We start from the raw sequence: 113,795 nt of genomic DNA, 5'->3' as shown, positions 1-113,795 counted from the left end.
ATTGCCATCATCGTGCTTGTAACAACTTAGTGTTTGGCAACCGCGGTGTTGAGTTTCAGGTAGTCCAGCAGAATCCGACCCGTTTCGCTCAGGTAGGCATCGTCTTCTGGTTTGACCTTGTCCGGCTCGGCCGCAGCGACATCTTCGTCTTCTTTCTTCAGCTCTTTGAGCGGCTCTTCGCCCTTGGCCTTGCGACGGATGTTTTCCATCGCAAGCTGCTTGGCTTCGATATCCGCGTGTTGGGCACGACGCTCGGCTTCATTGAGGCTGACGGTTTTTTCCGACATCAGCTTCTGCGCCAGGGCCAGTTTGTCGCGGATGAACACGAACTCCGCGTCTTTGGCCGAACGTACGTCATGCTCGGATTTGAGCTGCGAAATGTATGGCTTGAACGGGTCGACCGCAGGCTTGATGGCCGCGCGGATGGTGTCCCACGGCATGGCTTCCGGCAGGGCGCTCTCGCCGATTTCCTTGGTGTCGATGATCGACGGGTAATCGATGTCCGGCAGTACGCCCTGATGCTGGGTGCTCTGGCCGGAAACCCGGTAGAACTTGGCCAGGGTCAGTTTCAGTTCGCCATGGTTCAGCGGCTGAATGGTCTGCACGGTGCCTTTGCCGAAGGTCTGGCCGCCAATGATCAGTGCGCGGTGGTAGTCCTGCATGGCGCCGGCGAAAATCTCCGAAGCCGAGGCGGACAGGCGGTTGACCAACAACGCCATCGGGCCTTTGTAGAAGGCGCCCGGGTTTTCATCTTCGAGTACATCGACCCGGCCATCGGCGTTACGCACGAGCACGGTCGGACCTTTGTCGATGAACAGGCTGGTCAGCTCGGTGGCTTCCTGCAAGGAGCCGCCGCCGTTGTTGCGCAGGTCGATGACCACGCCGTCGACTTTCTCTTTCTGCAACTCGGTCAGCAGTTTCTTGACGTCGCGAGTGGTGCTCTTGTAGTCCGGATCGCCGGCACGGAAAGCCTTGAAGTCGAGGTAGAAGGCTGGAATCTCGATGACGCCGAGCTTGTAGTCCTTGCCATCCTGTTTCAGGTTGAGGACCGACTTTTTCACCGCCTGGTCTTCAAGCTTCACCGCTTCGCGGGTGATCGGCACGATCTTGGAGGTCTGGTCGTTCGGCGCATTGCTGGCCGGGATGACTTCCAGGCGCACCACGGTGCCTTTTGGACCACGGATCAGCTTGACCACTTCGTCCAGGCGCCAGCCGACCACGTCGACCATCTCTTTGTTGCCCTGGGCAACGCCGATGATCTTGTCGGCCGGTGCGACCTGCTTGGTCTTGTCGGCAGGACCTGCCGGCACCAGACGCACGACTTTCACCTGGTCGTTGTCGCTCTGCAACACAGCGCCGATGCCTTCGAGGGACAGGCTCATGTTGATGTCGAAGTTTTCCGCGTTATCCGGCGACAGATAGTTGGTGTGCGGGTCGTAGGACATGGCGAAGGTGTTGATGTACGCCTGGAAGATGTCTTCCGGACGGGTCTGGTCCAGGCGCGAGAGCTGATTCTTGTAACGCTTGGTCAGCGTTTCCTGAATTTGCTTGGGCTCTTTGCCAGCAATCTTCATCCGCAGCACTTCGTCCTTGACGCGTTTGCGCCACAGGTCGTCGAGCTCTGCGGTGGACTTGAGCCAAGGCGCGTCCTTGCGATCGATCAGCAAGGTTTCCTTGGCGGTGAAGTCGATCTTGTCGACGCCCTTGTTCAGCTCCGCAAGGGCAAAGTCCAGACGCGCTTTTACACGGTCCAGGTAGCGCTTGTAGATGGTGAACCCGGCGTTGAGGTCGCCGCTTTTGAGGAAGTCGTCGAACTGGGTTTTCCACTTGTCGAATTCGGCAATGTCGCTGGCCATGAAGTAGCTGCGCGACGGATCCAGCAGCTTGAGGTAGCTGTCATAGATGATCACGGAGCGCGCGTCATCGAGCGGCGGCTTGCTGTAGTGGTGACGCTTGAGCAACTCGACGACATTCAGACTGGCGATCACTTCGTCACGATCTGGCTGAAGCTTGTCCCAGCTATTGGCTGCGAACGTATTGCTCGACATCGGCATCAGGCCGATACCAATAAATAGGGCGAGGGCGGTGCTGGGGAACAGATGCTTCATGCTGATTCGACGCGGGGACAATTGATAACGCATATTAGGCCGTCTTTGAAGTCGCCGGTACCACAAGGGCCGGTCGCATAATGCAAAAAGCCCGGCGCTACAGCTTCGGGCTCAGTCCAGACTCACTATGGAGGCACTGTGAAAGCATTGCAAGGCGTTGACGGTCAAGTGGAGTGGGTTGAAGAGCCCGGTCCTACATGCGATGTAGGGCAAGTTCGCATTCGCGTGGCGGCAGCGGGCCTCAATCGCGCCGATTTGTTACAGAAGGCGGGCCTTTATCCGCCACCGCCGGGGGCCAGTCAGGTACTGGGTCTTGAGTGTTCCGGGGTGATCAGTGAGGTCGGCCCGGGCTCGTCCTGGCAGGTCGGTGATCGGGTCTGCGCCTTGCTGGCCGGGGGCGGGATGGCCGAAGAGGTGGTTGTCGACGGACGGCATGTGCTGCCAGTCCCCGAAGGATTGTCCCTGGCCGAGGCGGCAGTGCTGCCCGAAGTCTATGCGACCGTCTGGCTGAATTTGTTTCAATTGGCTGCGCTCAAACCGGGTGAGAAAGTTCTTCTTCACGCCGGAGCAAGTGGAATCGGTTCAGCTGCCATTCAGCTGTGCAAGGCGTTTGGCAACCCATGCTGGGTCAGCGTCGGTTCTGCCGAGCGTCTGGCCTATTGCGAAGCGCTGGGTGCACAGGGTGGCGTGGTGCGCACCGACGATCTGGACAGCTTGATCGACCTGGGGCCGTTCGATGTGATTCTTGACCCGGTCGGCGGCAACTACGCCGCGCTGAACCTCAAGCTGCTGGCTCTTGATGGCCGTTGGGTGTTGATTGGCCTGATGGGCGGCCGTGAGGCAAAACTGGATCTGGCGCAGGTGCTGGCCAAACGCGTGCAGTTGCTGGGTTCGACCTTGCGCAGCCGTGACGATCAGTTCAAGGCGGATTTGTTCAGTGATTTACGCCAGCATGTCTGGCCGTTGTTTGCCGAAGGGCGATTGAGCCCGCAGTTGGCGAAGACCTTCCCGATCAAGGATGCCGAAGCGGCATTTGCCGAGTTGGCGACGAACAAGGTGGCGGGGAAGTTGGTGTTGGTGATCGACGAAAGCCTCGTCTGACAACACCGATCCTTGTAGGAGCGAGCTTGCTCGCGATGAATTTGAAGGCGACGCGTTTTACCTGACAGCACGCGTTATCGTTCACGTCCATCGCGAGCAAGCTCGCTCCTACAGGGGTGGCTTGGTTATTTCCAGAGGTGGATCGGCCAGCCGGCTTTTTCGGCGTGCTCGAGCAATACCGGGTCAGGGTTCACCACGTGTGGGAAATCTACCTTCAGCAACAGCGGCAAATCGTTACGTGAGTCGGAATAGAAACTCGCGCCCTCCAGGTTTTCCTCCTCCGCATCCAGCCATTCCAGTAAACGGGTGATCTTGCCTTCGCGGTAGGTCAGCGTACCGACGGTGTTGCCGCTATAGACCCCATGCAGCACTTCCAGCTCGATGCCCAGAATCTCGTCGATGCCCAAGCGGTCGGCAATCGGCCTGACCAGGTGCGTACCCGACGCCGAAATCACCAGTATCCGGTCACCGGCCTTGCGATGGGCGGCGATGGCTTTGGTTGCGTCGCTGAAGATGATCGGCTCGATGAAGTCTTCCACCCACGGCCCGACCAAGTGGTCGACCTCTTCGGGTGTGCGCCCGATCATCGGTTCGAGGCTGAAGGCCATGTACTCCTCCATGCGCAACTTGCCGTGGCTGTAAGCGTCCATCAGTTCGTTGTTCTGACGCATGAACGACTCGGGATCGACCCAGCCCAGCCGGCCCATCTGTTCGCTCCAGAGGGTGGCGCAGTCGCCGTGGATCAGGGTTTCGTCCAGATCAAAAATTGCCAGGGCCATCAGTGCAGTTCTCTCTTCAACATCAGCAAAGTCATCAGGCTACCTCACACAGGGCCGTCGGATCGATGGAAAGCGCCAGACGCTGACCATCGGGGTGCAGATCGGCCGCCGAGCGGTTGAGCACATCCACCACCAATTCCACGCCCCGGGCCTCAATCCGGTAGCGAATCACGTTGCCCAGCAGGCTGTGGCTGCGCACTTGTGCGTCCAGTTCGCCGTTCAGGCTCAGTTCGATGGCTTCCGGGCGAATCGCGATGCGATGCGTAATCGGTCGTTGCAGCAATTTCGAGGCGTTGTCGGCGTCGAGCAGGTTGTAGTTGCCGATAAAGCCGGCAGCGAACACATCCACCGGCGCGGTGTAGAGGGTTTCGGCGTCGCCGCTCTGTACGATCTTTCCCTGATTCATCAGGAAAATCCGGTCAGACATGGTCAGCGCTTCTTCCTGATCGTGTGTGACGAAGATCGTGGTCAGGCCGAGCTCGCGCTGGATCTGACGGATCTGTTCGCGCAAATGCTTGCGAATTCGCGCATCAAGGGCCGACAGCGGTTCGTCCAGCAGCAACAGGCGTGGACGGGTCACCAATGAGCGGGCGAGGGCGACGCGCTGGCATTGACCGCCGGACAGTTGGTGCGGATAACGGGCGGCGAAATCGTTGAGTTCCACCAGTTTCAGCACTTCGGCAACGCGCTTTTGGCTGTCGTCGCTGTTGACCTTCTGCATGCGCAATCCAAAGGCGACGTTTTGCTCCACGGTCATGTTCGGGAACAGCGCATAGCTTTGAAACACCATGCCGATCCCGCGTTTCTGCGGGCTCAGCGGCACGATGTCGACACCATCGAGCAAGATCTTGCCGCCATCTACCGAGGTCAGCCCGGCGATGCAGCGCAGCAGCGTGGATTTGCCGCAACCGGACGGGCCGAGCAGGGTGACGAATTCGCCCTTCTGGATTTCGCAGTTGATGTCGCTGAATATGTTGGTGCCTGCATAGTTTTTCTGCAGATGTTGGACGCTGACATAGCTCATTCGCTTTTGTCCTTGTTCAAGATATTGGCCGCCCAGGTCAGAACCAGTACGAAGAAGAAGTAGGAAATCACCAGCGCACTGGTGAAGTGGCCGCTGCTGTTACGCATGTTGTTGAGGTAGACCTGCAGGGTTTCGTAGCGGGTGCCGACGAGGATGTTGGCGAACACGAACTCACCGAACAGGAACGAGAACGACAGCAGCAACGCCACCATCAGACCTTTGCGCAGGTTCGGCAGCACCACCAGGAATGCCGCCTGAAAAGTGCTGGCACCGAGCAGTTGGGCGGCGTCCATCAGGTCGCGCAGGTTGATCGCTTGCAGGTTGTTGGTGATTGCCCGGTACATGAACGGCAGCGCTACGGTGAAGTAGCAGCCGATCAGAATCCATGGCGTGCCGACCATCGCGAACGGCCCCGAACCGTAAAGCTGCAACAGCCCCACCGACGACACCACCGGCGGCACTGCGAAGGGCAGCAGGATCAGGATGTTCATCAGCGCATCGAGTTTCGGGAAGTGGTAATGCACCACGAACAGCAGGGGCAGGATCAGCACCACCGACAGAATCAGCGCACCGATACAGACCAGCAGCGATTGGCCAAAAGCACTCAGGAATCGCGGATCGCTCCACAACTGCACATACCATTTGACGGTGAAGCCGCTGGGCAGAATGGTCGCCGACCAACTGCTGGCAATCGAGTAGATCAGCGTGCCAACCAGTGGCAGCAACAGAATGGCAAATAGCAGGTAAACCACGACGCGGTGATAGATACCGACGGGGCCCAATTCAGCGCGAGACATGGTAGCTCCTCTTCAACAGCAGCTGATGCACGATGGTGACCAGGGTCATCAACGCCACCAGCACAACGGCCAGCGCACTGGCGAGGTTCGGGTCCAGGGAAATGTCACCGGAGACCATCGCCGCAATACGGATCGGCAGCACGTTGAAGTTGCCGGTGGTCAGTGCGTAAACCGTGGCGTAGGCGCCGAGGGCGTTGGCCAGCAGGATCACGAAGGTGCCGAGCAGTGCCGGCGTCAGCACCGGCAAACCGATGTGTCGCCAGAACTGCCAGCCGTTGGCGCCCAGCAGCGCGGCAGATTCACGCCAGTCTTCGCGCAGGGCGTCGAAGGCCGGGTAGAGCAGCAGCACACCGAGGGGGATCTGGAAATACGTGTAGAGAATGATCAGCCCGGTTTTCGAGTACAGGTTGAAATCCTGAATGATCCCGGCCTGCTTGAGCATGATGGTGATGCTGCCGTTGAAACCCAGCAGGATGATGAACGCGAAGGCCAAAGGCACGCCGGCAAAGTTGCTGGTCATGTTGGCGAAGGCGTTGACGAAGTTACGCAGCTTCGAGTCGACACGACGCAGGGAATAAGCGCCGAGCACCGCGATGATGATCCCGAACACGCTGGACCAGAAACTGATCTCGAGGCTGTACTGGATCGCCTGCAAATAGAACTTCGAATTGAAGATCTTGGTGAAGTTGGCCAGGCCCCAGCCGAACTCTTCCGATTGCAGGCTGTTGATCATCACCCAGATGAGCGGGGCGATCTCGAACACGATAAAAAACAGTGCGAAGGGCACGAGGCACAAGGCCGCCAGCCATTTGCCGCGAGTCATGGCATTCACTTGAGCAGCTCCCGGCACACTGGTTTGTCGTGGGCCACGCCCAGCAGTTCGCAGACGGTGCCGCAGATGTCTGTCTGTTTCGGTTCGGCACCGGCGTTGAAGCTGAAGGCGTCACCGAGCACGAACAGTGGCACTTCGCGTTCTTCCGGCAACAGGCCGTTGTGGGAGCGGTCGTTGTTCATGCCGTGGTCGGCGGTCACCAGCACCTGGTAACCGGCGTCGAGCCAGCCTTGCAGGTAGTCAGCGAGAATAATGTCCGCCGAGCGGGCGCTGTTGCGGTATTGCGCGGTGTCGAGGCCGTGCTTGTGCCCGGCGTCGTCGATGTTCATGGGGTGCACCAGGAGAAAATTCGGTGCATGGCGCAGGCGCAGGTGTTCCGCGTCGGCGAACAGGTGCGAGTCCGGGTAGTGATCGTTCCAGTAGAAGTGCCCGTGCTGGATCGGCAATTCGGGGGCGTCGGTGTGACGGTCCCGGGCGGCCACGAACGGCGAACGGTTGTACAACTCACTGACCCAGTGATAAGCCGCAGCAGCGGTTTTCAGGCCCGCTTCGCTGGCGTAGTGATAAATGCTGCGTTGGTTGGACAGGCGCGAAACGTTGTTGTGAACGATGCCGCTATCGATCGGCGTGACGCCGGTCAGGATGCATTCATACAGCGGACGGGACAGGGCCGGCAGTTCGCACTCCAGTTTGTAGAGTGCCGCGCGTCCTGCGCCGACGTAAGCCTGCAGGTGCCCCATGGCGTGGCGCGCAACCTCGTAATTGAGGCCGTCGAGCACGACAAGGATGACGTTGTGCTTCATAGGGGCGGGACTCCGGGAGACTGGAAATATCGTAGAAACCTGTAGGAGCGAAGCTTGCTCGCGAAAGCGTACTTTCAGTCAACATAACTGTTGAATTAAAGTCCCTCTTCGCGGGCAAGCCTCGCTCCTACAAATGAAGCATTACTTCATCTCGACGATGACTTCTTCGTTCCACTTCTGCGGCAGAGCCTTGGAAGTTTTTTCCCACGCATCCGCGTCTTTGATCGGCGTGACCTTTTTGTACTGCTCGTTCGGCAGCAGCTTGGCCTGGACTTCGGCTGGCAGGGTCAGGTGCTCGGCACGGATCGGACGGGCGTTACCCTTGGCCAGGTTGATCTGACCGGCATCGCTGAAGATGTATTCACGAGCCAGTTTGGCGGCGTTCGGGTTCTTGGCGTATTTGTTGATGATGGTGGTGTAACCGGAAATCACCGAACCATCGGAGGGGATCAACACCACGTAGTCATCCGGATTGGCCATCTTGGCCTTGTAGCTCAGACCGTTGAAGTCCCAGACCACGCCGACCTCGATTTCACCCTTTTCCATGGTGGCAATCGTTGGGTTGGCCATGGACAGGCGGCCTTGCTTGGCAATGTCAGCGAACAGCGCCAGGGCAGGCTGAAGGTTTTTCTCGTCGCCGCCGTTGGCAAGGGCCGCCGCCAGAACGCCGTTGGCGGCCTGGGCAGCGGTGCTCACGTCACCGATGGATACTTTGTATTTACCGGTTTTAAGGTCAGCCCATTTGGTCGGCGCTTCCGAACCGTGCAGCAGCTTTTTGTTGACGATGAACGCGATGGTGCCGGTGTAGGCCAGTGCCCAGTTGCCGTCCTTGTCCTTCGCCCAGGCAGGTACCTGATCCCAGGTGCTTGGCTTGTACGGCTGGACCACGCCTTGCTTGACCGCGATAGGGCCGAACGCTGCACCGACGTCGCCGATGTCGGCCGTGGCGTTGTCTTTTTCAGCGGCGAACTTGGCGATTTCCTGCGCCGAGCTCATGTCGGTGTCGATGTGTTTCAGGCCGTAGACCTTGGCCAGGTCTTCCCAGGTGCCTTTCCAGTTGGCCCAGTCATCGGGCATGCCGACGCTGTTGACCGCACCTTCCGCTTTCGCAGCGGCTTCGAGGGTTTTCAAATCATCAGCCGCCATGGCGGCGGTGCACATGGCAATGGTCGAACCTAACAGTGATGCCAGGAAAAGCTTTTTCATCCGAAGCTCCTTTGGGCGTTTTCAACGCTGCGATTGCGGTTGTGTTGGTCTAGGTCAGCAATACCTGAGCCAATCTAGGCGCCCCTGATGACATTTTGATGTCGACCAGCGGTCCGTCTGCATTTTCTTCAGATCAACGCTCAGGCTTGCGAGTAAGCGTAGACCATGGCTAAAGAACTGATATGAAAGGACTTGGCCGTTAAATTGCACACGTTTGACTGCACCGTTCAGCGCCTTTGTCATCTGTCAGTCATGTGCAGTGCCTAGGCTTGCTGAAAGTTGACGGAGTCGTTTCAAATGACGGTTCTGCTCCGAAACAGTGCTGGTCTAGTCCAGATAGGTAACGTTGATGCGCATCGAGACAACCAAAGCGGTGACAGCCATCGGGCAGGTTCTTCAGGAACAGCTCGACCACGGCCTGTTGGCGCCTGGCAGCAAGTTACCGGCGGAGCGCAAGCTCAGTGAGTTGTTCGGCACGACACGCATTACCGTGCGCGAAGCGTTGTTGCAGCTGGAGGCCCAAGGGCAGATTTATCGCGAAGAACGCCGGGGCTGGTTCGTGTCGCCACCGCGCCTGGCTTACAACCTGATGCAGCGCAGCCACTTTCACGCGATGGTCAGCGCTCAAGGGCGGGTGCCGTCTACCGAGGTGATTTCGGCACGCTTGCAGCCTGCGTCGGCGGCGGTCTGTGCCTGGTTGCAGTTGCCGGCGTTGTCGAGCGTGATTCAGATCTGCCGCGCACGGCGAATTGATGAGCGGCTGGTGTTGTACGTGGAGCACTACCTCAATCCGCAGTATTTCCCGGGGATTCTGGAGTTTGATCTGAATCAGTCGATCACCGAGCTGTACGCGCGGCATTACGATTTGCATTACGGGCGGGTGCGCTTCGAGATCGTGCCGACGGCGTTGTCGGTGGATGCTGCGGCGGCGTTACGGGTGTCGGTCGGGAGTCCGGGATTGCGCATCGCCCGGGTCAACTACGACCAGCACGAGCGGTTGATCGATTGTGACCTGGAGTTCTGGCGGCACGATGCGATCCATGTCGGTGTTGATGTGGTCTGAGCCTGGCCGCCGCAGGTCTTGGTTTTTCATTACCCGAAGCGGTAAATGTCCATGCCCAGCGCGCCCATGGTGAAACCCTGGTGGCTGACGCTGAATGCCCCGCCGGCACTGCGGGCAAAGTACAACGGCAACAAATGTTCATCGCTCGGGTGGTTGCGCACGGCGTTCGGTGCTTGCTGGCGATAGTCGTGTAACGCGGCTTCGTCGTTGGCCTCAAGTTTCTCGATCATCCAGTCGCGAAACACCTTCGCCCACGGTTCTACGCTTTCCGGTCCGGCGTGCCAGTCCAGTTCGCGCAGGTTGTGGGTGATGCTGCCCGAACCGATCAACAGCACGCCGTGTTCGCGCAGGCTGCTCAGGGCATGGCCAACGCGGGTTTGCAGCGCAGGACCGCCGCGTGTGGGCAGCGAGACTTGCACCACCGGGATATCCGCCTGCGGATACATCAACGACAACGGCACCCAGACGCCATGGTCGAAGGGCCGTTTGCTGTCGATGCGAGCGGGCAGGTCACTGCGCTTCAGCAACTCGACAACCTCAGCGGCCAGTTGTGGATCGCCGGGTGCCGGGTATTGCACCTCGAACAACGCCTTGGGAAAGCCGCCGAAGTCATGCCAGGTTTCAGGCTGTGGATTGCCGCTGACCAGCAATTCATTGCTTTCCCAATGCGCGGAAACAATCACGATGGCCCGGGGTTTCGGCAATTCGGCAGCCAGGCGCGCGAGGGCCGGCCCACTGGCACCGGGTTCCAGTGCCAGCATGGGTGAGCCATGAGAGATGTAAAGGCTGGGGAACATGAAGGAGCTCCTGAGAGTAAGATGGGCCCATCTTCAGTCAGATCATTGATCTAAATCTAATATAAGTTTTAGGGTGTTTTGATCGAATTTTCGGAGATATTTATGCAGCCGGAGTTTTGGCACAAGCGATGGCAGTCGAATCAGATCGGCTTCCATCTGCCGCAGGTGAACCCTTATCTGCAACGTTTCTGGCCGCAATTGGGGCTGGAGGAGGGGGCGCGCGTACTGGTGCCGTTGTGTGGGAAAAGTCTGGATTTGTTGTGGCTGGCGCACCAAGGGCATGAAGTCCTGGGAATTGAGCTGTCGGAAAAGGCTGTCGAAGATTTCTTCAGCGAACATCACTTTGACCCGAACATCACTGAGCAGGGGCCCTTCAAGGTCTATCGCGCAGGCTCGATCGAGTTGTGGTGTGGTGATTTCTTCGAGTTGACGGCCGGCGATGTTGCCGATTGCGCCGGCCTGTACGACCGGGCGGCGCTGATCGCTCTGCCACCAGCCATGCGCGAGCAATACGCGGCTCATTTGAACCGGATTCTGCCAAAGGACGCGTTGGGGCTTTTGATCACGCTTGATTACGACCAGGCGCAAAAGGACGGACCGCCGTTTGCCGTGCTTGATGATGAAGTGCAGCGGTTGTTCGGGGCTGTGTGGTCGTTGAAGATTCTGGAGGATCAGGACGTTCTGGGTGAGAGCTGGAAATTCGTCGAAAGCGGCGTGACGCGGCTTGAGGAACGGGTTTATCGGGTTTCTGCCCGGTAATTGATGTTGCTTCTACCAGCCTCTTCGCGGGCAAGCCTCGCTCCTACAGGTTTTGTGTAATTCGCCGATTATGTGAACGACACAAATCCTGTAGGAGCGAGGCTTGCCCGCGAAGAGGTCCTGATGAACACCGCATTAATCAAGCAGACAAAAAAAAGGCCCGCATCACTGCGGGCCTTTTCTTTTAGTGCCGAGCCTGATCAGCCCCGACGACGAAGCGCGTCGATGCGCTCTTCCAGCGGCGGGTGGCTCATGAACATGCGGGCGAACCCCTGTTTGATGCCACCGTTGATGCCGAAAGCATTCAGGGTGTCCGGCATGTGCACCGGCAGCCCTTGTTCCGCACGCAGGCGTTGCAGTGCGCCAATCATCGCGTTGGTGCCCGCCAAGCGTGCACCGGCTTCGTCGGCACGGAACTCGCGTTTGCGCGAGAACCACATGACGATGGAGCTGGCCAGAATGCCCAGGACCAGTTCGGCGAAGATGGTCGCGATGTAGTAGGCGATGCCCTGGCCTTCTTCGTTCTTGAAGATCACCTTGTCGACAAAGTTGCCGATGATCCGCGCGAAGAACATGACGAAGGTGTTCACCACGCCCTGGATCAGCGCCAGGGTGACCATGTCACCATTGGCCACGTGACCGATTTCGTGGGCCAGAACGGCTTTCACTTCATCCGGCGAGAATCGCTCGAGCAAGCCCTGGCTGACCGCGACCAGTGCATCGTTCTTGTTCCAGCCAGTGGCGAACGCGTTCGCCTCGTAGGCCGGGAAAATCCCGACTTCCGGCATCTTGATCCCGGCTTCGCGAGACAGTTGCTCGACCGTTTGCAGCAGCCATTGCTCGTGACGTGTGCGCGGCTGGGTGATGATTTGGGTGCTGGTGCTCATCTTCGCCATCCACTTGGAGATGAACAGCGAGAACAGGGAACCGGCAAAACCAAAGACCGCACAGAAAATCAGCAGCTGATTGAGGTTGAGATCAACCCCATTGGCCGCCATGAACCCGTTGAAGCCGAAAAGGCTCAGGGTGATGCTGGCAATCAGCACGACCGCCAGGTTAGTGGCCAAAAACAGCAGGATGCGCATCATGGTTGTAGAAATCTCCTTTTGCTAAAGATGTAGCGTACTGCGGGGTATATAAGGTGCTGCAACGGGCTATTCAACCGGGTGACTATTTCAAACTGTGTCCTACAGCAACAGTCTAGTCGCTTGCAGGGCATTTCCGACGTGGGCAGGGGAAGTGTTTGTCAGCCGATTCGCGTTGCGGGCCCCGTGATTGTTGGGCGCGGTCACGAAGCTTGCGACCGGGCAGCGATTGCGGAGGGGATGCCCGGCGAGGCTTAAAGATATGTTGCTGAATTAATCCTCGTGCGACTTTCGTGGAAAAGTCGCACGCGGCCAGTCCGATTACTGGCGATAGGATTTGAGGAAGTTGCCGATTCGTCCGATGGCCATGTCCAGGTCGTCGACACGCGGCAGGGTCACGACGCGGAAGTGGTCCGGCCATGGCCAGTTGAAAGCGGTGCCTTGAACCACCAGCAGCTTTTCCGACAGCAGCAGGTCGAGCACGAATTTTTCGTCGTTGTGGATCGGGCAGACTTTCGGGTCGATGCGCGGGAACGCATACAGCGCGCCCATCGGCTTGACGCAGCTCACACCGGGAATGTCGTTGAGCAATTCCCAGGTACGGTTGCGTTGTTCCAGCAGGCGACCTTGCGGCAGGACCAGATCGTTGATGCTCTGATAACCCCCGAGGGCGGTCTGGATCGCGTGCTGACTCGGCACGTTGGCACACAGGCGCATGTTCGCCAGCATGTCGATGCCTTCAATGTAGCTTTGCGCGTGATGTTTCGGACCGGAGATAGCAATCCAGCCAGAACGGAAACCGGCCACGCGATAGGACTTGGACAGGCCGTTGAAGGTCAGGCACAGCAGGTCCGGGGCCAGAGACGCGGTGCAAATGTGCACGGCATCGTCGTACAGGATCTTGTCGTAGATCTCGTCGGAAAACACCACCAGGTTGTGCTGACGGGCCAGTTCCAGCATGCCCAGCAGGACTTCCTTCGAATACACCGCGCCGGTCGGGTTGTTCGGGTTGATGATCACCAGCGCTTTGGTATTGGGGGTGATCTTGGCCTTGATGTCGGCCAGGTCCGGCCACCAGTTGGCCTGCTCGTCGCACAGGTAGTGCACCGGGTTGCCGCCCGACAGGCTCACGGCTGCGGTCCACAGCGGATAGTCGGGGGCCGGCACCAACACTTCGTCGCCGTTGTTGAGCAGCGCTTGCATCGACATCACGATCAGCTCGGAAACGCCGTTGCCCAGGTAAATGTCTTCAATGCCGACGCCTTCTACCTGCTTCTGCTGGTAGTACTGCATGACGGCTTTACGCGCACTGAACAGGCCTTTGGAATCGCTGTAGCCCTGGGCGGTCGGCAGGTTGCGGATCACGTCCTGGAGGATTTCATCCGGCGCTTCGAAACCAAAAGGCGCCGGGTTGCCGATGTTCAGCTTGAGGATGCGATGACCTTCCTCTTCCAGGCGTTTGGCGTGCTTGAGCACTGGGCCGCGAATGTCGTAGCAGACGTTGGCGAGCTTGTTCGATTTGCTGACCTGCATGGCGATGTGTTCCCGAAAATGAACGATCCAGGCGGTGTATGAACTACCGTACTGGGAATCCTGCGTATTCACACAGGCCTGGCGCCTTGAGAGGCAGCACCCATAAATCCGTTTGAATGCGCGTGGTCTGGCTGCCAGACTGGCGTTTGACGAGGCGCAATCATACGTGCCGCCCGATCCGTGGAAAAGGTACAGATCGGGCTTTTTCAGCTGCTGAGGTGTGATGATGGAAAAGTTGGAAAAAACCCTGGAAGAATGGCGGGCGATGCTCGATCCGGAGCAGTACAACGTTTGTCGCCTCAAGGGCACCGAACGGCCGTTTTCCGGCAAGTACAACGGCACCAAAACCGACGGTGTTTACCACTGCATCTGCTGCAATGAGCCGCTGTTCGACTCAAAAACCAAATTTGACTCCGGCTGCGGCTGGCCGAGTTTCTATGCGCCGATCGGCGACAGCGCCATGACTGAAATCCGTGATGTCAGTCACGGCATGATCCGTACCGAAGTGGTCTGCGCCAAATGCGATGCGCACCTGGGGCATGTGTTCCCGGATGGTCCGCCGCCGACCGGCCTGCGGTATTGCATCAACTCGGTGTGCCTGGATCTCGTTCCGCGTTCGTAATGCGGGCCCTTGTAGGAGCGAAGCTTGCTCGCGAAGGCGACGGGTCAGTCAACATCAGTGTTGAATGTTAAGACGCCTTCGCGAGCAAGCTTCGCTCCTACAGATATCCGGCGCCCAATAATTTAAATTGCACACAATTCAATTGCTCGCTATGTTTACCTCGTCTTCTTTCATTCGAGAGTCCGAATCATGAGCGACAACCTGCTGAGCATCCCTTGCACCACCATCAAGGGTGAGAAAAAGACCCTGGCGGATTACGCCGGCAAAGCCGTGCTGGTGGTCAACACCGCGAGCAAATGCGGCTTCACGCCGCAATACAAAGGGCTGGAAGAACTGTGGCAGACCTACAAGGATCAAGGTCTGGTGGTGCTCGGTTTCCCGTGCAACCAATTCGGCAAGCAGGAGCCGGGCAATGAAGGCGCGATTTCCGAGTTCTGTGAACTGAACTTCGGTGTCAGCTTTCCGCTGTTCAAAAAGATCGACGTTAACGGTGCCGACGCCCACCCGCTGTTCGTGCAACTGAAAAAACGCGCACCGGGTGTTCTGGGTTCTCAGGGCATCAAGTGGAACTTCACCAAATTCCTGATCGGCAAGGACGGCCAACTGGTCAAGCGCTTCGCTCCCGCGACCAAGCCGCAAGACCTCAGCCGCGAGATCGAAGCCCTGCTCAAATGAATACCTTGTCCGTCGATTCCCTGAAGCTCGACAGCCAGCTCTGCTTCAAGCTGTACGCCGCTTCCCGGGCGGTGATCCGCGCTTACAAGCCGATGCTCGATCAGCTCGGCCTGACATACCCGCAATACCTGGCGATGCTGGTTTTGTGGGAATGGCAGGAGGCGGCGCCGGAGCAGCCGACGGTCAAGGCGTTGGGCGAGCGCCTGGCGCTGGATTCCGGCACGTTGACGCCGCTGCTCAAGCGACTTGAACAACTGCAACTGGTGCAGCGACAGCGTTCAGCGCGGGATGAGCGTGAAGTGCACCTGAGCCTGTCGCCCACGGGCAAGGCGTTGCGCGATCAGGTCGGGCCGCTCAAAGCCCGACTGTTGTGTGACAGCGGTGTCGATCTGGATCGCTTGAATGATCTGCGCGAGGGCCTTGATCACTTGTTGGGACAAATCAAAGCACTGTCGTAGCGGGCATCCACAGGTCCAGCAGGGCGGCCAGTTCTTCCCGGCGGAAAGGTTTGGCCAGGTAATCGCTCATGCCCGCCGCACGGCAGCGTTCGCGTTCCTCGGACATGGCGTTGGCGGTCAGGGCGACGATGGGCAATTGCGGCCAGCGACCGCTGCGACGGATTTGCCGACTGGCTTCGTAGCCGTCCATCACCGGCATGTTGCAGTCCATCAGCACCAGATCGAATTCGCTTTGCTCCAGCTGATCCAGGGCCTCGCCGCCGTGGGCGGCGACAATCACCTCGCAGCCGAGTTTTCCGAGCATGCCCTTGGCCACCAATTGATTGACCGGATTATCCTCCACCAGCAGCACCCGTCCGCGCCGCTGGGGAGTGAGCGCCTCCAGTCGCGCATCGTTGATGGTGTTGATTTCCGGCTGCAACACTCGCCGCAGTGTCTGGTACAGCGCATTGCGCGCCAGAGGCCGGGCCTGTTGTTGTAATGGCGCCAGGGCGCTGGCCTGTTCGCTGGGCATGAAACTGCCGTAAGCGGTCACCAGCAGAATCGGTGCGGTACAGGTGGGGCGCAGGCGAAACAGGCATTCCGGGCAATCGGTGATGACCACGTCGGACTTCAGATCAATCATCGCGTCATCGATCGAACGCTGCTGATAGTCGAGCCCCCAACCCGGCAACAGACTCTTCAACAGTTCCGCCAGGCCGCTGCTGGCGGTGGTGATCGCGATCACCTTGCCGTGCAGCGTGGCCGGGGCGAAGGCGCGGGTGTGGCTCGGCAGCGGCAGGTCGGCGCAGAACTGGCTGCCGAAACCGGCTTCCGAGCTGATGGTGAGGCGCCCCTGCATGGCTTCGCAGAGGTTGTAAGTCAGCGCCAGCCCAAGCCCGGTGCCGCCAAACTGTCGGGTAATGCCGGCGCCGGCCTGGGTGAATGGCTGGAAAATCTTGACCTGAGCGTCCTGGGCGATGCCGATGCCAGTGTCGCAGACTTCGATTCTGACGCCGTCTTCGTACGTCGACAGGCGCACATCGACCCGACCGAAACGGGTGAATTTGAGGGCGTTGGACAACAGGTTGCTGACGATCTGCCGGACCCGGGTCGGGTCACCGAGCACCAGCGCCGGGAATGTCGGTTCGATCAGGCACGTCAGTTCGACGCTTGGCGCCGCGTTTTGCGACAGCAGGTTGGCGGTGTCCTCGATCAGCGAACCGAGGTCGAACGGAATGTGTTCGAGTTCAAGCTGACCGGCGTCGAATTTCGACAGGTCGAGAATATCGTTGAGCAACTCCACCAGCACTTTGCCCGAGTCATGGGCGATAGACAGTTGTTGCTGTTGCTCGGCATTGAGCGGGCCGTCGAGGGACAGCGCGATCATCCCCAGCAAGCCATTGAGGGGCGTACGGATCTCGTGGCTCATGTTGGCGAGAAATACCGAGCGTGCCTCGGCCATGTCCAGGGCGGTGCTGCGCGCGACTTCCAGTTCCTGGTTGGACTGGCTGAGCCGGCTGTTGATCGCCTTGAGTTCGGCGGTGCGCGCCGACACGATGTTTTCCAGTTGCCCGAGGTAATCGGTCAAACGGTTTTCAGCGTTGCGCCGCTGCTGGATTTCAGTGGCAATGTTCTCGAATTGCTGGTTGGCAACCTTGACCAGCACGCCGATCTCATCGTTTTTATGCCCGCTCGGGTACTCCAGCCAGGTCGGTTCGACACTGCGCGGATCGCGGCTGCTGAGTTCGCGGATAACCCGCACCAGCGGTTTAGTCAGCATCACATAGAACAGCGCCAGCAGGATGCCGGTCAGGATCAGGCTGCGGGCAAAGCCATTGAGCAGGGTCACTTCGGCCCGACGCAGGAAGCGGTTGCCGAAAGAATAGGTGTCGACTTCCAGGCGCAAGGTGCCGAGGGATTCGTTGGGCAAGTGATCCAGATACAGCCGGTCTTCGAACGCCCGGTTGGCACCGAACAGGAAGTCGCTGATCACCCGATAGCTGCTCTGCGATGGCGGGCGCTTGACGCTGGCCAGTACCGAGCCGTTGTTGTCGGTGAGTTGCGCAGCGATGATCGCCGGTGAACGCAGCAGGCCCAGGGTCAGTTCCTGGGCGAGTTCGGCGTCGATGTTGTAGGCAATGCGCGAAGCGGGGTTATGGCTGATTTCCAGCAAAGACACTATTTCACGGTTGATGGAGGCGTCTTCACTGGCATAATCGATGCCTATTTGCAGCAGGCTGAGCAGCGTACCCAGAATGAAACCGACCAGCACGGTAAGCCGGGCTTGCTTGTAGGACAGCCGGTTGGTGAACTTGATATCCATGGGGTGTCGAACCACTTCCGTTTCCCTTCGCTGCTCAAGCATAGTCGATCATGCATGGATACCGATGTTCTCGCGAGCCCTTGTGCACGGGATGAACACGTCTGTGAATGCTGTATTTCGTCGCTGTAGCGCCATCATTACTGTGAACGTGCCCGAGGAGAAGACGTGGATTCCCGATTGAATGCTTTTCTTGAACGCGCCGATGCCGTTCTGGCCCGTATCGAACCGCTCTTGCCCGCACCTCGGCAAGCCATCGACTGGACGCATTGCCTGGCCGCACGCTGGCAGCGGGAAGGGCGCAGCGGTTTTCTGCTGCCGCTGCAGGTCAGCCTCGATACGCGGTTGTCCGACCTGATCGGTGTTGACCGCCAAGTAGAGCAACTGGGCCGAAACACTCAACAATTCCTCGACGGCATGCCGGCCAACCACGCGTTGCTCTGGGGCTCGCGTGGCACCGGTAAATCGTCGCTGGTGCGCGCGCTGCTGGCCGAACACGCCAAGACCGGTCTGCGACTGATCGAGATCGAACGTGATCACTTGGCCGACTTGCCGCGTGTGGTCGAGCAAATCGCCAAACTGCCCCAACGTTTCGTGCTGTTCTGCGATGACCTGTCGTTCGAAGCGGGCGAGGGCGACTATCGCGTGCTCAAGAGCGTGCTCGACGGTTCTCTCGAACAGGCGCCGGACAACGTTTTGCTGTACGCCACTTCCAACCGTCGCCACCTGGTGCCGGAAAAGGAAAGCGATAACGAAAACTGGAAAAGGGTCGACGGCGAATTGCACCCCAGCGAGGCCGTGGAAGACAAGATCGCGCTGTCGGACCGTTTCGGCCTGTGGTTGTCGTTCTATCCGTTCACGCAGGAACACTTCCTTAATGTGGTCGAGCACTGGATCGGTCAACTGGCCGACAAGGCCGGCCTGAAGTGGCAGCGTGACGAAGAACTGGACATCCTCGCTGTGCGTTGGGCCACCGGCCGAGGCAATCGCAACGGACGTTGCGCCTATCAATTTGCCCGCTATTGGGTCGGGCTCAAGCTGTTGGAGCACAAGGCATGATCGATTTACAACAAAGCGGCCAAGGCCTCGAAGGCTACGGCATGCTGCACGCGCAGCTGGAATCCTTGCTGGCGGACGAGCGTGATTTCATCGCCAACGCCGCACAGTTTTCCGCGTTCCTGTACAACCAGCTCGATGACTTGAACTGGGCCGGTTTCTACCTAAATCGCAATGAAGAGCTGGTGCTGGGGCCGTTCCAGGGGCAGATCGCCTGCGTGCGCATCCCGTTCGGTCGTGGCGTGTGCGGGACGGCGGCGGCGACGTTGCAGACTCAGTTGGTCGAAGACGTGCACGCCTTTCCCGGGCACATCGCCTGCGACAGCGCGTCGAACAGCGAACTGGTCGTGCCGCTGGTCAAGGACGGCCGCCTGATCGGCGTGCTGGACCTCGACAGCCCGAAACTGGCGCGCTTCACCGAACATGATCAAGCCGGGATTGAAAAGCTGGCGGCCATCTTCCTGCGCCTGACCGACTGCTGATCACGCCCTCAAGCCTGCCTTGGCCAGCAGGCCTGGCGGGTCTACGGCATCGATCTGTTGCGGATCGAGAAATCGCTCGGCGTATTGCCGGTAGATTTCGGCGTTGATGAACAGCCTGAACAGCTCCGGGTCGATGTGGGCGTCACGGCACATGGTGGCCATGATGCCCAGTGCTTCGCTCAACGGCTTGGCTTTCTTGTAGGGACGATCGGCGGCGGTCAGCGCTTCGAAAATATCGGCAATCGCCATCATCCGCGCCGGCAGGCTCATTTCCTCGCGCTTCAATTGTTTTGGATAACCGGTGCCGTCCATTTTTTCGTGGTGGCCGCCGGCGATTTCCGCGACGTTGTTGAGGTGGCCGGGGAAGGGCAGGTGGCTGAGCATCAGGATCGTCTGCACCATGTGGTGATTGATGATGTAACGCTCCTCGCGCGTCAACGTGCCTCGGGCAACGCTCAGGTTGTAGAGTTCGCCCCGGTTGTACTTGTAGCGGGGCACATCGAGTTTGAACCCCCAGGGATTGTCTTCCGGCATCAGCTCGCCTTCGGCGCGTTCGAACAGGTGCTCCGGTTTGTCCGCCAGCAGCGGCTCGCTGACCGGCAGGGTCGGCGCCGATGTTCGCGCCTGACGCCGGTTCTCTTCCCAGGAAACGCCCAGCCGGTCATCAAGGGTTCGGGTCCAGGTGCGCTGGGCCAGGTTGCGCAGGCGTTGCAAATCGGACTCGGCCATCGCCTCGCCGCCCAGATTGCAGCGGGCAACAAACGCGAAATCATCGTCCAGCGCCGCCAGAGTGGTATCGCGCAGTTCCGCCAGGTGCTGCTCGTCACCGCCCTGAGCAATGGCTTGCCAGTAGCTGATCCAGGCATCGCGCTTGAGCACTTCGAAGCGGGTGCGGATTTCGTGGATGCGGTCGTTCAGTGTTTCCAGCTTGGTGGCTTTATCGACCACGTACTCAGGTGTGGTGACCTTGCCGCAATCATGTAGCCAAGCGGCGATGTGCAGCGCCTCCCACTCGTCCTCGGTCGGTTGATAACTGCTGAAGGCCGGGTCCTGACTCGCCGCGGCAGCCTGGGCGAGCATCAACGTCAGCGCCGGCACTCGCTGACAATGGCCGCCGGTGTAAGGGCTTTTCGCGTCGATGGCACCGGCCAGCAGTTGAATGAACGCGTCCAGCAGCTGTTTTTGTTTGGCTTGCAGGCGCTGACTTTCGATACTCACGGCGGCCGCGCCGGACACAGCCTGAAGGAACGCGATACGGTCCGGACGAAGCTTTTCCAGATCACTTTGATCGCCGCTGTCCGCCAGCAACAGGACCAGCAGGCCCACGGTTTCGTTATGGCGATTGTGCAGGCGGATACCGATCAGATGCACCCGCGGGCATTCCATCGCCAGCAACACTTTCTGCAAATCCCCCACTTGTTCGAAACCGAGAGTGGTGACCACGTTGTCGGCATGCGACAGCTGCTGTAGCCAGGCAGGGCTCTGTGGGTCCTGGAGTTCATGGCTGCGAATGTCGAATGAGGGCAATGCCTGTGAAATGTCGTTGATGACCAGACCGTGAGGTGTCATGCGATCGCCGTCATTTTCCCGCAGATAGATCAGGCCCGCCTGGGCCTGTCCGATTTTCACGGTTTCGAACAACACCCTTTCCAGCAAGGGGGCAAACCGGGTCTCGGCGCTCAGGCTGTCGGTGATCCGGAAAAAACTCGCCAGGGTGTCTTTCATGCGCGCCATCGACACGCTCAGTTGGTCGACTTCGAGTACCGGAGAGCGACGGGAGGCCGGAAATTTGAAATTGAAACTGCGAATCGCATCGGCTTCCTGCACCAGAGCACGCAGGGGGTTGACCAGAACTCTGGAGGTCAACCAGCCCAAGGGCAGGCACAAAAGCAACGTGGCCAGCGTAATCAGCGCGCCCTGCCAACGCATGCGGTAGGCATCGGCGAGCAATTCGTCTTCCGGTACCAGCAGCGCCAGTTGCAGCCCCTGCGGACCACCTTCCTGCATGCTGCTGCGGGCAACGATCCACTGCCGGCCGGCGGCCCTCAGCCGATTGCCTGTTGGCGGGTTGTTCAGCAATGCGCCGAGGCCGGGACTCAGGTCGGCAGCCTTGCTCAAGCGTGCGGTCTGATCGTCGACGATCAGTTTGTTGCTGTCGGGGTATGCGATGGCATTGCCCTGGGCATCGAACAGCACGATTTCGGTATTGGGGGTTACAACGTGCTTGGCCAGCGTCGCGGACAGTTCCGCCAGGGTCAGGTCGGCGCCCATGATGGCGTGCTCGCCGCTGCGCCGGGCGAGGGTGGTGCCGACATTGCGGGTGGAGAAAAAGAGGTAGGGCTCGGTGGTGATCTGATCGCTGTCGCCGCGAGCGCTGGAGTACCAGGCGCGGGTGCGCGGATCGTAGGTGTCGTCGGGGTTGTCGTGACGGCTGAGGAGGTTCAGGTCCTGATCGAAAAACAATGACTGGGAATGCACCGGGCCGCGGTTCTGCTCGATGCTCCAGACTTGATAAACCGCTTTGTCCGGGGCCTTGAGCAGCGCTTTCAGGGCGGCGGTTCGCAAGGGGCGAACCATGAAGAAATCACCGTTTTCGTAACCCAGATACAGCGAGGCCAGGTCAGGATTGTCCTTGAGCGACTGGCTGAAGGGTTTGAGCAATGCCAGGCGCTGTTCCAGGTCAGGCGCCTGCGCCGCCGGGTTGAACACCAACAGGCTCAACAGATGGCGAATGGGCCCATAGGTGGCGTGCAGGTCCAGGCGGACATCCTGCTCGATGCGCTCGAAGAGCTTCTCACTGCTGGACAGAATGATTTGCGTGGTTTGCCCATAGTTGAAAATGCCCAGCACCACGCCAGTCAGCAACAACAGGAAGGTGAACATCACGCTGATATGGACGTGCAGGGGAAACCGTCGTTGATCCGGGCGCAGTGGGCTGGTCATTGCGGGGTCTCTCCATGATGTTTAACACACTGCTCAGCGCCCAAGCATAGTTAAGGCTCCGTCATTCTGCTTTTGTCGTTTTGCCCAATTTGTTGCTGCAATGCCTGTTCCAGTTCAAGCATGGCGCGCTCCATGGCTTTGCAGCATTGCGCCACTTCTTCTTGATGGAAGACGCCATGGCAGACCTGCTCAAGCGCCTCGCAGCTGTCCATCAAACGGGTGGCCTGGACAATGCGCGCGGCGCCCTTGATTTTGTGGGCGATGTCGAGAAAAGTCCGCGGGTCTTTTGACCGGGATAATGCCCGCAGCGCTAGCAGGTCCTGGCGGTTACTGCTCTGCAGTTCGGTCAACAATCGCCTGTCCATCACTGGATTGCCACCGGTCAACAGGTGCAGCCCTTGCAGGCTGAAGGCTGGATCGCGAACGGGCGGTTTGATGTCGGCCACCCATTCGCTCAACGCGGTCAGCGTCAGTGGCTTGAACAGGCAGTCGTCCATCCCGGCTTGTTTGCAGCGCAGTAACTCTTCAGGCTGTGCGTTGGCGGTGAAGCCGAGCACGGTGCAGGGCGGTCGTTTCGAATCCTGTTCATGACGGCGAATGGCGCGGGTCAGCTCGTATCCGTTCATGATCGGCATGTTGGAATCGACAATCACCAGGTCGAACAGCCCGTTTTTCCACGCTTCCAGTCCAGCTTCGCCGTCCTCTGCGACGCTGAATCGATGCCCCAAAAACTCCAGTTGCTGACACATCAGCAAGCGATTGGCCGGGTGATCGTCGACCACCAGAACGTTCAAGGGCGTCGTGGTGTGGATGGGCACTTCGGCAGCTTTCGGCACCTGTTCGACGGGCACTGTGGCCAGGTGCAGCGAAACCTGAACCTGCGTACCTACCCCCGGCTGGCTGTTCAAAAGCAGGCTGCCGCCCATCATTTCGCACAGGCTTCGGCTGATCACCAGACCCAACCCGGCGCCGCCTCTGCCGGCCTGTCCGTGGTCATTGGCCTGGGCGAAAGGTTCGAACAGCCGTTGCTGATCCTGTTCGCTGATACCGATGCCGCTGTCCTCAACCAGCAACAGCATTCGGATGTGCCCGGGCTCGGTGCCCGGGAGCAACTCAACAGTGATTCTGACCTCGCCTTGCTCGGTGAATTTAATGGCGTTGCTGACCAGATTCGACAGCACCTGCTTGAAACGCATTGGGTCCAGCAGGACACCGACGGGCGGGTTGGCCGGGTTGAACTCAAGTCGCAGATCGAGGTTTTTCTGGCGGGCCAGCCCATCGAAGATCCTTGCAACCGAGCCGATGATTTCAAGCGGATTGACGTGTTGCGGGCTCAGGCTCAAGCGCCCGGATTCGATGCGGGCGATGTCGAGAATGTCCCCGATCAGTGCCAGCAGGTCCTTCGCCGAGTTGTACGCCACGTCGATGGCCGGACGGTCCGGGTGGTTGCGATCGATCCGCCTCAGCGTCAGTTCGAGCATACCGATGACGGCATTCATCGGGGTGCGGATCTCATGGCTCATGGTCGCCAGGAACGTGCTTTTAGCCCGGTTGGCTTCATCGGCGCGATCTTTCGCACAACGCAACTCGTCGAACAGCTGTCGCCGTTCAAGCAATTGATCGTTCAAGGCACGCTCAGCCGCTTGACGTTGTTTGATCTGACGACGCATGTAAGCGTTCCACGCCGCGGAAATCAGTAGCAGCACGCCGGCACCGATAACGATCTGATAGAACAATCGCTGGTAGTTGCGCCAGGTACTTTGCGATGAAGCCGAATAGCCACGCCAGCGGCTGTTGATGATGCCGAGCTCTTCCGGCGCGATGCTCAGCAGCGCCTTGTTGAGGATGGCGTTGAGTTCTTTGGCGTCTTGCCCGGTCGCCAGCGAGAACGCGGCCTGGCGGGTGCCGATGGTGGTGCTGATCTGAAGCGTGTGTTCAAAGAGACGCGATGACATGAAGTAGTTGGCGATCACCAGTGAGTTCACCGCACCTTCCGCTTTGCCTTCGGCGAGCAACTCAACCGCGCTGAACGTGTCTGGCGTCTCTATCAGCTTGATTCGCGGGAACTCCCGACGCAGGTAATCCACCAGTGGATTGCCTTGGGCGATGGTCAGGCGCTTGCCTTGCAGTTGCTCAAGGTTGGTCGGGCTGTCGGCGGCTTTGCGCGTCAGCAACACAAAGGAGTTTTGCAGATAGGGACGGGTGAAGTTCAGGATCGTTTCACGTTCATCGCTGGGGAGCAGGGCGGCGATCACGTCGGCCTGATGATCTTTGATCTGTTTGATCATCTCGTCATCGCTTCGGCTGCGTCGGATATCGAAGCGCAGGCCGGTACGCAATCTGATCAGTTCAAGCAGGTCTGCGGTAACGCCGCGAAAGTTGCCATCGCTGTCGAAAAACGTCAGCGGTGCATAGGCTTCATTGACCACCACGCGCACCACCGGATGTTGCGCGAGCCAGCGTTCTTCGAGGTGGGTGAGCTGCAGTTTCTGGTCGGTGAGCAGAATGTCGCTGCCGGCACTCCAGCGTTCGGCAATGTTTTCCCGCTCGCTGGCGGGGATGGCCATGAGCATCGCGTTGATGATTGCGAGCAGTTCCGGGTTGTCTTTATGCACGGCAAAACTGAATCCGTGGGCCTCGTGTTTGCCGAAGTTGGCCATGCGGATATTGTTCAGGTAACCCTTGTTGATCATGTAGTGGGTCGAGATGGTGTCGCCGAGGAAGACGTCAGCCTGGTCGAAAGCCACGGCATTGATTGCATTCTGGTAGGACGGATAAGACGTGATGATGGCTTTGGGATACAGGGCCCGGACTTCCTCCAGCGGCAAATAGTGATACACCATGCTCAGCCGCAGACCGGCGAGGCCGTCGGTCAGGGATCGGGTTTCTCCTTCCCGTGTCACCAGAACCGGCTGGTCCACGGCGTAGGGGGTTGAAAGCACGATATCGGCGTTGTGAGCCTCGAAGCCATTGGCGGTGCCGAGCAGATCGACCTCGCCTTTTTCGAGCGCCTTGATCGCAGCCCCTCGGGACGCGAAGCGCTGCACCTTGATCGGCAAACCGATGGCCTTGCCGAGGAGGCCCGCGTAATCGGCGGTGAAACCTTCGTAATCCTGGCCGCTGACGGTCAGGTCGAAAGGTGGGTAGTCCGGCGCTGACGTGCCGAGAATCAGTTGCCGTTTACCGCTGATCCATTGTTGTTGTGCTTGATCCAGTTGGACGTCCAGGTGTCCGGCCGTTGAGCGACTGAGCAGGTTGTAGTGCTCGCTGGCTGGCTGTGCGGCAAGCACCGAAGAGGTCAGGCATACGGCGGCCATGAGTAGCAGATAATCCTTTATGCGACTGGGCATCCTGTGTCTCACACCAATGCGTTACGTTTTGCCATCTCGATGAGTTCAACCAGGGATTTGGCTCTGAGTTTTTGCATGAGTCTTTTTTTGTAGGTGCTCACAGTCTTGTTGCTGAGAAACATGCCTTTGGCAATTTCCTTGTTGGTGCGGCCCTGGGCAAAAAGTTGCAACACCATCAGCTCTCGGTCGTTGACTGACTTGAACAGTTCCAGTTCTGCACAGCGCACCTCATCGCCGCGAACAGGATTCAGGGCCTGGCTCGGGAAGTAGTTGTAACCGGACAATACTGCTTTGATAGCACTCACCAGTTCACTCAGGTCCTCCTGTTTACATACATAACCTGAAGCACCGGACTGCATGCAGCGAATACCGAAAAGTGTCGGGCACTGTGCAGTTAATACCAGTGTTTTCAGGGGGGTACTCATCGCGTTGAAGCGGGCGAGAACTTCGAGGCCATCCAGTTTCGGAATGCTGATATCGAGAATGACCAGGTCGGGCATGCATTCGCGAACCATCTGCATGGCATCGACCCCATTGTCGGTTTCGCCGACGACTTTGTAGCCTTCGTGCTCCAGCAACATTCGGACGGCAAGACGGATGACGGGGTGATCGTCGACAATAAAAACGGAGTTCATAATCAAGTCCCATACGAGCTCTAATAAAGCGCGCACCTTAGCTCAGATAGTTGAGGGGACGCATGAACTGACGGACCACAAGCAGCAATATAGGAAAAATCCTACAAACGAATAGGAAAGGGGCTACGAATCAACTAGGTTTTTAATGAAGATGGCTGGAAGTTGCGTGTGATCAGTCAGTCTGTTGGGAGTTTTTATTTGTTGTTTTCAAGTTGTGAATGGATAAGCAGTTATCGCACTTGTGCTGTTTTTATAATGAGGCCAAGGTCAATAAGTTTCTGAATTCGGATTGTTTCAAGGGTTTGATCAAATAACCAAGTAAGGGTAGCCCGTGCTCGTGGGCTGTTTTCTCAATGTCATCAAGTTCTGTACAACTCAGACTGCTTAACAGTATGGCCTGCCTGATCATTCCTCGCTGACTGGCGAACCGGACAAGATCAAGTCCGGGAAGGTCGGGCAAACATTGATCGCACAATAGAATATCGAACGGTTGCACAGCCCTGAGCATTTGCTGCAACGCGCCTTTGGCACTGTCGGTGGTGGTCACTTGAGTGAAGCCGTAACTTTCAAGCAGGTACTGAGTTGCCCTGAGTTGAAAGGGATGATCTTCCACCAGCAGGATGCGCAGGTCGTCTTTGAACATGGAGTTACTCACGCTTCGTCTCTGGGACGCGTGATTATTTCGCGAGTATTCCGAGTTATCGATCAGCTTGCTCGACGTGAGGTGTAGGGCGATTCAGCGAGCGTTGAGTGCACTTGGGCGTTGGGAGGCTGATCAGCCATTTCAGGCGGCGTAATGGCTGATCAACCTGCTCTCGTCAGTGGCTCGAACGACCGGTCATCTCCAGGGCCATTTCGCTGGCATAGCTGTCGGTCATGCCGGCGATGAAGTCAATCATGCGCAGGAACGACGTGTGCAATGGCCCGTGAGGGTCTGGCGCGTTGTTACCCAGCAAATCGAGGATGCGACGGCTCTTGAACGAAGGCGCCCGCCCGTTGTGCTGTTCCAGGGCTGCGCCGCAGAAGGCGTTGAGCAGGATTTCCAGCGTGGTATAGGCACCGATTTCGTGCAGGGTCTTGCGCTTGTCCTGAAAGATTTTCTTGCGCGCCATGTCCTTGGCATTCAGTACGCAACGCTTGGCCGGACCGTGCATGTGCTCCACCAGATCACCGGGCAGTGTACCGGCCAGCAATGCATCCTGTTGCTCGACAAAAGCGCGGGCGGCGGCGTTGGTCAGGTGTTCGATGGCTTTGCCGCGCAGGATCGCCAGTTTGCGTCGGCGCGAATCACGCGGGCCGAGCAGGCGATAGGTTTCCGGCAGATCGTCGCCGACCAGGTCCAGCAACAGGGACTCGACTTCGGCGTACTCCAGCAACTCCATTTCCAGACCGTCTTCCAGATCGATCAGCGCGTAGCAGATGTCATCGGCGGCCTCCATCAGATAGACCAGCGGATGGCGGGCCCAGCGCTGCTCTTCGAGTTGCGGCAGGCCGAGTTTATGGGCGATCTGCTCCAGCAGCGGCAGCTCACTTTGATAGCAGCCGAATTTGTGCTTCTTGTAACCCAGCGAATCGGCGTGCATGGCCGTCCATGGGTATTTCAGGTAAGTGCCCAGCGTGGCGTAGGTCAGCCGGGTACCGCCATCGAACTGATGGTACTCAAGCTGCGTGAGCACCCGGAAACCCTGGGCGTTGCCTTCGAAGTTGAGGAAGTCATTGCGTTCGGCTTCGCTCATTGCATCCAGCCAGCCGCGGCCGGCAGCCTGTTGGAACCAGTGACGGATCGCGTCTTCGCCGGAGTGGCCGAAGGGCGGGTTGCCGATGTCGTGGGCCAGGCAAGCGGATTGCACCACCATGCCCAGGTCACTGGGTTCGCACCAGTCGGGCAGGGCGCTGCGGATGGTTTCACCGACACGCATGCCCAGCGAGCGGCCGACGCAACTGACTTCCAGAGAATGGGTCAGGCGTGTGTGGATGTGATCGTTGCTGGTGACCGGATGCACCTGGGTCTTGCGTCCGAGGCGGCGAAACGCTCCCGAGAAAATGATGCGGTCGTGGTCTTTGTGGAAAGGGCTGCGGCCGAGTTCTTCCGGGCTGTGCAGCGGCTTTCCGAGGCGTTCGCGGGTAAGCAGGGTTTGCCAATCCAAGGCTGATTCTCTCCGTCAGGTGACTGATGCCTTAAGCTTCCCGGTTCGCGTCAGGACCTGCAAGCGGAACTACAGCCCCGCAGCGTCGATGTCGATGAGCAGCAGTCGCTCGCCGTTGGCGAAAAATTGCCCGGCGGTGAGGCAGTACTGGTTGCTGGTGGCGTCGCGGTAAGTGTTGGAAAGCGTCAGTCGGCGCTCATCCCAACCCTCCGCCAGCAAATGATAAAAGTACGGACGCCATGACCAGTTATGGCCCAGGTAGCGATCGTCGGCTTCCCAGCCGCTGTTGCGCCATTCGAGGTTGGGTGTCAGTTGGGTGCCGTGGCGGTCGCATTGATAGAAACGCAAGAGCCAGGGAAAGGCGTCCAATTGTGGCAATGCGCTGAGCGGTGCGCTGGTCTGGGCCCAGGCTTGCAGAATCGCCATCAGCTCGCAAAGTTGCTGGCGCATGATCATCAGGCGACCGCGCTCAGCCAGTTTCTGCTGTACATAGCGCTGACGCAGCTGGGCGAAGCGCTCGACGAAGGCGTCGGTGGCGAAGAAGTCTGCTTGCGCGCGGGCAAACAGAAAACCCTGCACATAACGCGATCCGCACTCCAGGGCAAAATTCAGTTGAGCCTCGGTTTCCACCCCTTCGGCAATGATCCAGCACCCGGTTTTCTCCGCCATTTGCGCCAGGGCCTTGACCACGTCGCTGCTGGGGCCGCCCAACGCCGCGGCCTGGAACAGTCGCATGTCGAGCTTGAGAATGTCCGGTTGCAGGGCCAGCACGCGATCAAGCTGTGAGTAACCGGCACCGAAATCATCGATGGCGATTCGCGCGCCGGCGTGTCGGTATCGCGCCACCACGTCGGCCAGACGCTGGATGTCACCGCCCAGTTCAGTGATCTCGAACACGATTCGCTGCGGGTCGACGCCGTGCCGGCTCAATTGCTTGAGGCTCGGCAGTGCCTGGTCCGCGCGCAAGCGACTGATCCAGCGCGGTGACATGTTCAGGCTGAGAAACCACTCCGGGGGCGCTTCATGCAAACGGCTCAGGGCGTTATCGCGGATCTGGCGGTCCAGGCGACGCAGAGCGATAGCGGGTGTTCTCGGGTCGGCGAACAGTGGACCCACCGAGGCCAATTGACCGTCGGCCTGACGCAGTCGGCCCAGTGCTTCGACGCCGGCGATACGGCCGGTGGCGGTATCGATGAACGGCTGAAAGCAGGCGAGCGGTTGCCCGTCGATCACGAGGCCTCCTTAGTAAGGTCTTGTTTTTGGATTAAACCTGGTGTCGGGTAGGCGCGCAGGTTTGAACCCCTCGATAAAGAGGTTCATCCCGGTGATGTTGCAAGAATGCAGCCAGCTAGTGGCTTCAGTGTTTGGGCGAGTTGCCTTGCAGGATCAGCTTGATCAGCGGCCCCAGCGTGGTGCCTAGCCGAACCAGTCGAGTCAGGCTGCTGACGCCACCGCTCTTGGCGCCCTTGCCGGTCAAAAAGCCCAGCAGGGTCACGGCCGCTACGCCCCAGAGCGGGGCGTGCTTGATGCCGAAGCCGTCTTGCAGGTTTTGTGTCATCCCGCGCACACGTTGCAAGGGTTGCAGCAGTTGCGCGGATTCGTGACGGATTTCCTGGCGATGCATCTCCATGCGCAGACGGATCAGCGCCTTGCGCATTTCCGTGCGCGAGCTGTTGTGAGGCAGTTCAGGCAGGCTCATGGCAGCAGGCGCTCCCGATCGTTGGCCAGTTCTTCCAGGGTGCCATTGAAGGGCGAGGATTCATCGAAAATCGCTGCTCTCAAGCGCATCGCGCAGAAGATGGCCGCGAGGGTGTAGAACACGCAGAGCCCGATGATGGCGGGCAGGCGATAGGTGTCCCAAAACAGGATCAACACCAGCGTCGACAACCCCACCAGCAACAGCAAGGCAAACACCAGCGCCAGGCCTGCGAACAGCAACAGGCTGACGGTGCGGGCTTTTTGTTCCTGCAATTCGATGCCGAACAGTTCGACATGGCTGTGCAGCAGTCCAAGGAAAGCGGCACCCAGGCGCCGCGATGAGGAGCTTGGGCCCGTCGCGGACGAGCCGGATTCACCGATCGTCATAATCAGCGCCGTGTTGCCAGCAGACCGATCAGGAAACCCACGCCGGCCGCGATCCCGACCGATTGCCATGGGTTGGCCTGAACATAGTCTTCAGTGGCGGTGACGGCGGCCTTGCCGCGTTCGCGCAGGGAGTCTTCAGTCAGTTTCAAGGTTTCGCGTGCACGCAGCAGGCTGTCGTGGATCTGTTCGCGCAACTCATCCGCCTGATCACCGGCCAATGTGGCGGTGTGCTCCAGCAACCGCTCGGTGTCGCTGACCAGGGTCTGAAAGTCGTTCATCAGGATTTCTTGAGCAGTCTTTGCCTTGATGCTGGCCATTGGTGATCTCCGTAAGTGGCTTCTGTTGCGTTCGAGTATGAGCCTTGCGTGAAGGTTCAGTACAAATGACTGGTACAACTTTTGCTATGTCGTGGTGCGTCAGCCCGCGTGTTTGCGCTGTTGCTGGGCAAGAATCGAGCAAAACCTTATCTCAAATAATGAAACCTCGCGCAAAGGTTCCAACCTTGTGCGCCAAAGTGACTCATCGGGATCAATGGACTGATCCGGCGAAGTTGCAACTTGGTGCATGAATTGTCTGCGCGAACTGCTTTGGTGCTTTTTTAGCCTTCAGGTCTGCCAACTCCATGGAAAATCTGCAAAGCGCTGTGGACAGTCTGGTCCATAGCTCCAACACGTTGTTCATTCTGATCGGTGCAGTCATGGTCTTGGCCATGCACGCCGGTTTTGCCTTTCTCGAAGTCGGCACGGTTCGACAGAAGAATCAGGTTAACGCCTTGTCGAAGATCCTCAGCGACTTCGCCATTTCGACCCTTGCCTACTTCTTTATAGGCTATTGGATTTCCTACGGGGTCACCTTCATGCAACCGGCGGCGGTGATCAATGCCGATCATGGCTATGGCCTGGTGAAGTTTTTCTTTCTGCTGACGTTCGCCGCAGCCATACCGGCAATCATTTCCGGCGGCATCGCCGAGCGCGCCCGGTTCGTTCCGCAGTTGTGTGCGACGGCGTTGATCGTGGCGTTCATCTATCCCTTTTTCGAGGGCATGATCTGGAATGGCAACTTTGGCTTGCAGGCCTGGTTGCTCGCGCGCTTTGGTGCCAGCTTCCATGATTTCGCCGGTTCGGTGGTAGTCCATGCCATGGGCGGCTGGCTGGCGCTGGCAGCGGTGTTGTTGCTCGGGCCGAGGCAAGGTCGCTATCGCGAGGGACGGCTGGTGGCGTTCGCACCGTCGAGCATTCCTTTCCTGGCCCTGGGCTCGTGGATTCTCATCGTGGGCTGGTTCGGTTTTAACGTGATGAGCGCGCAAACCTTGCAGGGCGTCAGCGGGTTGGTCGCGGTGAACTCGCTGATGGCCATGGTGGGCGGCACCGTGGCGGCGCTGATCGTCGGGCGCAATGACCCCGGCTTTCTGCATAACGGCCCACTGGCCGGGCTGGTGGCGATCTGCGCCGGTTCCGATCTGATGCACCCGGTCGGCGCGCTGGTGACCGGCGCCATCGCCGGGGCGCTTTTTGTCTGGTGCTTTACCGCTGCGCAAGGCAAATGGCACATCGATGACGTATTGGGTGTCTGGCCGTTGCACGGTCTGTGCGGTGTCTGGGGCGGGATCGCCTGTGGCATTTTCGGTCAGAGCGCACTGGGTGGCCTGGGTGGGGTGAGCCTGATCAGTCAGTTGATCGGAACCTCCCTCGGGGTGGTCGTGGCGCTGGCCGGCGGCTTCACCGTGTATGGCGTGATCAAGGCGTTCCATGGCCTGCGCCTGAGTCAGGAAGAAGAGTATTACGGCGCGGACCTGTCGGTGCACAAGATCGGCGCCGTGAGCCAGGACTGAGTCAGGTTTCTTCATCGTCGGCACCGGGATAAAAACCGTGCAGCAGGCGATAGCGGTCATGCCGTATCTGGTCGGCTCGCTCTTGGACCTGATGCGCGGGTATACCCAGCATGATCAACGCGTGGGAGGCGAGCATCAGGCTCGACTCCAGCAATTCGGGCACGACTTCGCTGGCGCCGGCTGCTTTCAACTCGGCCAGTTGGCTGTCGTCCCTAGTGCGTACCAGGATCGGAACGGTCGAGTTTAATCGGCGCGCCTCCTGGAGAATCAGTAACGCGATATCGGCCTGGTCCACGGCAATCACCAGCAGCCTGGCGCGCGCCAGTCCTACTGCCAGCAGCAGTTCACCGCGTCGTGAGTCGCCATAATGCACACAGGTTTCACCCACGGCGGCTTCCTGGACACGCACCGGATCGGTGTCCAGCGCGATATAGGGCTGCAGCGCATTGCGCAGCGCTCGCCCGATCGACTGACCGACGCGACCATAGCCACATATCACCACATGGCTGTGCAGTCCGGCGTTCAGCGCGCTTATTTCGTCGAGCTTTGCTTCTTCGTTGGGCTTGCGGTGCAGACTCGTTGCGATGCGGGGCGCCGAACGCAGCAACAGTGGCGTCAGCAGCATCGAGCAGAAGGTCGCGGCCAGCAGCAGCCCGCCGAGGTCGGCGGGCATCATTTTGTTTTGTTGCATCAGGGCCATCAACGCGAAGCAGAACTCGCCGCCCTGGGCCAAAGCCAGGCCACTGCGCCAGGCGGTTTCGACATCGCTGCCGCGCCATTTGACCAGCAGCGCGACCACGCAGCCTTTGATCAGCAGCAAACCGAGGGTCAGGCCGAGGATCAGCAGGCCGTGACTGGCGAACAACTGAAGGTCGATCAACATGCCGATGCTGACGAAAAATACCCCGAGCAGAATGTCGCGGAACGGACGGATATCGGCCTCGATTTGATGGCGGTAATGACTTTCCCCCAGCAGCATGCCGGCGAGAAACGCCCCCAGGGCAGGAGAGAGACCGAGCAGGTGAGTCAGCCAGGCGGTCAGCAGCACAATGACCAGCGCCAGCAGCACAAACAGCTCGGCGGAGCGGGCCGCCGCCACTTCATGGAACAGCCGCGGCAGCAACCAGCGACTGGTCAGCAACAGCCCGACGAACAGCACAACGGTCTTGCCGAGCGTCACAGGTAACGCCCAGTACCAGGCCTGATCGCTGTTCCCGGCGAACACCGGCACCAGGGTCAGCAGCAACACCGCCACGACGTCCTGGAACAGCAGCACCGCAATGGCGTTCTGGCCGTGGCTGCTGAAAATCTCGCCGAGACTGCCCAGTTCCTTGCTGACAATGGCGGTGGACGACAGCGACAGACCGGCACCGAGCAGCAGCGCAGGGGTTACCGACATGCCGAGCAACATCAGCACCCCCCCAAGCAATGTCGCGGTGACCAGTACTTGCAGGCCGCCCAGCCGGAACACCACGTGGCGCAACGCGAGCATTTTCGTCAGGGAAAACTCCAGCCCGAGGGAGAACAGCAGGAACACCACGCCCAGCTCGGCGAGGTCGGGCAACTCCTCGCTTTCATTGACCCAGTTGAACGCGGTCGGCCCGATCATCAACCCCACGCACAAATAGCCCAGCACCGGTGGCAGGCGCAGGCGCTGGAACAGTGCAATAACCACCAGAGAGGAGGCGAGGATGATCAACAGGTTGGCGAACACAAAAAACTCCGGTCAAGGTGCGAGTTACTCAAGCGTAGAGGCAAAAAAAGCCGCGAGCATCGCGCAAGTGACATTGCGCTTGAGTGATTTGAGTCAGGGAGTTGCCGAAAACTTTGGAAATGCGCCGTTGCCAAGGCGCCTGAGTCATTGGCTCGACTGCTTCTTATAGCGGGCCTAGAATAAACGCTCACTTTACCGGGTTGTGTGCTCATGCCTCCTGAATGTCAGCTTTTCGGCACCCTTGGGTGCCATCTTTGTGAAGTGGCCGAAGCCATGCTGATGGAATTTGTCGAGCGCGGTCTGCTGGTCGAGCTGGTGGATATCGCAGAGAACGAATCATGGTTCGAAGCTTACAGTTTGCGCATTCCGGTGTTACGACGAGTCGATACCGGCGCTGAGCTGGGTTGGCCATTCAGTGCCGACCAGGTCGTGGCGTTCCTGCGCTGACCTCGACATTTTTCTCGATTCCCATCTGTCGCTGTTCTCGTTTCGGTCATTGGCGAAATGCAGGTTATTCGGTTACTGTATGTGCATACAGTTATTCCGGTCACCTGGCGTGTTCTCTTTATTGCGGATTCAGGCAGGTGATCCCGGAAGTCAGAGGGATGAATCTTGGTCAATGTCGAACAGTTGAAAAACAGCGTGAACCGGATGTCGGTGGACGTAGTGCGTGAGGCCGTCCACGAGTTGCGTCTGGATGGCCTGGTCACGGAAGGAAAAACGCCGTTCAACAAGCTGCATTTCAATACCTGTTTCGCTGAAATCGAAGCACTGTTCCAGCGCGCGGGTTATCACCGGCAGCTGGACGTCGTGGGCTATCAGGGCTTGTTGTACGCACTTTACGATCCGGGTCGCTGGGAGGCGGTCGATGTGTTGCGCTGGCTCAAGGAGTTCACTGAAGCGGCGGCGCGCACGCAGTCGATTCCGGCCTGAGGATTCTCTGCTAGGTTCGGTCCGGCCTCTGTTGGATAATGCCGTCCTGCATTGAGGGTCAGAACTTCCGTATGTCCACTTCATCTTTTTCTGCTGCGCACAGCCAGGCCAGTACGCTCTACTTGCCGCCTGGCCCGTGGCAGACCGTACTTGAATGCCTGTGCGAGCACTTCAGTGCCATCGGTCGCGAGCAATGGCTGGACCGAATCGCCCGCGGTCGCGTCCTCGACGGGCACGGTACGCCAATCGCCCTTGATCTTCCTTACAAGGAAGGCCTGCGGATTCACTACTTTCGGGAAGTGCCGGACGAAAAGCCGATCCCGGTGGTCGAGTCGATTCTGTACGCGGACGAGCACCTGGTGGTGGCAGACAAGCCGCATTTCCTGCCTGTGACGCCAGCGGGTGAATATGTCGAGCAGACGCTGCTACGACGGTTGATCCGTCGGCTGGATAACCCGCACCTGGTGCCGTTGCATCGCATTGATCGGCATACGGCGGGGCTGGTGCTGTTTTCAGCCAATCCTCAGAGCCGTTCCGCGTATCAGTCGTTGTTTCCAACGCGGCAGATCGAAAAGCGCTACGAGGCTATTGCCAGGGCATTGCCGGAACTGACCTTTCCCTTGGTCCACAAGAGTCGGCTCGTTGATGGCGAGCCTTTCTTTCGTATGCAAGAGGGGCCGGGCGCCAGCAATACCGAGACGGCCGTCGAGGTCAGGGAGAAGAACGGCGATCTCTGGCGATATGCGCTTTACCCGGTGACAGGCAAGAAGCATCAGTTGCGGGTGCACATGACGGCTTTGGGGGCCAGCATCTGCAATGACCCGTTCTATCCGCAAGTGCTCAAGGATGTCGAAGACGACTATGCCAATCCGTTGAAGTTGCTCGCACAAGGGCTTCGGTTTGTGGACCCGGTCACGGGGGAGGAAAGAGACTTCGAAAGCGCTATCACCCTGCAATGGTGATGGCTGTTTTTCAGCCACGAAAAAGCCCGCATAAAGCGGGCTTTTCTGTATCCGGTTGGTGCCGCAAAGATTACAGCTCTTTGACGGTACGAACTTGATCCTTGTTGACGCGGGTTTGTTTGCCGTCCAACTGTTCAAATTCGTAGAAACCCGATTCCTTATCGTATTTTGGCGAGTCGACAGCCTGGATTTCGCGACCATCATTCAAGGTGATCACTGCAGGCGATGCGCAACCGGCAAGGGTAGCGAGGCCGAGTGCGAGCATGAAAGCGGCGAGGGTCCGTTGAGTCATTTAGTGTGTCTCCGAATATGAATTCTTTTGGTAACTGAGCTTGAGACGTTCGCGACACGCGCAAGTTCATTCTCGTGTCAGTCTGACACAGTGTTGTGGGCACTTAACAGTTCCGGTGTATTGAGGTTGGCCAAGCGAGGATCGTTGTCGGGGCACTGCAACGCCGTGGCGCCCAGTTTGCGCATGAGGCGCCCCGGGCTGCGTTCGCCGTCATTCCAGGCGCTTTCGAACGCTTCTCGCAGGGCAACCGGAATGATGCACAGCAAGGGTTCCCAGTGTCCGTCATGGCGCAGCATCAGCGGTTTGTCCGGATGCTGGCTGGCGGTTTCGCGCATGCTGTGGAGCAGCGCGGCATCGATGCGCGGTACGTCACAAGGCAATACCAGCAGATACGCATGACGAGCGGCCTTCAGGCCTGCACGCATGCCAGCCAACGGGCCGGGGAAATCGCCTTCGTCGTCATGGACCAACAGGTCGGCGTAGGGCGCATACTTTTCCAGGTTCCTGTTGCAGGAGATGATCAGGTCATCGCTCAGCGGACGGGTCTTGCGATGCAAATGCGCGATCAGTGGCTCGCCGTGCCACTCGATCAGCCCTTTGTCCTGGCCGCCCATGCGTTGGCCGCGCCCCCCTGCCAGGAGCAGAATGGAACAGGATGGCAAATGTGTATTCGAGGTCATGGCAGGTCTCCATGGGGGCGGCGAAAAAAGGAGGCGCTGTGATATAACACCGGGCTGTTTCTCCTACAACTGGACGAGCCTATGAAAGCCAAGGCTGATGTACCTTTCGCACCGCTCAACATCGCGGTGCTGACTGTCAGCGATACCCGTACTCTGGAAACCGACACGTCAGGCCAGGTCTTCGTTGACCGCTTGATCGCTGCTGGCCATAACCTGGCCTCTCGGGTTCTGCTCAAAGATGACCTCTACAAAATCCGCGCGCAAGTCGCCAACTGGATTGCCGACGATGTGGTGCAGGTTGTCCTGATCACGGGTGGTACGGGATTCACCGGGCGCGACAGCACGCCCGAAGCGGTGAGCTGCCTGCTGGACAAGCAGGTCGATGGATTTGGCGAGCTTTTCCGGCAGATATCGGTGGCGGATATTGGCTCCTCCACTGTTCAGTCCCGCGCCTTGGCCGGTTTGGCCAATGGCACGCTGGTCTGCTGCTTGCCCGGCTCGACCAACGCTGTGCGAACCGGTTGGGACGGTATTCTCGCTGAGCAACTGGATTCGCGGCACCGCCCATGCAATTTCGTGCCTCATCTGAAACAGGCGCAGCCCTGTGAATCCCGTGGGTAAGCCAGGCAAGACAGGCAGCCTGATGGCTGTCGAAGTCGCACTGGCGCGCTTGCTGGAAATGGCTGAAGCCACGCCGATTCGTGAGCGTGAGCGCCTGCCCCTGGCGCAGGTTGAGGGTCGTGTTCTGGCCGATGACCTGATCTCGACGCTTGATCTTCCTCCGTGGCCCAACAGTGCAATGGATGGTTATGCGTTGCGCGCAGCCGACTGGGCGGGAGAGCCGTTGGTGGTCAGCCAGAAGATTTTTGCAGGCAACGCTCCGCCGCCTTTGACGCCCGGCACCTGTGCGCGAATCTTCACCGGTGCGCCGGTTCCTGCTGGGGCCGACTGCGTCGAGATGCAGGAAAACGCCGAAATCCAGGCGGATGAACGAGTCCGTTTCACCGAAGCCCTGGCGCCAGGACAAAACATCCGGCCACAAGGCCAGGAAACTACCGTCGGTGAAATGATTCTGCCAGCTGGCACGCGGCTTGGGCCAATTGAGCAGGGCCTGGCTGCTTCACTGGGATGCGCAGAGCTGGAGGTTATTCGCAAAGTTCGCGTCGCCGTTTTGTCCACCGGTGATGAATTGGTTGAACCGGGTAAGCCGCTGGGACCTGGCCAGATCTACAACAGCAATCGTGTGTTGCTCTGCAGCTGGTTGCAGCGATTGGGTTGTGAGGTGATCGACGCCGGTATTCTTCCAGATGACCTCGAGACCACTCGTGCCCGTCTTGCCAGTTTGGCAAGCGTCGACCTGATCCTCTCGACCGGTGGCGTATCGGTGGGTGAGGCGGATTTTCTGGGCATTGCCTTACGGGAGGAGGGCGAGCTGACATTGTGGAAACTCGCTATCAAACCGGGCAAACCGCTGACCTTCGGACATTTCCGTGGGGTTCCGGTCATTGGTTTACCCGGTAACCCGGCGTCGACCCTGGTGACCTTTGCCTTGTTGGCAAGGCCCTATCTATTACGCCGCCAAGGCGTAAAAGTGGTTGAGCCGCTGAAATTTCAGGTGCCGGCAGGGTTTAACTGGACCAAAGCCGGCAGTCGACGCGAGTACTTGCGTGGACGTCTGGAAAACGGCCGGGCGATCATCTACAAAAATCAGAGTTCAGGTGTACTGCGCAGCGCAGCCTGGGCCGATGGTCTGGTTGAAGTGCTGGAGGATCACACGCTAATTGAAGGTGACAGCGTGTATTTCATCCCGCTGAGCGAAGTTCTGGGCTGATATCTGCCTCACGCTGGCCACGCAAACCCGGTTGATCGAACCGGGTTTTGCGTTGATGGCTGACGCTTAATGTGCGATGAGTGCCACGACCTGGTCGAAACGACTGTTGGCGATCCAGCCCAGAAGGCCGAGCACCACGGCAGTGCCACCGGCTGAATAGGCAAGCCGGTGTTTGATCGATTTCACGTCACTGCGGACTTCATCCATGTCTCGTCGGATGTATTCGAGGTGAGTTTCCAGTTCGACGACGCGAGGTTCCATTTCGGCTTCTCCAGTGGGCTTTGTACTTTTATTGAATTCGGCTTGCTGTTTGGCCCGTCTTTCCGCGAGTGGTGCAACCGGGATGCCCGGTAACCTGATGTCATGGCTTTGCATGGTACGTCCCTGTAATTCCTGCTGATGACTGATAAACCGCGGCCACCAAGGTGTACCAATCAAACGGGTGGGTCAATTGAGCCGATTCCTCAGGTTTTGTAAGAAAAAATCCCGCCTTGTAGGACCTCAATCCCGGACTCCTTGAAATAATTCGGTTTCCTGCGACTTTTATGGTGCGCATCGCGGTCAACATCTCCCATACGGAATGCAAACATGGGGGTGATCACAATGAGCGAACGCAAGGCACTGTTGATTCTGCATGGCAAGCAGGCGCTCAACGAGGAGGTTCGTGCGGCGGTCGAGGGCAGGCGCGCACAAGGTTGGGAGTTGGCTGTTCGATTGACCTGGGAGGCCGGCGACGCACGACGCCTGGTGGATGAGGCTCTGGCGGCGGGCTACAGGCAGATCATCGCTGGGGGCGGTGACGGAACGTTGCGTGATATTGCCGAAGCCATGGCTGCACAGTCGACGCAGGCCAGTCTGGTGCTGATGCCGTTGGGAACCGCCAACGATTTCGCGCGCGCTGCCGGTGTGCCTCTGGAACCCGCCCAAGCCTTGAATCTTCTGGAAACTGAACCGTGTGCCATCGACCTGGGAGAGGTCGGCGGGCAGGTGTTTCTGAATATGGCCACGGGCGGCTTCGGCAGTCAGGTCACGGCCAATACCTCAGAGGAATTAAAGAAAGTGCTTGGAGGTGCGGCCTACCTGTTCACGGGGTTGTCACGTTTCAGCGAGTTGCATGCGGCCTATGGCGAGCTGCATGGCCCGGATTTTCAGTGGAGTGGCGAGCTGCTGGCACTGGGCATCGGCAATGGCCGCCAGGCTGGCGGTGGTCACGTACTGTGCCCACAGGCGCTGGCGGATGACGGTCTGCTGGATATCAGTATTCTGCCTGCACCGCAGGAAGTGGTGGGTACGTTGAAAAGTTTGCTCTCCGACGGCTTCGGTATCGACAGCATGTTTGTGCGCGCCCGTCTGCCATGGGTCGAGATCAAGGTCTCGGAAGGTCTTTACATCAATCTCGATGGTGAACCACTGGAAGGCGACAGCTTGCGTTTCTCGGCGCGCCCGGCAGCACTGCGGGTGCATTTGCCCGAGGACTCGCCGCTGCTGAGCGTTCCGGCAATGATCAGTCGTCCAGACTGATGATCTGTTCGCGCACGGCGAACAGCACCAGGCCTGCCACGTCGTAAATCTGCAAGCGCTTCATGATTTGCGAGCGGTGGGTTTCGACCGTCTTGATACTCAAACCAAGGCCATTGGCGATTTCCCGGGTGGATTTTCCGCGAACAATCAGCCGCAGGATTTCCAGCTGACGTGCCGTCAGGTTGTGCGAGTCCGCGGGTTCCGGCTGATGTTTCTGGTTGCGGGTCAGCGCCTGGTTGATGACCGTATGGGCGATGGCCGGGCTCAGGTAGCGCTCGTTGTTGCGCAGGGCTTCCAGGGCATGTTCGAGTTCGGTGGCCGTGGTGTCCTTGAGCAGGTAACCGTGGGCGCCGGATTCCAGTGCCTGCATGATGAGCGCCGGGTCGGTGTGCATCGACAGAATCAGTACCTTGCTTTGCGGGCGTACGCGCTTGAGGCGCTGCAAGGCTTCAAGGCCACCGGTTTCCTTCATGGAAATATCCAGCAGCACGATGTCCGGGGACAGATGCTCGACCATTTCGAGCAGCTGCGAGCCGTCATTGGCCTCGCCGATGACGGCGTAGCCGGGAATATCCAGCACCAGAGCGCGCACGCCAGCCCTGATAAGCGAGTGGTCATCCACCAGAAGTAAGTTACAAGTCAACGCATAACCTTATTCGTACTGGCCCGTTCGAGCGCACGTGGCGCCCAGGGGAAGAGAGCTTCGATTTGAGTACCTTTGCCCGGTTCGCTGGTGACGGTCAATGTACCGCCCAGTTGATCGATACGTTCCGACATTCCGGCCATTCCGCGCTGGCCCTCACGACCCGGATCCGTCGCCGGCGCGAAACCCAGGCCGTCGTCGCTGATCAACAGCGTCAAGCCTTGAGGCTGGCGTTGCAGGCGGACCAACAGATTTTTCGCCTCGGCGTGGCGCAGTATGTTGGTCACCGCTTCCTGGGTGATTCGAAAGGCGGCCACCGCCATTTCTTCGGGGATGCCGGTCAAGCGTGAATGGCATTCCAGGCTCCAGTTCACCGTCGTATTGCCCAGTGTCTTGAGCAAATGCGCACGCAGGCTGGCTTCCAGCCCGAGGCTGGTCAACTGCCTGGGGTTGAGGATGGCCGATACGTCACGCACTTTGGTCAGGGTTTCTTCCAGCGTGTCGCAGAGCGCCGCGCATTGCTCTTGCAGTTCTTCGGGCATTCGGCGTCTGAGCCAATCACTTTGAAGTTTTGCCGCGGTCAATAACTGGCCAATATCGTCATGCAGTTCACGACTGAGCCGGTGGCGTTCGTTCTCCTGAACCTTCAATAAACGGTCGGCGAGCTCTTGAGGCTCGAACTTTATCGACTTGCGCGACAGGCGATGCTGCACCCAGACGCACGTCAGCGCTGCAATATTGAGCAGCAGCAGACTTAGCGGCAAGCGTGTGGACAGGCCATAGATCAGCAAGCTGCCGAGCGCCGAGCAGGTACACAACAAAAGCGTGAACCGACGCGCGTTTACTCGGGAGGGGGGCCACATGGTGATTGACTTGAGGCTGGCGTACATAACGGATGGAGCCAATGGATGTTCGCTGCGGGCAGACCGGTCTAATGGACTGACGGGTCTCTGTCTGAGTCACTCTGCCATTAATTGACGTCAACTAATGGTCGGCATAATACCACTTAACATACCGTTGGTCGCGTTCGGTATATATGTCTATAGAGTCAGGAAATAAAGGTTTTGGACGATAGTTCCACAATGGAAAAGTTTATCGGCAGGAAGGGAATAGTTACTTGTATCGGGCTGTCGTTGACAGGCATGAAATATTCAATTGCGACATGAGCGTGATCAAGTTACAGAGTGACATCTTGGCAATATGAATACAAACCACGGAGTAATTATCGGGTGAAATTAAGCCTGCCGTTCCGTAAAGGAAACGAGCCGGAACGGTTTGGAATAAACCGGTGGCTGAAACTGGTTTTGCCCGACCTGGTAGGCAAAGGCTTCGATCAATGAGGTTTGTTCACTGTCGTCGAGGCTGAGTTGGCCGGTGGTCTGATCGATCAGTTCGAGTTGCCAGGCCATCAATGTGAAGCAGTCTTTCAACGCATCCAGCGCCTGAGCATGCAGGTCGACGTGGTTTTGGGCATGGTTCAGCAGGCCATGAATGTGCAGCGAAAACTCCGAAACGGCGACAAGGGCGAGGGCGTCGGCCTTGTTGGCCAGCTTGAGCAGGGTACTGAGCATGCATTCGATGGCGTCCTTGTCATTGCTGATCAGTTGCAAATGACTCAGGCACTCCTCGGATTTGGCCAGGAGTGTTTCAGCTTCGGCGAGGAACTCCGGGAACCGCTTGGCCCAGTCGTTACGGTCGTTCGGCATGCTTATCTCCACAACGTCATGTCAAATGAGGGAATGTCGTGTGTGTCAGCGAGAATGATCTGCGCCATGGCGTTGCCGTGCCGTCGTGAGATCGCGCTCCAGCCGGGCTGTCTGCAGGCGGAGGAGTTCAAGAGGGTGGATGGCCACTGACCTGCGATCGCACACAAAAGCCTGACTCCGTTCATGCAATGAGAATGGCGTCACATTAATGGCTATTGGATATTGCGAATATCAGGTTGGGCCTGATTGTTACTAGGGGAATCCCTTACGCACGGGAACCTAATGGACGAAACAGGGTCGCGCCGCAGGGAGTGAAGCAGATGAAGTGATGGCGCCAGTAAAGCATGATGTTAATGTGACATCAATGCCTGAGCATGGCATTTTGCATCGGGGTCAAGGTCCTGAAAAAACAGCCGATAACCCACTTTAGTGAATTCATCAGAACAAGTACCAGGAGTCATTGATGGCCGGCATTCTCGACACGGTAGACCAACGCACGCAACTGGTGGGTGAGAATCGCCTGGAAATTCTCATGTTCCGCTTGGCTGGGCGGCAATTGTTCGCGATCAACGTTTTCAAAGTGCAGGAAGTGCTGCAACTGCCGAAACTGACCCTGATGCCCCAGCGCCATCCGTTCGTCTGCGGCGTGGTCAACCTGCGTGGCCAGACGCTGCCGGTGATCGACCTGTCCCAAGCCATCGGCATGCGTCCGTTGGTGCCGAGCCCTACCAGCACGATCATCGTCACCGAGTATAACCGCTCCGTGCAGGCTTTCCTGGTTGGCGGTGTGGACCGCATCGTCAACATGAACTGGGAAGCCATTCTGCCGCCGCCGACCAGCGCCGGCCGTCAGCATTACCTGACTGCCATCAGCAAGGTCGATGATCAGTTGGTGGAGATTATCGACGTCGAAAAAGTCCTCGCCGAAATCGTTCCGTACAACGCCAAGGTATCCCGCGACAAGCTCGACGATCCAATACTGGAGCGCGCCCGTGGCCGCGAAGTGCTGCTGGTGGACGACTCCAACGTGGCGCTCTCGCAGTTGCGCGACACCCTCGGCCAGTTGGGCGTGAAGATGCACATTGCCAGCGATGGCTTGAAAGCGCTGAACATGCTCAAGGGCTGGGCGGATACCGGCGTGAACATGACCGACAAATTGCTGATGATCTTCACCGACGCCGAGATGCCGGAAATGGACGGCTATCGCCTGACCACCGAGATCCGTAACGATCCGCGTCTGCGCGGCCTCTACGTGGTTCTGCACACCTCGTTGTCCGGCAGTTTCAACGACTCGATGGTCAAGAAGGTTGGTTGTGACAACTTCCTCTCCAAATTCCAGCCGGACAAATTGGTCGATGTGGTGCGTCAGCGCCTGATGCTCGACGAAGTGCCTGCCTGATCACGATACAGTTTCCTGTGGGAACGAGCCTGCTCGCTCCCACAGGGTTGGTAATCCAGTTCGCAGTCTTTGATTCGGCGATCAAGCTCGTATAGGGTGGCATTTTTGTCCTCCAGGGAGCTGGTCATGCTGCGTCTGTGCGCGCTTTATCGTTATCCGTTGAAATCCGGCAAGGGCGAGATCCTGCAACAGGTCAGTCTCGACAAACTGGGGCTGGACGGGGATCGACGCTGGATGCTGGTGGACGAGGCCAGCGGGCGCTTCCTGACCCAGCGTGCGGTGGCGCAGATGAGCCAGCTGTCGGCGTTGTGGAATGCCCAGGGCGGTTTGACCCTCAGCGCTCCCGGCCACACGCCGATCGATATTGCCTTGCCTGCCAACGACGCTGAGTTGCGTGGCGTGACTATCTGGCGCGACACCTTGCGTGTGCCTGATGCCGGTGACGAGGCGGGGGCCTGGGTCAGTAGATTCATTGGCAAGCCGACTCGCCTGGTGCAGGTGCCGGTTGATCGCGCTCGGACCACACAGGCCGGTTATGGCAAGGACGACGATCAGGTGGCCTTCGCCGATGGCTTCCCGTTGCTGCTGATCGGGCAGGCGTCCCTTGAGGATCTGTCGCAAAAGGTCGGGCGTTCGTTGGAGATGCTGCGTTTTCGACCGAATCTGGTGATCGAGGGCAGCGAGGCGTATGCCGAGGACGGCTGGAAGCGTATTCGTATCGGCGATGTCGAGTTTCGTGTGGTCAAGCCGTGTTCGCGCTGCATTCTGACCACCATCGATCCGCAGACCGGCGAACGCAGCGATGACCGTGAACCGCTCGCGACCTTGCAGAAGTATCGTGCCCAGGAAGACGGTGCGATGTTTGGCCAGAATCTGGTCAATGACGGCAACGGCCAGCTCGAAGTCGGCATGCCGGTCACGATCCTGGAATAAGCGACCCTGAATGAAAAATGCCCGTGTCCAAGGACACGGGCATTTTTTTGCGCTGTGAAAACCCGGGGTTTTAGCCGCGGTATTCGCACAGGTAAGCGGTGTCGACGGCCACTTTCAGCTGGAATTTGCTGTTGGCTGGCACGTTGAACTGGCTGCCGGCGGCGAAGGTTTCCCAGTTGGTGCTGTCTGGCAGTTTGACGGTCAGGGCGCCGGTCACCACGTGCATGATTTCACGCTGGCTGGTGCCGAATTCGTATTCGCCCGGAGCCATGACGCCAATGGTCGCCGGACCTTCAGCGGTGCCAAAGGCGATCGACTTGACGGTGCCGTCGAAGTACTCGTTGACTTTAAACATGGGCGATTCCTCGAAAAGGGCTAAAAAGGGCCGGCCAGTATGCACAAGGCCCTTGGCGCCGTCACCTCTCTAGAGCGGGAGAATCAGCGGTAACAGACGCGCTGTATTGCGCGCATCTTCCAGTGCCCGGTGCTGCTGGCCGGTGAACTGCATGCCGGCCAGTTGCAGGGCGCCGTTGAGTCCCAGCGGGCGTTCCAGCCGTCGGGCCTTGGCAAAGCGCTGCTTGAGGTTCATGTGCGGCACGCGACTCAGTTGGCTGTCGAGTTGCAAGCGCTCCCACTCCTGGAGCAGTTGCCTGCGATCGTAATCGCCCCAACTGGCCCAGCCTTCCAGCCGTGAATGATGTTGGCCGAGCCAGCGCTCGAAGACCGGCCAGACCTCGGTCAGCGCCTGTGCGCTGTCGATATTCGCCTGGGTGATGCGGGTCAACTCGCGACAAAACGGCGTGAGCAGGGGCCGTCGCAGCGGTCGCACGAAGCGCTGGAAATGGTCCTGCTCACGCCCTTGGCGGTCCACCAGCGTGGCGCCGATTTCGATGATTTCCATTTCCGTAACTGGCCAGCCACCTTCATCGGTGGTGGCTTCCAGATCGATCACCAGCCAGTGAGGCATTGAAGGGTTCCCGGTATCCGCATCCTGATAGGGCTTGAGCGTAGCCAAACCCGACGGATCCGCCTAGCGGCTTATTCGACCTCCAACAAAATCTGACGATTTTTTACCTGATCGCCGACCTTGACCTGCAAGCGTTTGAGCACGCCGTCGATGCCGGACTTGAGGGGATGCTCCATTTTCATTGCTTCCAGCACCACCAGCAGTTGGCCTTTACTGACCGGGCTGCCTTGTGCGACCAGCACGTCGACAATTGCGCCGTCCATTGGCGCCTTGAGCGTGCCGGAGCTGACGCTGGCCTGGCCGCTGACCAGCGCTTGCGTGCGATCCTCCAGGCGCAGGCTGCCGGGGCGGGTGAACAGCCAGAGTTGTCCGGCCTCCAGACGATAGGCATGACGCTGGCGGATGCCGTTGATGTCCAGGGTGGCCCAGCGTCCGTCGCACTGGATGACGTTCAGTTCGAAGGCCTGTGCGGCGACTTCAATCCGGTACGGTTCACTTGGTACCGCGTTCAATTGCACCGGCCAGTCCCGATCCTCCAGGCCGATGCGATAGTGCAGCGGCACACTGGCGTTGTTGCGCCAGCCGGCCAGCGCGGCGGGATGAACCTGCGCCGAAGCCTGATAAAACAGCGCCGCCGCAATCGCCAGTTCTTCAGCGCTCGGGTTATGCGGATGCAAACAAGGATGGTCGGCGAAATGCGTCGGGATGAACCCGGTGCTGAACTCGCCACTGATGAAGCGTGGATGTTCCAGCAGGCTGGCAAGCAAGCGCTGATTGCTCGGCAAGCCCATCAGCACACTGTCTTGCACCGCGCGCAGCAACTTGCGCCGGGCTTCTTCGCGGGTAGCGCCGTGGGCGATGATCTTGCCCAGCATCGGGTCATAGAACGGGCTGACGTGTTGACCTTCGATCAACCCATGGTCGATCCGCGCTCCACTGTGCAAGGCCGGTTCCCAGATGCTGATGCGCCCGGTCTGCGGGAGGAACCCCTGGGTCGGGTCTTCGGCATACAGCCGCACTTCCATGGCGTGGCCGTTGAGTTGCACCTGTTCCTGGCGCAATGGCAGCGGTAGCCCTTCGGCGACGTGCAACTGCCAGGCCACCAGATCGAGCCCGGTGATCAATTCAGTCACCGGGTGTTCCACCTGCAACCGCGTGTTCATTTCCAGAAAGTAGAACTGCCCGTGCGCGTCCAGCAGAAACTCCACAGTGCCAGCGCCCACATAATTCACTGCGCGACCGGCCTTGAGCGCCGCTTCCCCCATGGCCTGGCGCAGTTCGGCGGTCATGACCGGGCAGGGTGCTTCTTCGATGACTTTCTGATGGCGGCGCTGGATCGAACAGTCGCGTTCGCCGAGGTAGATCAGGTTGCCGTGTTGGTCGCCGAACAGCTGAACCTCAACGTGACGCGGATCGATCAGCGCTTGTTCGAGGATCAGTTCGTCGCTGCCAAACCCGTTCAATGCCTCGGAGCGCGCGGTGCGAATCTGTGCGAGCAAATCCCCTGCATCGTGCACCAGGCGCATGCCGCGCCCGCCACCGCCGGCACTGGCCTTGATCATCAGCGGAAAACCGATGCGTTCGGCTTCGCGGCTCAGGGTCGCATCGTCCTGCCCGGTGCCTTGATAGCCTTTGATGCAGGGCACACCGGCGTCGAGCATGGCGAGTTTCGACAGGCGTTTGCTGCCCATCAGTTCGATGGCTTCAGGGCTGGGGCCGATGAAAGTGAGGCCGGCGTGCTGGCAGGTGCGGGCGAATTCGGCATTTTCCGAGAGGAAGCCGTAGCCGGGGTGGATCGAATCGGCACCGGTGCGGCGGGCGGCGTCGAGGATGGCCGGGATGTTCAGGTACGACTGCTGGACCGGGGCCGGGCCGATGTTGACGGCTTCGTCGGCGATTTGGACGTGCAAGGCATCCGCATCTGCGTCGCTGAACACGGCGACGGTGCGGTAGCCCAAGGATTGGGCCGTGCGCTGGATGCGGCAGGCGATTTCACCGCGGTTGGCGATCAGGATTTTTTTCAGGGCGGGCATGGTTTATTCCCTTGGTATTTGCGGTGAAAGTGATGGCCTCATCGCCGGCAAGCCTCGCTCCTACAGGGGCACCAAAAACCTTGTAGGAGCGAGGCTTGCCCGCGAAGCTTTTAAGGCGCCCACCCCGGTTTACGCTTCTGCACGAAGGCCATCGTGCCCTCGACTCCTTCCGCTCCGATCACCGCTTCGCTGAACCACTCGGCCGCTTCATCCAGCAACGCATCCGACGGTTGCCCGGCACTCGCCAGCAACAGTTTTTTGGTCGTCGCATTGGCCCCCGGCGCGCAGCACAGTACGTGGGCCAGAATTTCACCGAGACGCTCGGCCAAGGCTTGCGCGTCATGCTCGACAAAATGCACCAGCCCCATGCGCCGCGCCTGGTTGCCATCGAACCGCGCCGCCGTCAGCGCCAGGCGCCGGGCCTGAGTCAAACCGATGCGCTGGACTACAAACGGCGCGATCTGCGCAGGCAGCACGCCGAGGCTGGTTTCCGGCAGCCCGAATTGCGCCTGATGATCCGCCAGGGCGACATCGCTGACGCAGGCCAGACCCAAACCACCGCCAAGCACTGCGCCTTGCAACACGGTGATCACCACTTGCGGCGCGTGTTGCACCTCTTGCAGCAGCGCGCCGAACGCACGGTTCAGATCGCGGAAGGCGTTCGCGCCTTGAGCACGGGCGTTGGCCATGTCCTTGATGTCGCCACCGGCACAGAAATGCCCACCGGCACCGCCGATCACCAAGGCCCGAATCGCACGGTCATCGCGCACGGCCAACAGCACCGCGCGCAGTTCGGCGACCATCAGCAGGCTCATGGCGTTGCGGCTTTCCGGGCGGTTGAGGGTGATGTGCAGCACGCCGTTATGCGGTTCGAGCAATAACGTCTGGCAATCCGGCAGGGTGCTCATTTCTTTTTCCCCGGCAGGATGCCCATGAGTTTGCAGATGATCCCCAGCATGATTTCGTCGGCGCCGCCGCCAATCGACACCAGCCGTACATCGCGGTAAGCGCGGGCCACGGGGTTGTCCCACATGAAGCCCATGCCGCCCCAATATTGCAGGCAACTGTCGCTGACTTCGCGGCCCAGCCGCCCGGCCTTGAGTTTGGCCATTGACGCCAGGCGCGTGACGTCCTGACCTTTGATGTACTGCTCGGTGGCCTGATAGACCAGCGCCCGCAGGCATTCGATTTCGGTTTGCAATTCGGCGAGGCGAAAGTGGATGACCTGATTGTCGATCAGCGCATTGCCGAAGGTTTTACGTTCCTTGCAATACTCGATGGTGCTGTCGATGCAGTATTCCAGGCCCTTGATCATGTTTGCCGCGCCGAACAGGCGTTCTTCCTGAAACTGCAGCATTTGCATCATGAAGCCCGCGCCTTCATGGCCGATGCGGTTGCGTTGCGGCACGCGCACGTTGTCGAAAAACACCTGGGCGGTTTCCGAGCTGCGCATGCCGAGCTTGTCCAGGTGCGAACTGAGGCTGATCCCCGGCGTGTTCATCGGCACCATGATCAGCGACTTGTTGATGTGCGGTTTGTCGTCCGAGGTATTGGCCAGCAGACAAATGAAGTCGGCGCTTGGCGAGTTGGTGATCCACATCTTGCTGCCGTTGATCACGTAGTCGTCGCCGTCCTTGCGGGCGGTGGTTTTCAACCCGGCCACGTCGGAACCGGCGCCGACTTCGGAAACGCCGATGCAACCGACCTGTTCGCCGGTAATGGCAGGGCGCAGAAACTCTTCACGCAGTTCATCGGAACCGAAGCGCGCCAGCGCTGGAGTGCACATGTCGGTCTGCACACCGATGGACATCGGAATGCCGCCGCAATGAATGGTGCCGAACTCCTCGGCGGCGACAATCGAATAGCTGTAGTCGAGCCCCATGCCGCCGAATTTCTCCGGTTTGGAAATTCCCAGCAGGCCCAGGTCACCGGCCTTGCGGAAGATTTCGTGGATGGGAAAGCGCCCGGCCTTTTCCCATGCCTCGACGTGCGGGTTGATCTCGTTTTCGACGAATTGGCGAACGGTGCGGCGCAGTGCTTCGTGTTCCTGGGTGAAGATCATTTTTATTGTTCTCCTCTGGCCGGTTCAGAACCGGGCTACGCCAAAACTGTTGGTTTGCAGCGGCCGCACATCGGCCTCATGACAGATGTCCAGCAAGTAACCGAGCAGGGTCCGGGTGTCCCGCGGATCGATGAGCCCGTCGTCCCACAGACTGGCGCTGCCATAAAGCGCGGTGGACTGGCTGTCGAGTTTCTGTGCGGTGACCTGCTCCAGCATGTCGAGCATTTTCGGGTCGGGCACCAGGCCGTCCTTGAGTTGTTTGGCTTCGGTGACGATGCGCAGCACCTTGCCGGCCTGCGCGCCGCCCATCACCGCCGTGCGGCTGTTGGGCCAGGCGAAGATGAAGCGTGGGTCGAGACCGCGACCGCACATGGCGTAGTTGCCGGCGCCATAGGAGCCGCCGACGACGATGGTCAGTTTCGGTACGCGGGCGTTGGCCACCGCCTGAATCATCTTCGCGCCGTGCTTGATCACGCCTTGCTGTTCCGACTCGGTGCCAACCATGAACCCGGTGGTGTTGTGAAAGAACAGCAGCGGCGTCTGGCTCTGATCGCACAGCTGGATGAATTGCGCGGCTTTACTCGCCCCTTTGGGGGTGATCGGGCCGTTGTTGCCAATGAATCCGCAGGCGCGCCCCTGAATGTGCAAATGGCCGCAAATGGTTTGCTGATCGAACTCACCCTTGAACTCAAGGAAGTTCGAACCGTCGGCAATCCGCGCAATGATTTCGCGCACGTCGTAGGGTTTTTTCGGATCGTCCGGGATCAGTCCCAGCAGCTCGTCGATAGGGTAGAGGGGTTCTTTCCACTGCCGTTCGGGCAACCATTGCAGCTGCTCGTTCCATGACAACAGGCTGACAATCTCGCGCACCAGGCGCACGCCATCGGCATCGTTCTCGGCCAGGTATTCAGCGGTGCCGGCGGTTTGCGCGTGCATCTCGGCGCCGCCCAGTTCTTCGTCGGTCGCCACTTCTCCGGTCGCGGCTTTCAGTAACGGTGGGCCGGCGAGAAACAGTTTTGCTTTGCCACGCACCACTACCGTGTAATCCGAGAGCCCTGGCTGATAAGCGCCGCCCGCCGTGGCCGAGCCGTGGACCACGGTGATCTGCGGCAACCCCATGGCCGACATCCGCGCCTGATTGGCAAAACTGCGCGCGCCTTCGACGAAAATCTCCGCTGCGTAATTGAGGTTGGCGCCACCGCTTTCGGCGAGGGTGATCACCGGCAGTTTGTTCTCCATGGCGATCTGTTGCAGGCGCAGGGACTTTTTCAAACCGCTGGGGGAAATCGTCCCGCCCTTGATCGCGCTGTTATTCGCCACGACCAGAACCCGCACACCGGACACGTAACCGATCCCGGCGATCAAACCGCCGCCGGCCGAGCTGCCGTCCTTGTCGTCATGCAATTTGTAGCCGGCCAGGCTCGCCAGTTCGAGGAACGGTGCACCGGGGTCGAGCAGAAGATTGAGGCGTTCGCGGGGCAGCAATTGCCCGCGCTTGTCGAACCTGGGTTTGGCTTCGGCCGCTTTGTTCAGCAGGTTCTGTTCGAGCTGACGGACTTGCTCGATCCCGGCCAGCATCGCTGCACGGTTCTGGGCAAACTGGTCGCTGAACGGGTCGACTTGCGACTGAATCACCGGCATGACTTATTCCTTGTCCTTGAGCACGTCCGGCAAGTACGCGCGGTGGAAACCGTTGTACGACTCACTGATCCTGGCCTTGTGGATCGGCCACGCCCGACCACCAAGGCTGGCGGCGCCGTCGATACGCAAGGTGCTGCCACTGACAAACGCTGCGGCCGGACTGAGCAGGAAGACGATCGCGGCGCTGACTTCCGATTCGGTGCCGATGCGTTTCAGCGGCACGTGCTCGCGCAAGGTTGGAATCACCGCTTTGAACGCACCTTCGTAAGTGTCCATGCCGCTGGAGGCGATCCAGCCCGGCGCCACTGCATTGACCCGCACCCCGGCGTAACCCCATTCGAACGCAGCGGTCTTGGTCAGGTTGTCCATGCCCGAGCGTGCTGCGCCCGAGTGGCCCATGCCGGGCATGCCGTTCCACATGTCGGCGAGCATGTTGACGATGGCGCCGCCGTGTTGGCTCATGGACTGGTTGAAGACTTCGCGCGCCATCAGGAAACCGCCCACCAGGTTGGTGCGCATCACCGTTTCGAAACCCTTCTGGTTGATCGAGGCCAGTGGTGAGGGGAATTGGCCGCCGGCATTGTTGACCAGTCCGTGGATCGGACCGTGCTTGCGGATCAGTTCGCTGACCAGATGCTTGACCGCTTCTTCGTCGCGAATATCGCAGGTCTGCCAATCGGCCTTGCCGCCATCCTCGGTAATCTCGGCAACCACGGATTTCAGTTTGTCGGCATTGCGCCCGATCAACAGCACATGGGCGCCGAGGGCCGCCAGTTCATGGGCGGTGCAGCGACCGATGCCGCTGCCGCCACCGGTGACGATGATGTTTTGGCCGGCAAACAGATCAGCTTTGAAAATCGAATCGTAGGCCACGGCGGCAATCCTCTAGTTGACCTGGTCGGCGATGCGCTGCGGCACCGGAATCTGGATGTCCAGCAGTTGTTGGGCGAAGGCTTTACCTTGCGGATCGATCCGCAGACTGGCCACGCCACCACCGCCAAGGGCGTTTTCCAGCAAGAAATTCAGGCTGTGGGTCGCGGGCAGGTACCAGCGCTCGACGCGCCCGTGAATCGGGTCGAGCACATGGCTCATCCAGTCGACCATCACTTCCGGGGTCAGGGCTTCGGCGATCCACGGCAGGTACTCCGGCTCGCGCGCCATGACGCCGATGTTGCTGTGATTGCCCTTGTCACCCGAGCGTGCGACCGCGAGCTTGATCAGCGCCACGCTGGCATCGGCGCGACCGGTGGGTTTCGGTGGGTCGTACGGCACCGGCAGGTCCGCGGTGGTGAGCGCGTCGAGGGCGGGCAGGGCGCACGGATGACGTTGACCATTGAGATCAATGTCCAGCGTGCAGGCGGATTTGTCGATGAGGAACGAGAACAGCCGGATCAGTGGATACACCGTCGGCCGTCCGCCGACGATGCCGGTCAACCCCGGCGCCATGCCGGTGGCGGCCTGGGCGATTTCCCGGGAGAACACGATCAGCGCCTGTTTGTCCGGGTGGCGCACGGCGAGTTTGATCACCACTTCGCGGCTGTCGTGACGCTGGCCATGGGGACCGTACGTGGCCTCGCTGCCGAGTAGTTCAATATTGACTTCGCTGTAGGGCGCCCAACCGCGCTGACTGAAGATTTCCGAGGTCTTGCGGATGATCGCTTCACTGACGCGCCGCGCCTTGTCCACCGCATCGATCCCGGCGATCAGGCAACTGGCGGTGCAGCGAAAACCGTCCGGATACGTCGCGCTGACCTTGTACTGATCGGTGGGCGGCAAGCCTTTGGCGCCGTGTACCTGAACTGCGTTCTTGCCTTGTTGCTGAAGTTTGACCTGGGTGAAATCGCAGATCACATCGGGCAGCAGATAGGCCTGCGGGTCGCCGATTTCATAGAGCATCTGCTCGCCGACCGTGAGTGGCGTGACGAGACCGCCGGAGCCTTCGGGTTTGCTGACGATGAACTGGCTGTCGGCGCTGACTTCGACGATGGGGAAACCGATGTGTTCGTAGTCGGGCACGTCGCGCCAATCGGTGAAGTTGCCGCCGGTGCACTGGGCGCCGCATTCGATGATGTGACCGGCGAGTGCGGCTTGCGCGAGTTTGTCGTAGTCGTGCCAGGACCAGCCGAATTCATGCACCAGTGCAGCGCTGACCACGGCGCTGTCGACCACGCGCCCGGTAATGACGATGTCCGCGCCCAGGCGCAAGGCTTCGACGATACCTGGCGCACCGAGGTAGGCGTTGGTGGAGACGCACATCGGCGGTAAGGGCGCGCCGCTGAACATTTCGTGGAGGCCGCGGGTGCTCAGGTGTTTGAACTGCGGTTGCAGGTCATCACCCAGCAACACGGCGATTTTCAGCGCCACGCCGGCCTTGTCGCAGGCCGCTTGCAGGGCAGCGGCGCAGGCCTGCGGGTTGACGCCGCCGGCGTTGCTGATGACGCGGATGTTCTGCGCGGCGAGCTGCGTGAGCAGCGGGCTGAGCACTTCGATGAAGTCGCTGGCGTAGCCGGCCTGGGGATCTTTCATCCGCGCACCGGCCATGATCGACATCGTGATCTCGGCCAGATAATCGAACACCAGGTAATCCAGGCGTCCGCCTTCCACCAGTTGCGCGGCGGCGGTCGAGGTGTCGCCCCAGAAGGCGCTGGCGCAACCGATGCGAACAGTTTCAGGCACAGCCCTTTCCATAGCCACCTCCCTCAGACGTGTATCGAGACTACCAAGCAAGCGCTTGGTTTGTAAACGACTTAAATATCTTCTGCCCGAGCGCTTGCTTGGTTGCCTTCGTCAGCTTAAATTGCCCGCGCAACCCCGCTGTTTTAGCGGTGAGTACGACTGTAGGAGAGAACGGGTGGACGAGCAAAAAGCCCTGAGGGTAATGCGCGAATTGGTCGACAACGGCCAGTTGACCGACCCGGACAGCGCCCGTGGCAAATTGCTGCAAGTGGCGGCTCACCTGTTCCGCAACAAAGGCTATGAGCGCACCACCGTGCGTGACCTGGCCGGCGCGGTGGGCATTCAGTCGGGCAGCATTTTTCATCACTTCAAAAGCAAGGACGAGATCCTGCGGGCTGTGATGGAGGAAACCATTCGCTACAACACCGCGTTGATGCGTGCGGCGATCGCCGAAGCCGAAAACGTGCGCGAACGGGTACTGGCGCTGATTCGCTGTGAGTTGCAGTCGATCATGGGTGGCAGCGGCGAGGCCATGGCGGTGTTGGTGTACGAATGGCGTTCGCTGTCCGAAGACGGGCAAGCGAAGGTGTTGGCGTTGCGCGACATCTATGAAGACCTCTGGCTGCAGGTGCTGGGGGAGGCCAAGGACGCGGGATTCATTCGCGGGGACGTGTTCATCACCCGGCGTTTTCTGACCGGTGCGCTGTCCTGGACCACGACCTGGTATCGCCCGGATGGCAGCGTGAACCTCGATCAATTGGCCGATGAGGCGTTGATTCTGGTGCTCGAAGAAAAACAATAGTGTTGCCCGGAGCCGCAGGAAACTGGCTAAGTGGCCGAAACCGCCTAGCTTGAATGAATTGATGCGTACTTTTTTGGGGAGTGGGTTGTTTTGATGTCTTCGCCAATTCGGACGGCCTCGCGGCTTTTTCTGGCGGCGCTTGCAGCGCTTTGGGTATTACCGTCTCCGGCGGCGCAACTGGTGCGGGTCGGTGCCGCGCATTTTCCGCCGTACACCGTACGCCCTGAATCCGGTGCTGACACCGGGCTTCTGCCGCAATTGGTGGAGGCGCTCAATGCCTTGCAAACCGACTACCAGTTTGTGCTCGTGCCGACATCCATTCCGCGACGCTTCGGTGACTTCAAGCAGAGCCGGGTGGACATGGCTATTTTCGAGAACCCGAACTGGGGCTGGAAGGACATTCCCCACGTCAGCGTCGACATGGGCCTGGAAGATGCCGAGATTTTTGTCGCGCAACGGATTCCCAATCGTCAGCAGAACTATTTCGCCGATCTTGCCGGTAAGCGTCTGGCGCTGTTCAGTGGCTATCACTACGAATTCGCCAACTTCAATGCCGACCCCAAAGTCCTCGCGCAAAACTACAACGCCACGCTGACCTATTCCCATGACAGCAACCTGCTGATGGTGCTGCGCGGGCGCGCCGACATTGCCCTGGTGACACGCTCCTACCTGAGCGATTACCTGCTGCGTAACGAGAAGGTCGCCGATCAGTTGCTGGTGTCCGAGCGCATCGATCAGGTCTATCACCATTACGCCATTCTCCGTCCGACGGCGCCCATCAGTGGCGTTGCCTTCGGCAAGTTGCTGCAAGGGTTGCGGGATAACGGCCAGATGCTGAGGATTTTCGATCCTTACAAGATCGCCATCGTGCCAGTTCCCGGCAGCTGAGATCGCGTCGCCGGGCGGTGTTTTTGCCGACCTTCCTTAAATTTTCCGCACTGGCTCACGTCACTTCGTTGAACTGTCGACGATTATCGTGAGCCCTCCCCATGCCCAATCTGAATGACCTGACTGCCCTGGCTTTGCCGACAGGCAACCGCCTTGTCGCGGATGAAACCGAAAACCGCCTGAGCCTGAGCCTGGACGCGCAACCGCTGATTACCTTGCGGCTGACGCGTGAGCCCGAGTTGCACGTGCATGTCGAGGCTCGCGTCGACACTCAGGCCGTGTGGGCCGCCGGTTATTGGCTGTTTGCCCGTGACCCGGCTTGCCAGCGCCTGACCTGGCACCTCGATGAAGCTCCCGCCGAAGCCTTGCTCAGCGGGTTGCTGGTGTCGACCGAACTCGCCGGCCAGTATCGCTGCGAGCGCACGCTGTTCTGGCAGGTGCCGCAGCCTTGGCTGGGGGCATCGCTGACCAGCGCCTACCCGCAGCAAATGGTGATCAGCGCTGGCAAGCGTCATCCATTGCGCCCGGTGAAACCGCGCGGTGAAGTTTATCGACGTTTCGATGCGCGGCTGGGGGCGTGGATTTCCCTGCGTACGCTGGACATCGACCTGGACCTGGCGCGCTTCAATCGCTGGCAGAACAGTGCGCGGGTGGCGAGTTTCTGGCAGGAGGAGGGCAGCCTTGAACAGCATCGCGAATACCTGGGCAAACTCGACGCCGACCCCCACACCGTGACGTTGATCGGCTGTTTCGATGATCAGCCGTTTGCTTATTTCGAAGCCTACTGGGCCAAGGAAGACCGCATTGCGCCGTTCTACGATGTCGATGATTACGACCGTGGCATTCACATGCTGGTCGGCGAAGAAAACCATCGCGGTCCGCACAAGGTGGCGAGCTGGTTATCGGCGTTGACGCATTACCTGTTTCTCGATGATCCGCGTACCCAGCGGGTGGTTGCAGAGCCGCGTGCCGACAACGCGAAGATGATCGGGTACATGCAGGGGCAGCGCTTTCATTGCGAGAAGGAGTTCGACTTCCCGCACAAGCGCGCGGCGTTGATGGTGTTGGGGCGGGAGCGGTTTTTTGAGCGGTGTGGGTTGGCGTGATTCGTAGGGTTCAAGATTCGTAGCGGTCTTGAGTCCGCCTTCGCGGGCAAGCCTCGCTCCTACAGGTTAGTGTCGTTTTGGCGAGCGACACGGACCCGTAGGAGCGAGGCTTGCCCGCGAAGCTTTTAACGGCGGGAGAAAGTGTCTGCGCGACTGCCCGACACCTTGCGGCAATGCACCAGCGCGTCGCGAATCATGAAGTTCACCAGGGTCGGCGAAACACCCAGTTCCTTGGCGATGTCCTTTTGCGGCACGCCGTGCAGGCGGTACATCTCGAAGGCGTAGCGGGTGCGGCTCGGCAGCTCCGTCAGCGCGTCGGCGATGTTTTCCAGGGTCGAAAAATTGATGTGCGAGGTTTCCGGCGAAGCGCCTTGAATCACCACGTTCAGCCCTTCTTCTTCAGGCCCCGAATACTTCTGCTCCAACGCCTGTTTGCGGTAGTGGTCGATCGCCAGGTTACGCACGATCTGGAACAGGTAACTGAGCTGAGCCTTGATCGAGGAGGTGATCTGCGGCGCCGATTGCAGGCGGAAGAACGCATCCTGAACCACATCTTCGGCACGGGATCGGCAGCCGGTAATACGGGCGGCAATCTTGACCAGAATCAGTCGATTGTCCACGAATGCCTGAAGTAGCGGTGAATCGCACCTGCTTGTGGATACTTGTTCCGTCATGGAAATCACCTTGCTGCAAATGGGGTCGTGGGACGACGGGTATATCGGAGCCGTCCTACACATCGAGCGACAAATTATTCTGAATGATAATGATTGTCAATTGAGAAAGAGAACTAATCCTTCTCTTAAGTGAGCAGTGAGAACTGCGACACGCTGCCGCACTCAGCCCCCGTTGGCGATCAAGCCTGCCGACTAATTATTTCAAGACGTCATCCGTTCTCATTGGTGAATGGCTCCGGGCGCAAGCCCCGGCCAAAACAGCATTCCCAATGCCTTACGCGGTCGGCGAAGACCGCGTCCTGCATGCCCCTGATGGGGCGTGAAAGCAGAAAACCGATTCCACTTGCAAGCCGAATTCAGGCAGGAAACCTCATGACCGACGCGTTCAAAATACCTGGCACACTGGTCCAAGCCCTTCAGCGCCGCGCGGCCCTGACGCCGGATCGGGTGGCCTTGCGTTTTCTCGCCGAAACCCCGGATCAGACGGTGGTGCTCAGTTATCGCGAACTGGATCAGCGGGCGCGCACCATTGCCGGCGCGTTGCAGGCCGAAACTGATTTTGGTGATCGCGCGGTGCTGCTGTTTCCCAGCGGTCCGGACTACGTCGCGGCGTTTTTTGGTTGCCTGTATGCGGGCGTGATCGCGGTGCCGGCTTATCCGCCGGAGTCGGCCAAGCGTCATCATCAGGAGCGCCTGCTGTCGATCATCAGCGACGCCGAACCGCGCCTGCTGCTGACCAGCGCCGGCCAGCGCGACGCGTTGCTGCAAATCGAAGGCGCGCCGCCGCTGCTGTGCGTCGACACCCTCGACGGTGCACTGGCCGCAAAGTGGGTCGAACCGAATCTCGAAGGCGACCACATTGCCTTCCTGCAATACACCTCGGGCTCCACCGCGCTGCCAAAAGGCGTGCAAGTCAGCCATGGCAACCTGGTCGCCAATGAGTTGCTCATTCGCCACGGTTTCGGCATCGACCTGAACCCTGACGACGTGATCGTCAGCTGGCTGCCGCTGTACCACGACATGGGTTTGATCGGCGGTCTGTTGCAGCCGATTTTCAGCGGCGTGCCGTGCGTGTTGATGTCGCCGGCGTACTTCCTCGGTCGGCCGCTGCGCTGGCTCGAAGCGATCAGCGAGTACGGTGGCACCATCAGCGGTGGGCCGGATTTTGCCTACCGTCTGTGCAGCGAACGTGTCAGTGAATCGGCGCTGGAACGCCTCGACCTCAGCGGCTGGCGCGTGGCGTATTCCGGTTCCGAACCGATTCGCCTCGACACTCTCGATCGTTTCGCCGAGAAGTTCGCGACTTGCGGTTTCACCCCGGACAGTTTCATGGCGTCTTACGGCTTGGCCGAGGCCACGTTGTTCGTCGCCGGTACACCCCGTGGCCAAGGCATCGGCAACCTGCGCGTGGATGATCAGGCGTTGGCGCAAAACCGTGCCGAAGCGGGTGAAGGCAGCGCGATCATGAGTTGCGGCATCAGCCAGCCGGATCACGCGGTGCTGATTATCGACCCATTGGCGCTGACCGAACTGGCCGACAACACAGTCGGCGAAGTCTGGGCCACCGGGCCGAGCATCGCCCATGGCTACTGGCGCAACCCCGAGGCCAGCGCCAAGACCTTTGTTCAACACGCCGGCAAAACCTGGCTGCGCACCGGCGACCTGGGTTTCATGCGCAACAGCGAGCTGTTCATCACCGGTCGCCTGAAAGACATGCTGATCGTTCGCGGTCACAACCTGTACCCGCAGGACATCGAGCAGACCATCGAGCGTGAAGTGGAAGTGGTGCGCAAAGGTCGCGTCGCCGCGTTCGCCGTGAATATCGACGGTCAGGAAGGCATCGGCATCGCCGCGGAAATCAGCCGCAGCGTACAGAAAATCCTGCCGCCCGAGGCACTGATCAAAGCCATCCGCCAGGCGGTGGCCGAGGCGTATCAGGAAGCACCGAGCGTGGTGGTGTTACTCAATCCGGGCGCATTGCCAAAAACCTCCAGCGGCAAGCTGCAACGTTCGGCGTGCCGTAATCGGCTGGCGGATGGCAGCCTCGACAGCTACGCACTGTTCCCATCGGCGACCCCTGAAAACCAGGCAAAAACCGAGTCGGGTTCCGAGCTGCAAAGCTTGATCGGCCAGATCTGGGCCGAGCAATTGCAGGTGAAACAGATCGGTGCCGATGACCACTTCTTCCTGCTCGGTGGCAACTCCATCGCCGCCACTCAGGTGGTTGCGCGTTTGCGCGAAGAGTTGGGTCTGGAGCTGAACCTGCGCCTGCTGTTTGAAGCGCCGACCCTCGGTGCATTTACCGCGGTGGTCGCACAGCAACAACAGGATGGCGGCCTGGCCCAAGGCGCGATCAGCACGCTGTCGCGCAGCGAAGCGATGCCGCAATCCCTCGCGCAAAACCGTTTGTGGATTACCTGGCAGCTCGACCCGCAAAGCAGCGCCTACAACATTCCCGGCGCCTTGCGTTTGCGTGGCGAACTGGATGAAGACGCCCTGCGCGCCAGTTTCCAGCACCTGATCGAACGCCACGAATCCCTGCGCACGCGCTTCTTCGAACGTGACGGCGTGGCGCTGCAACAGGTCATTGCCGCTGGCGAATTCAACCTGCAACGGATCGACATCAGCGATTTGCCCGTCGCCGAGCGTGAAGCCCGCGCGCAGCAAATCCGCGAGGACGAAGCGCACACCCAGTTCGATCTGGAGAAAGGTCCGCTGCTGTGGGTGACGCTGGTGCGCCTCGATGACGAGGATCACCAGTTGCTGGTGACGCTGCACCACATCATCGCCGATGGTTGGTCGCTGAACGTGCTGATCGACGAGTTCTCGCGCCTGTATGCCGCTGCGTCCCAAGGGCAAACGGCAACGTTCGCGCCATTGCCGACCCAGTACGCCGACTACGGCAGCTGGCAGCGTCAATGGCTGGCGCAAGGTGAGGGCGAGCGGCAACTGGCCTACTGGAAAACGCAGTTGGGCGAGGAGCATCCGACCCTGAGCCTGGCCACCGATCACCCGCGTTCGGCGCAACACCGTCACAGCGCCGCGCGCCACACCGTGCGTTTGGCTGCCCCCCTCAGCGAGGCGATTCGCCAGACTGCCCAGGCCCACGACGCCACCTCATTCATGCTGTTGCTCACGGCGTTCCAGAGCCTGTTGCACCGTTACAGTGGCCAAACCGACATTCGCATCGGCGTGCCGAACGCCAACCGTCCGCGCCTGGAAACCCAGGGCCTGATCGGCTTCTTCATCAACACCCAGGTGCTGCGCGCCGAGGTGGATTCGCGGTTGCCGTTTGTTGAACTGTTGGCGCAAACCCGCCAGACAGCCTTGGGCGCCCAGGCGCATCAGGACCTGCCGTTCGAACAACTGCTGGAAGCGTTCCCGCAGGCCCGTGAACAAGGCTTGTTCCAGGTCATGTTCAACCATCAGCAACGGGACCTGAGCGCACTGCGTCGCTTGCCCGGGCTGCTCGCCGAAGAACTGCCGTGGCACAGCCGCGAAGCCAAGTTCGATTTGCAATTGCACAGTGAGGAAGACCGTAACGGTCGCCTGAGCCTGTCGTTCGACTACGCCAGCGAGCTGTTTGACGCCACTACCATCGAGCGTCTGGCCGAGCATTTCAGCAACCTGCTGCGAGCCATTTGCGAGCAGCCGGTCACCACCGTCGGCGACCTGCAACTGTTGACCGCGAGCGAGCACGATCAGCAAGCCTCGTGGAGCGTCGCACCGTGCACACCGGCCAGCCAATGGCTGCCGGAACTGCTGAACGAACAGGCGCGCCTGACCCCGGAGCGCACCGCGCTGCTGTGGGACGGCGGCAGCCTGGACTTCGCCGAACTGCACGCCAAGGCCAACCGCCTCGCGCATTACCTGCGCGACAAAGGCGTCGGCCCGGACGTTTGCGTGGCCATCGCCGCCGAGCGTTCGCCGCAACTGTTGATCGGCCTGTTGGCGATCATCAAGGCCGGTGGTGCCTACGTGCCGCTGGACCCGGATTACCCGGCCGAGCGCCTGGCGTACATGCTCGGCGACAGCGGCGTCGAATTGCTCCTGACCCAAACCGAATTGCTCGACCGGCTGCCGGCCACCGATGGCGTCAGTGTGATCGCCATGGATGCACTGCACCTGGAGAACTGGCCGAGCCAGGCGCCGGGCCTGCATCTGCACGGCGACAACCTTGCGTATGTGATTTACACCTCCGGCTCCACCGGCCAGCCGAAGGGCGTCGGCAACACCCACGCGGCGCTCGCCGAACGCCTGCAATGGATGCAGAACACCTATCGCCTGAACGACACCGACGTGCTGATGCAAAAGGCGCCGATCAGTTTTGACGTGTCGGTGTGGGAATGCTTCTGGCCTCTGATTACCGGGGCGCGTTTGCTGATTGCCGGGCCCGGTGAGCACCGCGATCCGCACCGCATTGCCCAACTGGTTCAGCAATACGGGATGACCACGCTGCACTTTGTGCCGCCACTGCTTTCGTTGTTTATCGACGAGCCGCTCACCGCCGAATGCACCAGCCTGCGCCGTGTGTTCTCGGGCGGCGAAGCCTTGCCGGCGGAACTGCGCAACCGCGTGCTGGAGCAACTGCCGACCGTGCAACTGCACAACCGTTATGGCCCGACTGAAACCGCGATCAACGTCACTCATTGGCATTGCAGCACGGCCGATGGCGAGCGCTCGCCGATTGGCCGTCCGTTGGGCAACGTGATTTGCCGCGTGCTCGACAGCGAGCTCTACCCGGTGCCGGCTGGTGTGCCCGGTGAGTTGTGCATCAGCGGCATCGGTCTGGCCCGGGGGTATCTGGGGCGTCCGGGGCTGACGGCCGAACGTTTTGTCGTTGACCCGTTGGGCGAGCAGGGCGCACGTCTGTATCGCACCGGCGACCGCGCCCGTTGGACCGCCGATGGCGTGATCGAATACCTCGGCCGTCTCGATCAGCAGGTCAAACTGCGGGGCTTTCGCGTCGAACCGGAAGAAATCGAAGCGCGCCTGCTGGCGCAGGACGGTGTCGCGCAAGCCGTGGTGCTGGTGCGCGAAACCGCCGCTGGCGGGCAGTTGATCGGTTACTACACGGCCAGCGAAACCAGTGAATCCGAAGACACTCAAACCGCTCGCCTGAAAGCCGCGCTGGCGTCCGAGCTGCCGGAGTACATGGTCCCGGTGCAGCTGATGCGCCTTGACGAAATGCCCCTCAGCCCAAGCGGCAAACTCGACCGCCGTGCCTTGCCGGAGCCGCAATGGCAGGTGCGCGAACACGTCGAGCCGGTGACTGAACTTGAACAGCAGATCGCCGCGATCTGGCGTGAAGTGCTGGGCTTGAAGCAGATCGGTCTGCGCGACGACTTCTTCGCCCTCGGCGGCCACTCGCTGCTGGCCACGCAAATCATCTCCCGCACCCGTCAGGCCTGCGACGTCGAATTGCCGCTGCGCGCGTTGTTCGAAAACAGTGAGCTGGGGGCATTCTCCCGGCAGGCTCAACAGATTCAGGCCAGCGGCAACACCAACAAACAACCGCCGATTGAAAAGGTCGACCGCAGCCAACCGGTGCCGCTGTCCTATTCCCAGCAGCGCATGTGGTTCCTCTGGCAGATGGAGCCGGACAGCCCGGCCTACAACGTCGGCGGCATGGCGCGGTTGCGCGGGGTGCTGGACATCGGGCGCTTCGAGACGGCGTTGCAAGCGCTGATCATGCGTCACGAAACCTTGCGCACCACGTTCCCGAGCATCGACGGCGTGGCGCAACAGCGCGTGCACCCGGAAACCGGGATGCGCATGGACTGGAAGGATTTTTCCGCGCTGGACGCCGACTTGCGCGAACAGCGGGTGCAGGCATTGGCCGACAGCGAAGCGCATCAACCCTTCGATCTGGAAACCGGGCCGCTGCTGCGCGCCTGCCTGGTCAAGACCGCCGAGCAGGAACATTACCTGGTGCTGACCCTGCACCACATCGTCACCGAAGGCTGGGCGATGGACATTTTCGCCCGGGAACTCAGTGCGCTTTACGAAGCGTTCGTCGATGACCGCGAGTCGCCACTGGCGCCGCTGCCGGTGCAATACCTGGATTACAGCGTCTGGCAGCGTCAGTGGCTGGAGTCCGGCGAACGTCAGCGCCAGCTCGACTACTGGACCGCGCAACTGGGGCGCGAACATCCATTGCTGGAGTTGCCCGCCGACCGTCCGCGTCCTGCGGTGCAAAGCCATCAGGGCGAGCTGTTCCGTTTCGACCTGAGCGATGATCTCGCGGCTCGGGTCCGCGCCTTCAACGCGCAAAACGGCCTGACCCTGTTCATGACCATGACCGCCGCGCTGGCCGTGCTGCTTTACCGCTACAGCGGCCAGACCGACCTGCGCATCGGCGCGCCGGTGGCCAACCGCATTCGCCCGGAAAGCGAAGGGCTGATCGGTGCGTTCCTCAACACCCAAGTGCTGCGTTGCCAGCTCGATGGGCAGATGTCCGTTGGCGAACTGTTCGAGCAAGTGCGCCACACCGTAATCGAAGGCCAGTCCCATCAGGACCTGCCGTTCGATCATTTGGTTGAAGCGTTGCAGCCTCCGCGCAGCGCTGCGTACAACCCGCTGTTCCAGGTGATGTGCAACGTGCAGCGCTGGGAATTCCAGCAGAGCCGCACGCTGGCCGGCATGACGGTCGAGTATCTGGCGAACGATGCGCGAGCAACCAAATTCGACCTCAACCTGGAAGTGACCGACCTCGATCATCGGTTGGGTTGCTGCCTGACTTACAGCACCGATCTGTTCGATGAACCGCGCATTGCGCGCATGGCCGGGCACTGGCGCAATCTGCTGGAAGCGTTGCTGGCCGATCCGCAACAGCGCCTCAGTGAACTGCCGTTGCTCGAAACCACGGAACAGCAAAAGCTGCTCGACAGCCTGGGCATCGAACCGGGTGAACATCGACTGGATCAGTGCATTCATCACCTGTTCAGTGAACAGGCGCTGGTGCGCAAGGATGCGCCGGCGCTGACGTTCGCCGGGCAAACCCTGAGCTACGCCGAACTCGATAGCCGCGCCAATCGCCTGGCCTGGATGCTGCGTGAACGGGGTGTCGGGCCGCAGGTTCGCGTCGGTCTGGCACTTGAGCGGTCGCTGGAAATGGTCATCGGCCTGCTGGCGATCCTCAAGGCTGGAGGCGCTTATGTGCCGCTCGATCCGGAATACCCGCTCGATCGCCTGCATTACATGATCGAAGACAGCGGCATCGGTTTGCTGCTCAGCGATGCGGCGATGTTCCAGGCCCTGGGTGATCTGCCGACAACCGTCAGTCGCTGGTGCCTCGAAGATGACGCTGCCGAATTGGCCAACTACCCGGCCACCGAGCTGCCGTTCATCAGCCTGCCGCAGCATCAGGCGTACCTGATTTACACCTCCGGCTCCACCGGCAAGCCGAAAGGCGTGGTGGTGTCCCACGGTGAAATTGCCATGCACTGCCAAGCGGTGATCGAACGCTTTGGCATGCGTGCGGACGACTGCGAACTGCACTTCTATTCGATCAACTTCGACGCCGCGACCGAGCGTCTGCTGGTGCCGTTGTTGAGCGGTGCGCAAGTGGTCTTGCGTGCTCAAGGGCAGTGGGACGCAGAAGAAATCTGCGGATTGATCCGTCGCCACCACATCAACATCCTCGGCTTCACCCCAAGCTATGGCAGCCAATTGGCGCAGTGGCTGGCGACTCAGGGCGAAACCTTGCCGGTGCGCATGTGCATCACCGGCGGCGAAGCCCTGACAGGCGAGCACTTGCAGCGCATTCGCGCAGCGTTCAAACCGAGCCTGTTCTTCAACGCCTACGGCCCGACCGAAACGGTGGTCATGCCGTTGGCCAGTCTTGCACCGCAGCAGCTTGAAGAAGGGTTGGGCAGTGTGCCGATCGGCAGCGTGATCGGTGCTCGCGTGGCCTACATTCTCGATGCCGATCTGGCACTGGTGCCGCAAGGCGCGACTGGTGAGTTATACGTTGGCGGTGCCGGTCTGGCCCAGGGTTATCACGACCGTCCGGGCATCACGGCGGAACGCTTCGTGGCCAACCCGTTCGTGGCCGATGGTGGGCGGATTTATCGCACCGGCGACCTGGTGCGGCAGCGCGCCGACGGTCTGGTGGAATACCTCGGCCGCATCGACCATCAAGTGAAAATCCGCGGTTTCCGCATCGAACTGGGCGAGATCGAAACCCGTCTGCTGGACCATGAATCGATCCGTGAAGCGGTGGTGCTGGCGCTGGACGCCCTGAGCGGCAAACAACTGGTCGGCTATCTGGTCACCGAAGTGGCTGAGCAGGACGAAGCGCAACAAGCCCAATTGCGCGAAGCCCTCAAGGCTCACCTGAAATCGCAACTGCCGGAATACATGGTGCCGACGCATCTGATCCTGCTGGCGAGCATGCCGCTGACTGCCAACGGCAAACTCGACCGTCGCGCACTGCCGGCACCGGATCCCGAGCTGAATCGTCAGGACTATGTAGCGCCAAGCAACGAGCTGGAACTGACATTGGCGCAGATCTGGTGCGAAGTGCTGAACGTCGCGCAAGTCGGCCTCAACGATAACTTCTTCGAACTGGGTGGCGACTCGATCCTGTCGATCCAGGTGGTCAGCCGCGCGCGGCAGCAGGGCATTCACTTCAGCCCGCGTGACCTGTTCCAGCACCAGACAGTTCAAACACTCGCCGCCGTGGCCAGCCGCACCGAGCAGGTTACGGCCGAGCAGGGTTTGCTCACCGGCGAATCGCGTCTGACCCCGATCCAGCACTGGTTCTTCGACACCGACATGCCCGAGCGTCAGCACTGGAACCAGGCGTTGTTGCTGGAACCGACCGTTGCGCTGGAACCTCATCGCCTTGAGCAAGCGCTGCTGGCGGTGATCGAGCAGCACGACGCCTTGCGCCTGCGCTTCACCGAGGCGAGCGGCGCATGGACGGCGGCGCACCAGAAGGTGGGAGACGCTCCCGTGTTGTGGCAAGTGCATGTGCCGGCGATGGATAAATGCGCGGCTTTGTTTGCCGATGCCCAGCGCAGCCTCGACCTCGAACAGGGGCCGTTGATGCGGGTGCTGCTGATCGATGGTCCCGAGGGCCAGCAACGGCTGTTCTTCGCGATCCATCACTTGGTGGTGGACGGCGTTTCCTGGCGTGTATTACTGGACGATCTGCAAACGGTGTATCGCCAACTGGCGGCTGGGCAGTCGGTGAAACTGCCGGCGAAAACCAGCGCCTTCAAGGATTGGGCAGCCCGCTTGCAGGCGTATGCCGGCAGCGAATCCCTACGTGAAGAACTGAGCTGGTGGCAGTCGCAGCTGGCCGGCCCGAGCGTCGAATTGCCGTGTGATCGCCCTGAGGGCGGCCGGCAGAATTGTCATGCGCAAACCGTCAGCGTACGCCTCGACGGCGAGTTCACTCGCCAGTTGCTGCAACAGGCACCGAGCGCCTATCGCACCCAGGTCAACGACCTGTTGCTGACGGCATTGGCCCGCGTGCTGTGCCGCTGGAGCGGGAATGAATCAGCGCTGATCCAACTTGAAGGCCACGGTCGCGAGGCACTGTTCGACGAGATCGACCTGACCCGCACTGTCGGCTGGTTCACCAGCGCCTACCCGCTGCGCCTGACACCCTTCAACATTGAGGAAGCCGCCGGCCAGGGCGCTTCGATCAAGGCGATCAAGGAACAACTGCGCGGCGTGCCGCACAAGGGTCTGGGCTATGGCGTGTTGCGTTACCTCGCCGACGACCTGTGCCGCGAAGCCATGGCCGCGTTGCCGGTGGCGCCGATCACCTTCAACTACCTCGGCCAGTTCGACCAGAGCTTTGGCGCGGACGCGTTGTTCCGTCCACTGGATGAACCGGTCGGTGCCGCCCACGATCCGAAAGCGCCGCTGCCTAACGAGTTGAGCGTTGACAGTCAGGTCTACGGCGGTGAATTGGTGCTGCGCTGGACCTTCAGCGCCGAGCGCCACGATCCGCAAACCATCAGCGAACTGGCGGACGCCTACCTCGGCGAATTGCAGAGCCTGATCGTGCATTGCCTGCGTGACGAGGCGGGCGGCCTGACGCCGTCGGACTTCCCGCTGGCGAAGCTGACCCAGCCGCAACTCGATGCACTGCCGATTCCGGCCGCCGCCATCGAAGACGTCTACCCGCTGACCCCGATGCAGGAAGGCATGCTGCTGCACACCTTGCTCGAACCGGGCACCGGCCTCTACTACATGCAGGACCGCTACCGCATCAACAGCGCGCTCGATCCGCAACGTTTTGCCGAGGCCTGGCAAGCGGTGATCGCCCGTCACGAAGCCTTGCGTGCATCGTTCTGCTGGAACGTTGGCGAGGACATGCTGCAGGTTATCCACAAGCCGGGCAGCACGCCGATCGAGTCCCTCGACTGGACGGCAATCGCCGAGGACGAGCAAGAGCCAAAGTTGCAGGCGTTGCTGAAAAGCGAGCGTGAAGCCGGGTTCGATCTGCTGAATCAGGCACCGTTCCACCTGCGTTTGATCAAGGTTGGCGAAGCGCGCTACTGGTTCATGATGAGCAACCACCACATCCTCATCGATGCCTGGTGCCGCTCGTTGCTGATGAACGATTTCTTCGAAATCTACACCGCGTTGGGTGAAGGTCGCGAAGCCCAACTGGCTGTGCCGCCGCGCTACCGCGACTACATCGGCTGGCTGCAACGCCAGAGCCTGGCCGAAGCGCGGCAGTGGTGGAAAACCAACCTGCAAGGCTTCGAACGGACCACGCCGATCCCGAGCGACCGGCCGTTCCTGCGTGAACATGCCGGCGACAGCGGCGGCATGATCGTCGGCGACCGCTACACCCGACTCGATGCCCGCGACGGTGCGCAACTGCGTGAACTGGCGCAGGCCCATCAACTGACCATCAACACCTTCGCCCAAGCGGCGTGGGCCCTGGTCTTGCGGCGTTTGAGCGGTGATCGCGACGTGCTGTTCGGCGTCACGGTGGCCGGGCGCCCGGTGGAAATGCCGGAGATGCAACGCACCGTCGGACTGTTCATCAACAGCATCGCGCTGCGGGTGAAGATGCCGGAAGACGACCAGCGTTGCAGCGTTCGTCAGTGGCTGAGCGGCTTGCTCGACAGCAACATGCAACTGCGCGAGTACGAATACCTGCCGCTAGTGAGCATTCAGGAAAACAGCGAATTGCCGAAGGGCCAACCGCTGTTCGACAGCTTGTTCGTGTTTGAAAACGCGCCGGTGGAAGTCTCGGTACTGGACCGTGCGCAGAGCCTCAACGCGACCTCGGATTCGGGCCGCACCCACACCAACTTCCCGCTGACGGCGGTGTGCTATCCGGGTGATGACCTGGGCTTGCACCTGTCTTACGACCAGCGTTATTTCGATGAGTCGACCGTTGAACGCATGCTCGGCGAGTTCAAGCGCCTGTTGCTGGCGCTGGTCGAAGGTTTCCATGGCGACATGGCGGACTTGCCGCTGCTGGGTGCCGAGGAACAGTATTTCCTGATCCACGGCTGCAACCAGAGCGAACACGATTACCCGTTGGAGCAGAGCTACGTTGCGTTGTTTGAAGCGCAGGTTGCGCAGCATCCGCAACGGATCGCCGCCAGTTGCCTCGATCAGCAACACAGCTACGCCGAACTGAACCAGCGCAGCAACCGTCTCGGCCATGCGCTGACGGCAGCCGGTGTCGGGCTGGATCAGCCGGTGGCGTTGCTGGCCGAACGTAACCTCGATCTGCTCGGAATGATCATCGGCAGCTTCAAGGCCGGCGCGGGTTATCTGCCGCTGGATCCGGGGCTGCCAAGTCAGCGCCTGAGCCGGATCATCGACCTGAGCCGCACGCCATTGCTGGTCTGCACCCAGGCCTGTCGCGAACAGGCGGTGGCGTTGCTGGAGGAATTCGGTTGCGCCAATCGGCCACGGTTGCTGGTGTGGGAGGAGGTGCAGGCGAGTGAAGTGTCGGTGGTGAATCCGGGCATCTACAGCGGCCCGGACAACCTTGCCTACGTGATCTACACCTCGGGTTCGACCGGCCTGCCCAAAGGTGTGATGGTCGAGCAGCGCGGTATGCTCAACAACCAATTGAGCAAGCTGCCGTACCTGAACCTCAGCGCTGCCGATGTGATCGCGCAGACCGCTTCGCAAAGCTTCGACATTTCGGTCTGGCAGTTCCTTGCCGCACCGTTGTTCGGTGCACGGGTGGACATCGTGCCGAACACCATTGCCCACGATCCGCAAGGCTTGCTGGCGCATGTGTCAGCCCAAGGCATCACCGTGCTGGAAAGCGTGCCGTCGCTGATTCAGGGCATGCTCGCCCAGGAACGCATGAGCCTCGACGGCCTGCGCTGGATGCTGCCGACCGGTGAGGCGATGCCGCCGGAACTCGCGCACCAATGGTTGCTGCGCTACCCGGACATCGGGCTGGTGAATGCTTACGGTCCGGCGGAATGTTCGGACGACGTGGCGTTCTTCCGTGTCGACATGGCGTCGACTCGCGGCAGTTACTTGCCGATTGGCACGCCGACCGACAACAACCGTTTGTACCTGCTCGATGGCGCGCTGGACCTGGTGCCGTTGGGTGCGGTGGGCGAACTGTGCGTGGCCGGCACCGGTGTCGGGCGCGGTTATGTCAGCGATCCGCTGCGTACGGCGCAGGTGTTTGTGCCGAACCCGTTTGGCGCGCCGGGCGATCGTCTGTATCGCACCGGCGACCTTGCCCGTCGTCGCAGTGACGGCGTGCTGGAGTACGTTGGGCGCGTCGACCATCAGGTGAAAATTCGCGGCTACCGCATCGAGCTGGGTGAAATCGAAGCGCGTCTGCATGAGCAACCGGAGGTGCGCGAAGCGGCGGTTGGTGTGCAGGAAGGCGTGAACGGCAAGCATCTGGTCGGCTATTTGGTTGCGACTGATTCTTCACTTAATCCGACTGAGCGCCTGGAGCGCATCAAGCAACGCCTGCGCGCCGAGCTGCCGGAATACATGGTGCCGCTGCACTGGTTGTGGCTGGAACGGATGCCGCTCAATGCCAACGGCAAACTGGACCGCAAGGCACTGCCGGCGCTGGAGATCGGTCAGTTGCAGAGCCAGGACTATCAGGCGCCGCGCAATGAGCTAGAGCAGACGTTGGCGGGTATCTGGGCCGAGGTGTTGAAGGTCGAAAAGGTCGGTGTGCGCGACAACTTCTTCGAGTTGGGCGGGCATTCGCTGCTGGCGACGCAGATTGCGTCGCGGGTGCAGAAAGCCCTGCAACGGGACGTACCGCTGCGGGCGATGTTCGAGTGCAGCACGGTGGAGGAATTGGCTGAGTACATCGACGGGTTGGCGGCGAGTGACATCACCGAGGACAAGGTCGATCGGTTGAATGACTTGATGGCGGAGTTGGAGGGTCTGTAATTCTCTAGCGTCTGTAAGGGCCTATTCGCCAGCAGGCTGGCTCCCACATTTGAACTGTGTTCGCAGAACAAAATGTGGGAGCCAGCCTGCTGGCGATGGGGCCTCTTAAAGCACCACAAGGTTGACTGTGGAACCACAGCAGCACAGTCTCCCTGCTCCGGTTTTCACAAAGGAAACAGTCAATGCCCTTCGTTACGATTGACGGACAACCCCTTCACTACATCGATCAAGGCACCGGCCCTGCCGTATTGCTCGCCGGCAGCTACCTCTGGGACCAAACCATGTGGGCGCCGCAGATCGCCGCCCTGTCGCAGCAATACCGGGTCATCGCCCTGGACCTGTGGGGCCACGGTGAGTCAGGCTCGCTACCCGAAGGCACGCAATCGCTGGATGACATTGCACGTCAGGCGCTGGCCTTGCTCGATCATCTGCACATCGACCGTGTCACGCTGGTCGGTCTTTCCGTCGGTGGCATGTGGGGCGTGCGCCTGGCGCTGTCGGTTCCACAGCGTATCAACGGCCTGGTGCTGATGGACACCTACGTCGGTGTCGAACCTGAACCCACTCGCCAATACTATTTCTCGCTGTTCAAACAGATCGAAGACAGCGGCGTGATTGCACCGCAACTGCTCGACATCGTCGTGCCGATTTTCTTCCGTCCGGGCATAGACCCGCAGTCGGCGCTTTATCAGGATTTCCGCGCAAAACTGGCTGCGCTGCCGCCAGAGCGTCTGCGCGAAAGTATCGTGCCGATGGGGCGGATCACATTTGGGCGCGATGATGTGTTGCCGCGACTGGGCGAGCTGGAGGCTGAGGCCACGCTGGTGATGTGTGGTGATCAGGACAAGCCGCGACCACCGTCGGAAACCATTGAAATGGCCGAGTTGATCGGTTGCCCGTATGTGCTGGTGCCGGAGGCGGGGCATATCTCCAATCTGGAGAATCCGCGGTTTGTGACTGAGGTGTTGCTGGAGTTTCTAGCCCGGAAAAATTAGTCGATCTTGCTGACGCCTTCGCGGGCAAGCCTCGCTCCTACAGAAGCACGCGATCTATTGTAGGAGCGAGGCTTGCCCGCGAAGGGGCCGGTGAATTCACTTCGGCCCGAGAATCTTCACCAGTTTGTCCGGCGACGGCGCGCCTTGCTGCTGTTGCAGCTCGCCCTTGTCGTCCATGTAGAAAATCGCCGGCGTGGCCTGCAATTCCAGGTCTTCCATCAACTGCATGTTCGCCGCCAGTTTCGCCTGAATCGCCGGCGGTACTTCTTTCAGCGCCTTCAGCGTACTGGCCTTGCCAGCCCCTTCGTGGTCTTGCAGGGCTTTTTGTGGATCCTTGGCGGCCAGCAATGCCGCGGATTTGCCCGGGCTGTCTTCACGAATGATCCCGACCATGATGTGCCGCAACTGCACCTTGCCGGCCTTCACCCACGGCCGCGCCTGTTCCCAGAACACGTTGCAGTAAGGGCAGTTCGGATCGCTGAACAGGTACACCACGCGCGGCGCATCCTTGTTGCCGTCACCGATCCAGTTGCTCGCTTCCATCTTGCCCCAGATTTCCTTGGCCATCGGCGCGTACACCAGTTTCTGCAATGGCGCGCTGCTCAGGTCTTTGCCGTCGGCGTCATACAAATTGCCCAGCAACACATGTTTGCCATCCGGCGTCAGGTACAGCGCCATGCCACGGTTCTGGTACTGCGCGGCATAACCGCGCAAACCATCGGGCGCATCGAACTGGCCGACGATTTTCGCGCCCTTGACTTCGATCTTCTTGATCGCTTCGGGCAATTCTTCGGCAGCCTGTACCGACGGCAGGTGCAGCAGGGCGGCGCCCAGGGTCAGCGTCAGCAGGTGGCGGAGGCGGGGCATGGCAGTTTCCTTGAAGAAGTGGACGGTGTGGCCGGATTCGGGGTGTCAAAGTTTTCCAGGGCGCGGGCCAGGCTGGCGTCCGACAGTTCACCCAGATGACTGCCCAGCAAGCGACCGTCAGGGCTATAGAACAGCGTAGTCGGCAATGCCATCGAACCCACGGCCTGACCCAATCGACCGCTGCCGTCGAACAGTACGTTGGACAGGCTCAGGCCCTGGGTTTCCAGAAAGGTGCTGACGCTTTGCATGCTTTCCGCCTGATTGACGAACAGGAAGGTCAGGTCCGGGCGGTGTTGCTGAGCGTTTTCCAGCACCGGCATTTCCCGGCGGCACGGCGGGCACCAGGTGGCCCAGAGATTGATCACCAGCGGCCCGCCCTTGTAGTCGGCCAGTTGCACCGTTTCACCGGCGGCGTTGCGCAGGGTGATGTCCGGCAGGCGTGTGCCTTGTTCGTAAATGCTCAGGGAGAACGTCGCGAGCAACCAGAACGCCAGGCCACTGGCTACGCCAAAGCCCAGTGGGCGACGTAAACCCGGTTGACGCCAGCCTCGATACACTGCGGCCAGCAGCAGCGCGATCACACCCGGCCAGGCGAGAAAGCCACCGTCGCGCAGGTCGATGACTTGCCACGGATCGTCACGATAATGTTTCCAGTACAGCGCGACGAAACTTATTCGGGCCGCCAGCATGCCCAGCAGGAACAGGCTGAACAGCACCGACTCGGGATTTTCACCGCCACGCTTGGCCGCCCGCCAGCCGACAAACGTCGCCAGCGCCAGGGCACTGATCAGCAGCAGGTGGTTAAGCGCGATGGCAAACGTGCCGAGGGTAAAAGTCAGCATTAACGGGCGTCTCGGGTGGTGGTCCAGCGTTGCAGGAAGGTGTCGGCATCGACCTCGCCGGTGATGCGCTGGCTGCGACGTTCGATGCCATCGGCGCCGATCCACAGAAAACTCGGTGGCCCCGGCACTTTATAACGGCCAAGCAGTTCGCGGCTGGCGGCATTGTCGGCGGTGACGTCCAGCCGTAGCAAGCGCACATCGCTCAAGGCGTCGAGCACGCGGGGTTGGCCGAACACCTGTTTTTCCATGACCTTGCACGACACACACCAGTCGGCGTAGTAGTCCAGCAGCACCCATTGGCCCTGAGCTTGTGCGGCATCGAGTTCCCGTTGCAGAGCGGCCGGGTCCTTGATTGTGGTGAAAGCCTCGTGGCCGACCGGGCGGGCGACATTGCCCGCATTGGCGGCGCTATAGACCTGCAGCGGTTTCAACAGGTCATCACCGCCGCCCGCCGCACCGATCATCAACAGACTGCCCCACAGGCCGAGCAGCAATGAGCTGGCACCGAACAGATGCGCGACCCGCCCGAAACCTTGCGACTGCTTCCAGGCGCTGTAGGCGGCAATCAGTAACAACGCACCGCACAGACCGATCCACAGCGACTCATCCAGTACCGGGCGCAACATCAACAACGCGGTGGCGAGGAACAGGAAGCCGAACACGCCTTTGAGCAGGTTCATCCAGGCCCCGGGTTTGGGCAGGAAGCGGTTGCCGACGGTCACCAGCAACAACAGCGGCACACCGATGCCGATGCCCATGGCAAACAGAATCAACCCGCCGTGCAGCGCATTGCCGCTTTGCGCGATGTAGAGCAGGGCGCCGGCCAGCGGAGCGGTCATGCACGGACCGACCAGCAGACCGGACAGCGCGCCCAGCACACCAGCGCCAATCAGGCTGCCACCGCGCTGATTGCGCGAGACGTTTTCCAGCCGATCGCGCACGGCGACGGGCAGCTGCAACTCGAAGAAGCCGAACATCGGCAACGCCAGCAGCACAAACACGGCGGCGAAACTGCCCAGCAACCAAGGGTTTTGCAGCAGTGCCTGCAAATTCGCACCGAGCAGCGCCGCCAGAACGCCCATCGCCGCATACACCAGCGCCATGCTTACGACATAGCTGGTGGCCAAGGCAAATCCGCGTTTGGGCGTCGCGCCACTGCCGACGATCATACCGGCCAGAATCGGCAGCATCGGCAATGAGCAAGGGGTGAAGGCCAGCAGCAGGCCCAGACCGAAGAACACCAACAAGCTCCAACCCAACGCCCGTTGTTGCAGACTGCTGGCCAGGGCTTGATCCGGCGCTTCATTGGCCGCCGAAGCGACAACACTGCCGCCCAGATCCACGACCTGGGTTTGCGGCGGATAACACAATCCGGCATCGGCGCAGCCCTGGAAGCCGACCTTGATCTGGCCGGTCGCGCCCGCCGGGATCTTCAGCTCCAGGCCCTGGCGATAAACCTGCTGATCGCCGAAGAATTCATCACTGTGAGACTCGCCTTCAGGTAACACAGGGTGCAGCTCAGCGGGCAACCCATCGAACTTAAGGCGTTTCTGATAAAGGTAATAACCGTCGGTGATCTGCCAATAGAGTTGCGTTTCACCCGACTCAAGGCGCTCGGACGTGAAGACGAACGCTTTTTCCACTGGCAGGAATTCAGGTTTGGTTTCGAACGGATTGGTCCCTGCCTGGGCCAGACCCGAGATCAAGAGTGCAAAAAACAAAAACAATCGACGCATTGGGTAAGCCTTGTCCCTGTGCAAGTGAGGTGCACAATGTGGGGCGGCGATTAACCGATGATTAACCGCTGCCCCAATGTGGACTCAGTCTCGGAACAGACCTGGCCAAGCCTCGTCATTCATCCCGTGTGGACCGGATTGCAGTCGGTTTTGCTGGACGTTGTAGATGAGAAATTGGCCTCTATTCAGGAAGATGTAGTAGTGGCTGTCGGCAAACGTTCTATCGTTTTGTGCAGCTGTAATGATTCGGTGTTTGAATCGTTCTAATCCTGGCATTGAGGTGGCGGTGATTTCTTCGTGGATCAGTCGGTTTTTTAGATAGTCAAAAGAGAGGTAGTATCCGTCATTGAGGAGGAATCGAAACAGAAATTTTTTGCCCCCAAGTTGCCACCAGGTCCCCGCTACGATGCGGTCGAAGTAAGGGAGTATGGGTGCCCATATCGAACTTTCAACGCGATAGTACTTCACTGCCTTATCTTGATCCTGGTCGTATTTACAAACCATCGGGATCTCGCCGTGGTAATAAAACAACCAGGCGAAGTCGTCAGATCCGTCGCTGTTGTCCAGGTCTGTGGTGGTGAAGCCGAACCGCAAATGTTCGGCGTTTTGGTGAAAACCGGGCCATGAGGATTGCGTGGTTTCTCTGGGGAAGTCGTCAGGGACTCGATGATCACCCAGATCAAATCGAGTGTATGTGTTCGTGTCTTTGAAGAAGAAGTAAATACGGTCTTTGCCAGAGCGCCAATCTATGGCGACGAAGTTGTTGAGGTTTGGCATGGGCTGACTCCTTTCAGCAGGGTGAAGACTATTCTTTCAGTTTGATAAAGTCTTCTTGGGTTTGTGTGGTTGATTGTTGTATTGCATGTTTTGCTGTGGGGGTAAGCTTATCGTGGTAAGTATTTTTTATAATAAGAATTTTAGAGTTGATTGTTTCGCCATGAAACTAAGTTGGTCTGACAGGCTGGCTTAATTAGGATGACAGAAAGCTGCGCTGTTCGTCGGCCACGACAGTTGCCATAATTGCGCCTTAATCCTCACCTGATTGACTCGCGTTTTTTCTCCTGGAGCACCCATGCACGTACTGGTTTGCGAAGACGATGAGCTGATCGCCAGCGGCATTGTCGCCGGCCTCACTGCCCAGGGCCTGACGGTGGAGCACGTCAACACTGCCTCGAAGGCCCGGGCCATGCTCAAGGTCGCCGAGTTCGACGTGATGGTGCTCGACCTCGGTCTGCCGGATGAAGACGGGCTCAAGCTATTGCAGCAGTTGCGCCATCATGGCCTGGAGATTCCGGTGCTGATCCTCACCGCCCGGGATTCGGTGACCGACCGCGTCGACGGCCTGCAAGCGGGGGCCGACGATTACCTGCTCAAGCCGTTCGACCTGCGCGAACTCGCCGCACGCCTGCACACGTTGTTGCGACGGGTGGCGGGGCGCAGCGTCAACCTGATCGAACACGGCCGCTTGACGTACGACCCGAGCAGCCGCGAAACCATGCTTGGCGGTCAGCCGGTGGACCTTTCCCGTCGCGAACAGTCACTGTTGCAAGCCTTGTTGCACAACCGTGGCCGGGTGCTGTCCACCGAGCAGTTGAAAGACAGCGTCTATGGGTTCAACGACGAACTGGAAAGCAACGCCCTCAACGTGCATATCCATCACCTGCGGCGCAAACTGGGTAATGGCATTGTCGAGACCGTGCGCGGCCTGGGCTACCGCCTGGGGCCGGCCGATGATGGAGAGGAAGTGAAAAAGTGATGAGCCTGCGTTTGCGCCTGAGCCTGACGCTCGGCGCCGCATTTGCGCTGATCTGGGCCCTGGCAGCGGCCTGGATGCTCAGCGACCTGCGCAACCAGATGATGTTTTCTCTCGACCAGCGATTGGTGGCATCGGCGCGCATGGTCGCCGGCCTGATGGAGCAACTGCCGCCGTTGCCGACCAAGGGCGAGGGCACCCATTTCAGTGCGGAACAACTGAATATTCCGGGCGGGATGGCGTGTCAGGTCAGCTCGCTGCGCGGCGAAATCCTCGCCCGCAGCCACACCGATCCACAACAAACACTGCAAGCCGAAAAAATGGGCTTCCACGATCAGATGATCGACGGCGCGCCGTGGCGCAGTTTCACCCTGGCCCGTGGCGATCTGCGCATCACCACGGCGGATCGGCAGATCGAACGTGAAGCGCTCAACATGTCGATCCTGCTGGCCGCGTCGGTGCCGGTGGGCGTGGCGTTGCTGGGTTGCCTGTGCCTGCTGTGGCTGGGGATCGGCCAGGGCCTGGCGCCGCTGAACCGCATGCGCGATGCCTTGATGCGTCGCAGTGCCGACTCGCTGGAACCCTTGCAGATTCAGCCGCTGCCCAGTGAGTTGCAACCGTTGTTGGACACTCAGAACCAGCTGTTCCAGCGCATCGGCAAGACCATCGAGCGCGAACGCCGTCTGACCGGCGACGCGGCCCACGAACTGCGCAGCCCGCTGACGGCCATCAAAACCCACCTGCAAGTGGCGCGCATGACCGATGGCGCGGCACGGGATCAGTCCCTGGCACGGGCCGAAGAGGGCGCCGACCGTCTGCACCGCACGCTTGAGCAATTGTTGTTGCTGGCAAGGGTCGAGGGCAGTCTGTCGTTCGACGACGGTGTGCAATGCAGCGCCGAGCAAGTGGCGAAACTGGCGATTCAGGATGCCGCCAGCGGTGATCGTCAGCGGATCCAATTCAAGCTGCCGCCGAAGCTCTCCCACGCGCCGGTGCAAATGCCGGCGGTGCTGTCGATCGCGGCGTTGCGCAACCTGCTGGACAACGCCCTGCGCCATACCCCGAACGACGGTGCGGTAGAACTGAGCCTGGTAACCACCGGCAACCGCGTGCAGTTCGTCGTGCGCGATCATGGACCGGGCATTGCCGAGGACGATATGCAACACCTGACCCAACGCTTCTGGCGCAACGGACAGAGCACCGGCTGCGGTCTGGGGTTGGCGATTGTCCAGGCGATTGTTCAGCGTTGTGGCTGCACGCTGCATTTCGACAGCCGGCCGGATGGCTTGCGGGTCGAGCTGACGATGCCGTTGCAAACGGTCTAACAAACGACATACATCCTTGTAGGAGCAGAGCTTGCTCGCGAAGGCGTCCGTACATTCAACGTTGATGTTAACTGTACGGACGTCTTCGCGAGCAAGCTCTGCTCCTACAGGGGGGCTGTTGCACATCAAATGTAACGTCTCGCCATTGGCGTTCCGACGGTCACCAGCGCTATCGTCCCCGGCAGCTTTTTCTCAATGGATTGAGGTTACAGCGCCATGGAAACCCCTCTACACATCTGCAAGGCAACCCCCGCCGACGCCGGGATCATCAGCCGGATCGTCGAGCGTTCCATCCGCGTCGGCTGCGCGCTCGACCATCGCAACGACCCGCAAACCGTCGCCACCTGGACCCACAACAAAACCGTCGAACACATTCAACCGTGGCTGACCGACCAACGGTTGTACCTGAACATCGCCCTGTTGCAGGACAAACCGGTCGGCGTAGCGATGGCGGCGATCAGCGGCAAGCTTGCGTTCTGTTACGTGCAGCCGGAATGGTTTCGTCGTGGCGTCGGGCAAGCGCTGGTGCGCGACCTTGAAGGCTGGCTGATCGATAACGGGCTGGCTCAGGTTCGACTCAACAGCACCCGGACCAGCGAAGCCTTTTACCGGCATCTGGGTTATCAGCCCTGTGCCGAAACCTTCACCGTAGCCGGGCTTCGTGCCATCCCCATGCACAAGGGCCTGACCCCGCCTTCATAGAAAGCCGGGCAAGGGTCTAAATCCTTGGCGCCCTGATGCGTTTCCAGAACAGGAAAACCTTATTGAGGGGTCGAGAGATGTCAGTCGCTACCAGCCTTATGGAAGATCAGTCGGCCCGGATCGCTCCGGCGCCGGCCGAAACGCTTTATCAGTTCAACGAATCGCCATTGCTGGCGCGCCAGAGCCAGCAGGAGTCGAATGCCCGCAGCTACCCGCGACGCATTCCCCTGGCACTCAAGCGCGCGAAGGGCATTTATGTCGAAGACGTTGAGGGCCGCAGCTTCATCGACTGCCTGGCCGGCGCCGGAACGCTGGCCCTGGGGCATAACCATCCGGTGGTGATCGAAGCGATCCAGCAAGTGCTGACCGATGAACTGCCGCTGCACACCCTCGACCTGACCACCCCGGTCAAGGATCAATTCGTCCAGGACCTGTTTGGCCTGCTGCCGCCAGCCCTGGCTGCGCAAGCGAAAATCCAGTTCTGCGGCCCGACCGGCACCGACGCCGTGGAAGCCGCGCTGAAACTGGTGCGCACCGCCACCGGGCGCAGCACTGTGCTGTCGTTCCAGGGCGGTTATCACGGCATGAGCCAGGGCGCGTTGAGCCTGATGGGCAGCCTGGGGCCGAAAAAACCGTTGGGCGCATTGCTCAGCAGTGGCGTGCAGTTCATGCCGTATCCCTACGATTACCGTTGCCCGTTCGGCCTCGGCGGCGCGCAGGGCGTGCAGGTCAACCTGAACTACCTGGAAAACCTGCTGAACGATCCCGAGGCGGGTGTGCAATTGCCGGCGGCAGTGATCGTCGAGGCGGTTCAGGGCGAGGGCGGGGTGATCCCGGCTGATCTCGATTGGTTGCGCGGTCTGCGTCGCATCACCGAAAAGGCGGGTGTGGCGTTGATCGTCGACGAAATCCAGAGCGGTTTCGCCCGCACCGGCAAGATGTTTGCTTTCGAGCACGCCGGGATCATTCCGGACGTGGTGGTGATGTCCAAGGCCATCGGCGGCAGCTTGCCGCTGGCGGTGGTGGTGTATCGCGACTGGCTCGACACCTGGTTGCCGGGCGCGCATGCCGGGACCTTCCGTGGTAACCAAATGGCCATGGCGGCGGGCTCCGCAGTGATGCGTTACCTGACCGAACACAAGGTTTGCGAACACGCTGCCGCCATGGGCGAGCGCTTGAGCGAACACTTGCGCATTCTTCAGCGGGACTTCCCGCAACTGGGCGATATTCGCGGTCGTGGCTTGATGCTTGGCGTCGAACTGGTTGACCCGGCCGGCGTGCCGGATGTGCAAGGTCATCCTCCGATCTTCGCTCGACTGGCGCCGCTGGTGCAGCGTGAATGCCTCAAGCGTGGGTTGATTCTTGAGCTGGGCGGTCGGCATGGCGGCGTGGTGCGCTTCCTGCCGCCGCTGGTGATTAGCGCTGCGGAAATCGATCGGGTGGCGGAGATTTTTGGCCGGGCGATGGCTGCTGCCACTGCCAGCCTCTAAATTTTCCGGGCCCCGCAACGTTCTTTCTACATAACGGCTGCGCACGCAGTGCAGCCCATCCTTACAGCGATGGAGAGACACCATGACGTCAGTATTCGACCGCGAGGACATCCTCTTTCAGGTCGTGGTCAACCACGAAGAGCAGTACTCGATCTGGCCCGACTACAAGGCCGTGCCGGAGGGCTGGCGCACCGTGGGCAAGAGTGGTCTGAAAAAGGAATGCCTGGCTTACATCGAAGAAACCTGGACCGATATGCGTCCGCTGAGTTTGCGCAAGAAGATGGAAGAGCAGGCGGCTGTGGCTCACTGAAGTCTTCGCGCAAAAAGAAGCCCGCTGGACCGAGAGGGTCAGCGGGCTTTTTTGCGCCTAGAGTTTGTCTGGCTGTACGCAGGACCTGTAGGAGCTGGCTTGCCGGCGATGGCTTTGTGTCAGGCGCCGAATTTTTTTCAGGTGTACATATCCATTCCTGCGGTAACGGCCGCTGATGGTTTCGCCCTTACGGCGAGTCCCTTTTTCAAACGCCAAAAAGGAACCAAAAGGCTTTGCCCCTGACGTACGGCCCTTCGCCTAGGCTCAGGGTTCCCTCGCTCCGGTCCTGCTCCGTGGGCCCGCCGCCATCGGCCATCCATGGCCGGGGGCGGCTACCGCGGCATCCTTGCCGCGGTGCCCACTGCGCAGAACCTCCACTCGGCCTCCCGACGGGGCAGATCAAAAGCCAAAGCAAAATCAAAAGCCAAAGCGAGGCGGCCTGCCAGCCGACCTGGCTCTTTGATCGTACGCTTCCCCCTGTAGGAGCCGGCTTGCTGGCGATAGCGGTGGGTCAGACACCTGTTTGTTGACTGAACGGACGCCATCGTCGGAACGCCGCCCGCAGCAAGCCGGCTCCTACACGGGGATTGGGTTCACACGATTCAAAATTGTAGGAGCTGGCTTGCCAGCGATGGGCGTCAACGATAACGCGGGGTGTCTGAATGAACGCGGTGTCCAGACGCTTTTCGCCGGCAAGCCGGCTCCTACAGGGAATCCCATACGCTTTTGATTTTCACCACTCATCAGGCCGAGCGTTAGCTCGCCTTCCGCTTTTGATCTGAGCGCCCCCTCGAGAGGCCGAGTGGAGGTTCTGCGTAGTGGGCAACCCGGCAAGGATGCCGGGTTAGCCGCCCCCGGCCATGGATGGCCGATGGCGGCGGGCCCACGGAGCAGGACCGGAGCGAGGGCATGGCGAGCCTTAGCGAGGCACCGAACGAAAGGGGCAAGAGCCCTTGGTTACTTGGGGCTCTTCCAAGTGACTCGCCGTAAGGGCGAAACCAATATCAGCCGTTACCGCAGCAATGGATATGTACACCTGAAAGTAATGCCCAGCTATCAGGCCGCCATCGCCAGCAAGCCAGCTCCTACAGGGGATTTGTGTAACGCCCACCGTAGAGAATGATCATGCGGTCCAGCCGACGCTAAACCCCACTCAACCCCTTGATCACCAAATCCACATTCCCCTCCAGCTCAGCCACCGGGTCCGCCGCGTCCACACTCAAAACGACCAACCGGCTCCCGGCCTCGGCAATCACCGCTTTCACCGCGTCCGACGGCTGCCGATGATGCAACACCACCGCCACGTCATTGTCCTTGAGCGTCGCGCCCAGTTGCTTCAGCGCCTCCGGTGTCCACTCTGCGTCGGGCCGCGCATCGAGACCGATCAGTTCCAGATTGAGCCCGCCAATCAAGTAACCGAAGTGATCGCTCAGGCTCATCACACTCAGATTGTCAGCATTGGCCAGCCGCGCTTCGCTGTCGGCGCTGAACTTGAGCAAGCGCTGTTTCAATGTCGCAAGGTTGGCCTCGATCACAGGCTTTGCAGCAGGTGCAAGGCGCACCAGATCCGCCGCCATCACGTCCGCCATGCGCCCCATGTTGTTGCTGGAAAACCACGGCTGACTGTTCAAGCCATCGACCTTGTTGCCCGGCTGCACGGCGATGCCGGGCAGGGCGCCGTCCACCGGGCGCGCGGCGTCGACTTCGACGATACGAATATTGCTGCGCCGGGCGATCGGGTACAGCGGATCATCCGCCCACAACGAACGAAGACCAATCACCGCATCGGCGTCCGTCGCCAGTTTCGCCAATGCCGGCGCGCCGCGCCCGGTGAAGTAAGCCGTCTGACGACTGCCAGGCAGGTTCGCCGGCGCCGCGCGTTCAAGGTTGACGTTGGTGCCCTTGAGCAATACTTCGCCCAGACCATAAGTGATCGGCAAGGACGCCAGCACATGCAACGGTTTGGCGCTGTCCGCCGCAAACGAGGTATTGACCAGCCCGCACAGGGCGACGGCCAGGGTCAGTTGACGCAGAGAAAAAGACATTTATCCGAGGTTCCCTTTCAGGCTGGGGACGACGCCGCGCGCAATGGCGGCGAGGGCGAAGGCGATACCGGCCACCAGAATGATCGCGGCGCCGGACGGGATCGGCAGGTCGAACACAATCGGCGCAAGAATCCCGCACAGCGTGCTGACCGTGGCGATCAGTACCGAGCACCAGAAGAATCCCTTGAGCGACTGGCTGAGCAACCGCGCTGCCGCCGCCGGAATCACCAACAGCGCACCCACCAGAATCGCACCGATGACTTTCACCGCCGCCACGGTGATCAGCGTCACCAGAATCACGAACAGGTAATCCAGGGTCTTCACCGCGACGCCGCGCACCGCTGCCAGTTGCGGGTTGAAACTGGCGAGCATGATGCGGTTGTACAGCGGCAAGGCCAGCGCCATCACCAGCGAACCGACGATGGCCAGCACCAGCAAGTCATTGCCGTTGACGGTCAACACCGAACCGAACAGCACGTTCTCCAGGATATGCACGTTGATCTTGCCCGCCAGAATCAACAGCAGGCTCGCGCCCAGTGCCAGCGACACCGACAGGAACACGCCAATCAAGGTATCTGGCGCCAGACCCGTGCGGTTACGCAGGTAATTCAGCAAAATGCCGAACAGCAGGCAGTAACCGAACAGGCTGCCATAGGGCCCGGTGTAGGGTTCGCCGAGCAGAATGCCAATGGCCACGCCAGTCAGTGCCGCGTGACCCACCGCTTCGGAGAAAAACGCGAAGCGCTTGACCACCACCAGCGTGCCCAGACCGCCCAGCACCGGGCCGATCAGCAAACCGGCGAGCAGTGCGTTGACCACAAATCCATAGGCCAGCGCCTCAGGCAGATAACCCGAAGACGCCCAGCCCTGAACCATCAAGCGAAAGGCTTCGTAACTCATCAGACAGCGCTCCGTGGATGGGTCGAGAACAGGGTCAGCAAACGTTCCGGGGTCAGCGCCTGTTTCGGCGTGGCATCGAACAGCACCCGGCGATTGAGCCCGGTGACGCGATCTGCCAGTCGACCGACCGCTTCCAGATCATGCTCGATCCACAGCACGGTGATCCCGCTCTGACGCCAGTCGCCGAGCAACCGTTCGAACACCTGAATGCCCGCCTCATCGAGGGCCGACATCGGCTCATCGAGTACCAGCAATTGCGGCGCCGGGATCAGTCCCTGTGCCAGCAACACGCGCTGACGCTCACCGCCAGACAAGGCGCCCATGCGCCGCTTGCGCTTGTCCTGCATGCCGACCCGCTCCAGCGCTTCGCCAATCGCTGCCGCGTAATGCTTGCTCAACCCGAGGAACGCCGGACGCCGCTGGCACATGGCGGCCATGAAATCGTCGACGGTCATCGGCAGGCCTCGATCAAACTCCAGCGCTTGCGGCACGTAGCCGATGGTCCCGGGTTCGCCGGGCCATTGCAGGCTCAAGCGACCCTGATGCGGCATCTGCCCGAGCAGGGTCTTGATCAACGAACTCTTACCGCCACCGTTGGGACCGACCAGCGCATGCACGCTGCCGGGCTGAACCTGGAAGGTGACCTGATCAAGGATCGTCGTGCGACCCAGGGTCAAACTGACCTCCGCAAAATCCAGCGTCGGCCCCGCCCCCTGTAGGAGCCGGCTTGCCGGCGATAGCGGTGTGTCATTCAACGATGATGTCGGCTGACTCGACGCCTTCTCGAGCAGGCTCGCTCCCACCGGGGATTCGCTGAGTGTTTCTTTAGCGGTCATTGCCCAGACTCCTGAATAGCCCGGACCACGGTGTTGAGGTTGCCGGTCATTTCCTTTTCATACTTGTCGGCGGTGTATTCGCCATAGGAAATGTGCGACAGCGGGTACAGCTTCACCCCGGATTCACGCTGGATGGTGTCGACGTAGGTGGATGGGAAATCCATCTCCGAGAAAATCACCTTCACGTCCAGTTCGCGCAGTTGATCGATGGTCTTTTTCAGCTGGCTCGGGCTCGGTTCGATGCCGTGGGCCGGTTCGACCACGGCGGTCACTTCCAGGCCAAACTCGCGCAGCAGGTAATCGTAAGCCGCATGAACCGTGGCCACCCGCAGCTCGGCGTTCGGCGCCTGGGTCAGTTTCGCCAGGGCGTCGGCGCGCATCTGCCGCAGGCGTTTGCCGTAGGCGCGGGCGTTTTGGGTGTAGGTCTTGGCGTTGGCCGGATCGAGCTTGCCGAGTTCCCGGGCAATGTTATTGACCTGGGCAATGGAGGCGCTGATCGACAGGAAAGTGTGCGGGTTAACGACTTTGCCGGCACCGCGCGCGGCAACACCGGTGGCGGCCAGCAGCGGTACGTTTTCGTTGGCTTCGATCACGGCCACGTTCGGCGTTTCGCTGGCGGCGATCATGCGGTCGGCGAAGTCGTCATGGCCGACGCCGTTGAGCACGATCACGTCCAGCCCGCTGATGCGCTTGATGTCTTCGGCGCGGGGCTCGTAGGCATGCGGGTTGAAGCCGGCCGGAATCAGCGGCACCACTTCGGCCTTGTCGCCGACGATGTTGGCCACGTAGCTGTAATAAGGGTGCAGGGTGATGCCGATGCGCAGGCGCTTGGCTTCGTCGGCGCTGGCCAGTGGCGTCAGCAGCAAGGCAAGCAGGCCGATCAGCAGCGGCCGCAAGAATGAACGTTGAGATGAAATAGGCATGGGAAAGCGGTCTTCTCTCGGGTGAAGGCGAGGGTTCAGTGCCGGTGCTGGCGGGTCACGCCGGCATCGAATTGCGCGACGATCTGCTGCCAGCCGGCGCTTTCGAGCGCGGCGTCCGTGACGTCGGCCGGGGCTTTGAGGTCGGCGGCACGGTTGAGCCAGATGTCTGGCGCATCGTCGTCGGCGGTCAGGCGCATCAGAAACGAACCGGCCACGGCGGACGACTGGCTCTGGCCGAAATACGCCTTGGCGTCGAGCAATTGCCAGGCATGCGCGCCACGGCTGACGGAACTGGCGTCCTGGGCAAACGGCGCAAAACCTTCGTCCGCCAGGGCTTCGGGTGTCGGCAGGGTTTGCTGTTCCTGACGCAGCAGGTGAATCTCGTCCAGCGTCACCCGCAGGTCGGCGTAGATGCCTTGCTCGGAGGCGCTGAGGTCGCGGCGGGCATCCAGTTGATGGCTGCTGACGGTGCTGATTTCCTGGGACTCGTGGCGCCAGGCGACCACCGAACCGGCGACCGCCAGGATCATCAGGCACAGCAGCAATACATACAGGGTTTCATGGCCGGCACCAGCCGGGCGGACGACGTGTGTCGTTGGCGTACTCATGGGGCCTGGATGTCCGCTTGGTCGATCTCGACGACGTGGCCGGGACCGGCATCGAACAGCACATAAAATTCGGCGCTGGGCTTCTTGAAGGTCAGTTTGGAATCAGCACCGAGCTTGCCCGGCACCAGGATGGTTTCGTCGTAGCCGATCACATCCAGTGTCACGCCCGGTGCGCCGCTGCCGTCGGAGAAACCGCCGGTGCACTGGATCTGCTCGGCGTCGATGGCCTTGCACTCGCACATCGGGTTGTGGGCCAGGGCGCTGGCGCTGAAGCCGGCGCACAGCACCAGCAAAGCGGCGTGGAGAGGGCGAAATGCGTTGCTCATGGTTTGCCTCCTTGTTTGTTCAGCCACTCGAGGGTGGCGGGGGATGCCTGGCTCAGCGGGATGGACGCTTGATGCATCGCGCCGTCCCAGCCTTCCATGGTGATCCACAGCTCGGCGTCGGCCTTGGTCTTTTCCGGGATCGGCAGCATGGCGCCCATGCGGTAGGGCGTGCCGAAGAAAATCACCCCGGCGGCGCGCAGGCTGCGCGGTTTGCCGATGCGCAGGTAAGTCGCCTTGACCTGCTCGCGGCAGCTGTCGCACAGCGCCGCGTTGAAACTCTTCATGTAACCGGCCGGGCCATCGGGCCGCGGTGCTTCGTTGCGAAGTTCCGCCAGGCGCAGGCTCCACGGCCCGACCTGAACTTCACCGATTTCCCGCTCACCCAGGCCAGTGTCCCCGCGAAACAGCGCGGCATCGGCAAAGTACTTGGGCATGAAACCCAGCGGCACCAGCAACAGCAAAACGTTGATGTGGAAGCGCCATTTGTGCCAGAAGCGGCTCAGTCTGGACCCCGGTTTTTCGGCGGCGAACAGGCTCATTGGCTGACCTCCGTGGTGTCGTGGCTCGTGACGTGAGTGGCATCGGCAGCGCGAGGACGTTTGTTGCTGCGCTTGAGGGCGTTAGCAGTGGCCAACGCAGTGCGCTTGGTCCAGATCAGCAGGCCGCTGAGGACCATCATGCTCAGGAGCAGGCCGAAGAAGAACCAGATCAGCTTGATCCAGAGCCCGCCGAAATCGCCGGTGTGCAGCGGCCGCATCGATTCGGTCACCAGCTCCAGGCCCGAGCGGTCCGAAAGCAGGCGGGTCACGGCGACATCGCCGGTATATGGGTTGATTTCGGCAGTCTGGAACATCAGCGGATACCAGCTGCGGCCGCCCACCGAGAGGTAGCTGTAGGCATTGGCGGGCAGGCTGATGAAGCTGTCTTCGAGGCCGGGAATGCGTGCCTTCGCTTCACGGATTGCCGTTTCCAGGCTGATCATCGGTGCCGGCGAGCCGTCGGCGGTGAGGGGCACGCTCTCACGCGGGACCACCGGCGCCACCGGGGCGGTGGAAATCGTGATCTGGTTATCGAACATGAACGCTTCGATCAGGAACCAGGTGCTGGTGACGGAAATCACCGCGATGAACCAGATCGACCAGATGCCGCTGAGGCGGTGAAAGTCGCCCCAGAAAATCCGCGCGCCGTGACGCAGGCGCAGGGTCGGTCGCAAAAAGCCTTTCCAGAAGCGCTTGTAGACCACCAGCCCGGTAATCAGCGAAGCCAGCAGCGGCAGACTGAGAAACGACACCAAATACCAGCCCCAGCTGTAGCCATTGGTGAACGGCACCAGCCACCAACCGTGCAAGGCGCGGGTGAAGGCCCTGAAGTTGAATTGCGGGGCCGTGCCCTGGATCACGCCGCTGTACGGGTTGACGTAGACCACCACCGAACGGCCGTCAGGGTAGGTCACTTCCACGTCCAGGGCGAAATGCGTTTCGTCAGGTCGGCTGATGCTCTCGACCAGGATCTGCGGCTCGGCCTGCTTGATCGCGGCGATGAGCTGGTCATAGCTCAACAGCGGCGCATCATCGGAAGGTTGGCTGGCACGCATCTGCGGGTTGGCCAGCCAGACGATTTCCTGGCTGATCACCGCCAGCGTGCCGGTCACACAGACGATCAGCACAAAAAACCAGATGGGCAGGGCCAGCCAGCTGTGGACCAGAAACCAGAGTTTTGAGCGGGATTTCTTCGACATGATTAAGGTCTTGTATCGATGAGAGGGCCTCTGCTGCGGGCTTCCCAGCGTGGGGTCCATGAAAAGTGCGGTCGTGGCTTTTGCCTACGCGAACCGCCTGCATCTATATAAGACGAATGAGAATCAGAAATCCCGAACCTCGATATGAAAGTAAATGTTTCGTATTCCTGCGAACGAACGCATAACCCTGTAGGAGCAAGCTTGCTCGCGATGGGGCCGTGTCTGTCACCCTTATGGCGACTGATACACCGCCATCGCGAGCAAGCTTGCTCCTACAGGTTGCGGGTGTGCCTTGATCCAACACGAACCATGTTCCAAGGGATCACTCTCCGGCCATTGATGGGGCCGGGCGACTGCCTAAGATGGGGCGCAGACGCCTGAAACCCGCGAGCCTGAGCGAATATCCCCATGACTTCAGCAAGAACCCTTTACGACAAACACATCGATTCCCACACGGTGTGTCGCCTCGATGAACAGGGCCACGTCCTGTTGTACATCGACCGTCAGGTCATCAACGAATACACCAGCCCCCAGGCCTTCAGCGGTTTGCGCGAGGCCAAGCGCGGGGTCTGGCGCCCCGGCACCGCGCTGGCGGTGGTCGATCACGTCAACCCCACGGCACCCAATCGCATTGCGGCGATGCCGGACGCCGGCGGTGCGCGGCAGGTGTCGTACCTGGCGGAAAACTGCCGGGACTTCGGCATCGAATTGCTCGACATCCTCGACAAACGCCAGGGTATCGAGCACGTCATCGCCCCGGAGCAGGGGTTCATCCTGCCGGGCATGGTGATTGCCGCAGGCGACAGCCACACCACCACCTATGGCGCCCTCGGCGCATTCGGTTTCGGCATCGGCACGTCGGAGATCGAGCACCTGCTGGCGTCCCAGACCCTGGTCTACAAACGCTTGAAAACCCTGCGCGTGACGGTGGACGGTGAGCTGGCGCCGGGGCTGACATCCAAGGATGTGATCATGGCGCTGATCGGCCGGATCGGCGCGTCCGGAGCCACGGGCTACGCCATCGAGTTTCGCGGTTCGACCATCGATGCACTGAGCGTCGAAGCGCGCATGACCATCTGCAACATGGCGGTGGAGGCGGGCGCGCGGGGTGCGTTCATGGCGCCGGACGACAAAGTGTTCGCCTACCTCAAGGACAAACCCCGCGCGCCCAAAGGTGCGCTGTGGGAGCAAGCGGTGCAGACATGGCGCGCCTTGCACAGCGATGCCGACGCACTGTTCGACCGTGAAGTGTCGCTGGACGCCAGCGCGCTGGAGCCGATGGTCACCTGGGGCACCAGCCCGGATCAGGCCTCGCCGATCGGCGCCCGCGTGCCGGACCCGCAAGACATCAGCGACCTGATCCTGCGCCAGGACATGCGCCGCGCCCTGACTTACATGGGCCTCGAAGCGGGCATGCCGCTGAGCGACATCGTCATCAGCCACGCGTTTATCGGCTCCTGCACCAACGCCCGCATCGAAGACCTGCGCGACGCCGCCAGCGTGGTGCGCGGCAAACACGTCGCCGAACACGTGCGGGCGATGATCGTGCCGGGCTCCACCGAAGTGCGCGATCAAGCCGAAGCCGAAGGCCTGGCGGCGATTTTTATCGACGCCGGTTTCGAGTGGCGCCAGTCCGGCTGCTCGATGTGCCTGGCGATGAACGACGACGTGCTGGCGCCGGGCGACCGCTGCGCCTCCAGCACCAACCGCAATTTCGAAGGCCGCCAGGGCGCCGGTGCCCGTACGCACCTGATGAGCCCGGCGATGGTCGCTGCGGCGGCGATCACTGGCCGCTTGACCGACATCCGTCACTTTGGAGACCGCGCATGAGCCTGCAACCCTTCACTCAAGTCAGCGGCAAAGCCGCGCCAATGCTCGCGGCCAACATCGACACCGACGTGATCATGCCCAAGCAGTTTCTCAAGGGCATTGACCGTTCCGGGCTGGATCGGGGTTTGTTTTTTGATCTGCGTTTTTTGCCTGACGGCCAGCCCAACCCTGAGTTCGTGCTCAATCAACCGGCATGGCAGGGCGCGAGTTTCATGGTGGTCGGGCCGAATTTCGGCTGCGGGTCGAGCCGCGAACATGCGGTCTGGGGATTAAAGCAGATGGGCATCCGTGCGCTGATCGGCAGCAGTTTTGCGGGGATTTTTTATGACAACTGCCAGCGTAACGGGGTGCTGCTGATTACGCTGGATGAGCCCGTGTTGCAGCGGCTCGGGCAAGTGGTCAGTCAGCCAGAGACGGCGCTGATCAGCGTTGATCTGGAAACGCAGCAGATTCGTCTTCAAGGCGAGGTCATCCCTTTCGAAATCGACACCCTGCGCAAAACCGCGCTGGTGCTGGGCCTCGACGCCATCGGCAGCACCTTGCAGCGCAGCGAACAAATCAAAGCCTTCGAACACCAACACCTGACCGCCAACCCCTGGCTGAGCTGAAATCGCCTTCGCGGGCAAGCCTCGCTCCTACAGGTCAGCGCGAACTTTGTAGGAGCGAGGCTTGCCCGCGAAGAGGCCCGCCCATACACCGCAAATCAAACCGACAACCCTTTGAAATGCTCCTGCAAAAACTCCACACACGCGCGCAACTTCCCCGAGTACGCCAGCCGCGTCGGGTACACCGCCCATACGTTGGCGCTCTGGGTGTATCCGGGCAGCACCTGCACCAATCGCCCCTGCTCCAGCAACGGCTTCACATCCCACAATGACCGCAACAACACCCCGCGCCCATCCAGTGCCCACTGCAAGACAATCTCGCCGTTATTGGACGACAACGGTCCGCTGACCCGCACACTCTCCTGGGCCCCGTCGTGCTCCAGGTTCCAGATGCCGAAGGCGTTATCGCGCTCCTTGATCACCAGGCAATGATGCTGCTCCAGATCGCCCAGCGTCTGCGGCGTGCCGTGGCGTTGCAGATAACCGGGCGCCGCGCACAACACCCGCCGATTGCTCACCAGCCGCCGGCCGATGTGCTGGCCGGGGATGTCATCGCCGACACGGATCTCCAGGTCGAACCCTTCGCTGACGATGTCCACCACCCGATCAAACAGGTCGAGGCGAATCTCCAGGTCCGGGTAACGTTCGGCCAGCAGTGACAGGGCCGGCGCCACGTGATTGCGCCCGAAGCCGAAACTGCTGCACAAATGCAGACGCCCGCGAGGGCTGTCGTGGGCGTCGGAGAGTTCGTCGTGCAGTTGCTGGAAATCATCGAGAATCCGCAACGCCCAGCGCTGCACGCGCTCACCGTCTTCGGTCAGGGCGATGCGGCGGCTGGTGCGGTGCAGCAGGCGCGTGCCGAGGGTGGTTTCGAGAATCTGGATGCGTTTGCTGACGTAGGCGGGCGACAGGCCCAGTTCATCCGCTGCGGCGGCGAAACCGCTTTTACGAATGACGGTAAGTAATACACGCAGGTCTTCGGGCAGGGGCACGGTGTCTTTCTTGGTGGTCATGACAGAACGGGCACTGGCGGCATGAGCCGCCAGCATAGCATCGGTGTGAACGTCGACTTACTCAGCAGAAAGCTTGGCCGCCGCCGCCGCTGCCGCCCGAGCGTGGCGCCCGCGTTTGAGGGCAATCGGCGCCATCTTGCTGCGGTCCAGTTCACCTTCCCAGGCGGCCACCACCAGCGCTGCAACGGCGTTGCCGATGATGTTGGTCAGGGATCGGCATTCGGCCATGAAACGGTCGACACCGAGGATCAGCACCATCGCCGCCACCGGCACGGTCGGCACTACGGCCAGGCTCGCCGCCAGCACCACGAACCCCGCACCGACCACCGCACCCGCGCCTTTGGAGGTGAGCATCGCCACCGCCAGCAAGGTCAGTTGCTGCTCAAGGCTCAAGTCAATGTTGGTCGCCTGGGCCAAAAACAGCACCGCCAGTGTCATGTAAATGTTGGTGCCGTCCAGGTTGAAGGTGTAGCCGGTCGGCACGACAATCCCCACCACGCCTTTGGAGGCGCCCAGGCTTTCGAGTTTCTGGATCAACTGGGGCAGTGCCGATTCCGAAGAGCTGGTGCCAAGCACGATCAACAGTTCAGCCTTGATGTACGCCAGTAGTTTGAAAATGCTGAAGCCGGCATAACGGGCAATGCTGCCGAGCACGCACGCAATGAAAATCAACGCGGTCAGGTAGAACGTACCAATCAGCTTCAACAGCGGCAGCAACGAGCCGAGGCCGTACTTGCCGATGGTGAATGCAATCGCGCCAAACGCCCCGATCGGTGCGACGCGGCTGATGATGCCGACGATGCGGAAGAACACTTCGCTGGCCTGATTGATCACGTTCACCAGTGGCCGGCCCTTTTCACCGACCATCACCAGCGCAATGCCGAACAGCACCGAGACGAACAGCACGGGCAGGATTTCACCCTTGGAGAAGGCATCAAAAAAAGTCGTCGGAATCACGTGCAGCAAAAAACCGGTGATGCCTTCGCCGTGTTCGGCCTGACCGACAAAACCGGCAATCGCCGACGAATCCAGCGTCTTCACATCAATGTTGAACCCCGCGCCCGGATGCAGCGCATGCGCCGCCAGCAGGCCGATCAACAGCGCAAGGCTGGAGACGATTTCGAAGTACAGCAGCGCCTTGCCACCGACCCGGCCAACCTGTTTCACATCGTGCATGCTGGTGATTCCGGAGACCACCGTGCAGAAGATGATCGGGCCGATGATCATCTTGATCAGCTTGATGAAACCGTCACCCAACGGCTTGAGGTCGATGCCGATCTGCGGCCAGAAATGGCCGATCACAATGCCCAGCGCGATGGCGATGAGCACCTGCACGTAGAGGGTTCCCAGCAGTTTCTTGATGGTCATTTTTATTATCTCGAGACGGTTTTTGGGCATGACGATCCCGCGCAGGCCAGTGACGGCCTGCGGCGGAAAGTGGATTCAGATCAGTACGGCGCGGCTGTCAGCGCAGGAAAGCCAGGACTTCGGTGAGCAGCAGCTCGGGGGCTTCTTCGGCGATGTAATGGCCGGCGGGCAGCGCTTTGCCGCGCACGTCGGTGGCCACGTGTTGCCATTCCTTGAGCGGTTCGAAGCAGCGGCCGACCGTGCCTTCGGCACCCCACAGCACCAGCAGCGGCAAGTTCAGATGATGGCCGGCGTCGATGTCGGCGCGGTCGTGATCCAGGTCGATGCTGGCGCTGGCCCGGTAGTCCTCGCAGATCCCGCGTGCGGTGCCCGGCTGTTTCAGGCAGCGCAGGTATTCGCCAAAGGCCTCGGCAGTGAACGGTTTGAGCCCGGCACTGCGACTGCCCATCACGCTGCGCAGATAGGATTCGGGATCGGCCTCGATCAGGGTTTCCGGCAACGGAGCGGGGCGGATCAGGAAGAACCAGTGCCAATAGGCGCGGGCAAAGGCTTCATTGGTTTGCGTGTACATCGACAGCGTCGGCGCGATGTCGAGCAACACCATGCGTTGCACGGCCTGCGGATGATCCAGCGCCAGGCGATGGGCAACCCGGGCGCCACGGTCGTGCGCAAGCACCGAGAACTGCTCGAAGCCCAGGGACTTCATCAGCTCGATGCTGTCCTTGGCCATTTCCCGTTTGGAGTAGTTGGTGTGGTGGTCGTTGGCCAGCGGTTTGCCGCTGTCGCCGTAACCGCGCAGGTCGGCGGCGACTACGGTGAAGTGCGCTGCCAGTTGTTCGGCAACCTTGTGCCAGATGACGTGGGTCTGCGGGTGACCGTGCAGCAACAGCAGGCCCGGCCCGCTGCCGCCGATGCGGTAGGCGATGTCCACACCGTTGACGTGGCGCTGGTCTTTGAGGAATCCGGCGAACATGGGATGACTCCTTGTTGTAGTTGCCTGCATCCTGAAATTGTTCGACGGCTACGGCAAGGCGCAAAGCGTGGTGCGCTTGTTCATGAAGTGTGTTGTCTTGGAGGCCGCCTTCGCGGGCAAGCCTCGCTCCTACAAAAGCACAACCGGACCTGTAGGAGCGAGGCTTGCCCGCGAAGAGGCCCTGATATTCACAGAAAATCTCAACCCTGCTGAAACATCTCCTTGGCCCGCTGCTCAATCTGCGCCTGGGTCAAATCCTCCTTGCGCGTGGCCAGAAACCACAAATGCCCATACGGATCTTTCAACGTTCCCGAACGGTCGCCGTAAAACTGATCCTTGACCTCGGACACCACCGTGGCGCCCGCCGCAATCGCTTGTTTGTAGGACTTGTCCACATCGTTCACATACAGGTGCAAGCCCACGGACGGTGACTTGTCCGGATTGCTCAACGGCCCCTGATCGCACGGCGTGCCGAGCATGATCGGGCAGTCGCCGATGCGCAGTTCGGCGTGGCCGATGCTGCCGTCGGGCATGGACAGACGCATGACTTCGGTCGCGCCGAAAGCTTTCTTGTAGAAGTCGATGGCTTCGGCCGCTTTTTGAATGCCCAGATAAGGGGTGATGCTGTGATAACCCTCTGGAATGGGTTTGACGCTCATGACGATTCTCCCTGTCTATTGTTGAATTGAAGGTAGTCCTTCGCCGGTTTCCGACCGGATAACTATAGGCCAGCGCCTTTTACGCATCCGAGTGCCCGACGAGCAGCAGCGCCACTGTTCGGCCATAAACAGTGAAGCAGCAGAATGCTCGGGTTTCTCACTGAATAACCGTTGAAACCCCCCGAAACTGCCCGAAAACACAGGGCCGGGCGGTCAGGCACAGAAGCTGCAATGTCCTCCGCTAAACACTGTTGCCGAGAGACTTGTATGCCTGAATCTGCCGTTTATCCGATCAACCCGCCGGCCGCCCATCGGATCGCCGATGAAGCCGAAGCCTTGCGTGTGGCCGAGCGCGTCGCCGCGGTCTTGCTGGAGCAAGACGCCGAGCGCGACCGTACGCGCCAGGTGCCCGCCGAAATCGTCGACCTGTATTCCAACAGTGGCTTGTGGGGCATCAGCGTGCCAAAGGAATTTGGTGGCGCGCAGGTGTCCTACGCGGTGCTGGCGCAGGTCATTGCGATCATCTCGGCGGCCGATCCGTCCCTGGGGCAGATCCCGCAAAACCACTATTGCCTGCTGGAAGACATCCGCCTGCAAGGCACGCCCGAGCAGCAGGCACATTTTTTCGGCCTGGCGCTGCAAGGTCATCGCTTTGCCAATGCGCTGTCGGAAACCGGCGGCAAAAACGTGCAGGACATTCAGGCGACCATTCGCCGTTATGGCGACGGGCATGTGATCAACGGTCGCAAGGGTTATTGCACCGGTTCGCTTTACGCCCACTGGCTGGCGGTGCTGGCGCTGGATGAAGAGCAGAGGGGCCAGTTGTCCTTCGTCGAACGCGGCACCCCAGGGCTGGTGATCGTCGACGACTGGGACAGCATCGGTCAGCGCACCACGTCCAGCGGCACGGTGCTGGCCGAGGACCTGCACGTCCCGGCGTTCAACGTGTTCCCGACGTATCGTTCCTATGAAAACCCGACCCTGGCCGGCCCGTTCGCGCAATTGACCACCGCCGCCATCGACGCCGGCATCGCCCGCGCAGCGCTGCGTGACACCATCGCGTTCGTGCAGCAATTCGCCCGGCCTTGGATCGATGCAGGTGTGGAAAAAGCCAGTGAAGATCCGCTGACCATCATTCAGGTCGGTGGCCTGGAGATTCGCCTGGAAGCTGCCGAAGCCTTGCTGGAACGCGCCGGTTGGGCGCTGGATGCCGCGCGCCCGGCACCCGACGAAGACAACGTCGCCCGAGCGTCCCTCGCGGTGGCCAAAGCCAAAGTGCTGACCACCGAAATCGCCATCGAAGCCACCAACAAACTGTTCGAACTCGGTGGCACCCGTTCGACCCTGAAGAAGCACAACTTCGACCGGCACTGGCGCAATGCGCGGGTGCACACCCTGCATGACCCAGTGCGCTGGAAATACCACGTGGTCGGCAACTGGCTGCTCAACGGCGTTAAACCGCCGCGCCACGACTGGTCCTGATCATGGCCGAATGGTTCAAAAACATTTACTGGGCCGACATCGGCCAGGCCTGTCTCGACACCTTGAGCATGCTCGGTGCCGCCCTCGGTTTCACCGTACTGCTGGGTTTGCCGCTGGGGGTGGTGCTCTTCCTCACCGGTAAGCGCCAGTTGCACGAAGCCATCGGCGTTTACCGGGTGTTGTCGGTGATCGTGAACATGCTGCGTTCGCTGCCGTTCATCATTTTGCTGATTGTGTTGATTCCGCTGACAACGCTGCTGGTCGGCACTTCGCTGGGCGTGCCGGGGACCATTCCGCCGCTGGTGGTTGGCTGCACGCCGTTCTTCGCGCGGCTGGTGGAAACCGCCTTGCGCGAAGTCGATCGCGGCGTCGTGGAAGCGACCCAGGCCATGGGCGGCACCACCTGGCAAATCATCCGCCACACCTTGTTGCCCGAGGCGCGCGGCGGGTTGCTGGCGGCGGTCACTGTCACCGCCATCGTGCTGGTGGATTACACGGCGATGGCCGGGGTGATTGGCGGCGGTGGCCTGGGCGACCTGGCGATCCGCTACGGCTACCAGCGATTCCAGACCGACGTGATGGTGGTCACCGTGGTGCTTTTGCTGATCCTGGTCCAGGCCCTGCAAATGACCGGCGACCGATTGGTGGCGCGCTACAGCCGACGATAAACATTCAATTCAACAAAAAAACTCAGGCCTTACGTCCGCCCCACGACGGCCACTCAATCTGCCTAGGAGCACAACATGAAAAAGACCCTGGCCATTCTGGCTGCCCTTGTGTCGTTGAGCGTTCACGCCAACGAAAAACTCACCGTCGGTGCCACGCCGGTGCCGCACGCGGAGATCCTCGAGTTCGTCAAACCCACCCTGGCCAAGGAAGGCGTGGACCTGGACATCAAGGTCTTCACTGACTTCATCCAGCCCAACCAGCAACTGGCGTTGAAGAACCTTGACGCCAACTATTACCAGTACCGGCCGTTTCTCGATGACTACAACAAGACCCGTCACACCGATCTGGTGCCGGTGGTCGGTGTGCACATCGAACCGTTCGGGGCTTATTCGACCAAAATCAAAAACATCGCCGAACTGAAGGATGGCGCCACCGTTTCCATTCCCAACGACCCGGTGAACACTGGCCGCGCACTGGTGCTGCTGCACGAGGCCGGGCTGATCAAACTCAAGGACCCGAGCAACACCCTGGCGACTCAGCGCGACATCGCCGAAAACCCGAAGCATTTGAAGATTCGTGAACTGGAAGGTGCGTTGCTGGCGCGTTCGGTGAGTCAGGTGGACCTGGCGTTCGTGTTCGCCAACTACGCTCTGGAAGCGGGGATCGACACCAACAGCGCGTTGATCGTCGAGAAGGGCAAGAGCCTGTACATCGAATTCCTGGTGGCCCGCCCGGACAACATCAACGACCCGGGTTTGCAGAAACTGGCCAAGGCGTTGAATTCCGATGAGGTTCGGCAGTTCATCTTGACCCGCTACAAAGGGCAGATTGCGCCGGGCTTCTGATCTCTAGCCATTCTTGAGGACGCCTTCGCGGGCAAGCCTCGCTCCTACAGGTACGGTGGTGCTTTTGTAGGAGCGAGGCTTGCCCGCGAATGGCGCGCCGCCTATTCCGGATCTGTCCCCGATTCCAACAGCTGCGCCCCCGGCCCCCGATCCCCCAACACATCACCAAAATTACGCAACGGACACGCCTCCATCGACAAACACCCACAGCCAATACAGCCATTGAGCGTGTCCCGCAGCAAGGTCAACTGATTGATCCGCTCATCCAGCTCCCGGCGCCACTGCGCCGACAACACCTTCCAGTCCGCCGCCGTCGGCGCGCGGTTATCCGGCAGGGTTTTCAACGCCTCGCCAATCTCCGCCAGCGGAATCCCCAAGCGCTGCGCCACTTTGATCAACGCCACCCGCCGCAACACTTCACGCGGATAGCGCCGCTGGTTGCCCTGATTGCGCGTGCTTTTGATCAAACCCCTGGCTTCATAAAAATGCAGCGCCGTGACCGCCACGCCGCTGCGGGCGGCGACCTGGCCGACGGTGAGCTCTTTATGCAGTTGTTGCGAGGTGATCATGTGAAAAATGTCCCTTGACCTCTAGTTAACTCGAGGTTTTACCCTGCAGGCCTTCGGATCGCAAGATCCGGCTTACACGTCAGTGGGGACTCTTCATGCAAGCGCCAGAGAAAAATCGCAGCTTCACCCAATTGATCGAATTCGAGATCGAACCCCATCAACAGCCCGCCCTGGTGTCGGCGCTGTCGTTACAGACCGAACGCCTGGCCCAGCGTTACAGCGGTTTTCTCAGTGCGAGCATCCAGGCCAGCGACGATGGCCGGCGGGTGCTCAATTACCTGCAATGGCAATCGCGTGAGGCGGGGGAGGCCGCGTTTCAGGGTTTTGAAAGCGGCGAGCAGGATTTCTGGCAACTGATCCGCGCCCATCAGGCGAAAACCGTGACGTTCGGCTCGTTCCAGGTGCTGCACAGCCTGGAACGCAGCCACGACAACGCGCTGCATTGCAATCTAGTGAGCTAAATCGACAGCTGCATCAAGCGCTCGCCCTGCACGTTTTCCGTGGGCCGGCGCTTGTTTACCGCCAGTTCGCCGATCTTGATCAGGCGCGTGCGGGTGACGTTGCGGCTCAAGCCCAGCAGTGCGGCGGTGTGCACCTGGTTGTAATGGCTGAAACGGTAAGCCGCGCGCAGCAAGGCGTCCTCGACTTTCTCGTGCAGCGCGCCGGCCTGTTCCTCGAACAGCTTTTGAAACGCGCGGTCGAGCAAGGCTTCCGGTGAATCGTCGAGCTGGCTGTGGTAATCGTCCTGACGCTCGATGCGCATGTTCGACAGGCGCAGGTCATCGCGCTCGATCACGCCGTTACGGCAGATCAGCAAGGTGTGGTGAATGACGTTTTCCAGCTCGCGGATGTTGCCGGGCCAACTGTAACTGCGCAGTTTCAGTTCGGCTTCCTTGCTGATGGTGATGGTGCCGTAGCCGAGGCGCTGACTGTAGGCTTCGACGAAGTGACGGGTCAGCGGCAGGATGTCGCCGGGGCGATCACGCAGCGGGCTCAGTTCCAGGCTGACCACGTCGAGGCGGTAATACAGGTCCTCGCGGAAATGCCCGGCGTTGATGGCTTTTTCCAGTTGCACGTTGGTCGCCGCCAGCACGCGCACGTTGATCGGAATGCTTTTGCGCGAACCCAGGCGCACCACTTCGCGCTCCTGCAACACCCGCAGCAACTTCACCTGAATCGCCATCGGCAGATCACCGATTTCATCGAGGAACAAGGTGCCGCCGTCGGCCTCTTCGAACCAGCCGGCCTTGGCGCTCAAGGCTCCGGTGAACGCGCCTTTTTCGTGGCCGAACAACTCGGCCTCGACCAGGGATTCGGAGAACGCGCCGCAGTTGACGGCCACAAACGGGCGGTTGCGCCGGGCGCTGAGGTTGTGGATATGCCGCGCCACCAGCTCCTTGCCGGTACCGGTTTCGCCGATGATCAGCACGCTGGCTTCACTCGGCGCGACCTGTTGCAAATGCGCGAGCAAGGCCTGGGATTTCGGGTCTTCGAATACTTGCGCGGTGGCGCGGATCGACGTGGCCAGGGCGGGCGAGGGCGGTAAGGTCAGCAGTTGCATGGGGCAGGCTCCATGAGAAGGCTATGAATAGAATGTCGGAATCGGCAGGGACTGGTTCAACGCCCAGTCGCCCAGTTCATGGAGTTTGTAATCCACCGGGTCGTGCAGGGTTTGCGTGCGCAGGTTGCGCCAGTGACGGTCGAGCCGCAGCGAGGCGTGAGTCGAGCGCGCACCGGTCACTTCGAACAGCCGGCTACAAAGTTCGAGGCCGTTGCGCGTGGCGGCGACTTTGGCCGTGGCAATCGCGGTGGCGAGGTGTCCACGTTCTTCGGCGCTGAGGTTCGGGCCTTTCGCCCAGGCCTTGTCGAGCAGGTCGGCGGCGCGTTCCACCAGCAAACGAACGCCTTCGAGCGCAACCCAGAATTCGCCGTAATGGCCGAGCACATACGGGTCCTGGCGCACATCCTGAGCGCTGGATTTGTGCCACGGACGGGTTTCGGTGAGGGTGTATTGCCGCGCCTCTTCAAAGGCACCTTCGGCGATGCCGAGGAACATGTGCGTAAAAGTAAGCTGCGCGATCAATGGCCGCAGGCAGGCGAACGGTGTGCTCAGCGGACCCGGGTCGAGCAGCAATTCCGACTCTTCGACCCGCACCCGTTCGAACGAAGCGCTGCCGCTGTCGGTCTGGCGCTGGCCCATGTTGTTCCAGTCGTTGTGCAGGGTGATGCCGCTGCGGCCGCTGGGGATGGCCGCGATCAACAGCTTGCCGCCGGCGCTTTCATCCACTGCCGAGGCGATCAGCATTTCCGAATCGCTGGCGCCGGAGCAGAAACTTTTCTTGCCGGAAAACTCGCGCCAGCCACCGAGTTTTTTCACTACGGTGCGGGTGTCCAGCGGATTGAGGGCATTGCCCCAGAACCAGTTCTTGCGCGCGGTCTGTTCGAACCACGGCTGCCACTGCTCGGGTCGGGCGAACAGGCGCACGGTGGCGAGCATCAGGTGATGAAAACCGAAGACGTGGGCAATCGAACTGTCGACCTTGGCGAACTCGCGCACGATGGTCAGGGTTTCACTCCAGCTGGCGCCGAGGCCGCCGTACTGGGTGGGAATGCTCAACGCGAGCAGACCGCTTTGGCGCAGGGCGTCACGCTCGGCTTTCGGCGTACCGCCACGTTCGTCGCGCTCGACCGCGGTCAAGGCAAACTCGGCGGCCAACTGGCGGGCGGTTTGCAGGGGGGATAACAGGGCGCTTAGCGGCTTGGCAGTCACGCGGGGTTCCTCAATAAATTCAACACCGTCCCCTGTAGGAGCAAGCTTGCTCGCGATAAACGATGACGCGGTCCCACTGGAGAACCGCGGTGACTGCATCGCGAGCAAGCTTGCTCCTACAAGGGCAGGGTGGGTCAGGCCGTGGCTTTGGCGGGCAGCACATCATTGGCGATCATTTCGCCAAACGGCCCGGTGAGGTTGGTCACGCCACGCCCCGCCAGGCTTGCGTACGGTTCAGGCAACAGCGGGAACACCAGCTCGGCAAAGCGATACGCCTCTTCAAGGTGCGGATAACCGGAAAAGATAAAGCTCTCGATCCCCAGGTCCGCGTATTCCTTGATCCGCGCCGCCACTTGCTGCGGATCACCCACCAGCGCCGTGCCGGCACCGCCGCGTACCAGGCCGACACCGGCCCACAGGTTGGGGGCGATTTCCAGGTTGTCGCGACGCCCGTCATGCAGCGCCGCCATGCGCCGCTGGCCTTCGGAGTCAAAGCGCGAGAACGACTTTTGCGCGGCGGCGATGGTCTCGTCGCTGATGTGTTCGATCAGTTTGTCGGCGGCTTTCCACGCCTCTTCGGCCGTCTCGCGAACGATCACGTGCAAGCGAATGCCGAACTTCACCGTGCGCCCGTTGCGTGCTGCGCGCTCACGCACATCAGCGAGTTTTTCCGCGACGGCGGCCGGTGGTTCGCCCCAGGTCAGGTAGACATCGACCTGCTCGGCGGCGAGTTCATGGGCGGCTTCAGAGGAACCACCGAAGTACAACGGTGGATAGGGTTTCTGCACCGGCGGATAAAGGGCCTTGGCGTTTTGCACTTGCAGGTGTTTGCCTTCGAAGTCCACCGCTTCGCCTTGCAGCACGCGACGCCAGATCTGCAGGAATTCGTCGGTGACTTCATAACGCTCGCTGTGGTCGAGGAAGATCCCGTCGCCACGGTTTTCGTCCGGGTCGCCACCGGTGACCACGTTGATCAGCAAGCGGCCGTTGGACAGACGATCCAGTGTCGCGGCCATACGCGCCGAAACCGTCGGCGAAATAATCCCCGGACGAATCGCCACCAGGTAACGAAGGCGTTCGGTCAACGGCACCAGCGCCGAAGCGATGACCCAGGAATCCTCGCAGGAACGCCCGGTGGGAATCAGCACGCCGTGATAGCCGAGGCTGTCGGCGGCCTGCGCCACTTGTTTCAGATAGTTGAGCGTCACCGGGCGAGCGCCCTGGGTGGTGCCCAGGTAATGGCCATCGCCGTGGGTCGGCAGAAACCAGAAAACATCCATGAAAAGATCCTTAAGCGATTTTCAGCAGATTTTTGGGGTGCACGCCGAACAACGGCGCGGCGCGTTCTGCAGCAAGGCGAATGCGGGCCTTCAAGGGCTCACTGGTTATTTGGTAATTGGCGAAATCGGCTTCGGTGGCGTAGACGCCGATCGGCAGGGTCAGCGCCTGGAAGAAACTGAACAGCGGGCGCAACTGGTGATCGAGCACCAGCGCATGCCGTTCGCTGCCACCGGTGGCGGCGAGCAGCACCGGCGTATTGATCAGCGCGTTCAAGTCGATCAGGTCGAAGAGGTGTTTAAGCAGGCCCGGATAGGAGCCGCGATAAACCGGCGCGGCGACGATCAGCAGGTCAGCGTTTTCGATGGCTTGCAGCTCGGCTTCGATGTCGGCGCTCAGTTCCTGGCGCGACAGGGCCGCGCCCAGTGGCCGGGCGATGTCGCCCAGTTCGATCAGCTTGCTCTCGATCGGCAATTGCCCGGCCAGTTCGGCCAACAGCGCTTGGGTCAGCACCAACGTGCGGGACGGACGCCAGGTACCGCCGGAGAGGGCAACGACTTTCAATGGACGCGACATGATCAGTTCCTTTTTAAACAGTTGCTCAGCGAGCAGTGAGTAGTGAGTAGTCACAGGGCTTGAGCAAGAGCTGTACCAATCCTTCGAGCCCACGATTTACGTGGCTTGCAGCGCATTGATGACTGCGTGCTGTTCGATTTTAAGGACTGTTTGTTGAATGACTGTTGCCTGGCAAACAGTTGCGTGGGCAACAGTTGTGTAAGGCGATGGGGTTGTTATAAAGGCTGTTTGTTATTCCTCAAAAGACCATTGCAAGATATTTATAGATCATTAAGAAATATGCACGCCCTTGTAGGAGCCGGCTTGCTGGCGATGAGGCCCGTGAGTCATACGGTGTTCTTACGGTCGTCATCGCCAGCAAGCCGGCTCCTACAGGGTGGGGCGATTCCACTTCAATACCCACTATCGAGAGCGTTGATTTCTGCCCATCGAAAGGCGCGAGTAGCCTGTGTTCATTGCCCCGAACCCAGATGCCAGGACGCCAGACCATGAAACCTCTACTCGCCACTTTCCTGATGCTCGCCGTCTCCGTTCTCGCCGGATGTGCCAGCCACGTATCCCCGGAACTGCGGCCCTACACCGCCGAGGAAACCCGTGAACTGGCACTGGAATCGCTGAATCGTCGCGGTTTGTCCTTCGATGAATACCACGCGAAAAAAGCTGAATTGCTCGGTCAGCCACAGAAATCCTTCAGCTTCGACAAACAAGGCGAAATGAACGCCGAGCGCACTGTTCAACTGCACGGTCGCCCAAGCTGAGCGACTGTACTGCTCGAAGTTTCACCCAACTGTCCATGGGTTTCCCGGCAGGCGTGCGATAGGGTCAATACCTGAATGACCCTGACGGACTGCCACCAATGACGCTCTCGCTCGATCTGCTGCTGGGTTTCGCCCTGTTCGCTCTCGTTACCTCGATCACCCCCGGCCCGAACAACACGATGTTGCTGGCATCGGGCGTGAACTTCGGCTTTAACCGCACCATCCCCCACATGCTTGGCATTACCTGCGGGTTCTTCGTCCTGGTGGTGGCGGTGGGTTTTGGTCTGGGCGCAGTGTTTCAAAGCTATCCGTTGCTCTACACCGTGCTGCGCTACGTTGGCGCGGCGTATTTGTTGTACCTGGCGTGGAAAATCGCGCATTCCGGTCCGGTATCCGACGGCGAGAACGGTGAAAGCAAACCGATCAGCTACCTCGGCGCGGCCGCATTCCAGTGGGTCAACCCCAAGGCCTGGATCATGGCCATCGGTGCAATCAGCACCTACACGCCGATGCAGGGCTATTTCACCAACGTCATCGTGATTGCGGCGGTTTTTGCCCTGATCAACCTGCCGAGCGTCGGCGTCTGGGCCGCGTGCGGCACGCTGCTGCGCAACGTGCTCAAGGACCGCCGCTGGTTGCGCGTGTTCAATTGGGGCATGGCCGCGTTGCTGGTGGTTTCGCTGTATCCGTTGATGCTGGAAAGCTTTAGCTGACGCATTGCTTCAACCGGTTGCCCGATGCCTGTTAAGCTCGACTTCAGGAGCGTTCCTACGCACTTTCAAGTGAAGTCGTACTTTCTTAACGCATCCGATCAGGTATTGCTGGCGCACGGGTTGCCAGCACCTGGTCCCGGAACAAGCTCTGCGAGTCTTTTATGAATAAACGTCCGTTGTATTTCGACTACGCCGCCACCACGCCGGTGGACGAGCGGGTCATCAAGGTCATGGTCGAGTGTCTGGGGTTTGCCGGGAACTTCGGCAATCCTGCGTCCAGCTCCCATGCATTCGGCCAACAGGCCCGGCAATCGGTCGAGCAGGCGCGACAGCAAGTCGCCCAACTGGTGGGGGCGCAAGCCGACCAGATCGTCTGGACCTCCGGCGCCACCGAATCGAATAACCTCGCCCTCAAGGGCGTGGCCCAGGCTCGCGGGGTGCCCGGCGGGCACATCATCACCAGCCAGATCGAACACAAGGCGATTCTCGATACCGCAAGGCAATTGCAGGAAGCCGGTGTTGCCGTGACGTATCTGGTGCCCGACGCGCAAGGTCTGATTACCCCGCAAGCGGTCAGCGAAGCGATGCGCGAGGACACCTTTCTGGTGTCACTGATGCTGGTCAACAACGAGTTGGGCACGGTCAATGACATCGCGGCCATCGGCGAGGTCGTGCGGGCCCGCGAGGCGTTGTTCCATGTCGATGCGGCCCAGGGCGCGGGGAAAGTGGCCATCGACCTGGCGCGATTGCCGGTGGACCTGATGTCGTTTTCGGCGCACAAGATCTATGGTCCCAAAGGCATCGGCGCGCTGTATGTCGGGCCTCGCGCGCAACAGCGTTTGCAGGCGCAGATTCACGGGGGCGGCCATGAAGGCGGCTTGCGTTCCGGGACCCTGGCGACTCACCAGATTGCCGCCATGGGCGTGGCGTTCGCCCTGGCCGCGCAACTGTTCGATGAAGAGAAAGCCACGATTGCGCGCCTGCGCGAGCGCTTGCTCGAACACCTGTCGGGCATTCCCGGCGTGCGCCTCAATGGCAGCGCGACCCAGCGCATCCCTCACACCTTGAGCCTGACCTTCAGTGAAGGTGAGTTCAACTCCGCGGCGTTGAGCGCATCGATTGCGTTTTCTGCGACCTCGGCCTGTAATTCCGCGAGCAATGCGCCGTCCCATGTGCTGCTGGCACTGGGGCATGACGCCCGCTCGGCGAGCCGCACCATTCGCTTGAGCCTGGGGCGTTTCACTACCGAGCAGGACATCGACCAGGCGGCACAACTGATTAAAGCGGCCTGCGCCAGTGCCCCGGCATTCTGGCAATAAGGCCTTAAGTGCCGACGTTGATCGGCACTCAACAATAATGATGAAGTGATTAGCAGGAGACATGATGAGTACGCAGCCTTCGATCAATGGATCGGTGCCCGAGCGCCTGGCGCACACCCGCAAGCTGATGAGCCGGGAGGGCATTCACGCCCTGCTGGTGCCGTCGGCCGATCCGCACCTGTCGGAATACCTGCCGGGCTACTGGCAAGGACGGCAATGGCTGTCGGGCTTTCATGGCTCGGTGGGCACGCTGATCGTCACGCCGGATTTTGCCGGTGTCTGGGCCGACAGCCGTTATTGGGAGCAAGCGACCAAGGAGCTTAAAGGCAGCGGCATCGAACTGGTCAAGCTGCAACCGGGTCAACCCAGCCCGCTGGACTGGCTGGCCGAGCAAACCCCTGAAGGCGGCGTCGTCGCGGTAGACGGTGCGGTGATGGCCGTGGCCTCGGCACGTACGTTGGGTAGCAAGCTCGAAGAGCGCGGCGCCCGTCTGCGCACCGACATCGATCTGTTGAGCGAAGTCTGGAGCGATCGTCCGACGCTGCCGAACGAGCCGGTCTATCAGCACCTGCCGCCTCAGGCGACGGTCAGCCGTGGCGAAAAACTCGCCAACCTGCGTGAGGTGTTGAAAGAGCGTGGCGCCGACTGGCATTTCATTGCCACCCTCGACGACATCGCCTGGCTGTTCAACCTGCGCGGCGGCGATGTGTCGTTCAACCCGGTGTTTGTCTCTTTCGCCTTGATCAGCCAACAACAGGCAACCCTGTTCGTGGCCTTGAGCAAAGTCAGCGCCGAGCTGCGTGCGGTCCTCGAACAGGACGGCGTGACCCTGCGCGATTACAGCGAAGTGGCCGACGCCTTGCGCGCAGTGCCGAGCGGCGCGAGCCTGCAAGTCGATCCGGCACGCGTCACCGCTGGTTTACTGGATAACCTGAACAGCGGCGTGAAACTGGTCGAAGGCCTGAACCCGACGACATTGGCCAAATCGCAGAAAAGCCTGGCCGATGCCGAGCATATCCGTAAGGCCATGGAGCAGGATGGCGCGGCGCTGTGCGAATTCTTCGCCTGGCTGGAGTCGGCGTGGGGCCGCGAGCGCATCACCGAACTGACCATCGACGAACACCTGACCGCAGCGCGCACGCGTCGTCCGGATTACGTGTCGTTGAGTTTCAACACCATTGCTGCGTTCAACGCCAACGGGGCGATGCCGCATTACCACGCGACCGAAGAAGAGCACGCGGTGATCGAGGGCGACGGTCTGTTGCTGATCGACTCCGGCGGCCAATACCTGGGCGGCACCACCGACATCACGCGGATGGTGCCGGTCGGTACGCCAACCGATGAGCAGAAGCGCGATTGCACGCGAGTGCTCAAGGGCGTCATTGCGCTGTCCCGTGCGCAATTCCCTCGGGGCATTTTGTCGCCGTTGCTGGACGCCATCGCCCGTGCGCCGATCTGGGCGGAAAACGTTGATTACGGTCACGGCACCGGTCACGGCGTCGGCTACTTCCTCAACGTTCACGAAGGCCCGCAAGTGATTGCCTATCAAGCTGTTGCTGCGCCGCAAACCGCGATGCAGCCGGGCATGATCACTTCCATCGAGCCGGGCACCTACCGTCCGGGTCGCTGGGGCGTGCGGATCGAGAACCTGGTGTTGAACCGTGAAGCGGGCAAGAGCGAATTCGGTGAGTTCCTGAAATTCGAAACCCTGACCCTGTGCCCGATCGACACGCGCTGCCTGGAACCGTCGTTGCTGACTCAGGACGAAAAACAGTGGTTCAACGCGTATCACGCCGAAGTGCGCGAACGCTTGAGTCCGCTGGTCGACGGTGCAGCCCTTGAGTGGCTGAACACTCGGACCGCTGCTATCTGATCGGCTTGAGTTCAGGCGCTGCTTCCAGCGCCTGGCTCATGTAGTCGACAAAGGCTTTGACCCTGGCGGATTGGCGACGATTCGCCGGGGACACGGCATGCATCGGCAGTGACTGCGCGGTGTAGTCCTGCAAAATCGCGGTCACTCGCCCGGCTTTCAAGTCTTCGCTGAACAGCCACACCGGCGACAACGCAATCCCCAGTCCCCCCAGCACCATCTCGCGAATCGCCTCCGAGTTGTTGCTTTGCGCATTGCCCTTGATCCGCACCTCGTGGCGTCGATTGTTTTTCTCGAAAACCCATAGATTCTGACTGTTCAACAGATTGAACTGCAGGCAGTTGTGCCCGCCCAGTTCTGCCGGCGTGTGCGGCCGGCCGTGTTTTTTGAGGTAGGCCGGCGCTGCGACAGTTACGCGGTGGGTGGTGCCGATGTGGCGGGCGATCAGGCCGCTGTCATTCAGTTCGCCGATTCTGAAGGTGACATCCAGTCCTTCGCTGACCAGGTCCTGGTTTTGATCACTCAGTTGCAGGTCGATTTCTATGCCGGGATGGCGCTCAAGGAATTGCGCCAGTCGTGGAGCAATCTGCAAACGCCCGAAGCTGACCGAGGAGCCGATGCGCAGGTGGCCGGCAATGCGCTCCTTGCCGGACTGGAAACTGTGCTCGGCCGCATCGACGGCCGCGAGGATTTGTCGACATTCGTTGTAGTACCGCTGGCCTTCATCCGTCAGGGAAAGCTGGCGGGTGCTGCGTGCAATCAGTTTTCCGCCCAGCCCGGTCTCCAGCGCCTTGAGCACTTTGCTGATGGTGGGCTGGCTGGTCTGCATCTCTCGGGCAACGGCAGAAAAGCTGCCGCGTTCGACGACCCTTACGAAGATTGCCATTGCATTGAGTTTGTCCACGGGAGTTCTCATTGATGCCAGATAGGCATGGTCACTATAGCTATTTAGCGTCTTATCAGTATGAGTCGGTTGGCCGAAGATTTATCCCACAGCCACCTCTGACGGGAATATGCGAAATGACTGACTCACTTGAAATGCGCGCTCTGATTGTCGACTCGGCCAACGCGCCGCTACGCTTGGTTTCCATTCAACGACCGGTGCCTGAAGCAGGGCAGGTATTGGTCCGGATCAAAGCCAGCGGGGTAAATCCACTGGACGGGAAAATCCGTTCGGGCCAGGCCGCCCATGCACGTCAGTCATTGCCGGCGGTGTTGGGCATTGATCTGGCGGGAACCATCGAGGCGTTGGGGGAAGGGGTCAGTGGATGGCTACCGGGCGATGAGGTTTATGCCATGGCCACCGGCATTGGCGGGGCGCAGGGTTCGTTGGCGGAGTACGCAGCAATCGATGCCAGACTGCTGGCGCGCAAGCCAGGCAATTTGAGTATGCGTGAGGCGGCGGGGTTGCCGTTGGTGTTGATTACGGCGTGGGAAGGGTTGGTGGACCGGGCGCGGGTGCGTGCGGGGCAGAAGGTGCTGATTCATGGCGGTGCGGGTGGTGTGGGGCATGTGGCGGTGCAAATAGCCCGCGCCTTCGGTGCCCAGGTGTTTGCCACCGGTTCTGCCAGGCATCAGGCAATCATCGAAGGCTTCGGTGCGACGTTTATCGACTATCGCCAGTCTTCGGTCGAGGAATATGTAGCGCAACACACGGATGGGGAGGGCTTCGATATCGTCTACGACACGGTGGGCGGTGAGACACTGGATGCGTCATTCAAGGCTGTACGGGTTTATCACGGTCATGTGTTGAGTTGCCTCGGTTGGGGGCAGCACAGTTTGGCGCCGCTCTCGTTTCGTGGCGCAACCTATTCCGGCGTATTTACGTTATTGCCGTTACTCACCGGCGTGGGGCGCGAGCGTCACGGGGAGATTCTTCGTGAGGCGGCTCTCTTGATCGAGGCGGGCAAGCTGAAGCCGATAATGGATCCTCGGGCGTTCACTCTGCAAACCGCCGAGGCCGCCCATGAGCTGCAGTTTTGCGGAGCGGCTCAGGGGCGGTTGGTCATCGAGATTTAACGCAGGGCTTCAATCACGAAGTCCAGTCGATCCTGGCCGAAGAACAGCTGGTTATCGATGAACATGCTGGGGGCGCCGAACACGCCGCGTTGCACCGCTTTCTCGGTGTTGTCCTTGAGCGCGGCCTTGACGTCTTCATCGGCGGTCAAGGCCAGCACTTCGTTGGGGTCAAAGCCGTTCTGCGTCAACACTGAAGCGACGGTCGCCGGGTCATCGAGGCTGCGTCCCTCGACCCAAAGCGCTTTAAACAGGCAGTCGATGAATGCCTGGAAGCGTTCGGGATGACGTAACTGCATGCCAGTGACGGCGCGCATCAGCATCAATGTATTAATGGGAAAGTGCGGATTGAACTTCAGTGGCACGCCATAACGTTTGGCGTAGCGGTCCAGGTCCTGAAACATATAGAAGCCCTTGGCCGGAATGGTCGCAGGGGAAGCGTTGCCGGTGGCTTTGAAAACGCCGCCCAGCAGCATCGGGATGTAGACCAGTCGGCTGTCTGTCTGCTCGCAGATTTTCGGCAGTTGGGTATAGGCCAGGTAGGTGGCAGGGCTGCCGAGGTCGAAGTAGAGCTCAACGGTTTTGCTCATGTTCAATGCGCTCTGTTTATTGTTATTGGGGGAGGGCTTACCAGCGTTCGCTCCAGGGGCGCAGGTCCAGCTCGAAGGTCCAGGCGTCACGGGGCTGGCTGTGCAGGTACCAGTAGTTCTCGGCGATGTGTTCGGGATTGAGGATGCCATCCTGATCCTTGGTGGCGTACTTCTCGGGAAAGGTGTCGCGGATAAAGTCGGTGTCGATAGCGCCGTCAACGACGACGTGGGCAACGTGAATATTCATCGGCCCCAGTTCGCGGGCCATGCTTTGAGCCAGTGCGCGAATGCCGTGCTTGGCACCGGCGAATGCTGCAAATCCGGCGGCACCCCGCAGACCGGCAGTCGCGCCGGTAAACAGAATCGTACCCCGCTGACGCTTGGCCATGCGCTTGGCCACTTCACGGGCATTGAGAAAGCCTGAGAAACAGGCCATTTCCCAAATCTTGAAATACTTGCGAGCGGTTTCTTCGAGAATGCTGCACGGCACATTGGCGCCGATGTTGAACACAAACGCTTCGATGGGGCCGATCTGGCTTTCAATCTGCTCGACCAGCGCAATCACGTCCTCTTCCTTGCGCGCATCACAGGCAAAACCATGGGCTTCACCGCCCTCGGCTTTGATGGCGTCCACCAATGGCTGGAGTTTGTCCGCACTGCGCCGGGTGACACAGGCGACAAATCCTTCTTCAGCAAAACGCTTGGCAATAGCTCCACCAGTAGCATCACCGGCGCCGACAACCAGTACGACCTTCTTATTATTCATGAGGTGCTCTCTTTGCTAAACGATCGTTAACTAAACGAACGTTATGCTACGATTCGGCAGGCGTCAAGATGATCAATATTGAGGGCAAGGCAATGCGTTACTCGGCCAATCACAAACTGGAAACCAAACAGAAGCTGCTGGAAAGCAGTGCGTTGTCGGCGAAGAAGTCGGGTTTCGCAACAGTCGGTGTCGATGCCTTGATGAAGGCTATCGGCTTGAGTGGAGGGGCTTTCTACAGCCACTTTTCGTCGAAGGATGAGCTGTTCGCTTCAATTGTCGAGCGTGAGCTGGTTCAAAGTCTGGAACGATTGGGGGCGGATCAGGACCGTGACAGGCTCGAGCGCTGCCTGAAGCATTATTTAAGCATGTCCCATGTCGAACACCCGGAGTCGGGTTGCGCCTTGCCGGCATTGGGCGCCGAAATAGCCCGTTCAGACGTGCTGGTCCGGCAGCAGGCGGAGAACTGGATTTGTCGGCTACAAGAGAGTTGGGCGCGGATTCTGGAGAGCGACAGCCTGGCATGGGCGATTCTGTCGCAATGCATCGGTGCGTTGGTTGTGGCGCGAATGCTCGCCACCCCTGACATCCAGCGCACGGTACTGAAGTCCAGTTACGATGAGATCAGCCGTCAGATCGCCGGCCCGCGGACCTGAGGTGACGGCCTACTTGCAGATGACGATCATGCTGCGGCTGGTATAGCCGGCCGGGTTGAGACCAAACGGATAATCGCCAGGTTCTTCCACGCCATCCCCTGATTTCGCGATGACCTTGTATCCCTTGGGCGCACAGGAGTTGGCTGCGCTGGTGTAGCACTTGTCCCAGGATGACGACAGCCCGGAACAGTTGATATGCAATCCTTTCTTGCCACGTTTGGTATGAGTTTCCGAAGTCGCCGCGCAGCCCGCAACTGCAAGTATGGCGATCAGTATCAAAATTCGTTTCATTGCTGTCCTTATAGCGTCCCCGGATCTTTGCGCCCGGGTCTGGCCGTGTTCGCTTTAGCTTGAAGCGTTCTTATATCCCTATCGTGAAAAATCCATGTCTGACACTGGGTTACGGGCCTAAACATGGCCTAATTGCGCGGTAAATACCAGACCTTCGTCAAATCCTGTATTAATCCGCGGCAACCGCAGGTTTGGCGGCACCGCCCATGGTCATGGTCGCGCCGACGGAAGCCAGAATGATGCAGATGATAGCCATCCACTGTGACAGTGAGAGGTATTCATGGAGGAACAACAGACCTGACAGGGCACCGATCGCAGGTTCAATACTCATCAGCGTGCCGAAGGTCCGGGCTGGCATTCGGGTCAGGGCGACCATTTCCAGCGTATAGGGCAGGGCAGTGGACAACAGGGCGACGCCGATCGCTATGGGAATCAGCGATGGCGTCAGCAGCGCGGCGCCGGCATGCACAATACCGATAGGCGCTACGAACAGTGCGGCAATCATGACGCCCAGTGCAGCAGTCTGTACGCCATTGTCTGCGCCGGCCTTCTGGCCGAATAGAATGTACAACGCCCAGCAGACTCCGGCCCCCAAGGCATAACCCGCACCGACCAGATCGATACCGGCAGTCGTGGCTCCCGTGGGTATCAATAACAGCAACCCGATGGCGGCCAGTGCGATCCATAAAAAGTCGATCGCGCGACGTGAGGCATAAATAGCAACCGCCAGCGGCCCGGTGAACTCCAGCGCTACCGCGATTCCCAATGGGACTGTGCGCAGGGACATATAGAAGAGGAAGTTCATGCCGCCGAGTGCCATCCCGTAGACAATGACCGTGCGCAAGGATTTCGCGGTGAGCTTCGCACGCCATGGGCGCAGCAGTATCAGCATGATTACGCTGGCGAAAATCAACCGCAGGGTCGTTGTCCCCTGCGCACCGATAACCGGGAACATGCTTTTGGCCAGGGAGGCTCCGGACTGGATCGACGCCATGGCTATCAATAGCAGGCCAACCGAGAACAGGGTCGAGGCAAGGCTGCGGGGGTGGTCATTCATTGCGTGGCATCGTCCAAGGCAGGAAACGAACGTATTGTTCTAGTGTTGGGCAATATACTGCGCATTCAAGGTGTTCGCGTCTATATATAAGCAGTGATTTTGAGCATCCTGATAGAAAGGCTAAATTAGGGGTTGACGGCAGATTCTGGAAGCCTATAATTCGCCCCACTTCCGGCGCAGTCGAAACGGAAAACTCCTTGGTAAACAAAGAGTTACGCAGTTTTCGATAGCGAGTTGCTTCAGGTCATCGAAGCCCAGAAGGAGTTGAAGGAGCGGTGTTGTTTGGCTCTTTTGGCGGTTCGATCTTCTCGGTCGAAAGCGGAGAAAAAGAGGTGTTGACAGCAGCGAGTAACGCTGTAGAATTCGCCTCCCGCTAACGAGAGATCGGAAGCGCAAGTGGTTGAAGTTGCAAAGGAAACTTT

101 protein-coding genes and 1 pseudogene are annotated in these 113,795 nt (G+C 60.3%); 39 read left to right on the top strand and 63 right to left on the bottom strand.

Translation table 11 applies throughout. From position 1 onward, the window contains the following. Positions 1–26 precede the first annotated feature (26 nt). Entirely contained in the window at positions 27–2,108 is a 2,082-nt protein-coding gene (locus KGA82_RS26590) for a carboxy terminal-processing peptidase (RefSeq protein WP_008040905.1), read from the bottom strand. A gap of 138 nt (positions 2,109–2,246) precedes the next feature. Here KGA82_RS26590 and KGA82_RS26585 point away from each other — a divergent pair, with 138 nt between their 5' ends. Then, complete coding sequence (locus KGA82_RS26585) at positions 2,247–3,209, top strand: zinc-binding dehydrogenase (RefSeq protein ID WP_223453130.1); 963 nt, start codon at positions 2,247–2,249, stop codon at positions 3,207–3,209. Between the two features lie 125 nt (positions 3,210–3,334). Here the strand turns inward: KGA82_RS26585 and KGA82_RS26580 are convergent, their stop codons facing one another. The 6 genes from KGA82_RS26580 to KGA82_RS26555 form a co-directional block, all read right to left on the bottom strand. Continuing rightward, positions 3,335–3,988, bottom strand: a complete 654-nt coding sequence (locus tag KGA82_RS26580; protein ID WP_008040903.1) for an HAD family hydrolase — start codon at positions 3,986–3,988, stop codon at positions 3,335–3,337. A gap of 34 nt (positions 3,989–4,022) precedes the next feature. Beyond that, positions 4,023–5,012: an ABC transporter ATP-binding protein gene (locus KGA82_RS26575; RefSeq protein WP_008040902.1), complete on the bottom strand. Its 990-nt coding sequence runs from the start codon at positions 5,010–5,012 to the stop codon at positions 4,023–4,025. Further along, positions 5,009–5,809, bottom strand: a complete 801-nt coding sequence (locus tag KGA82_RS26570; RefSeq protein ID WP_008030379.1) for an ABC transporter permease — start codon at positions 5,807–5,809, stop codon at positions 5,009–5,011. Before KGA82_RS26570 ends, KGA82_RS26575 begins: the two co-directional genes overlap by 4 nt. After that, positions 5,796–6,632: an ABC transporter permease gene (locus KGA82_RS26565; RefSeq protein ID WP_162130714.1), complete on the bottom strand. Its 837-nt coding sequence runs from the start codon at positions 6,630–6,632 to the stop codon at positions 5,796–5,798. Before KGA82_RS26565 ends, KGA82_RS26570 begins: the two co-directional genes overlap by 14 nt. Positions 6,633–6,637: 5 nt before the next feature. Next, positions 6,638–7,444, bottom strand: a complete 807-nt coding sequence (locus tag KGA82_RS26560) for an alkaline phosphatase family protein (protein WP_192227872.1) — start codon at positions 7,442–7,444, stop codon at positions 6,638–6,640. Between the two features lie 141 nt (positions 7,445–7,585). After that, the gene (locus KGA82_RS26555; RefSeq protein WP_223453129.1) at positions 7,586–8,650 is read right to left on the bottom strand and encodes an ABC transporter substrate-binding protein; all 1,065 of its coding nucleotides are present in this window, start codon (positions 8,648–8,650) and stop codon (positions 7,586–7,588) included. A gap of 349 nt (positions 8,651–8,999) precedes the next feature. On the opposite strand from KGA82_RS26555, the gene KGA82_RS26550 reads away from it, so the two are divergent. Further along, a complete protein-coding gene (locus KGA82_RS26550; protein WP_008030372.1) occupies positions 9,000–9,713 on the top strand; it encodes a UTRA domain-containing protein in 714 nt (237 codons plus the stop codon). Between the two features lie 29 nt (positions 9,714–9,742). Here KGA82_RS26550 and KGA82_RS26545 read toward each other — a convergent pair whose 3' ends face one another. Continuing rightward, positions 9,743–10,510 (bottom strand): DODA-type extradiol aromatic ring-opening family dioxygenase, encoded by a 768-nt coding sequence (locus KGA82_RS26545; protein WP_192419337.1) that lies wholly within the window; start codon positions 10,508–10,510, stop codon positions 9,743–9,745. A 102-nt stretch (positions 10,511–10,612) separates the two neighbouring features. Between KGA82_RS26545 and KGA82_RS26540 the strand changes: the two genes are divergently transcribed. Next, a complete protein-coding gene (locus tag KGA82_RS26540; RefSeq protein WP_223453128.1) occupies positions 10,613–11,269 on the top strand; it encodes a thiopurine S-methyltransferase in 657 nt (218 codons plus the stop codon). Between the two features lie 200 nt (positions 11,270–11,469). On the opposite strand, the gene htpX is transcribed toward KGA82_RS26540, so the two are convergent. Next, on the bottom strand, positions 11,470–12,357 hold the full coding sequence (gene htpX / locus KGA82_RS26535; protein ID WP_008030365.1) for a protease HtpX: 888 nt from the start codon (positions 12,355–12,357) through the stop codon (positions 11,470–11,472). Between the two features lie 318 nt (positions 12,358–12,675). Further along, positions 12,676–13,887, bottom strand: a complete 1,212-nt coding sequence (locus KGA82_RS26530; protein ID WP_008030363.1) for a pyridoxal phosphate-dependent aminotransferase — start codon at positions 13,885–13,887, stop codon at positions 12,676–12,678. A gap of 226 nt (positions 13,888–14,113) precedes the next feature. On the opposite strand from KGA82_RS26530, the gene msrB reads away from it, so the two are divergent. The 3 genes from msrB (at position 14,114) to KGA82_RS26515 (ending at position 15,642) form a co-directional block, all read left to right on the top strand. Then, positions 14,114–14,509 carry a peptide-methionine (R)-S-oxide reductase MsrB gene (msrB, locus tag KGA82_RS26525; protein ID WP_223453127.1) on the top strand — a complete coding sequence of 132 codons (396 nt, stop codon included), beginning with the start codon at positions 14,114–14,116 and terminating at the stop codon, positions 14,507–14,509. Between the two features lie 189 nt (positions 14,510–14,698). After that, entirely contained in the window at positions 14,699–15,184 is a 486-nt protein-coding gene (locus tag KGA82_RS26520; protein WP_008030357.1) for a glutathione peroxidase, read from the top strand. After that, positions 15,181–15,642, top strand: a complete 462-nt coding sequence (locus tag KGA82_RS26515; RefSeq protein WP_008030355.1) for a MarR family winged helix-turn-helix transcriptional regulator — start codon at positions 15,181–15,183, stop codon at positions 15,640–15,642. The genes KGA82_RS26520 and KGA82_RS26515 overlap by 4 nt, the downstream gene beginning before the upstream one ends. Here the strand turns inward: KGA82_RS26515 and KGA82_RS26510 are convergent. Continuing rightward, positions 15,626–17,947 (bottom strand): response regulator, encoded by a 2,322-nt coding sequence (locus tag KGA82_RS26510; protein WP_317851275.1) that lies wholly within the window; start codon positions 17,945–17,947, stop codon positions 15,626–15,628. The genes KGA82_RS26515 and KGA82_RS26510 overlap by 17 nt on opposite strands. Before the next feature lie 165 nt (positions 17,948–18,112). Between KGA82_RS26510 and KGA82_RS26505 the strand changes: the two genes are divergently transcribed. Both KGA82_RS26505 and KGA82_RS26500 read left to right on the top strand, forming a co-directional pair. Next, complete coding sequence (locus KGA82_RS26505) at positions 18,113–19,003, top strand: ATP-binding protein (protein ID WP_008030353.1); 891 nt, start codon at positions 18,113–18,115, stop codon at positions 19,001–19,003. Beyond that, entirely contained in the window at positions 19,000–19,482 is a 483-nt protein-coding gene (locus tag KGA82_RS26500; RefSeq protein ID WP_008030351.1) for a GAF domain-containing protein, read from the top strand. The genes KGA82_RS26505 and KGA82_RS26500 overlap by 4 nt, the downstream gene beginning before the upstream one ends. Here the strand turns inward: KGA82_RS26500 and KGA82_RS26495 are convergent, their stop codons facing one another. The 9 genes from KGA82_RS26495 to KGA82_RS26455 form a co-directional block, all read right to left on the bottom strand. Beyond that, positions 19,483–22,425: an HD domain-containing phosphohydrolase gene (locus KGA82_RS26495; protein ID WP_223453125.1), complete on the bottom strand. Its 2,943-nt coding sequence runs from the start codon at positions 22,423–22,425 to the stop codon at positions 19,483–19,485. A 50-nt stretch (positions 22,426–22,475) separates the two neighbouring features. After that, positions 22,476–25,775: a transporter substrate-binding domain-containing protein gene (locus KGA82_RS26490; protein ID WP_223453124.1), complete on the bottom strand. Its 3,300-nt coding sequence runs from the start codon at positions 25,773–25,775 to the stop codon at positions 22,476–22,478. A gap of 8 nt (positions 25,776–25,783) precedes the next feature. After that, a complete protein-coding gene (locus KGA82_RS26485) occupies positions 25,784–26,410 on the bottom strand; it encodes a response regulator transcription factor (RefSeq protein WP_008030344.1) in 627 nt (208 codons plus the stop codon). A gap of 250 nt (positions 26,411–26,660) precedes the next feature. Continuing rightward, a complete protein-coding gene (locus KGA82_RS26480) occupies positions 26,661–27,053 on the bottom strand; it encodes a response regulator (RefSeq protein WP_223453123.1) in 393 nt (130 codons plus the stop codon). A gap of 175 nt (positions 27,054–27,228) precedes the next feature. Beyond that, entirely contained in the window at positions 27,229–28,557 is a 1,329-nt protein-coding gene (locus KGA82_RS26475) for a deoxyguanosinetriphosphate triphosphohydrolase (RefSeq protein WP_223453122.1), read from the bottom strand. A 69-nt stretch (positions 28,558–28,626) separates the two neighbouring features. Beyond that, positions 28,627–29,790 carry an EAL domain-containing protein gene (locus tag KGA82_RS26470; protein ID WP_223453121.1) on the bottom strand — a complete coding sequence of 388 codons (1,164 nt, stop codon included), beginning with the start codon at positions 29,788–29,790 and terminating at the stop codon, positions 28,627–28,629. Between the two features lie 124 nt (positions 29,791–29,914). Then, positions 29,915–30,256 (bottom strand): hypothetical protein, encoded by a 342-nt coding sequence (locus KGA82_RS26465; RefSeq protein ID WP_008044376.1) that lies wholly within the window; start codon positions 30,254–30,256, stop codon positions 29,915–29,917. Then, the gene (locus tag KGA82_RS26460; RefSeq protein ID WP_008044383.1) at positions 30,253–30,642 is read right to left on the bottom strand and encodes a phage holin family protein; all 390 of its coding nucleotides are present in this window, start codon (positions 30,640–30,642) and stop codon (positions 30,253–30,255) included. Before KGA82_RS26460 ends, KGA82_RS26465 begins: the two co-directional genes overlap by 4 nt. Positions 30,643–30,644: 2 nt before the next feature. Further along, positions 30,645–30,959, bottom strand: coding sequence for a YqjD family protein (locus tag KGA82_RS26455; protein ID WP_008030332.1), 315 nt, complete (start codon positions 30,957–30,959; stop codon positions 30,645–30,647). Positions 30,960–31,264: 305 nt separating this feature from the next. On the opposite strand from KGA82_RS26455, the gene KGA82_RS26450 reads away from it, so the two are divergent. Further along, the gene (locus KGA82_RS26450; RefSeq protein ID WP_008030330.1) at positions 31,265–32,473 is read left to right on the top strand and encodes an ammonium transporter; all 1,209 of its coding nucleotides are present in this window, start codon (positions 31,265–31,267) and stop codon (positions 32,471–32,473) included. A 1-nt stretch (position 32,474) separates the two neighbouring features. On the opposite strand, the gene KGA82_RS26445 is transcribed toward KGA82_RS26450, so the two are convergent. Next, the gene (locus tag KGA82_RS26445) at positions 32,475–34,187 is read right to left on the bottom strand and encodes a cation:proton antiporter (protein ID WP_223453120.1); all 1,713 of its coding nucleotides are present in this window, start codon (positions 34,185–34,187) and stop codon (positions 32,475–32,477) included. 210 nt (positions 34,188–34,397) lie between these two features. On the opposite strand from KGA82_RS26445, the gene KGA82_RS26440 reads away from it, so the two are divergent. The 3 genes from KGA82_RS26440 to KGA82_RS26430 all read left to right on the top strand — a co-directional run bounded on the left by KGA82_RS26440 (position 34,398) and on the right by KGA82_RS26430 (position 36,082). Further along, a complete protein-coding gene (locus KGA82_RS26440; RefSeq protein WP_008030325.1) occupies positions 34,398–34,634 on the top strand; it encodes a glutaredoxin family protein in 237 nt (78 codons plus the stop codon). Between the two features lie 165 nt (positions 34,635–34,799). Then, positions 34,800–35,120, top strand: a complete 321-nt coding sequence (locus KGA82_RS26435; protein ID WP_008030323.1) for a hypothetical protein — start codon at positions 34,800–34,802, stop codon at positions 35,118–35,120. A 71-nt stretch (positions 35,121–35,191) separates the two neighbouring features. Beyond that, entirely contained in the window at positions 35,192–36,082 is an 891-nt protein-coding gene (locus tag KGA82_RS26430) for a pseudouridine synthase (RefSeq protein ID WP_032832869.1), read from the top strand. 70 nt (positions 36,083–36,152) lie between these two features. Here the strand turns inward: KGA82_RS26430 and KGA82_RS26425 are convergent, their stop codons facing one another. Together KGA82_RS26425 and mobA are read right to left on the bottom strand one after the other, a co-directional pair. Then, positions 36,153–36,374 (bottom strand): YgdI/YgdR family lipoprotein, encoded by a 222-nt coding sequence (locus KGA82_RS26425; protein WP_008030318.1) that lies wholly within the window; start codon positions 36,372–36,374, stop codon positions 36,153–36,155. A gap of 77 nt (positions 36,375–36,451) precedes the next feature. Beyond that, on the bottom strand, positions 36,452–37,054 hold the full coding sequence (gene mobA, locus KGA82_RS26420; RefSeq protein ID WP_223453119.1) for a molybdenum cofactor guanylyltransferase MobA: 603 nt from the start codon (positions 37,052–37,054) through the stop codon (positions 36,452–36,454). A gap of 81 nt (positions 37,055–37,135) precedes the next feature. Between mobA and moaB the strand changes: the two genes are divergently transcribed. Both moaB and glp read left to right on the top strand, forming a co-directional pair. Further along, positions 37,136–37,675 (top strand): molybdenum cofactor biosynthesis protein B, encoded by a 540-nt coding sequence (gene moaB / locus KGA82_RS26415; protein WP_008030315.1) that lies wholly within the window; start codon positions 37,136–37,138, stop codon positions 37,673–37,675. Positions 37,676–37,697: 22 nt separating this feature from the next. Further along, positions 37,698–38,885 (top strand): gephyrin-like molybdotransferase Glp, encoded by a 1,188-nt coding sequence (gene glp, locus KGA82_RS26410; protein WP_223453118.1) that lies wholly within the window; start codon positions 37,698–37,700, stop codon positions 38,883–38,885. 66 nt (positions 38,886–38,951) lie between these two features. On the opposite strand, the gene KGA82_RS26405 is transcribed toward glp, so the two are convergent. After that, a complete protein-coding gene (locus KGA82_RS26405; protein WP_207285764.1) occupies positions 38,952–39,260 on the bottom strand; it encodes a hypothetical protein in 309 nt (102 codons plus the stop codon). 228 nt (positions 39,261–39,488) lie between these two features. Here KGA82_RS26405 and yegS point away from each other — a divergent pair, with 228 nt between their 5' ends. Further along, positions 39,489–40,406 carry a lipid kinase YegS gene (gene yegS, locus KGA82_RS26400; RefSeq protein ID WP_032832873.1) on the top strand — a complete coding sequence of 306 codons (918 nt, stop codon included), beginning with the start codon at positions 39,489–39,491 and terminating at the stop codon, positions 40,404–40,406. On the opposite strand, the gene KGA82_RS26395 is transcribed toward yegS, so the two are convergent. The 3 genes from KGA82_RS26395 to KGA82_RS26385 form a co-directional block, all read right to left on the bottom strand. Next, positions 40,390–41,049, bottom strand: coding sequence for a response regulator transcription factor (locus tag KGA82_RS26395; protein WP_032828800.1), 660 nt, complete (start codon positions 41,047–41,049; stop codon positions 40,390–40,392). The two genes, yegS and KGA82_RS26395, sit on opposite strands and share 17 nt — an antisense overlap. Continuing rightward, positions 41,046–41,939 carry a sensor histidine kinase gene (locus KGA82_RS26390; protein ID WP_008030303.1) on the bottom strand — a complete coding sequence of 298 codons (894 nt, stop codon included), beginning with the start codon at positions 41,937–41,939 and terminating at the stop codon, positions 41,046–41,048. Before KGA82_RS26390 ends, KGA82_RS26395 begins: the two co-directional genes overlap by 4 nt. Before the next feature lie 345 nt (positions 41,940–42,284). Then, complete coding sequence (locus KGA82_RS26385) at positions 42,285–42,755, bottom strand: hypothetical protein (RefSeq protein WP_223453117.1); 471 nt, start codon at positions 42,753–42,755, stop codon at positions 42,285–42,287. 463 nt (positions 42,756–43,218) lie between these two features. On the opposite strand from KGA82_RS26385, the gene KGA82_RS26380 reads away from it, so the two are divergent. Further along, positions 43,219–44,154 carry a chemotaxis protein CheV gene (locus tag KGA82_RS26380; protein ID WP_008044401.1) on the top strand — a complete coding sequence of 312 codons (936 nt, stop codon included), beginning with the start codon at positions 43,219–43,221 and terminating at the stop codon, positions 44,152–44,154. 126 nt (positions 44,155–44,280) lie between these two features. Further along, positions 44,281–45,087 (top strand): MOSC domain-containing protein, encoded by an 807-nt coding sequence (locus KGA82_RS26375; protein ID WP_223453116.1) that lies wholly within the window; start codon positions 44,281–44,283, stop codon positions 45,085–45,087. Positions 45,088–45,157: 70 nt separating this feature from the next. On the opposite strand, the gene KGA82_RS26370 is transcribed toward KGA82_RS26375, so the two are convergent. From KGA82_RS26370 to KGA82_RS26335, 8 genes are all read right to left on the bottom strand, one after another. Further along, complete coding sequence (locus tag KGA82_RS26370; protein ID WP_008030293.1) at positions 45,158–45,442, bottom strand: pyrimidine/purine nucleoside phosphorylase; 285 nt, start codon at positions 45,440–45,442, stop codon at positions 45,158–45,160. Positions 45,443–45,511: 69 nt separating this feature from the next. Then, the gene (locus KGA82_RS26365) at positions 45,512–46,054 is read right to left on the bottom strand and encodes an exonuclease domain-containing protein (RefSeq protein ID WP_008030291.1); all 543 of its coding nucleotides are present in this window, start codon (positions 46,052–46,054) and stop codon (positions 45,512–45,514) included. A gap of 71 nt (positions 46,055–46,125) precedes the next feature. Further along, on the bottom strand, positions 46,126–48,087 hold the full coding sequence (locus KGA82_RS26360; protein WP_223453115.1) for an acetyl/propionyl/methylcrotonyl-CoA carboxylase subunit alpha: 1,962 nt from the start codon (positions 48,085–48,087) through the stop codon (positions 46,126–46,128). A gap of 110 nt (positions 48,088–48,197) precedes the next feature. Then, entirely contained in the window at positions 48,198–48,995 is a 798-nt protein-coding gene (locus tag KGA82_RS26355; protein WP_223453114.1) for an enoyl-CoA hydratase/isomerase family protein, read from the bottom strand. Continuing rightward, positions 48,992–50,149, bottom strand: a complete 1,158-nt coding sequence (gene atuD / locus KGA82_RS26350) for a citronellyl-CoA dehydrogenase (RefSeq protein ID WP_008044426.1) — start codon at positions 50,147–50,149, stop codon at positions 48,992–48,994. The genes KGA82_RS26355 and atuD overlap by 4 nt, the downstream gene beginning before the upstream one ends. Positions 50,150–50,173: 24 nt before the next feature. Next, a complete protein-coding gene (gene atuC / locus KGA82_RS26345) occupies positions 50,174–51,790 on the bottom strand; it encodes a geranyl-CoA carboxylase subunit beta (protein ID WP_008044430.1) in 1,617 nt (538 codons plus the stop codon). A 3-nt stretch (positions 51,791–51,793) separates the two neighbouring features. Beyond that, positions 51,794–52,663, bottom strand: a complete 870-nt coding sequence (locus tag KGA82_RS26340) for an SDR family oxidoreductase (RefSeq protein WP_008044432.1) — start codon at positions 52,661–52,663, stop codon at positions 51,794–51,796. A gap of 12 nt (positions 52,664–52,675) precedes the next feature. Then, complete coding sequence (locus tag KGA82_RS26335) at positions 52,676–54,466, bottom strand: acyclic terpene utilization AtuA family protein (protein ID WP_223453113.1); 1,791 nt, start codon at positions 54,464–54,466, stop codon at positions 52,676–52,678. Between the two features lie 175 nt (positions 54,467–54,641). Between KGA82_RS26335 and KGA82_RS26330 the strand changes: the two genes are divergently transcribed. The 3 genes from KGA82_RS26330 to KGA82_RS26320 all read left to right on the top strand — a co-directional run bounded on the left by KGA82_RS26330 (position 54,642) and on the right by KGA82_RS26320 (position 57,262). Then, on the top strand, positions 54,642–55,268 hold the full coding sequence (locus tag KGA82_RS26330) for a TetR/AcrR family transcriptional regulator (protein WP_008030281.1): 627 nt from the start codon (positions 54,642–54,644) through the stop codon (positions 55,266–55,268). Positions 55,269–55,361: 93 nt separating this feature from the next. Beyond that, entirely contained in the window at positions 55,362–56,156 is a 795-nt protein-coding gene (locus tag KGA82_RS26325; RefSeq protein WP_223453112.1) for a substrate-binding periplasmic protein, read from the top strand. A 101-nt stretch (positions 56,157–56,257) separates the two neighbouring features. Next, positions 56,258–57,262: a GNAT family N-acetyltransferase gene (locus KGA82_RS26320; RefSeq protein ID WP_223453111.1), complete on the top strand. Its 1,005-nt coding sequence runs from the start codon at positions 56,258–56,260 to the stop codon at positions 57,260–57,262. A gap of 125 nt (positions 57,263–57,387) precedes the next feature. Here the strand turns inward: KGA82_RS26320 and KGA82_RS26315 are convergent, their stop codons facing one another. Then, on the bottom strand, positions 57,388–57,936 hold the full coding sequence (locus tag KGA82_RS26315) for an RNA polymerase factor sigma-70 (RefSeq protein WP_008030278.1): 549 nt from the start codon (positions 57,934–57,936) through the stop codon (positions 57,388–57,390). A 372-nt stretch (positions 57,937–58,308) separates the two neighbouring features. On the opposite strand from KGA82_RS26315, the gene KGA82_RS26310 reads away from it, so the two are divergent. Both KGA82_RS26310 and KGA82_RS26305 read left to right on the top strand, forming a co-directional pair. Then, positions 58,309–71,307, top strand: a complete 12,999-nt coding sequence (locus KGA82_RS26310) for a non-ribosomal peptide synthetase (protein WP_223453110.1) — start codon at positions 58,309–58,311, stop codon at positions 71,305–71,307. A 182-nt stretch (positions 71,308–71,489) separates the two neighbouring features. Continuing rightward, complete coding sequence (locus KGA82_RS26305) at positions 71,490–72,302, top strand: alpha/beta fold hydrolase (RefSeq protein ID WP_223435031.1); 813 nt, start codon at positions 71,490–71,492, stop codon at positions 72,300–72,302. 96 nt (positions 72,303–72,398) lie between these two features. On the opposite strand, the gene dsbG is transcribed toward KGA82_RS26305, so the two are convergent. From dsbG to KGA82_RS26285, 4 genes are all read right to left on the bottom strand, one after another. After that, positions 72,399–73,169, bottom strand: coding sequence for a thiol:disulfide interchange protein DsbG (gene dsbG / locus KGA82_RS26300; RefSeq protein ID WP_223453109.1), 771 nt, complete (start codon positions 73,167–73,169; stop codon positions 72,399–72,401). After that, positions 73,145–74,011, bottom strand: a complete 867-nt coding sequence (locus KGA82_RS26295; RefSeq protein ID WP_008044449.1) for a TlpA disulfide reductase family protein — start codon at positions 74,009–74,011, stop codon at positions 73,145–73,147. The genes dsbG and KGA82_RS26295 overlap by 25 nt, the downstream gene beginning before the upstream one ends. Next, entirely contained in the window at positions 74,011–75,747 is a 1,737-nt protein-coding gene (dsbD, locus tag KGA82_RS26290; protein ID WP_223453108.1) for a protein-disulfide reductase DsbD, read from the bottom strand. The genes KGA82_RS26295 and dsbD overlap by 1 nt, the downstream gene beginning before the upstream one ends. A gap of 84 nt (positions 75,748–75,831) precedes the next feature. After that, positions 75,832–76,524, bottom strand: a complete 693-nt coding sequence (locus KGA82_RS26285; RefSeq protein WP_223453107.1) for a hypothetical protein — start codon at positions 76,522–76,524, stop codon at positions 75,832–75,834. Between the two features lie 295 nt (positions 76,525–76,819). Between KGA82_RS26285 and KGA82_RS26280 the strand changes: the two genes are divergently transcribed. The 5 genes from KGA82_RS26280 (at position 76,820) to KGA82_RS26260 (ending at position 81,327) form a co-directional block, all read left to right on the top strand. Then, positions 76,820–77,503 carry a response regulator gene (locus KGA82_RS26280; RefSeq protein ID WP_008033711.1) on the top strand — a complete coding sequence of 228 codons (684 nt, stop codon included), beginning with the start codon at positions 76,820–76,822 and terminating at the stop codon, positions 77,501–77,503. Beyond that, a complete protein-coding gene (locus tag KGA82_RS26275) occupies positions 77,500–78,825 on the top strand; it encodes an ATP-binding protein (protein WP_223453106.1) in 1,326 nt (441 codons plus the stop codon). Before KGA82_RS26280 ends, KGA82_RS26275 begins: the two co-directional genes overlap by 4 nt. 216 nt (positions 78,826–79,041) lie before the next feature. After that, positions 79,042–79,527 carry a GNAT family N-acetyltransferase gene (locus KGA82_RS26270; protein ID WP_223435027.1) on the top strand — a complete coding sequence of 162 codons (486 nt, stop codon included), beginning with the start codon at positions 79,042–79,044 and terminating at the stop codon, positions 79,525–79,527. A gap of 77 nt (positions 79,528–79,604) precedes the next feature. Next, on the top strand, positions 79,605–81,017 hold the full coding sequence (locus KGA82_RS26265) for an aspartate aminotransferase family protein (RefSeq protein ID WP_223453105.1): 1,413 nt from the start codon (positions 79,605–79,607) through the stop codon (positions 81,015–81,017). Positions 81,018–81,099: 82 nt separating this feature from the next. Beyond that, the gene (locus KGA82_RS26260) at positions 81,100–81,327 is read left to right on the top strand and encodes an MbtH family protein (protein ID WP_008033724.1); all 228 of its coding nucleotides are present in this window, start codon (positions 81,100–81,102) and stop codon (positions 81,325–81,327) included. 1,142 nt (positions 81,328–82,469) lie between these two features. Here the strand turns inward: KGA82_RS26260 and KGA82_RS26255 are convergent. The 8 genes from KGA82_RS26255 to KGA82_RS26220 are packed head-to-tail and all read right to left on the bottom strand — an operon-like array spanning position 82,470 to position 88,703. Further along, the gene (locus KGA82_RS26255; protein ID WP_223453104.1) at positions 82,470–83,372 is read right to left on the bottom strand and encodes a metal ABC transporter substrate-binding protein; all 903 of its coding nucleotides are present in this window, start codon (positions 83,370–83,372) and stop codon (positions 82,470–82,472) included. After that, positions 83,373–84,272 carry a metal ABC transporter permease gene (locus KGA82_RS26250; RefSeq protein WP_003226663.1) on the bottom strand — a complete coding sequence of 300 codons (900 nt, stop codon included), beginning with the start codon at positions 84,270–84,272 and terminating at the stop codon, positions 83,373–83,375. Then, positions 84,272–85,108 (bottom strand): metal ABC transporter ATP-binding protein, encoded by an 837-nt coding sequence (locus tag KGA82_RS26245; protein ID WP_223453103.1) that lies wholly within the window; start codon positions 85,106–85,108, stop codon positions 84,272–84,274. The genes KGA82_RS26250 and KGA82_RS26245 overlap by 1 nt, the downstream gene beginning before the upstream one ends. Continuing rightward, the gene (locus KGA82_RS26240; protein WP_192227839.1) at positions 85,105–86,031 is read right to left on the bottom strand and encodes a metal ABC transporter substrate-binding protein; all 927 of its coding nucleotides are present in this window, start codon (positions 86,029–86,031) and stop codon (positions 85,105–85,107) included. The genes KGA82_RS26245 and KGA82_RS26240 overlap by 4 nt, the downstream gene beginning before the upstream one ends. A 35-nt stretch (positions 86,032–86,066) precedes the next feature. Continuing rightward, complete coding sequence (locus tag KGA82_RS26235) at positions 86,067–86,639, bottom strand: DUF6162 family protein (RefSeq protein ID WP_223453102.1); 573 nt, start codon at positions 86,637–86,639, stop codon at positions 86,067–86,069. After that, on the bottom strand, positions 86,636–86,965 hold the full coding sequence (locus KGA82_RS26230) for a hypothetical protein (RefSeq protein ID WP_008043034.1): 330 nt from the start codon (positions 86,963–86,965) through the stop codon (positions 86,636–86,638). The genes KGA82_RS26235 and KGA82_RS26230 overlap by 4 nt, the downstream gene beginning before the upstream one ends. After that, on the bottom strand, positions 86,962–87,504 hold the full coding sequence (locus KGA82_RS26225) for a hypothetical protein (protein ID WP_008032641.1): 543 nt from the start codon (positions 87,502–87,504) through the stop codon (positions 86,962–86,964). The genes KGA82_RS26230 and KGA82_RS26225 overlap by 4 nt, the downstream gene beginning before the upstream one ends. Then, positions 87,501–88,703, bottom strand: a complete 1,203-nt coding sequence (locus KGA82_RS26220) for a PepSY-associated TM helix domain-containing protein (RefSeq protein WP_008043032.1) — start codon at positions 88,701–88,703, stop codon at positions 87,501–87,503. Before KGA82_RS26220 ends, KGA82_RS26225 begins: the two co-directional genes overlap by 4 nt. Positions 88,704–89,111: 408 nt before the next feature. Between KGA82_RS26220 and leuC the strand changes: the two genes are divergently transcribed. Together leuC and leuD are read left to right on the top strand one after the other, a co-directional pair. After that, positions 89,112–90,533 carry a 3-isopropylmalate dehydratase large subunit gene (gene leuC / locus KGA82_RS26215; protein WP_223453101.1) on the top strand — a complete coding sequence of 474 codons (1,422 nt, stop codon included), beginning with the start codon at positions 89,112–89,114 and terminating at the stop codon, positions 90,531–90,533. Further along, on the top strand, positions 90,530–91,141 hold the full coding sequence (gene leuD, locus KGA82_RS26210; RefSeq protein ID WP_223453100.1) for a 3-isopropylmalate dehydratase small subunit: 612 nt from the start codon (positions 90,530–90,532) through the stop codon (positions 91,139–91,141). The genes leuC and leuD overlap by 4 nt, the downstream gene beginning before the upstream one ends. Positions 91,142–91,236: 95 nt before the next feature. On the opposite strand, the gene KGA82_RS26205 is transcribed toward leuD, so the two are convergent. The 4 genes from KGA82_RS26205 to KGA82_RS26190 all read right to left on the bottom strand — a co-directional run bounded on the left by KGA82_RS26205 (position 91,237) and on the right by KGA82_RS26190 (position 95,151). After that, positions 91,237–92,187, bottom strand: coding sequence for a LysR substrate-binding domain-containing protein (locus KGA82_RS26205; RefSeq protein ID WP_192227835.1), 951 nt, complete (start codon positions 92,185–92,187; stop codon positions 91,237–91,239). A 21-nt stretch (positions 92,188–92,208) separates the two neighbouring features. After that, positions 92,209–93,519, bottom strand: coding sequence for a C4-dicarboxylate transporter DctA (dctA, locus tag KGA82_RS26200; RefSeq protein WP_223453098.1), 1,311 nt, complete (start codon positions 93,517–93,519; stop codon positions 92,209–92,211). Positions 93,520–93,616: 97 nt separating this feature from the next. Next, entirely contained in the window at positions 93,617–94,492 is an 876-nt protein-coding gene (locus KGA82_RS26195; protein ID WP_223453097.1) for an alpha/beta fold hydrolase, read from the bottom strand. 200 nt (positions 94,493–94,692) lie between these two features. Further along, positions 94,693–95,151 carry a VOC family protein gene (locus KGA82_RS26190; protein ID WP_192227832.1) on the bottom strand — a complete coding sequence of 153 codons (459 nt, stop codon included), beginning with the start codon at positions 95,149–95,151 and terminating at the stop codon, positions 94,693–94,695. A gap of 267 nt (positions 95,152–95,418) precedes the next feature. Here KGA82_RS26190 and KGA82_RS26185 point away from each other — a divergent pair, with 267 nt between their 5' ends. The 3 genes from KGA82_RS26185 to KGA82_RS26175 all read left to right on the top strand — a co-directional run bounded on the left by KGA82_RS26185 (position 95,419) and on the right by KGA82_RS26175 (position 98,147). Further along, a complete protein-coding gene (locus KGA82_RS26185; RefSeq protein ID WP_223453096.1) occupies positions 95,419–96,633 on the top strand; it encodes an SfnB family sulfur acquisition oxidoreductase in 1,215 nt (404 codons plus the stop codon). 2 nt (positions 96,634–96,635) lie between these two features. Next, positions 96,636–97,301, top strand: a complete 666-nt coding sequence (locus KGA82_RS26180; protein ID WP_008032624.1) for a methionine ABC transporter permease — start codon at positions 96,636–96,638, stop codon at positions 97,299–97,301. Between the two features lie 75 nt (positions 97,302–97,376). Further along, positions 97,377–98,147, top strand: a complete 771-nt coding sequence (locus tag KGA82_RS26175) for a MetQ/NlpA family ABC transporter substrate-binding protein (protein ID WP_008032622.1) — start codon at positions 97,377–97,379, stop codon at positions 98,145–98,147. A gap of 101 nt (positions 98,148–98,248) precedes the next feature. On the opposite strand, the gene soxR is transcribed toward KGA82_RS26175, so the two are convergent. Next, complete coding sequence (gene soxR, locus KGA82_RS26170; protein WP_223415872.1) at positions 98,249–98,716, bottom strand: redox-sensitive transcriptional activator SoxR; 468 nt, start codon at positions 98,714–98,716, stop codon at positions 98,249–98,251. A gap of 95 nt (positions 98,717–98,811) precedes the next feature. Between soxR and KGA82_RS26165 the strand changes: the two genes are divergently transcribed. After that, positions 98,812–99,177, top strand: coding sequence for an antibiotic biosynthesis monooxygenase (locus tag KGA82_RS26165; protein ID WP_192419417.1), 366 nt, complete (start codon positions 98,812–98,814; stop codon positions 99,175–99,177). Here KGA82_RS26165 and KGA82_RS26160 read toward each other — a convergent pair. The 4 genes from KGA82_RS26160 to msuE form a co-directional block, all read right to left on the bottom strand. Further along, the gene (locus KGA82_RS26160) at positions 99,174–100,277 is read right to left on the bottom strand and encodes a sigma-54 interaction domain-containing protein (protein ID WP_008032617.1); all 1,104 of its coding nucleotides are present in this window, start codon (positions 100,275–100,277) and stop codon (positions 99,174–99,176) included. The two genes, KGA82_RS26165 and KGA82_RS26160, sit on opposite strands and share 4 nt — an antisense overlap. A gap of 21 nt (positions 100,278–100,298) precedes the next feature. Beyond that, entirely contained in the window at positions 100,299–101,486 is a 1,188-nt protein-coding gene (locus KGA82_RS26155; RefSeq protein ID WP_032829030.1) for an acyl-CoA dehydrogenase family protein, read from the bottom strand. A gap of 134 nt (positions 101,487–101,620) precedes the next feature. Next, positions 101,621–102,766, bottom strand: coding sequence for an FMNH2-dependent alkanesulfonate monooxygenase (ssuD, locus tag KGA82_RS26150; RefSeq protein WP_008032614.1), 1,146 nt, complete (start codon positions 102,764–102,766; stop codon positions 101,621–101,623). Positions 102,767–102,776: 10 nt separating this feature from the next. Beyond that, positions 102,777–103,340, bottom strand: coding sequence for an FMN reductase (gene msuE / locus KGA82_RS26145; RefSeq protein ID WP_008032612.1), 564 nt, complete (start codon positions 103,338–103,340; stop codon positions 102,777–102,779). Positions 103,341–103,828: 488 nt separating this feature from the next. Between msuE and KGA82_RS26140 the strand changes: the two genes are divergently transcribed. The 4 genes from KGA82_RS26140 to KGA82_RS26125 all read left to right on the top strand — a co-directional run bounded on the left by KGA82_RS26140 (position 103,829) and on the right by KGA82_RS26125 (position 108,003). Next, positions 103,829–104,098, top strand: coding sequence for a hypothetical protein (locus KGA82_RS26140; protein ID WP_008043025.1), 270 nt, complete (start codon positions 103,829–103,831; stop codon positions 104,096–104,098). A 98-nt stretch (positions 104,099–104,196) separates the two neighbouring features. Then, positions 104,197–104,811, top strand: coding sequence for a LysE family translocator (locus tag KGA82_RS26135; protein WP_008032608.1), 615 nt, complete (start codon positions 104,197–104,199; stop codon positions 104,809–104,811). A gap of 161 nt (positions 104,812–104,972) precedes the next feature. After that, the gene (locus KGA82_RS26130; RefSeq protein ID WP_223453095.1) at positions 104,973–106,130 is read left to right on the top strand and encodes a cysteine desulfurase family protein; all 1,158 of its coding nucleotides are present in this window, start codon (positions 104,973–104,975) and stop codon (positions 106,128–106,130) included. A gap of 64 nt (positions 106,131–106,194) precedes the next feature. Then, positions 106,195–108,003, top strand: a complete 1,809-nt coding sequence (locus tag KGA82_RS26125) for an aminopeptidase P family protein (RefSeq protein ID WP_223453094.1) — start codon at positions 106,195–106,197, stop codon at positions 108,001–108,003. On the opposite strand, the gene KGA82_RS26120 is transcribed toward KGA82_RS26125, so the two are convergent. Further along, positions 107,996–108,916, bottom strand: a complete 921-nt coding sequence (locus KGA82_RS26120) for a LysR family transcriptional regulator (protein WP_223453093.1) — start codon at positions 108,914–108,916, stop codon at positions 107,996–107,998. The genes KGA82_RS26125 and KGA82_RS26120 overlap by 8 nt on opposite strands. Before the next feature lie 104 nt (positions 108,917–109,020). Here KGA82_RS26120 and KGA82_RS26115 point away from each other — a divergent pair, with 104 nt between their 5' ends. After that, positions 109,021–110,019 (top strand): zinc-dependent alcohol dehydrogenase family protein, encoded by a 999-nt coding sequence (locus tag KGA82_RS26115; protein WP_207286748.1) that lies wholly within the window; start codon positions 109,021–109,023, stop codon positions 110,017–110,019. Here the strand turns inward: KGA82_RS26115 and KGA82_RS26110 are convergent. After that, positions 110,016–110,606: a 2-hydroxychromene-2-carboxylate isomerase gene (locus tag KGA82_RS26110; RefSeq protein WP_223453092.1), complete on the bottom strand. Its 591-nt coding sequence runs from the start codon at positions 110,604–110,606 to the stop codon at positions 110,016–110,018. The two genes, KGA82_RS26115 and KGA82_RS26110, sit on opposite strands and share 4 nt — an antisense overlap. A gap of 37 nt (positions 110,607–110,643) precedes the next feature. After that, a complete protein-coding gene (locus tag KGA82_RS26105) occupies positions 110,644–111,372 on the bottom strand; it encodes an SDR family oxidoreductase (RefSeq protein WP_192227822.1) in 729 nt (242 codons plus the stop codon). Between the two features lie 92 nt (positions 111,373–111,464). On the opposite strand from KGA82_RS26105, the gene KGA82_RS26100 reads away from it, so the two are divergent. After that, positions 111,465–112,025 (top strand): TetR/AcrR family transcriptional regulator, encoded by a 561-nt coding sequence (locus KGA82_RS26100; RefSeq protein WP_008032598.1) that lies wholly within the window; start codon positions 111,465–111,467, stop codon positions 112,023–112,025. A 9-nt stretch (positions 112,026–112,034) separates the two neighbouring features. Here the strand turns inward: KGA82_RS26100 and KGA82_RS26095 are convergent, their stop codons facing one another. The 3 genes and pseudogenes from KGA82_RS26095 to KGA82_RS26085 form a co-directional block, all read right to left on the bottom strand. Then, a complete protein-coding gene (locus KGA82_RS26095) occupies positions 112,035–112,316 on the bottom strand; it encodes a hypothetical protein (RefSeq protein WP_008043007.1) in 282 nt (93 codons plus the stop codon). Positions 112,317–112,485: 169 nt separating this feature from the next. Continuing rightward, the gene (rhtA, locus tag KGA82_RS26090) at positions 112,486–113,373 is read right to left on the bottom strand and encodes a threonine/homoserine exporter RhtA (RefSeq protein ID WP_008043004.1); all 888 of its coding nucleotides are present in this window, start codon (positions 113,371–113,373) and stop codon (positions 112,486–112,488) included. Between the two features lie 239 nt (positions 113,374–113,612). Next, positions 113,613–113,795, bottom strand: a pseudogene (locus KGA82_RS26085) (hypothetical protein); the annotation flags it as partial.

The organism is Pseudomonas sp. BF-RE-22 (assembly GCF_019956155.1).
GTDB lineage: Bacteria > Pseudomonadota > Gammaproteobacteria > Pseudomonadales > Pseudomonadaceae > Aquipseudomonas > Aquipseudomonas migulae.
The sequence above is the reverse complement of the archived record's forward strand: the minus strand, read 5'-3'. Positions and strand labels throughout refer to the sequence as shown.

Bases quoted from the DNA above. Each gene is read 5' to 3' on its own strand.
- KGA82_RS26590 (WP_008040905.1), bottom strand. From the start codon at position 2,108: ATGAAGCATCTGTTCCCCAGCACCGCCCTCGCCCTATTTATTGGTATC.
- KGA82_RS26580 (WP_008040903.1), bottom strand. From the start codon at position 3,988: ATGGCCCTGGCAATTTTTGATCTGGACGAAACCCTGATCCACGGCGAC.
- KGA82_RS26575 (WP_008040902.1), bottom strand. From the start codon at position 5,012: ATGAGCTATGTCAGCGTCCAACATCTGCAGAAAAACTATGCAGGCACC.
- KGA82_RS26570 (WP_008030379.1), bottom strand. From the start codon at position 5,809: ATGTCTCGCGCTGAATTGGGCCCCGTCGGTATCTATCACCGCGTCGTG.
- KGA82_RS26565 (WP_162130714.1), bottom strand. From the start codon at position 6,632: ATGACTCGCGGCAAATGGCTGGCGGCCTTGTGCCTCGTGCCCTTCGCA.
- KGA82_RS26560 (WP_192227872.1), bottom strand. From the start codon at position 7,444: ATGAAGCACAACGTCATCCTTGTCGTGCTCGACGGCCTCAATTACGAG.
- KGA82_RS26555 (WP_223453129.1), bottom strand. From the start codon at position 8,650: ATGAAAAAGCTTTTCCTGGCATCACTGTTAGGTTCGACCATTGCCATG.
- KGA82_RS26550 (WP_008030372.1), top strand. From the start codon at position 9,000: ATGCGCATCGAGACAACCAAAGCGGTGACAGCCATCGGGCAGGTTCTT.
- KGA82_RS26545 (WP_192419337.1), bottom strand. From the start codon at position 10,510: ATGTTCCCCAGCCTTTACATCTCTCATGGCTCACCCATGCTGGCACTG.
- KGA82_RS26540 (WP_223453128.1), top strand. From the start codon at position 10,613: ATGCAGCCGGAGTTTTGGCACAAGCGATGGCAGTCGAATCAGATCGGC.
- htpX (WP_008030365.1), bottom strand. From the start codon at position 12,357: ATGATGCGCATCCTGCTGTTTTTGGCCACTAACCTGGCGGTCGTGCTG.
- KGA82_RS26530 (WP_008030363.1), bottom strand. From the start codon at position 13,887: ATGCAGGTCAGCAAATCGAACAAGCTCGCCAACGTCTGCTACGACATT.
- msrB (WP_223453127.1), top strand. From the start codon at position 14,114: ATGGAAAAGTTGGAAAAAACCCTGGAAGAATGGCGGGCGATGCTCGAT.
- KGA82_RS26520 (WP_008030357.1), top strand. From the start codon at position 14,699: ATGAGCGACAACCTGCTGAGCATCCCTTGCACCACCATCAAGGGTGAG.
- KGA82_RS26515 (WP_008030355.1), top strand. From the start codon at position 15,181: ATGAATACCTTGTCCGTCGATTCCCTGAAGCTCGACAGCCAGCTCTGC.
- KGA82_RS26510 (WP_317851275.1), bottom strand. From the start codon at position 17,947: ATGGATATCAAGTTCACCAACCGGCTGTCCTACAAGCAAGCCCGGCTT.
- KGA82_RS26500 (WP_008030351.1), top strand. From the start codon at position 19,000: ATGATCGATTTACAACAAAGCGGCCAAGGCCTCGAAGGCTACGGCATG.
- KGA82_RS26495 (WP_223453125.1), bottom strand. From the start codon at position 22,425: ATGACCAGCCCACTGCGCCCGGATCAACGACGGTTTCCCCTGCACGTC.
- KGA82_RS26490 (WP_223453124.1), bottom strand. From the start codon at position 25,775: ATGCCCAGTCGCATAAAGGATTATCTGCTACTCATGGCCGCCGTATGC.
- KGA82_RS26485 (WP_008030344.1), bottom strand. From the start codon at position 26,410: ATGAACTCCGTTTTTATTGTCGACGATCACCCCGTCATCCGTCTTGCC.
- KGA82_RS26480 (WP_223453123.1), bottom strand. From the start codon at position 27,053: ATGTTCAAAGACGACCTGCGCATCCTGCTGGTGGAAGATCATCCCTTT.
- KGA82_RS26465 (WP_008044376.1), bottom strand. From the start codon at position 30,256: ATGAGCCTGCCTGAACTGCCTCACAACAGCTCGCGCACGGAAATGCGC.
- KGA82_RS26460 (WP_008044383.1), bottom strand. From the start codon at position 30,642: ATGACGATCGGTGAATCCGGCTCGTCCGCGACGGGCCCAAGCTCCTCA.
- KGA82_RS26455 (WP_008030332.1), bottom strand. From the start codon at position 30,959: ATGGCCAGCATCAAGGCAAAGACTGCTCAAGAAATCCTGATGAACGAC.
- KGA82_RS26450 (WP_008030330.1), top strand. From the start codon at position 31,265: ATGGAAAATCTGCAAAGCGCTGTGGACAGTCTGGTCCATAGCTCCAAC.
- KGA82_RS26440 (WP_008030325.1), top strand. From the start codon at position 34,398: ATGCCTCCTGAATGTCAGCTTTTCGGCACCCTTGGGTGCCATCTTTGT.
- KGA82_RS26430 (WP_032832869.1), top strand. From the start codon at position 35,192: ATGTCCACTTCATCTTTTTCTGCTGCGCACAGCCAGGCCAGTACGCTC.
- KGA82_RS26425 (WP_008030318.1), bottom strand. From the start codon at position 36,374: ATGACTCAACGGACCCTCGCCGCTTTCATGCTCGCACTCGGCCTCGCT.
- mobA (WP_223453119.1), bottom strand. From the start codon at position 37,054: ATGACCTCGAATACACATTTGCCATCCTGTTCCATTCTGCTCCTGGCA.
- moaB (WP_008030315.1), top strand. From the start codon at position 37,136: ATGAAAGCCAAGGCTGATGTACCTTTCGCACCGCTCAACATCGCGGTG.
- glp (WP_223453118.1), top strand. From the start codon at position 37,698: ATGGCTGTCGAAGTCGCACTGGCGCGCTTGCTGGAAATGGCTGAAGCC.
- KGA82_RS26405 (WP_207285764.1), bottom strand. From the start codon at position 39,260: ATGCAAAGCCATGACATCAGGTTACCGGGCATCCCGGTTGCACCACTC.
- yegS (WP_032832873.1), top strand. From the start codon at position 39,489: ATGAGCGAACGCAAGGCACTGTTGATTCTGCATGGCAAGCAGGCGCTC.
- KGA82_RS26390 (WP_008030303.1), bottom strand. From the start codon at position 41,939: ATGTACGCCAGCCTCAAGTCAATCACCATGTGGCCCCCCTCCCGAGTA.
- KGA82_RS26385 (WP_223453117.1), bottom strand. From the start codon at position 42,755: ATGCCGAACGACCGTAACGACTGGGCCAAGCGGTTCCCGGAGTTCCTC.
- KGA82_RS26380 (WP_008044401.1), top strand. From the start codon at position 43,219: ATGGCCGGCATTCTCGACACGGTAGACCAACGCACGCAACTGGTGGGT.
- KGA82_RS26375 (WP_223453116.1), top strand. From the start codon at position 44,281: ATGCTGCGTCTGTGCGCGCTTTATCGTTATCCGTTGAAATCCGGCAAG.
- KGA82_RS26370 (WP_008030293.1), bottom strand. From the start codon at position 45,442: ATGTTTAAAGTCAACGAGTACTTCGACGGCACCGTCAAGTCGATCGCC.
- KGA82_RS26365 (WP_008030291.1), bottom strand. From the start codon at position 46,054: ATGCCTCACTGGCTGGTGATCGATCTGGAAGCCACCACCGATGAAGGT.
- KGA82_RS26360 (WP_223453115.1), bottom strand. From the start codon at position 48,087: ATGCCCGCCCTGAAAAAAATCCTGATCGCCAACCGCGGTGAAATCGCC.
- KGA82_RS26355 (WP_223453114.1), bottom strand. From the start codon at position 48,995: ATGAGCACCCTGCCGGATTGCCAGACGTTATTGCTCGAACCGCATAAC.
- atuD (WP_008044426.1), bottom strand. From the start codon at position 50,149: ATGATCTTCACCCAGGAACACGAAGCACTGCGCCGCACCGTTCGCCAA.
- atuC (WP_008044430.1), bottom strand. From the start codon at position 51,790: ATGCCGGTGATTCAGTCGCAAGTCGACCCGTTCAGCGACCAGTTTGCC.
- KGA82_RS26325 (WP_223453112.1), top strand. From the start codon at position 55,362: ATGTCTTCGCCAATTCGGACGGCCTCGCGGCTTTTTCTGGCGGCGCTT.
- KGA82_RS26320 (WP_223453111.1), top strand. From the start codon at position 56,258: ATGCCCAATCTGAATGACCTGACTGCCCTGGCTTTGCCGACAGGCAAC.
- KGA82_RS26315 (WP_008030278.1), bottom strand. From the start codon at position 57,936: ATGACGGAACAAGTATCCACAAGCAGGTGCGATTCACCGCTACTTCAG.
- KGA82_RS26310 (WP_223453110.1), top strand. From the start codon at position 58,309: ATGACCGACGCGTTCAAAATACCTGGCACACTGGTCCAAGCCCTTCAG.
- KGA82_RS26305 (WP_223435031.1), top strand. From the start codon at position 71,490: ATGCCCTTCGTTACGATTGACGGACAACCCCTTCACTACATCGATCAA.
- dsbG (WP_223453109.1), bottom strand. From the start codon at position 73,169: ATGCCCCGCCTCCGCCACCTGCTGACGCTGACCCTGGGCGCCGCCCTG.
- KGA82_RS26295 (WP_008044449.1), bottom strand. From the start codon at position 74,011: ATGCTGACTTTTACCCTCGGCACGTTTGCCATCGCGCTTAACCACCTG.
- dsbD (WP_223453108.1), bottom strand. From the start codon at position 75,747: ATGCGTCGATTGTTTTTGTTTTTTGCACTCTTGATCTCGGGTCTGGCC.
- KGA82_RS26285 (WP_223453107.1), bottom strand. From the start codon at position 76,524: ATGCCAAACCTCAACAACTTCGTCGCCATAGATTGGCGCTCTGGCAAA.
- KGA82_RS26280 (WP_008033711.1), top strand. From the start codon at position 76,820: ATGCACGTACTGGTTTGCGAAGACGATGAGCTGATCGCCAGCGGCATT.
- KGA82_RS26270 (WP_223435027.1), top strand. From the start codon at position 79,042: ATGGAAACCCCTCTACACATCTGCAAGGCAACCCCCGCCGACGCCGGG.
- KGA82_RS26265 (WP_223453105.1), top strand. From the start codon at position 79,605: ATGTCAGTCGCTACCAGCCTTATGGAAGATCAGTCGGCCCGGATCGCT.
- KGA82_RS26260 (WP_008033724.1), top strand. From the start codon at position 81,100: ATGACGTCAGTATTCGACCGCGAGGACATCCTCTTTCAGGTCGTGGTC.
- KGA82_RS26255 (WP_223453104.1), bottom strand. From the start codon at position 83,372: ATGTCTTTTTCTCTGCGTCAACTGACCCTGGCCGTCGCCCTGTGCGGG.
- KGA82_RS26250 (WP_003226663.1), bottom strand. From the start codon at position 84,272: ATGAGTTACGAAGCCTTTCGCTTGATGGTTCAGGGCTGGGCGTCTTCG.
- KGA82_RS26245 (WP_223453103.1), bottom strand. From the start codon at position 85,108: ATGACCGCTAAAGAAACACTCAGCGAATCCCCGGTGGGAGCGAGCCTG.
- KGA82_RS26240 (WP_192227839.1), bottom strand. From the start codon at position 86,031: ATGCCTATTTCATCTCAACGTTCATTCTTGCGGCCGCTGCTGATCGGC.
- KGA82_RS26235 (WP_223453102.1), bottom strand. From the start codon at position 86,639: ATGAGTACGCCAACGACACACGTCGTCCGCCCGGCTGGTGCCGGCCAT.
- KGA82_RS26230 (WP_008043034.1), bottom strand. From the start codon at position 86,965: ATGAGCAACGCATTTCGCCCTCTCCACGCCGCTTTGCTGGTGCTGTGC.
- KGA82_RS26225 (WP_008032641.1), bottom strand. From the start codon at position 87,504: ATGAGCCTGTTCGCCGCCGAAAAACCGGGGTCCAGACTGAGCCGCTTC.
- KGA82_RS26220 (WP_008043032.1), bottom strand. From the start codon at position 88,703: ATGTCGAAGAAATCCCGCTCAAAACTCTGGTTTCTGGTCCACAGCTGG.
- leuC (WP_223453101.1), top strand. From the start codon at position 89,112: ATGACTTCAGCAAGAACCCTTTACGACAAACACATCGATTCCCACACG.
- leuD (WP_223453100.1), top strand. From the start codon at position 90,530: ATGAGCCTGCAACCCTTCACTCAAGTCAGCGGCAAAGCCGCGCCAATG.
- KGA82_RS26205 (WP_192227835.1), bottom strand. From the start codon at position 92,187: ATGCTGGCGGCTCATGCCGCCAGTGCCCGTTCTGTCATGACCACCAAG.
- dctA (WP_223453098.1), bottom strand. From the start codon at position 93,519: ATGACCATCAAGAAACTGCTGGGAACCCTCTACGTGCAGGTGCTCATC.
- KGA82_RS26195 (WP_223453097.1), bottom strand. From the start codon at position 94,492: ATGTTCGCCGGATTCCTCAAAGACCAGCGCCACGTCAACGGTGTGGAC.
- KGA82_RS26190 (WP_192227832.1), bottom strand. From the start codon at position 95,151: ATGAGCGTCAAACCCATTCCAGAGGGTTATCACAGCATCACCCCTTAT.
- KGA82_RS26185 (WP_223453096.1), top strand. From the start codon at position 95,419: ATGCCTGAATCTGCCGTTTATCCGATCAACCCGCCGGCCGCCCATCGG.
- KGA82_RS26180 (WP_008032624.1), top strand. From the start codon at position 96,636: ATGGCCGAATGGTTCAAAAACATTTACTGGGCCGACATCGGCCAGGCC.
- KGA82_RS26175 (WP_008032622.1), top strand. From the start codon at position 97,377: ATGAAAAAGACCCTGGCCATTCTGGCTGCCCTTGTGTCGTTGAGCGTT.
- soxR (WP_223415872.1), bottom strand. From the start codon at position 98,716: ATGATCACCTCGCAACAACTGCATAAAGAGCTCACCGTCGGCCAGGTC.
- KGA82_RS26165 (WP_192419417.1), top strand. From the start codon at position 98,812: ATGCAAGCGCCAGAGAAAAATCGCAGCTTCACCCAATTGATCGAATTC.
- KGA82_RS26160 (WP_008032617.1), bottom strand. From the start codon at position 100,277: ATGCAACTGCTGACCTTACCGCCCTCGCCCGCCCTGGCCACGTCGATC.
- ssuD (WP_008032614.1), bottom strand. From the start codon at position 102,766: ATGGATGTTTTCTGGTTTCTGCCGACCCACGGCGATGGCCATTACCTG.
- msuE (WP_008032612.1), bottom strand. From the start codon at position 103,340: ATGTCGCGTCCATTGAAAGTCGTTGCCCTCTCCGGCGGTACCTGGCGT.
- KGA82_RS26140 (WP_008043025.1), top strand. From the start codon at position 103,829: ATGAAACCTCTACTCGCCACTTTCCTGATGCTCGCCGTCTCCGTTCTC.
- KGA82_RS26135 (WP_008032608.1), top strand. From the start codon at position 104,197: ATGACGCTCTCGCTCGATCTGCTGCTGGGTTTCGCCCTGTTCGCTCTC.
- KGA82_RS26130 (WP_223453095.1), top strand. From the start codon at position 104,973: ATGAATAAACGTCCGTTGTATTTCGACTACGCCGCCACCACGCCGGTG.
- KGA82_RS26125 (WP_223453094.1), top strand. From the start codon at position 106,195: ATGAGTACGCAGCCTTCGATCAATGGATCGGTGCCCGAGCGCCTGGCG.
- KGA82_RS26120 (WP_223453093.1), bottom strand. From the start codon at position 108,916: ATGAGAACTCCCGTGGACAAACTCAATGCAATGGCAATCTTCGTAAGG.
- KGA82_RS26115 (WP_207286748.1), top strand. From the start codon at position 109,021: ATGACTGACTCACTTGAAATGCGCGCTCTGATTGTCGACTCGGCCAAC.
- KGA82_RS26110 (WP_223453092.1), bottom strand. From the start codon at position 110,606: ATGAGCAAAACCGTTGAGCTCTACTTCGACCTCGGCAGCCCTGCCACC.
- KGA82_RS26105 (WP_192227822.1), bottom strand. From the start codon at position 111,372: ATGAATAATAAGAAGGTCGTACTGGTTGTCGGCGCCGGTGATGCTACT.
- KGA82_RS26100 (WP_008032598.1), top strand. From the start codon at position 111,465: ATGCGTTACTCGGCCAATCACAAACTGGAAACCAAACAGAAGCTGCTG.
- KGA82_RS26095 (WP_008043007.1), bottom strand. From the start codon at position 112,316: ATGAAACGAATTTTGATACTGATCGCCATACTTGCAGTTGCGGGCTGC.
- rhtA (WP_008043004.1), bottom strand. From the start codon at position 113,373: ATGAATGACCACCCCCGCAGCCTTGCCTCGACCCTGTTCTCGGTTGGC.